Origin of the sequence: Janthinobacterium goodfellowi (genome assembly GCF_051380695.1) — a bacterium.
Taxonomy (GTDB): Bacteria; Pseudomonadota; Gammaproteobacteria; order Burkholderiales; family Burkholderiaceae_D; genus Janthinobacterium.
This window is the reverse complement of the sequence record NZ_JBNYXN010000001.1, coordinates 56,936-170,544: the sequence shown is the minus strand read 5'-3', so window position 1 is coordinate 170,544 and position 113,609 is coordinate 56,936. Positions and strand designations below refer to the sequence as shown.

At 61.5% G+C, this 113,609-nt stretch carries 105 protein-coding genes, 2 tRNA genes and 2 pseudogenes (1 of these 109 cut by a window edge); 51 read left to right on the top strand and 58 right to left on the bottom strand.

The features are described 5' to 3' along the window. Positions 1-159: 159 nt before the first annotated feature. Together ACQ4WQ_RS00790 and ACQ4WQ_RS00785 are read right to left on the bottom strand one after the other, a co-directional pair. Entirely contained in the window at positions 160-513 is a 354-nt protein-coding gene (locus tag ACQ4WQ_RS00790) for an ElaB/YgaM/YqjD family protein (RefSeq protein WP_436494022.1), read from the bottom strand. A gap of 267 nt (positions 514-780) precedes the next feature. Next, positions 781-1,194: a DoxX family protein gene (locus tag ACQ4WQ_RS00785; RefSeq protein ID WP_436494020.1), complete on the bottom strand. Its 414-nt coding sequence runs from the start codon at positions 1,192-1,194 to the stop codon at positions 781-783. 184 nt (positions 1,195-1,378) lie between these two features. Here ACQ4WQ_RS00785 and ACQ4WQ_RS00780 point away from each other — a divergent pair, with 184 nt between their 5' ends. The 3 genes from ACQ4WQ_RS00780 (at position 1,379) to ACQ4WQ_RS00770 (ending at position 3,920) form a co-directional block, all read left to right on the top strand. Further along, positions 1,379-2,359, top strand: coding sequence for an alpha/beta fold hydrolase (locus ACQ4WQ_RS00780; RefSeq protein WP_326459008.1), 981 nt, complete (start codon positions 1,379-1,381; stop codon positions 2,357-2,359). Positions 2,360-2,523: 164 nt separating this feature from the next. Further along, positions 2,524-3,267: a sensor histidine kinase gene (locus ACQ4WQ_RS00775; RefSeq protein ID WP_436494018.1), complete on the top strand. Its 744-nt coding sequence runs from the start codon at positions 2,524-2,526 to the stop codon at positions 3,265-3,267. An 8-nt stretch (positions 3,268-3,275) separates the two neighbouring features. Further along, the gene (locus ACQ4WQ_RS00770; RefSeq protein ID WP_436494016.1) at positions 3,276-3,920 is read left to right on the top strand and encodes a response regulator; all 645 of its coding nucleotides are present in this window, start codon (positions 3,276-3,278) and stop codon (positions 3,918-3,920) included. Positions 3,921-3,932: 12 nt separating this feature from the next. Here ACQ4WQ_RS00770 and ACQ4WQ_RS00765 read toward each other — a convergent pair whose 3' ends face one another. Together ACQ4WQ_RS00765 and ACQ4WQ_RS00760 are read right to left on the bottom strand one after the other, a co-directional pair. Next, positions 3,933-4,220 carry a XapX domain-containing protein gene (locus ACQ4WQ_RS00765; RefSeq protein ID WP_436494014.1) on the bottom strand — a complete coding sequence of 96 codons (288 nt, stop codon included), beginning with the start codon at positions 4,218-4,220 and terminating at the stop codon, positions 3,933-3,935. 72 nt (positions 4,221-4,292) lie between these two features. Next, positions 4,293-4,979 (bottom strand): hydrolase, encoded by a 687-nt coding sequence (locus ACQ4WQ_RS00760; protein WP_035828118.1) that lies wholly within the window; start codon positions 4,977-4,979, stop codon positions 4,293-4,295. A gap of 196 nt (positions 4,980-5,175) precedes the next feature. Between ACQ4WQ_RS00760 and ACQ4WQ_RS00755 the strand changes: the two genes are divergently transcribed. Continuing rightward, positions 5,176-5,808 carry a response regulator transcription factor gene (locus ACQ4WQ_RS00755; protein ID WP_070310322.1) on the top strand — a complete coding sequence of 211 codons (633 nt, stop codon included), beginning with the start codon at positions 5,176-5,178 and terminating at the stop codon, positions 5,806-5,808. On the opposite strand, the gene ACQ4WQ_RS00750 is transcribed toward ACQ4WQ_RS00755, so the two are convergent. Both ACQ4WQ_RS00750 and ACQ4WQ_RS00745 read right to left on the bottom strand, forming a co-directional pair. Then, positions 5,782-8,856: a sensor histidine kinase gene (locus tag ACQ4WQ_RS00750; RefSeq protein ID WP_436494011.1), complete on the bottom strand. Its 3,075-nt coding sequence runs from the start codon at positions 8,854-8,856 to the stop codon at positions 5,782-5,784. The genes ACQ4WQ_RS00755 and ACQ4WQ_RS00750 overlap by 27 nt on opposite strands. Before the next feature lie 8 nt (positions 8,857-8,864). Continuing rightward, a complete protein-coding gene (locus tag ACQ4WQ_RS00745; RefSeq protein WP_436494009.1) occupies positions 8,865-9,563 on the bottom strand; it encodes a YoaK family protein in 699 nt (232 codons plus the stop codon). A gap of 244 nt (positions 9,564-9,807) precedes the next feature. On the opposite strand from ACQ4WQ_RS00745, the gene ACQ4WQ_RS00740 reads away from it, so the two are divergent. The 3 genes from ACQ4WQ_RS00740 (at position 9,808) to ACQ4WQ_RS00730 (ending at position 13,145) form a co-directional block, all read left to right on the top strand. After that, positions 9,808-11,682, top strand: coding sequence for an amidohydrolase (locus tag ACQ4WQ_RS00740; RefSeq protein ID WP_436494007.1), 1,875 nt, complete (start codon positions 9,808-9,810; stop codon positions 11,680-11,682). 147 nt (positions 11,683-11,829) lie between these two features. Beyond that, positions 11,830-12,657, top strand: coding sequence for an AraC family transcriptional regulator (locus ACQ4WQ_RS00735; protein WP_436494005.1), 828 nt, complete (start codon positions 11,830-11,832; stop codon positions 12,655-12,657). A gap of 77 nt (positions 12,658-12,734) precedes the next feature. Next, positions 12,735-13,145, top strand: coding sequence for a cupin domain-containing protein (locus tag ACQ4WQ_RS00730; RefSeq protein ID WP_436494003.1), 411 nt, complete (start codon positions 12,735-12,737; stop codon positions 13,143-13,145). Positions 13,146-13,219: 74 nt separating this feature from the next. Here the strand turns inward: ACQ4WQ_RS00730 and ACQ4WQ_RS00725 are convergent. From ACQ4WQ_RS00725 to pepN, 3 genes are all read right to left on the bottom strand, one after another. Beyond that, positions 13,220-13,295: transfer RNA gene (locus tag ACQ4WQ_RS00725), tRNA-Thr, on the bottom strand. 116 nt (positions 13,296-13,411) lie between these two features. Next, positions 13,412-14,413 carry a class 1 fructose-bisphosphatase gene (locus tag ACQ4WQ_RS00720; protein WP_034747152.1) on the bottom strand — a complete coding sequence of 334 codons (1,002 nt, stop codon included), beginning with the start codon at positions 14,411-14,413 and terminating at the stop codon, positions 13,412-13,414. Positions 14,414-14,549: 136 nt separating this feature from the next. Further along, positions 14,550-17,204, bottom strand: coding sequence for an aminopeptidase N (pepN, locus tag ACQ4WQ_RS00715; protein WP_436494001.1), 2,655 nt, complete (start codon positions 17,202-17,204; stop codon positions 14,550-14,552). A gap of 198 nt (positions 17,205-17,402) precedes the next feature. Between pepN and ACQ4WQ_RS00710 the strand changes: the two genes are divergently transcribed. Beyond that, entirely contained in the window at positions 17,403-18,032 is a 630-nt protein-coding gene (locus ACQ4WQ_RS00710) for a DUF4136 domain-containing protein (protein ID WP_121670348.1), read from the top strand. 65 nt (positions 18,033-18,097) lie between these two features. Here ACQ4WQ_RS00710 and ACQ4WQ_RS00705 read toward each other — a convergent pair whose 3' ends face one another. From ACQ4WQ_RS00705 to ACQ4WQ_RS00685, 5 genes are all read right to left on the bottom strand, one after another. Further along, positions 18,098-18,223, bottom strand: a complete 126-nt coding sequence (locus tag ACQ4WQ_RS00705; protein WP_436493998.1) for a hypothetical protein — start codon at positions 18,221-18,223, stop codon at positions 18,098-18,100. Then, complete coding sequence (locus tag ACQ4WQ_RS00700) at positions 18,220-19,209, bottom strand: quinone oxidoreductase family protein (protein ID WP_436493996.1); 990 nt, start codon at positions 19,207-19,209, stop codon at positions 18,220-18,222. Before ACQ4WQ_RS00700 ends, ACQ4WQ_RS00705 begins: the two co-directional genes overlap by 4 nt. Positions 19,210-19,232: 23 nt before the next feature. Continuing rightward, positions 19,233-19,622 (bottom strand): methylglyoxal synthase, encoded by a 390-nt coding sequence (locus ACQ4WQ_RS00695; RefSeq protein WP_070287924.1) that lies wholly within the window; start codon positions 19,620-19,622, stop codon positions 19,233-19,235. 29 nt (positions 19,623-19,651) lie between these two features. Continuing rightward, positions 19,652-20,572: a DMT family transporter gene (locus tag ACQ4WQ_RS00690; RefSeq protein WP_070287867.1), complete on the bottom strand. Its 921-nt coding sequence runs from the start codon at positions 20,570-20,572 to the stop codon at positions 19,652-19,654. A gap of 156 nt (positions 20,573-20,728) precedes the next feature. Continuing rightward, complete coding sequence (locus ACQ4WQ_RS00685; RefSeq protein ID WP_436493994.1) at positions 20,729-23,212, bottom strand: alkaline phosphatase D family protein; 2,484 nt, start codon at positions 23,210-23,212, stop codon at positions 20,729-20,731. 143 nt (positions 23,213-23,355) lie between these two features. On the opposite strand from ACQ4WQ_RS00685, the gene ACQ4WQ_RS00680 reads away from it, so the two are divergent. The 12 genes from ACQ4WQ_RS00680 to ACQ4WQ_RS00625 all read left to right on the top strand — a co-directional run bounded on the left by ACQ4WQ_RS00680 (position 23,356) and on the right by ACQ4WQ_RS00625 (position 34,450). Further along, entirely contained in the window at positions 23,356-24,081 is a 726-nt protein-coding gene (locus ACQ4WQ_RS00680; RefSeq protein WP_077408206.1) for a YebC/PmpR family DNA-binding transcriptional regulator, read from the top strand. A 60-nt stretch (positions 24,082-24,141) separates the two neighbouring features. Beyond that, positions 24,142-25,410, top strand: a complete 1,269-nt coding sequence (gene purD / locus ACQ4WQ_RS00675; protein ID WP_436493992.1) for a phosphoribosylamine--glycine ligase — start codon at positions 24,142-24,144, stop codon at positions 25,408-25,410. Between the two features lie 125 nt (positions 25,411-25,535). Beyond that, complete coding sequence (locus ACQ4WQ_RS00670; RefSeq protein ID WP_436493990.1) at positions 25,536-26,321, top strand: hypothetical protein; 786 nt, start codon at positions 25,536-25,538, stop codon at positions 26,319-26,321. Positions 26,322-26,391: 70 nt separating this feature from the next. Beyond that, a complete protein-coding gene (locus ACQ4WQ_RS00665) occupies positions 26,392-27,942 on the top strand; it encodes a class I SAM-dependent methyltransferase (RefSeq protein ID WP_436493988.1) in 1,551 nt (516 codons plus the stop codon). Positions 27,943-28,071: 129 nt separating this feature from the next. Beyond that, positions 28,072-28,986 (top strand): oxygen-dependent coproporphyrinogen oxidase, encoded by a 915-nt coding sequence (gene hemF / locus ACQ4WQ_RS00660; RefSeq protein WP_436493986.1) that lies wholly within the window; start codon positions 28,072-28,074, stop codon positions 28,984-28,986. Then, positions 28,983-29,654, top strand: coding sequence for a nicotinate-nucleotide adenylyltransferase (gene nadD / locus ACQ4WQ_RS00655; protein ID WP_436493984.1), 672 nt, complete (start codon positions 28,983-28,985; stop codon positions 29,652-29,654). The genes hemF and nadD overlap by 4 nt, the downstream gene beginning before the upstream one ends. Then, positions 29,655-30,344 carry a ribosome silencing factor gene (rsfS, locus tag ACQ4WQ_RS00650; RefSeq protein WP_436493982.1) on the top strand — a complete coding sequence of 230 codons (690 nt, stop codon included), beginning with the start codon at positions 29,655-29,657 and terminating at the stop codon, positions 30,342-30,344. Between the two features lie 6 nt (positions 30,345-30,350). Continuing rightward, positions 30,351-30,821 carry a 23S rRNA (pseudouridine(1915)-N(3))-methyltransferase RlmH gene (gene rlmH / locus ACQ4WQ_RS00645; RefSeq protein ID WP_034747108.1) on the top strand — a complete coding sequence of 157 codons (471 nt, stop codon included), beginning with the start codon at positions 30,351-30,353 and terminating at the stop codon, positions 30,819-30,821. An 8-nt stretch (positions 30,822-30,829) separates the two neighbouring features. Beyond that, entirely contained in the window at positions 30,830-31,450 is a 621-nt protein-coding gene (locus ACQ4WQ_RS00640) for a Maf family protein (protein WP_326456229.1), read from the top strand. Positions 31,451-31,493: 43 nt separating this feature from the next. After that, on the top strand, positions 31,494-32,957 hold the full coding sequence (gene rng / locus ACQ4WQ_RS00635; protein ID WP_034747098.1) for a ribonuclease G: 1,464 nt from the start codon (positions 31,494-31,496) through the stop codon (positions 32,955-32,957). Between the two features lie 2 nt (positions 32,958-32,959). Further along, positions 32,960-33,748, top strand: a complete 789-nt coding sequence (locus ACQ4WQ_RS00630) for an AraC family transcriptional regulator (protein WP_436493979.1) — start codon at positions 32,960-32,962, stop codon at positions 33,746-33,748. 78 nt (positions 33,749-33,826) lie between these two features. After that, positions 33,827-34,450: a LysE family translocator gene (locus ACQ4WQ_RS00625; RefSeq protein WP_436493977.1), complete on the top strand. Its 624-nt coding sequence runs from the start codon at positions 33,827-33,829 to the stop codon at positions 34,448-34,450. On the opposite strand, the gene ACQ4WQ_RS00620 is transcribed toward ACQ4WQ_RS00625, so the two are convergent. The 3 genes from ACQ4WQ_RS00620 to ACQ4WQ_RS00610 all read right to left on the bottom strand — a co-directional run bounded on the left by ACQ4WQ_RS00620 (position 34,426) and on the right by ACQ4WQ_RS00610 (position 36,650). Beyond that, complete coding sequence (locus tag ACQ4WQ_RS00620; RefSeq protein ID WP_244556240.1) at positions 34,426-34,965, bottom strand: hypothetical protein; 540 nt, start codon at positions 34,963-34,965, stop codon at positions 34,426-34,428. The two genes, ACQ4WQ_RS00625 and ACQ4WQ_RS00620, sit on opposite strands and share 25 nt — an antisense overlap. 76 nt (positions 34,966-35,041) lie before the next feature. Continuing rightward, positions 35,042-35,515, bottom strand: coding sequence for a hypothetical protein (locus ACQ4WQ_RS00615; protein ID WP_436493975.1), 474 nt, complete (start codon positions 35,513-35,515; stop codon positions 35,042-35,044). A 109-nt stretch (positions 35,516-35,624) separates the two neighbouring features. Beyond that, entirely contained in the window at positions 35,625-36,650 is a 1,026-nt protein-coding gene (locus ACQ4WQ_RS00610; RefSeq protein WP_436493973.1) for a LacI family DNA-binding transcriptional regulator, read from the bottom strand. 206 nt (positions 36,651-36,856) lie between these two features. Here ACQ4WQ_RS00610 and ACQ4WQ_RS00605 point away from each other — a divergent pair. From ACQ4WQ_RS00605 to ACQ4WQ_RS00590, 4 genes and pseudogenes are all read left to right on the top strand, one after another. After that, a pseudogene (locus ACQ4WQ_RS00605) lies at positions 36,857-38,095 on the top strand (malic enzyme-like NAD(P)-binding protein); the annotation flags it as partial. 253 nt (positions 38,096-38,348) lie between these two features. Continuing rightward, positions 38,349-39,560: an O-antigen ligase family protein gene (locus ACQ4WQ_RS00600; protein WP_436493971.1), complete on the top strand. Its 1,212-nt coding sequence runs from the start codon at positions 38,349-38,351 to the stop codon at positions 39,558-39,560. Between the two features lie 48 nt (positions 39,561-39,608). After that, the gene (gene msbA, locus ACQ4WQ_RS00595; protein ID WP_436493969.1) at positions 39,609-41,342 is read left to right on the top strand and encodes a lipid A export permease/ATP-binding protein MsbA; all 1,734 of its coding nucleotides are present in this window, start codon (positions 39,609-39,611) and stop codon (positions 41,340-41,342) included. Between the two features lie 35 nt (positions 41,343-41,377). After that, positions 41,378-42,478: a glycosyltransferase family 9 protein gene (locus ACQ4WQ_RS00590; protein ID WP_436493967.1), complete on the top strand. Its 1,101-nt coding sequence runs from the start codon at positions 41,378-41,380 to the stop codon at positions 42,476-42,478. Positions 42,479-42,493: 15 nt separating this feature from the next. Here ACQ4WQ_RS00590 and ACQ4WQ_RS00585 read toward each other — a convergent pair whose 3' ends face one another. The 4 genes from ACQ4WQ_RS00585 to ACQ4WQ_RS00570 all read right to left on the bottom strand — a co-directional run bounded on the left by ACQ4WQ_RS00585 (position 42,494) and on the right by ACQ4WQ_RS00570 (position 46,877). Beyond that, a complete protein-coding gene (locus ACQ4WQ_RS00585; protein ID WP_326456238.1) occupies positions 42,494-43,105 on the bottom strand; it encodes a response regulator transcription factor in 612 nt (203 codons plus the stop codon). Next, a complete protein-coding gene (locus tag ACQ4WQ_RS00580) occupies positions 43,092-44,687 on the bottom strand; it encodes an ATP-binding protein (protein ID WP_436493965.1) in 1,596 nt (531 codons plus the stop codon). Before ACQ4WQ_RS00580 ends, ACQ4WQ_RS00585 begins: the two co-directional genes overlap by 14 nt. Before the next feature lie 118 nt (positions 44,688-44,805). Continuing rightward, entirely contained in the window at positions 44,806-46,194 is a 1,389-nt protein-coding gene (locus tag ACQ4WQ_RS00575) for an ATP-binding protein (protein ID WP_436493963.1), read from the bottom strand. After that, positions 46,191-46,877 carry a response regulator gene (locus ACQ4WQ_RS00570; RefSeq protein ID WP_326456241.1) on the bottom strand — a complete coding sequence of 229 codons (687 nt, stop codon included), beginning with the start codon at positions 46,875-46,877 and terminating at the stop codon, positions 46,191-46,193. Before ACQ4WQ_RS00570 ends, ACQ4WQ_RS00575 begins: the two co-directional genes overlap by 4 nt. A gap of 157 nt (positions 46,878-47,034) precedes the next feature. Between ACQ4WQ_RS00570 and ACQ4WQ_RS00565 the strand changes: the two genes are divergently transcribed. The 4 genes from ACQ4WQ_RS00565 to ACQ4WQ_RS00550 all read left to right on the top strand — a co-directional run bounded on the left by ACQ4WQ_RS00565 (position 47,035) and on the right by ACQ4WQ_RS00550 (position 49,899). Beyond that, a complete protein-coding gene (locus tag ACQ4WQ_RS00565; protein ID WP_326456242.1) occupies positions 47,035-47,856 on the top strand; it encodes a MipA/OmpV family protein in 822 nt (273 codons plus the stop codon). Positions 47,857-47,962: 106 nt separating this feature from the next. After that, on the top strand, positions 47,963-48,502 hold the full coding sequence (locus ACQ4WQ_RS00560) for a universal stress protein (RefSeq protein ID WP_436493960.1): 540 nt from the start codon (positions 47,963-47,965) through the stop codon (positions 48,500-48,502). Between the two features lie 46 nt (positions 48,503-48,548). Continuing rightward, on the top strand, positions 48,549-49,550 hold the full coding sequence (locus tag ACQ4WQ_RS00555) for a VirK/YbjX family protein (protein ID WP_436493958.1): 1,002 nt from the start codon (positions 48,549-48,551) through the stop codon (positions 49,548-49,550). Between the two features lie 118 nt (positions 49,551-49,668). Next, positions 49,669-49,899, top strand: coding sequence for a DUF6139 family protein (locus ACQ4WQ_RS00550; protein ID WP_131685369.1), 231 nt, complete (start codon positions 49,669-49,671; stop codon positions 49,897-49,899). A 65-nt stretch (positions 49,900-49,964) separates the two neighbouring features. Here ACQ4WQ_RS00550 and dnaE read toward each other — a convergent pair whose 3' ends face one another. Next, positions 49,965-53,504 carry a DNA polymerase III subunit alpha gene (gene dnaE / locus ACQ4WQ_RS00545; protein ID WP_436493955.1) on the bottom strand — a complete coding sequence of 1,180 codons (3,540 nt, stop codon included), beginning with the start codon at positions 53,502-53,504 and terminating at the stop codon, positions 49,965-49,967. 137 nt (positions 53,505-53,641) lie between these two features. Here dnaE and ACQ4WQ_RS00540 point away from each other — a divergent pair, with 137 nt between their 5' ends. From ACQ4WQ_RS00540 to ACQ4WQ_RS00475, 14 genes are all read left to right on the top strand, one after another. Then, complete coding sequence (locus tag ACQ4WQ_RS00540) at positions 53,642-54,538, top strand: sulfurtransferase (RefSeq protein WP_436493953.1); 897 nt, start codon at positions 53,642-53,644, stop codon at positions 54,536-54,538. A 446-nt stretch (positions 54,539-54,984) separates the two neighbouring features. After that, the gene (locus ACQ4WQ_RS00535) at positions 54,985-56,460 is read left to right on the top strand and encodes a flippase (protein WP_436493951.1); all 1,476 of its coding nucleotides are present in this window, start codon (positions 54,985-54,987) and stop codon (positions 56,458-56,460) included. Then, the gene (locus tag ACQ4WQ_RS00530; RefSeq protein WP_436493949.1) at positions 56,441-57,652 is read left to right on the top strand and encodes an O-antigen ligase family protein; all 1,212 of its coding nucleotides are present in this window, start codon (positions 56,441-56,443) and stop codon (positions 57,650-57,652) included. Before ACQ4WQ_RS00535 ends, ACQ4WQ_RS00530 begins: the two co-directional genes overlap by 20 nt. Before the next feature lie 18 nt (positions 57,653-57,670). Beyond that, entirely contained in the window at positions 57,671-58,861 is a 1,191-nt protein-coding gene (locus ACQ4WQ_RS00525) for a glycosyltransferase family 2 protein (protein WP_436493947.1), read from the top strand. Beyond that, positions 58,854-59,675: a 2OG-Fe(II) oxygenase gene (locus ACQ4WQ_RS00520; RefSeq protein ID WP_436493945.1), complete on the top strand. Its 822-nt coding sequence runs from the start codon at positions 58,854-58,856 to the stop codon at positions 59,673-59,675. Before ACQ4WQ_RS00525 ends, ACQ4WQ_RS00520 begins: the two co-directional genes overlap by 8 nt. After that, positions 59,676-60,698, top strand: coding sequence for a glycosyltransferase (locus ACQ4WQ_RS00515; RefSeq protein WP_436493943.1), 1,023 nt, complete (start codon positions 59,676-59,678; stop codon positions 60,696-60,698). Then, positions 60,695-61,930, top strand: coding sequence for a glycosyltransferase family 4 protein (locus ACQ4WQ_RS00510; protein WP_436493941.1), 1,236 nt, complete (start codon positions 60,695-60,697; stop codon positions 61,928-61,930). Before ACQ4WQ_RS00515 ends, ACQ4WQ_RS00510 begins: the two co-directional genes overlap by 4 nt. A 25-nt stretch (positions 61,931-61,955) precedes the next feature. Further along, positions 61,956-62,810, top strand: a complete 855-nt coding sequence (locus tag ACQ4WQ_RS00505) for a dTDP-4-dehydrorhamnose reductase family protein (protein WP_436493939.1) — start codon at positions 61,956-61,958, stop codon at positions 62,808-62,810. 13 nt (positions 62,811-62,823) lie between these two features. Further along, complete coding sequence (locus ACQ4WQ_RS00500) at positions 62,824-63,834, top strand: polysaccharide biosynthesis protein (RefSeq protein WP_436493937.1); 1,011 nt, start codon at positions 62,824-62,826, stop codon at positions 63,832-63,834. Then, the gene (gene wecB, locus ACQ4WQ_RS00495) at positions 63,827-64,951 is read left to right on the top strand and encodes a non-hydrolyzing UDP-N-acetylglucosamine 2-epimerase (protein ID WP_436493935.1); all 1,125 of its coding nucleotides are present in this window, start codon (positions 63,827-63,829) and stop codon (positions 64,949-64,951) included. Before ACQ4WQ_RS00500 ends, wecB begins: the two co-directional genes overlap by 8 nt. Before the next feature lie 52 nt (positions 64,952-65,003). Beyond that, complete coding sequence (locus ACQ4WQ_RS00490) at positions 65,004-65,939, top strand: UDP-glucose 4-epimerase family protein (protein ID WP_436493933.1); 936 nt, start codon at positions 65,004-65,006, stop codon at positions 65,937-65,939. 11 nt (positions 65,940-65,950) lie between these two features. After that, positions 65,951-66,511: a sugar transferase gene (locus ACQ4WQ_RS00485; protein WP_436493931.1), complete on the top strand. Its 561-nt coding sequence runs from the start codon at positions 65,951-65,953 to the stop codon at positions 66,509-66,511. Positions 66,512-66,604: 93 nt separating this feature from the next. Continuing rightward, a complete protein-coding gene (locus tag ACQ4WQ_RS00480; RefSeq protein ID WP_436493929.1) occupies positions 66,605-68,560 on the top strand; it encodes a polysaccharide biosynthesis protein in 1,956 nt (651 codons plus the stop codon). Between the two features lie 89 nt (positions 68,561-68,649). Beyond that, the gene (locus ACQ4WQ_RS00475) at positions 68,650-69,861 is read left to right on the top strand and encodes a GumC domain-containing protein (RefSeq protein ID WP_436493927.1); all 1,212 of its coding nucleotides are present in this window, start codon (positions 68,650-68,652) and stop codon (positions 69,859-69,861) included. Positions 69,862-70,003: 142 nt separating this feature from the next. Here ACQ4WQ_RS00475 and ACQ4WQ_RS00470 read toward each other — a convergent pair. Further along, positions 70,004-70,144 (bottom strand): annotated as a pseudogene (locus tag ACQ4WQ_RS00470) (IS3 family transposase); the annotation flags it as partial. Positions 70,145-70,279: 135 nt separating this feature from the next. Continuing rightward, entirely contained in the window at positions 70,280-71,818 is a 1,539-nt protein-coding gene (locus ACQ4WQ_RS00465; protein ID WP_436493925.1) for a DEAD/DEAH box helicase, read from the bottom strand. Between the two features lie 362 nt (positions 71,819-72,180). On the opposite strand from ACQ4WQ_RS00465, the gene ACQ4WQ_RS00460 reads away from it, so the two are divergent. After that, complete coding sequence (locus ACQ4WQ_RS00460; RefSeq protein ID WP_436493923.1) at positions 72,181-72,399, top strand: oxidoreductase-like domain-containing protein; 219 nt, start codon at positions 72,181-72,183, stop codon at positions 72,397-72,399. On the opposite strand, the gene ACQ4WQ_RS00455 is transcribed toward ACQ4WQ_RS00460, so the two are convergent. Continuing rightward, entirely contained in the window at positions 72,400-74,088 is a 1,689-nt protein-coding gene (locus tag ACQ4WQ_RS00455; protein WP_436493921.1) for a methyl-accepting chemotaxis protein, read from the bottom strand. 453 nt (positions 74,089-74,541) lie between these two features. On the opposite strand from ACQ4WQ_RS00455, the gene ACQ4WQ_RS00450 reads away from it, so the two are divergent. Then, complete coding sequence (locus ACQ4WQ_RS00450; protein WP_436493919.1) at positions 74,542-75,348, top strand: Crp/Fnr family transcriptional regulator; 807 nt, start codon at positions 74,542-74,544, stop codon at positions 75,346-75,348. Between the two features lie 253 nt (positions 75,349-75,601). Further along, positions 75,602-76,093, top strand: coding sequence for a DUF4265 domain-containing protein (locus ACQ4WQ_RS00445; protein ID WP_436493917.1), 492 nt, complete (start codon positions 75,602-75,604; stop codon positions 76,091-76,093). A 210-nt stretch (positions 76,094-76,303) separates the two neighbouring features. On the opposite strand, the gene ACQ4WQ_RS00440 is transcribed toward ACQ4WQ_RS00445, so the two are convergent. After that, complete coding sequence (locus ACQ4WQ_RS00440; protein WP_436493915.1) at positions 76,304-77,029, bottom strand: pyridoxine 5'-phosphate synthase; 726 nt, start codon at positions 77,027-77,029, stop codon at positions 76,304-76,306. Between the two features lie 124 nt (positions 77,030-77,153). On the opposite strand from ACQ4WQ_RS00440, the gene ACQ4WQ_RS00435 reads away from it, so the two are divergent. After that, positions 77,154-77,867, top strand: a complete 714-nt coding sequence (locus ACQ4WQ_RS00435; RefSeq protein WP_436493913.1) for a YjjG family noncanonical pyrimidine nucleotidase — start codon at positions 77,154-77,156, stop codon at positions 77,865-77,867. Between the two features lie 108 nt (positions 77,868-77,975). Here ACQ4WQ_RS00435 and ACQ4WQ_RS00430 read toward each other — a convergent pair whose 3' ends face one another. Beyond that, positions 77,976-78,311, bottom strand: a complete 336-nt coding sequence (locus ACQ4WQ_RS00430) for an FKBP-type peptidyl-prolyl cis-trans isomerase (RefSeq protein WP_436493911.1) — start codon at positions 78,309-78,311, stop codon at positions 77,976-77,978. A 657-nt stretch (positions 78,312-78,968) separates the two neighbouring features. Between ACQ4WQ_RS00430 and ACQ4WQ_RS00425 the strand changes: the two genes are divergently transcribed. Next, the gene (locus tag ACQ4WQ_RS00425; RefSeq protein ID WP_436493909.1) at positions 78,969-79,496 is read left to right on the top strand and encodes a hypothetical protein; all 528 of its coding nucleotides are present in this window, start codon (positions 78,969-78,971) and stop codon (positions 79,494-79,496) included. Here ACQ4WQ_RS00425 and ACQ4WQ_RS00420 read toward each other — a convergent pair. From ACQ4WQ_RS00420 to ACQ4WQ_RS00380, 9 genes are all read right to left on the bottom strand, one after another. Next, positions 79,459-80,313 (bottom strand): tyrosine-type recombinase/integrase, encoded by an 855-nt coding sequence (locus ACQ4WQ_RS00420; protein WP_436493907.1) that lies wholly within the window; start codon positions 80,311-80,313, stop codon positions 79,459-79,461. The two genes, ACQ4WQ_RS00425 and ACQ4WQ_RS00420, sit on opposite strands and share 38 nt — an antisense overlap. Before the next feature lie 59 nt (positions 80,314-80,372). Then, positions 80,373-81,275, bottom strand: a complete 903-nt coding sequence (locus tag ACQ4WQ_RS00415) for a rolling circle replication-associated protein (protein ID WP_436493905.1) — start codon at positions 81,273-81,275, stop codon at positions 80,373-80,375. A gap of 219 nt (positions 81,276-81,494) precedes the next feature. Further along, positions 81,495-81,764, bottom strand: a complete 270-nt coding sequence (locus ACQ4WQ_RS00410) for a hypothetical protein (RefSeq protein ID WP_436493903.1) — start codon at positions 81,762-81,764, stop codon at positions 81,495-81,497. A gap of 237 nt (positions 81,765-82,001) precedes the next feature. Next, the gene (locus ACQ4WQ_RS00405; protein ID WP_436493901.1) at positions 82,002-83,309 is read right to left on the bottom strand and encodes a type II secretion system protein GspD; all 1,308 of its coding nucleotides are present in this window, start codon (positions 83,307-83,309) and stop codon (positions 82,002-82,004) included. Further along, a complete protein-coding gene (locus ACQ4WQ_RS00400) occupies positions 83,306-84,451 on the bottom strand; it encodes a zonular occludens toxin domain-containing protein (protein WP_436493899.1) in 1,146 nt (381 codons plus the stop codon). The genes ACQ4WQ_RS00405 and ACQ4WQ_RS00400 overlap by 4 nt, the downstream gene beginning before the upstream one ends. Positions 84,452-84,460: 9 nt before the next feature. After that, positions 84,461-84,796 carry a hypothetical protein gene (locus tag ACQ4WQ_RS00395; protein ID WP_436493897.1) on the bottom strand — a complete coding sequence of 112 codons (336 nt, stop codon included), beginning with the start codon at positions 84,794-84,796 and terminating at the stop codon, positions 84,461-84,463. 2 nt (positions 84,797-84,798) lie between these two features. After that, positions 84,799-86,091: a hypothetical protein gene (locus ACQ4WQ_RS00390; RefSeq protein ID WP_436493895.1), complete on the bottom strand. Its 1,293-nt coding sequence runs from the start codon at positions 86,089-86,091 to the stop codon at positions 84,799-84,801. A gap of 57 nt (positions 86,092-86,148) precedes the next feature. Next, on the bottom strand, positions 86,149-86,364 hold the full coding sequence (locus ACQ4WQ_RS00385) for a major coat protein (RefSeq protein WP_436493893.1): 216 nt from the start codon (positions 86,362-86,364) through the stop codon (positions 86,149-86,151). 514 nt (positions 86,365-86,878) lie between these two features. Then, positions 86,879-87,220, bottom strand: a complete 342-nt coding sequence (locus ACQ4WQ_RS00380) for a hypothetical protein (protein WP_133989413.1) — start codon at positions 87,218-87,220, stop codon at positions 86,879-86,881. Between the two features lie 87 nt (positions 87,221-87,307). Here ACQ4WQ_RS00380 and ACQ4WQ_RS00375 point away from each other — a divergent pair, with 87 nt between their 5' ends. Next, entirely contained in the window at positions 87,308-87,799 is a 492-nt protein-coding gene (locus ACQ4WQ_RS00375; protein ID WP_436493891.1) for a DUF2726 domain-containing protein, read from the top strand. Between the two features lie 334 nt (positions 87,800-88,133). Here the strand turns inward: ACQ4WQ_RS00375 and ACQ4WQ_RS00370 are convergent. The 7 genes from ACQ4WQ_RS00370 to ybiB form a co-directional block, all read right to left on the bottom strand. Beyond that, positions 88,134-88,212, bottom strand: a tRNA-Ile gene (locus ACQ4WQ_RS00370). A 108-nt stretch (positions 88,213-88,320) separates the two neighbouring features. Beyond that, positions 88,321-90,561 (bottom strand): RNA polymerase sigma factor RpoD, encoded by a 2,241-nt coding sequence (gene rpoD / locus ACQ4WQ_RS00365; protein WP_070287785.1) that lies wholly within the window; start codon positions 90,559-90,561, stop codon positions 88,321-88,323. 464 nt (positions 90,562-91,025) lie between these two features. Further along, positions 91,026-92,822: a DNA primase gene (gene dnaG / locus ACQ4WQ_RS00360; RefSeq protein WP_436493889.1), complete on the bottom strand. Its 1,797-nt coding sequence runs from the start codon at positions 92,820-92,822 to the stop codon at positions 91,026-91,028. A gap of 129 nt (positions 92,823-92,951) precedes the next feature. Continuing rightward, positions 92,952-93,404, bottom strand: coding sequence for a GatB/YqeY domain-containing protein (locus ACQ4WQ_RS00355; protein ID WP_070287781.1), 453 nt, complete (start codon positions 93,402-93,404; stop codon positions 92,952-92,954). Positions 93,405-93,599: 195 nt separating this feature from the next. Further along, a complete protein-coding gene (gene rpsU / locus ACQ4WQ_RS00350) occupies positions 93,600-93,812 on the bottom strand; it encodes a 30S ribosomal protein S21 (protein WP_008451879.1) in 213 nt (70 codons plus the stop codon). A 162-nt stretch (positions 93,813-93,974) separates the two neighbouring features. Then, the gene (locus ACQ4WQ_RS00345; protein WP_436493887.1) at positions 93,975-95,189 is read right to left on the bottom strand and encodes a BaiN/RdsA family NAD(P)/FAD-dependent oxidoreductase; all 1,215 of its coding nucleotides are present in this window, start codon (positions 95,187-95,189) and stop codon (positions 93,975-93,977) included. Positions 95,190-95,245: 56 nt separating this feature from the next. Then, complete coding sequence (ybiB, locus tag ACQ4WQ_RS00340; RefSeq protein ID WP_436493885.1) at positions 95,246-96,238, bottom strand: DNA-binding protein YbiB; 993 nt, start codon at positions 96,236-96,238, stop codon at positions 95,246-95,248. A gap of 154 nt (positions 96,239-96,392) precedes the next feature. On the opposite strand from ybiB, the gene ACQ4WQ_RS00335 reads away from it, so the two are divergent. Next, positions 96,393-97,070 carry a hypothetical protein gene (locus tag ACQ4WQ_RS00335; protein ID WP_436493884.1) on the top strand — a complete coding sequence of 226 codons (678 nt, stop codon included), beginning with the start codon at positions 96,393-96,395 and terminating at the stop codon, positions 97,068-97,070. Positions 97,071-97,219: 149 nt separating this feature from the next. After that, a complete protein-coding gene (locus ACQ4WQ_RS00330; protein WP_436493882.1) occupies positions 97,220-98,281 on the top strand; it encodes a 3-deoxy-7-phosphoheptulonate synthase in 1,062 nt (353 codons plus the stop codon). A 189-nt stretch (positions 98,282-98,470) separates the two neighbouring features. On the opposite strand, the gene ACQ4WQ_RS00325 is transcribed toward ACQ4WQ_RS00330, so the two are convergent. Then, the gene (locus ACQ4WQ_RS00325) at positions 98,471-98,878 is read right to left on the bottom strand and encodes a nitrite reductase (NAD(P)H) small subunit (protein ID WP_436493880.1); all 408 of its coding nucleotides are present in this window, start codon (positions 98,876-98,878) and stop codon (positions 98,471-98,473) included. Between the two features lie 210 nt (positions 98,879-99,088). Between ACQ4WQ_RS00325 and tsaD the strand changes: the two genes are divergently transcribed. After that, positions 99,089-100,129 (top strand): tRNA (adenosine(37)-N6)-threonylcarbamoyltransferase complex transferase subunit TsaD, encoded by a 1,041-nt coding sequence (gene tsaD, locus ACQ4WQ_RS00320; protein WP_436493878.1) that lies wholly within the window; start codon positions 99,089-99,091, stop codon positions 100,127-100,129. Here the strand turns inward: tsaD and eutC are convergent, their stop codons facing one another. From eutC to ACQ4WQ_RS00250, 14 genes are all read right to left on the bottom strand, one after another. Next, positions 100,130-100,903, bottom strand: a complete 774-nt coding sequence (gene eutC, locus ACQ4WQ_RS00315) for an ethanolamine ammonia-lyase subunit EutC (protein ID WP_436493876.1) — start codon at positions 100,901-100,903, stop codon at positions 100,130-100,132. A 9-nt stretch (positions 100,904-100,912) separates the two neighbouring features. Beyond that, the gene (locus tag ACQ4WQ_RS00310) at positions 100,913-102,301 is read right to left on the bottom strand and encodes an ethanolamine ammonia-lyase subunit EutB (RefSeq protein WP_436493874.1); all 1,389 of its coding nucleotides are present in this window, start codon (positions 102,299-102,301) and stop codon (positions 100,913-100,915) included. 35 nt (positions 102,302-102,336) lie between these two features. Beyond that, the gene (locus tag ACQ4WQ_RS00305) at positions 102,337-103,800 is read right to left on the bottom strand and encodes a TIGR01777 family oxidoreductase (RefSeq protein WP_436493872.1); all 1,464 of its coding nucleotides are present in this window, start codon (positions 103,798-103,800) and stop codon (positions 102,337-102,339) included. Further along, positions 103,797-104,441: a DUF4166 domain-containing protein gene (locus ACQ4WQ_RS00300; protein ID WP_436493870.1), complete on the bottom strand. Its 645-nt coding sequence runs from the start codon at positions 104,439-104,441 to the stop codon at positions 103,797-103,799. Before ACQ4WQ_RS00300 ends, ACQ4WQ_RS00305 begins: the two co-directional genes overlap by 4 nt. Continuing rightward, positions 104,438-104,992 (bottom strand): GbsR/MarR family transcriptional regulator, encoded by a 555-nt coding sequence (locus ACQ4WQ_RS00295; protein WP_436493868.1) that lies wholly within the window; start codon positions 104,990-104,992, stop codon positions 104,438-104,440. The genes ACQ4WQ_RS00300 and ACQ4WQ_RS00295 overlap by 4 nt, the downstream gene beginning before the upstream one ends. Before the next feature lie 67 nt (positions 104,993-105,059). Beyond that, the gene (locus ACQ4WQ_RS00290; RefSeq protein ID WP_436493866.1) at positions 105,060-106,175 is read right to left on the bottom strand and encodes a fatty acid desaturase family protein; all 1,116 of its coding nucleotides are present in this window, start codon (positions 106,173-106,175) and stop codon (positions 105,060-105,062) included. Further along, entirely contained in the window at positions 106,172-107,287 is a 1,116-nt protein-coding gene (locus ACQ4WQ_RS00285; protein ID WP_436493864.1) for a sterol desaturase family protein, read from the bottom strand. Before ACQ4WQ_RS00285 ends, ACQ4WQ_RS00290 begins: the two co-directional genes overlap by 4 nt. Further along, positions 107,284-107,922, bottom strand: coding sequence for a phosphatase PAP2 family protein (locus tag ACQ4WQ_RS00280; RefSeq protein WP_436493862.1), 639 nt, complete (start codon positions 107,920-107,922; stop codon positions 107,284-107,286). Before ACQ4WQ_RS00280 ends, ACQ4WQ_RS00285 begins: the two co-directional genes overlap by 4 nt. Beyond that, the gene (locus ACQ4WQ_RS00275; protein ID WP_436493860.1) at positions 107,919-109,223 is read right to left on the bottom strand and encodes a F390 synthetase-related protein; all 1,305 of its coding nucleotides are present in this window, start codon (positions 109,221-109,223) and stop codon (positions 107,919-107,921) included. Before ACQ4WQ_RS00275 ends, ACQ4WQ_RS00280 begins: the two co-directional genes overlap by 4 nt. After that, a complete protein-coding gene (locus tag ACQ4WQ_RS00270; RefSeq protein WP_436493858.1) occupies positions 109,220-110,050 on the bottom strand; it encodes an MBL fold metallo-hydrolase in 831 nt (276 codons plus the stop codon). Before ACQ4WQ_RS00270 ends, ACQ4WQ_RS00275 begins: the two co-directional genes overlap by 4 nt. Further along, positions 110,043-111,080 (bottom strand): NAD-dependent epimerase/dehydratase family protein, encoded by a 1,038-nt coding sequence (locus ACQ4WQ_RS00265; RefSeq protein ID WP_436493856.1) that lies wholly within the window; start codon positions 111,078-111,080, stop codon positions 110,043-110,045. The genes ACQ4WQ_RS00270 and ACQ4WQ_RS00265 overlap by 8 nt, the downstream gene beginning before the upstream one ends. Before the next feature lie 10 nt (positions 111,081-111,090). After that, on the bottom strand, positions 111,091-112,071 hold the full coding sequence (locus ACQ4WQ_RS00260; protein ID WP_326458005.1) for a 3-oxoacyl-[acyl-carrier-protein] synthase III C-terminal domain-containing protein: 981 nt from the start codon (positions 112,069-112,071) through the stop codon (positions 111,091-111,093). A 37-nt stretch (positions 112,072-112,108) separates the two neighbouring features. After that, the gene (locus ACQ4WQ_RS00255; protein ID WP_326458006.1) at positions 112,109-113,017 is read right to left on the bottom strand and encodes an ion transporter; all 909 of its coding nucleotides are present in this window, start codon (positions 113,015-113,017) and stop codon (positions 112,109-112,111) included. Between the two features lie 81 nt (positions 113,018-113,098). Further along, positions 113,099-113,609, bottom strand: the 3' portion of a protein-coding gene (locus tag ACQ4WQ_RS00250; protein WP_436493853.1) for a cation:proton antiporter domain-containing protein. It continues 1,241 nt past the right edge of the window; 511 of the gene's 1,752 nt are visible here — the last part of the coding sequence; its start codon lies off the right edge, out of view; the stop codon is at positions 113,099-113,101.

The following is a 113,609-nucleotide window of genomic DNA, read 5'->3' as shown; positions in this document are numbered from 1 at the left end:
GATGGGAATAGGTATGCCAAACAACCACAACAAAATGGAGCGCATCATCACTCTCCTTTACTGCTTGCTACTACCTTGTGTGCGTGGGCGCTGGCCCTCTCCGCCATGACGGCGAAGGGAACAGCGCCCACGACAAATACTTCCAGGAAGGCGTAAAACTTATTTACGCGAACCCAGCAGCTTCGACAGGCCATAGCCGGCCGCCGCCGCAATCAGCAGGGACACGGCCGGGCGCTCGCGCACATAGTCGCGGCCCGTTTCGCCAGCGCGCTGGCAGGCGGCGCCCAGTTGCTTGCCGCGCGCCATCAGGCGTTCCGAAGCCTTGCTGACGGTGTCGCTGACTTGCTCGATGCGGTCGCCCACCTGGTCCACGCCGTCATGGGCGCGCGTGGCGACCTTGTCGGCCAGAGGCTGGGCCTGGCTAGCCACCTTGTCGATGGTGCGGTGCAAATCCTGGCGGGTATCCTGGGCGGTGCCGTTCATCTCGGAGCTGGTTTTTTCAATCGCGTTCATGATGGTTTCCTTCAAAGGTGAATAAATCAACCATGCTCGATGCCGTGACCGAATCATGATTCTCCTCGCTTCTGGGAAAGTAGAAGCGGCTAAACGCTGCCGGGCTGAGCCATATCAAATGCTGGATCAGCAGCAAGCTGTTGGCACTACCTTAACCGCGCCCGCCGCGCGCCACCGTGCGCTGCCACACCTTGAAGCACAGACTTAAATTCCTGATGGAAATAACAATCCCCGCCAGCCGGGTGGCGCGGGCGGGGATCATGTGAGTTAGCCGCGCAACCGCGCATCGACCGCATACCTGCCCGCGCCGCTGATGGCGATGGTGCCGAAGACGATGATCAGCAGCCAGCCGAACTGGCCGTCGGCGATGCTCCAGTCGGGATGCACGAGCAGCATCGACACGCCCAGCAGGAACAGCAAGGGCAGGCAGGCCAGGCGCGTCAGCAAGCCGGCGGCGACCAGCAGCGGGCAGACGATTTCCGCGAACAGGGCGCAGTACAGGGTGACGGCGCGGCCCAGGTGCAGCGGGTCGTCGATGTGCGCCAGTTCCTCGGAAAAATGCAGCAGCTTGGGCAAGCCGTGCACGTGCAGCACCAGCAGCGCGCCCGCCACGCGCGCAAACAGCAGGCCGGCATCGGGTAAAAAGGGGCCGGCCAGCGCCGCCATCCAGTTTGTCTTCATCTTCGCTCCAGTGGGAAAGGCAGGCGGCGCGGCGCGCCGCCGCCAGCCATCATAGGCAGGCGGGAGACGCGGCGCGACTGGTCTTTTGGCAGAGGCGCCGGCGCGCGCGAAGGCCTAGACTGGCCGGTGCCATCACTGGTCCAGGCCATCACTGGCCCCTCCCCCATCCCCGAAGGAAAGCATCATGTCGAAGAAAATCGAAGCCGAAGAAGTCAATTCCCGCCGCAAGCTGCTCGTCAGCGTCGCCGGCGTCGCCGCCGGTGCGGGTCTGCTGGCCGCCGGTGGCGCCAGCGCCGCCGCCAAGCCTGCCGCTGCCGCCGCTGCGGCGCCGGGCAAGCTCACCGTCAATAGCGTCACCGTCAAGGACGGCACCGTCATCCATTTCAAGGACTGGGGCACGGGCACGCCCGTCGTCTTCAGCCACGGCTGGCCCTTGCAGGGCGACGCCTGGGAAGACCAGATGATGTTCCTGGCCAGCCACGGCTACCGCGTGATCGCGCACGACCGCCGCGGCCACGGCCTGTCCAGCCAGCCATGGCAGGGCAATGACATGGATACCTACGCCGACGACCTGGCCACCCTGCTCGACGCGCTCGACATCAAGGGCGCGACGCTGGTCGGCCATTCGACGGGCGGCGGCGAAGTGGCGCGCTATATCGGCCGCCATGGCGAAAAACGCGTGGCCAAGGCCGTGCTGGTGGGCGCCGTGCCGCCGCAGATGGTCAAGTCGGACACCAATCCCGGCGGCTTGCCGATGTCCGTCTTCGACGGCATCCGCGCCGGCGTGCTGGCCGACCGTTCGCAATTCTTCAAGGACCTGACCGTGCCGTTCTTCGGCGCCAACCGTCCCGGCAACAAGGTGTCGCAAGGCATGCGCGACACCTTCTGGCTGCAGGGCATGCAGTGCGGCATCAAGAACGCCTACGATTGCATCAAGCAGTTTTCCGAGACGGACTTCACGGCCGACCTGAAGAAAATCTCCGTGCCGACCCTGGTGGTGCACGGCGGCGACGACCAGATCGTGCCTATCGACGCTTCCGGCAAGGCGGCGGCCAAGCTCATCAAGAACGCCAGGCTGGTCATCTATGAAGGCGCCCCGCACGGCTTGCCGGCCACCCACAAGGACCGCCTGAACGAAGACTTGCTGGCCTTTATCAAGTCCTGATCCGCTCTTCGGCTCCTGCACCGCCGGCCCGCCCGGCGGTGTTTCCCGCCCCTGCCTTGCAAAAAAACCGCCCGCCTCCCCCATTCGTATAAGTGCCCTGGCAACAATGCCATGCATACTTGTTGCAATGCGGCATACGCCGCGACAGCGACAGGAGCACGGCAATGGCCAGCATGCATTATTTACCTCAGCAGCAAGACCCCGGCCTGGCGCAGGCCCAGCGCATGGGCGGCATGGGCGGCATGGGCGAATTTGCCGCATCGGTCGCGCACGAGGTGCGCCAGCCGCTGGCGGCCATCGCGCTCAATGCCGATGCCGCCTTGCGCTGGCTCGACCACGATCCGCCCCGCCTCGACGAGGCGCGCGCGGCGCTGGCCCTGGTCGCCAGCGCCGGCAGCCATGCCAGCGCCGTGCTGCGCAGCGTGCATGGCCTGGCTTGCCATGCGCCGGGCAGCCACGCGCATTTTGTCGCCGACGATGCCGTGCAGGACCTGCTGCCGCTGCTGCGCGCGCCACTGCAGCGCCACGCCATCGACCTGCAAACGCGGCTGGCGCCGGGCCGCCCGCTGCTGCATGCCGACCCGGTGCAATTCCGGCAAGTCCTCCTGAACCTGCTGATGAACGCCATCGAAGCCCTGCAGGGCACCAGCGGCCGGCCGCGCACGGTGCTGCTGTCCTCGCGCCTGGATGGCGGCGTGCAGCATTTCAGCATCGCCGACAACGGCGCCGGCATCGCGCCGCAGGCGGCCGGGCGCCTGTACCACGCTCTGTATTCCAGCAAGCCGGACGGCATGGGCATGGGCCTGGCCATCTGCCGCCGCATCCTCGACGCGCATGGCGGCCGCCTGTGGCATGCGCCCGGCGCGCCCCATGGCAGCGTCTTCCACTTCACCCTGCCAGCACCATGAGCACAAGCATGCACACGCCCCGCAACGACGACATCCCTATCTCGCTGCTGATCGCCGACGACCACCCGCTGATCCTGGCCGGCCTGGCCTCGCTGATCGCATCGCTGCCTGGTTTACGCCTGTTGGGCCAGGCCGGCACGGGCAGCGCCGCCGTGGCGCTGTACCGGGAGCTGCGGCCCGACGTGGTGCTGATGGATTTGAACATGCCGGAAATGCATGGCGTCGAGGCGATCGAGCGCATCTGCACGGACGACGCGCAAGCGAAGATCGTCATCCTCACCACCTACCAGGGCGAGGACAGCGTGCACCGGGCCCTGCGCGCCGGCGCGCGCGGCTACCTGCTGAAGGATTCCGGCTTCCTGCAACTGACGCAATGCATCGGCCAGGTGGCCGCCGGCAAGCACTACCTGCCGCCGGAACTGGCGGCGCAGCAGGCCGGCCGCATCGAGGCGAACCGCCTGTCGAAACGCGAGCACGACATCCTGCTGCACCTGTCTGCGGGCAAGAGCAACAAGATGATCGCGCGCAGCGCCGGCATCGAGGTGGGCACCGTCAAATTTCACGTAAACAATATTTTGACCAAGCTCAACGTATCAAGCCGCACCGAGGCGGCCACGGTGGCCGCCCGGCGCGGCTTGCTGGGCGCGTTCTAGCTGCCGGGAATATCAGGCGGCGCTGTCGTCCTGCTGCTGCTGCTGCGACTCGGCCTTGGCCAATGTCGGCTTCGCTTCCACGCCGCTGATCTTCGGCACGCATTCGCTGCGCAGCCACGACACAGTCACGGCTTCGCCCGCCATCAGGCGCTTGACGCTGGGGACGATCTGTTCGCCGATCAGCATGCCCAGCAGGCCGATCAGGGCAATGGCTGGCGGCGCCGGCGAGCGCACCTGCAGGACGGCATAGATGATGCCAACCAGCAGGCCCACGGCCAGCGAAATCACATATAACTTCATGGCGCATTCCTTTCGATAAAAAAAACGCCGCGCGCGGTCAGGCGCGCGGCGCATGGCATGGCCGTGCGGCGTTTACTTGGCCGGCACCGGCGCCAGGGTGGCGTGTTCGCCATGGATGCGCTGCGGCGCCTTGTGCACCATCGTGTAGGCGTAGTCGACGCCCATGCCGTAGGCGCCCGAATGTTCGCGCACGATGGCCATGACGGCGTCATAGGTTGCCTTGTGGGCCCAGTCGCGCTGCCATTCCAGCAGCACCTGCTGCCACGTCACGGGCACCACGCCGGCCTGGATCATGCGCTGCATGGCGTAGTCGTGCGCTTCCTTCGAGGTGCCGCCCGATGCGTCGGCCACCATGTAGATCTCGTAATCGCCTTCGAGCATCGCGCACAGGGCGAAGCTGTTGTTGCACACTTCCGTCCACAGGCCCGAGACGACGACTTTTTTCTTGCCGTTGGCGGCCAGCGCATCGCGCACCTTCTGGTCATCCCACGAATTCATCGAGCTGCGCTCGAGGATATCCTTGCCCGGGAAGACGTCCAGCAGTTCCGGATAGGTGTGGCCGGAGAAGCTTTCCGTTTCGACGGTGGTGATGATGGTGGGGATATTGAACACCTTGGCGGCCTTGGCCAGGCCCACGGTATTGTTTTTCAGCGCTTGGCGGTCCATCGACTGCACGCCGAAGGCCATCTGCGGCTGCTGGTCGATGAAGATGATCTGGCAATTGTCGGGGGTAAGGACTTCCAGTTTCGGATTGGTCATGATGTCATCCATGAAGAAAGGGTTGAGTGGGTACTGCCGTGCATCGTATGCCTGGCGGCGCGCCCGCGCCACTATCTAAATATAGGTTCTCCCGGGCAATCCCCCCTGCAGGCTGGCAGGCGCTGCGGTAAAATACCTTTTGCTCACCCTGTTCCGACGACTCTTGATCGATCACTCCTCTTTGCCAGGCAACGTCATGCGCAGCGATACGGCACCGATACGCGTCCTCATCGCCGACGACCACCAATTGCTGCTCGACGGCATCGCGGCCCTGCTGCGCGCCTTTCCCGGCGTGGCGCTGGTGGGCCAGGCCACCGATGGCCAGCAGGCGGTGCAGCAATTTGACGCGCTGCAGCCCGATGTCACGCTGATGGATTTGCAGATGCCGCGCATGAGCGGTCTCGACGCCATCGGCGCCATCCGCGCGCGCCATCCACAGGCGCGCATCATCGTGCTGACCACCTACAAGGGCGACACGCAGGTGCTGCGCGCCATCCGCGCGGGCGCGTGCGGCTATGTGCTGAAAAGCGCGCTGCGCCACGAATTGCTGGCGGCGATACAGAACGTGCACGCGGGACGGCGCCACATCACGCCCGAGATCGAGGCGGAGCTGGCCCTGTATGCCTGCAGCGACGTGCTGTCGAACCGCGAACTGGACGTGCTCAAGCAGGTCGCGCAAGGCAATTCCAACCGCGAAACGGGCGCCCTGCTGCAGATCAAGGAAGAAACCGTCAAAGCGCACATGAGCACCATCCTGGCCAAGCTGGGCGCCAGGGACCGCACCCACGCCGTCACCATCGCGCTACGGCGCGGCATCCTCGACGCCTGAACGGCGCCAGCGCTGCCACCAGCGTCGCAAGGGCCCGTGCGCCGCCGGCCAGGCGCGCCGCGCCGGCACCCGGAGGCGCCACTGCGTGCCGCCCCCGTCGCGCCCGCCCACGGACAGGCGCCCACCGAGCCTGGCGGCGCGCTCGCGCATGCCGGGCATGCCCCAGTGTCCGGGAATCTGTCCGTTCGCCGCCACCACCGGCGGCAAGCCCTGGCCATCGTCGCGCACGACCAGTTCGATGCCGCCGCGCGCATAGCGCACCGCCACCTCGACCACCTGCGCGCGCGCGTGCTGGAAGGCATTGCGCAGCGCTTCGCTGGCGATGCGGTAGATTTCGTGCGCGGCGCGCGCATGCAGCATGCGCGCCTCGCCCTCCTCCGCATAGCGGAACACGATGCCGTGCTGCGCCGCCAGCCGCTCGCCTTCGCGCCGCAGGATGGCGCTCCAGCGCGCGCCGCCATCGTCACCGGCGCGCAGGTCGTGCACATGGTCGCGCCCCTCGCCCAGCATGCGGTCGGCATCGTCGAGCGCGCGCAGCATGGCGGCACGCGCGGGATCATCCTCGGCGATGGCCATGCTGGCATTATGAAAATGCAGGATCATCGCCTGCGTGCCCTGCAGCAGGGTATCGTGCAGCTCGCGCGCGATGCGTTCGCGCTCGGCCTGCTGCGCCTCCATCCGCACCCGCAGGCGCGCGGCGTGCTGGCGCAGCCGCCAGCGGTAGGCGCCGTACGCGGCGGCCAGCAGCAGCGCCGCGCACAGGCTGCGGAACCACCAGGTCTGGTAGAAGGCGGGCAGCACGCGGAACGGCAGTTGCGCCACCGTGCTGTCCACGCCATCGCCATTGGCCGCGATTAGCTCGAAGCGGTAGCTGCCCGGACCCAGGCCCGTGTACTGCGCCAGGCGCCGGCCGCCCGCCTGCTGCCACTGCGTATCGTAGCCGTCGAGCCGGTAGCGGAACTGCAAACGCTCCGGCGTGCCCAGACTGGCGGCGTTGTAATGGAATTGCACGTCGCGCGTGCCGGCCGCCAGCTGCAGGCCCGCGCTTGCGGGCGGATCGACGCGCCGGCCGTCTGCCAGCAGCGCGCCGATTTCCACGCGCGGCGCCGGCAAGGCCGCAAGCGCCTCGCGCGGATCGATCCAGAACGTCGCGCTCTGGCGCGAAAACCAGATCCTGCCATCGTCCGCTTCGGCCACCGAGCGGTTGTGCAGCATGCCGATGCTGCCGTTCAAGCCATCGACGGCATCGTACGAGGTGGCGCGCATGGCATGGGCGGCGTCGCGCAGCGCCAGGTCCACTTCCGCGGCGGGAATGTGCGCGGCGCCGCTGCCGTGATTGAGCCACAGGCTGCCGTCGCGCGCGCGCAGCAGGCCCACCACGCCCTCGGTGGCGCTGGCCGGCTCGCTGCGCAGGGCGACGAAGCGGCCGCCGCGCCACAGCGCCACGCCACGCTGCCCGCCCGCCCACACCTGCCCGTGGTATTCGATCAGCATGGGAATCTTGCCCAGGTCCAGGCCCTGCGCGGGACCGAAGGCGTGCAGCCGCCCCTTTTCCAGCATGGCGACGCTGCCATCGGCATACGACAGCCACAGGCGCCCGGCCGCGTCGGCCAGCAGCGCCAGCGGCACTTTCGCGCCGCCATCGGGCAGCAGCGGTTCGCGCCGCCAGGCCCCGTCGCGGTACTGGAAAACGCCGGCGCCGCTGAACACGCCCCAGATGCTGCCATCGGGCGCGAGCACGCCGGCGCGCATGCGCTTGACCGCGGCCGCGCCGGATGGATAGGCGATCGTGCGCAGTACGCGTCCATCCTCGCCGGCCAGCTGCTGCAGGCCGGCGCGGGCCGCCACCCACAGGCCGCCCGGCGCTTCCAGGATGGCGCTGATGGGGCCCAGGCGCGGCGCGCGCAGCACCGTGCCGTCGGCCCGCGCCAGCAACAGCGGCCCCAGGACGTCATCGCGCGACAGCCACATCGCGCCTGCCGCTCCGGCCAGCATTTCCTGGGTACGGAACACTTCGGCCACGCCGGGCGCGGCACGCGTACGCAGGACCACGGGCGCGGCCTGGCGGAAACGGTCCAGGCCTCCGTACGTGGCAACCCAGACATTGCCTTCATTGTCGTCACACATGGAGGCGACGAGGACGTTGCTCAAGCCATCGCGCGGCAGGAACGATTCCGTGTCGCTGCTGATGCCCAGCTGCCCCGGCGCCAGCGCGCCGCCGCTGCGCGTGCGGTGCAAGCCGTACTGGCTGTCGAACCACAAGGTGCCCGCGCGGTCGACCAGCATGCTGCCGCTGGTGCCGCTGGTATCGCGGTAAATCCACCGGTGATCGAGCTGCTCGTAGCGTTCCAGCGACTCGATGATGCGGATGCCGCGCATCTCCAGCAAATAAATGCGGCCGTCGGGTCCCTGCTGCGGCGGCGCGCGCAGGTCGAGCCGGCCGATGGGCGGCGCGAAACGCGACTGCGTCGCCTGCCACATGAACAGGCCGTTTTCGCTGAACACGGCGATGCGGCCATCGCGGTCGGCAAACACGGCGGACGCCTTTTGCGCCGTGTAGCCCTGCGCCGGTCCCATCGCCTGCCAGCGCCGGCCATCGAAGCGCGAAATGCCGGACACGCCGGCCGCCCACACGGCGCCGTCGCCGCCGATGGCAAAGCCCCAGATGGCGCCCGCCTGCACGCCCTGCGGCTCGGCGTAATTGCGCACCACGCCATCCTTGACGTGGCTGATGCCGCCCACTTGCCAGCCTATCCACATGCCGCCGTCGGCGGCGCGCTTGAGCGCCAGCGCCACCGTGTCGGGAAAGCTGCCCTGGCGCGCGCGCACGGGCTCGAAGCGCAAGCCGTCGAAACGGCGCACGCCCGCATGCGTGCCCAGCCACAGGAAACCGTCATGGCCCTGTGTCATGACGATGATATCGTCGGGCGCGCCGTCGCTGGCCGTCCAGCGCGTGTGCTGCAGCTGATGGATGCCGCGTGCGGCATCGATGGCCATCCCGCAGGGACTGGCCAGCATGAGTATCAGACACAGCAGGAAGGCGCGCATGGCGGCTGTCAGGACACGGGCACGGCGGTCCGTCCGCTACGCTGCTCCACCACGATCAGGCCACCCAGCAGCACCAGCGGCACGGCCAGCGCCGCGAAACCGAAGACCAGGTAGCCAAAGCCGGCAGCGATGGCGCCCAGCGCAAAGGCCAGCAGCGGCCAGAAGAACTTCCCGCAGCGCGCGCGCGTGCCCCCGTCGGCCGCGCCGCGCAGCGCGTCGACGGTGTCGAGCACGATCTGCGTCACGTTCCCCGTCATCATCGAGGTGGGCGCCAGATGCGCCAGCAGCAGACGGCTGGTGGCGCTGTGCACGCCCATGGCGGCCGTGCCCAGCAAGCCGGCCAGCATCGCCAGCGTGCTCACCTCCTTGCCGAGCGGCTCGGCCAGCACGCCGAACACCATGAAACCGGCCAGCAAGATCCATTGCAGCAGGAAGGCCAGCGTCAGCGCCGGTCCGCCGCGGCGCTCGATGGCCAGCACCATCAGGCGCGTGACGACGATGCCGGCGATAAAGGCGGGAAAGGCGAGGATTTTCAGCAGGATGGGGATGCGCGTCGGTTCGGCCAGCGCGGCGCCGATCAGCACGAAGTTGCCCGTGACATGGGCGGTAAACAGGCCGAACAGGGCGATAAAGCCCAGCGTATCGACATACCCGGCCAAAAAGCCCAGGCTGGTGCCGTATAAACGGCTGTGTGGTGCTTGATCCATGAGGACTCCCTGCGATGCGGTAAACCGCGATAAAAAATGCATCCGGACGCATGCCCAGCCGCTACTGCCGGCATGGTAATCCATGTCGCGCGCCGCCGCACCCGCCCTTAGACCAGTCGGCGCGCCGCCATACCTGCCATACCTGATCTTTTGGCCCGTGTCCGCTCCCGGGCCCTGGGCTACACTGGCCGCAGATCCTGGCCGCGCCCCGGCCTCCCCCGCATTGCCACCATGGAGCCGCATCATGACCGAACCGACCCTTTCTTCCGCCGCGCCGCTGATACTGATCAACGGCTGCTTCCACACCGTCGACAAGGCGTGCCCGCAGGCGAGCGCCGTGGCCATCGCCGACGGCAAATTCCTCGCCGTCGGCGATGCCGACGACGTCATGCGCCACCGCAAGCCGGACAGCCGCGTGATCGACCTGGGCGGCCGCACCGTCATTCCCGGCCTGAACGACTCGCACCTGCACCTGATCCGCGGCGGCTTGAACTACAACCTGGAACTGCGCTGGGAAGGCGTGCCATCGCTGGCCGACGCCCTGCGCATGCTCAAGGAACAAGCCTTGCGCACGCCGAACCCGCAATGGGTGCGCGTGGTCGGCGGCTGGAACGAGTTCCAGTTCGCGGAAAAGCGCATGCCGACCCTCGACGAAATCAACGCGGCCGCGCCCGACACGCCCGTCTTCATCCTGCACCTGTACGACCGCGCCCTCTTGAACCGCGCGGCCTTGCGCGTGGTCGGCTACGACAAGAACACGCCGAACCCGCCCGGCGGCGAGATCGTGCGCGATGCGGCAGGCAACCCGACGGGCATGCTGATCGCGCGGCCGAACGCGATGATACTGTATGCGACCCTGGCCAAGGGCCCGACCCTGCCGCGCGAACTGCAAGTCAATTCCACGCGCCAGTTCATGCGCGAACTGAACCGCCTGGGGCTGACCAGCGCCATCGATGCGGGCGGCGGCTTCCAGAATTATCCGGAAGACTACGCGGTGGTCGAGGAACTGGCGCAAAAAGAGCAGCTGACCATCCGCATCGCCTACAACCTGTTCACGCAAAACAAGGGCCGCGAACTGGAGGATTTTGAAAAATGGACGGAGATGGTCACGCCGGGCCAGGGCGACGATTACTACCGCCATAACGGCGCCGGCGAAATGCTGGTGTTTTCCGCCGCCGACTTCGAGGATTTCCTCGAGCCGCGCCCCGAGCTGGCGCCCGGCATGGACGACGAACTGGAAAAGGTGGTGCGCCACCTGGTCTCCAAACGCTGGCCGTTCCGCCTGCATGCCACCTACGACGAATCGATCGACCGCATGCTGACGGTCTTTGAAAAGGTCAACCGCGATATCCCGTTCGACGGTCTGCACTGGATGTTCGACCACTGCGAAACCATCACGCCGAAAAACATCGACCGGGTCAAGGCGCTGGGCGGCGGCATCGCCATCCAGCACCGCATGGCCTTCCAGGGCGAATACTTCGTCGACCGCTACGGCGCGGAAGCGGCCAAGGCCACGCCGCCGATCGCCCGCATGCTTGCCTCGGGCGTACCGGTGGGCGGCGGCACGGATGCCACCCGGGTCGCCAGCTACAACCCGTGGACGGCGCTGTACTGGCTGGTATCGGGCCGCACCGTAGGCGGATTGCGCCTGTACGACGCGGGCAGCCGTTTGTCGCGCGACACGGCGCTGGAACTGTGGACGGCGGGCAGCGCCTGGTTCTCCAGCGAGCAAGGCAAGAAGGGCCGCATCCAGGAAGGCATGCTGGCCGACCTGGCCGTGCTGAGCGCGGATTTTTTCAGCATCGATGAAGAGGCGATCAAGTCGATCGAATCGGTGCTCACCGTCGTCGGCGGCAAGATCGTCTACGGCCAGGCGGAATTTTCCCATCTGGCGCCGCCAGCCATCCCCGTGCTGCCCGACTGGTCCCCCGTGAAAAACGTGGCCGGCCACTACCGCGCCGCGCCGCCGCAAAAGACCAGCGCCATGCAACAGCACCAGTGCCAGGGCGCCTGCGGCGTGCACGCCCACGCCCACGACGTGGCGCGCAAGAGTTCCGTGCCCGTCTCCAGCCACTCCGGCTTCTGGGGCGCGCTGGGATGCAGCTGCTTTGCGTTTTGAGGCGCGGGTGCAGCGACCGCCCCTGCTGACGGGCGCGGCGCCGGGGATCAGGCATCATTTCTGATTCGGCCATTTTCATGGACAGCGCTGCGCGCGGCGGGTACAGTCTGCGTTCAGCAACGAGGAATGCAGACGCGGACAACCATCATGAAGCGAGCATCAGCGCCAGCGCGCAGCGACTGGGTCAAGTGCGCCGAACCGGTACAAGGGGTCGAACGCATCGAGGCATGGTTCAAGGGCAAGGCCTATGCCATGCACCGCCACGACACTTACGCCATCGGCCGCACGCTGGCGGGCGTGCAGCGTTTCAGCTACCGCCGCGGCCAGCGCGACAGCCTGCCCGGCAATACCATGATCCTGCATCCCGACGAGGCGCACGATGGCCAGGCGGGCACCGACGCCGGCTTCCGCTACCGCATGCTGTATATCGAACCGGCGCTGTTCCAGGATGTGCTGGGCGGACGCGCGCTGCCCTTCATTGAAGGCGGCGTGTCGACCGATCCCCGCCTGGCGGCGGCCACGTCCGCCTTGCTGCCGCACGACGGCCGTCCGCTCGAAGCGCTGGAGCAGAGCGAGGCGCTGGCCGAGCTGGCGCATGCGCTGGCGGCGGCGGCCGGCACGCCGGCGCAGCGTCCAAAAGGCGACTTCCTGGCGGCGCGGCGCGCACGCGACTACTTGCAGGCGCACTGCACCCACGCGGTCACCCTGGCGCAGCTTGAAGCGGCAACGGGACGCGACCGCTGGAGCCTGTCGCACGACTTTCGCGTCTTCTACGGCACCAGCCCCTACCGCTATCTGACGATGCGGCGCCTGGAAATGGTGCGGCGCCTGCTGCTGGCAGGCAGCACGCTCGCCTCGGCCGCCATGGCCGCAGGCTTTGCCGACCAGAGCCACATGACGCGGCATTTCCTGAAGGCCCATGGACTGACGCCTGGCCGCTGGCTGCGCTACGCCAGCGGCATCGGCCAGGATTGAAAACACCCACGATCGTTCAATACGGCCGGCAAGCGCCTGCGTATTCTGGCTGCATCGCCACTTGAACGGAGCACAGCATGACTATCATCACCACCACGCGCGGCCAGGGCCGGTCCATCGACCTGGCAGGCAAGATCGACTTGATCGACGGGCACTGGCAGCCGCGCGTCATCGCCGAAATGAATGACTACCAATTCAAGGTCGTCAAGGTACTCGGCCAATTCCAGTGGCACCGGCACGCCGATACGGATGAAACCTTCATCGTGCTGGACGGCGAATTGCGCATCGCCCTGCGCGGCCCTGGCTACGCGGACGGACACGCCATCGTGCTGACTGCCGGCCAGATGGCCGTGGTGCCCAAGGGGGTCGAACATAGACCGTGCGCCCTCGCCGAAACCCGGCTGCTGCTGATCGAGCCGCGCGGCGTGGTCAACACGGGCGACGGCGACGCGGGCGAGCGCACGGTGGAAAACGATCAGTGGATTTGAAGCAGGAAAGATAACAGTGACAAAAACAAAAAACCCGCTGACTTTTGCAAGTCAGCGGGCTTTCTGATGAAACCTGGTGCCGTTGGCCGGAATCGAACTGGCGACCTTCACATTACGAATGTGCTGCTCTACCAACTGAGCTACAACGGCGAAGACCCACATTCTACAAACAATGCACAAAATTTGCTAGTGTCAACGCGAACTTTTTTGCATTTTTTTAGCGGCCCGGCTGCGGGCCGCTGAAAATCGTGGAAAAGTGCGGCTTTTTACTCGGCGTGGTAGGCCGTGACGCGGGCCACTTCGTCTTTCGATCCGAGGAAGACGGGCACGCGCTGGTGCAGCTTGTGCGGGGCGATGTCCATGATGCGCTGCTGGCCGTCGGTGGCTGCGCCGCCGGCTTGCTCGACGATGAAGGCCATCGGATTCGCTTCATACATCAGGCGCAGCTTGCCCGGCATCGAGGTGTCGCGCAGGTCGGCCGGGTACATGAAGATGCCGCCGCGGTTCAGGATGCGGTGCACGTCGGCCACCATCGAGGCGATCCAGCGCATGTTGAAATTGGTGCCGCGCGGACCCGTGTCGCCGGCCAGCAGTTCGTCGACATAGCGCTTCACGGGCGGATGCCAGTGGCGCGCGTTCGACATGTTGATGGCGAATTCCTTCGTCGTCGGCGGAATCTGCATATTGCTTTGCGTGAGGACCCACGAACCCATCTCGCGGTCCAGGGTGAAGCAGTTCACGCCATTGCCGAAGGTCAGCACCAGCATGGTTTGCGGGCCGTACACGGCGTAGCCGGCCGCCACTTGCTTGCTGCCCGCCTGCATGAAATCCTGCTCCGTCGGCTGCCCCATGCCGTCCGGCGCCTTCAGCACGGAAAAGATGGTGCCGATCGAGACGTTGACGTCGATGTTCGACGAGCCATCCAACGGGTCGAACAGCAGCATGTATTCGCCCTTCGGATAGCGGTTCGGGATCGGGTGGATCGATTCCATTTCTTCCGACGCCATGGCCGCCAGGTGGCCGCCCCATTCGTTCGCTTCCAGCAAAATCTCGTTGGAGATGATGTCGAGTTTTTTCTGTACTTCGCCCTGCACGTTTTCCGTGTCGGCCGTGCCCAGCACTTCACCGAGGGCGCCCTTGCCGACGGCGTGGCTGATGGTCTTGCAGGCGCGCGCGACGACTTCGATCAGCAGGCGCAGTTCGGCAGGAATGCTGTTGTTCGAGCGCTGCTCTTCAACCAGGTATTGCGTAAGACTGATGCGTTTCATGAAACCCCTTAGTTAGTGTTTTAAATACGTCTCGTGCGGTGATTGTCGGCTTACGCGCCGTTGGCGCCAAGCCGACCTGCGAAATCATGACGCCGTGTAGGTCGGATCAGCCCGCAGGGCGTAATCCGACACACCGTCAATTGGCCAATGCCTTGCTGACCACTTCCATCACGTCGTTCGACAGGCTGGCCTGGCCGGCGACTTGCTCCAGCGCCGTGCGCATATGGCTTTGCAGCGCCGGCACGTAACGGCGCCAGCGGTCCATGGAGCGCGCCAGGCGCGCGGCCACCTGCGGGTTCAGGGCGTCGAGCGCGATGACTTGCTCGGCCCAGAAGGCATAGCCGCTGCCGTCGGACGCATGGAATTGCGATGGATTGCCGTTGGTGAAATTGAAGATCAGGCTGCGCGCGCGGTTCGGATTCTTCAAGGTGAAGGCCGGATGCGTCATCAGCTGGCGCACGGCTTGCACGTCGGTCGTCGGCGCTGCCGCCTGCATGGCGAACCACTTGTCGACCACCAGCGCCTCGTTCTCGAAGTCGGTATAGAAACTGGTCAAGGCCGCCTGCGCATGCGGCTGCGAGCCGGAATGAATCAGCGCCGCCAGCGCCGCGGCGCGGTCCGTCATGTTGCCGGCATTGTCGAATTGCAGGCGCGCCAGGTCCAGCTCCGCCGCTTCGGGCGCGATCAGCAGATACGAAAGCGCCAGGTTTTTCAAGGCCCGCTTGCCGGCCGACAGGGCGTCGGGGCTGTAGTCGCCCGGCGTCTGGTTGGCGTGGTATTGCGCCAGCAATTCAGGTTTCAGGGCTGCCGCGATGGTGCGGCGCATGAACTGGCGCGCCGCATGGATCGCCTGCGGGTCGACTTGCGCCATGCGCTCGGCGATGATGGTTTCCGACGGCAGGATCAGGGCCAGTTCGCGAAAGGCAGGATCGAGCGTATCGTCGGCCAGCAGGGCGCGCTGCGCTGCGATGAAGGTGTCGTCCAGCGCCAGGGTCTCGCCGGCGGCGACGGCGGCGGTCAGTTTCAGCAGGCGCTCCATGGCCAGGCGCTGGCCCGCTTCCCAGCGGTTCACGGGATCGCTGTCGTGGCGGAACAGGTGCAGCAGCTCCGCATCGGTATAGCCGTATTCGAGCACCACGGGCGCGGAAAAATCGCGCAGCAGCGATGGGACGGGTTCTTCCGTCACATGGGTGAAGCGGAAGGTCTGCGACGCCTGCGTCAATTCCAGCACGACGCTGGCCGCGCCGTTCGACGCCACGCCATCCACGTGCAGCGGCAGGTCGCCGCCATCGGCAGCCAGCAAGCCGACGGTGACGGGAATGTGGAAAGGCAGTTTTTTCGGCTGGCCCGGCGTGGCGGGGCAGCTTTGCGCCAGGGTCAGCTCGAACGTCCGGCTGGCGGCGTCGTAGCGCGTGGAAGCGGTGACGACGGGCGTGCCGGCCTGGCTGTACCAGCGTTCGAACTGGCTGAAGTCGCGGCCATTCGCGTCCGCCATGGCGGCGCGGAAGTCGTCGCACTGCACGGCCTGGCCATCGTGGCGCTCGAAATACAGGTCCATGCCCTTGCGGAAACCGTCGCGGCCCACGAGGGTCTGGTACATGCGCACCACTTCGGCGCCCTTCTCGTAGATGGTGACCGTATAAAAGTTATTGATCTCGACGAAAGAGTCGGGACGCACGGGATGGGCCATCGGGCCCGCGTCTTCGGGGAACTGCGCCTGGCGCAGGGTACGCACCTGATCGATACGCGTGACGGCGCGGCCCGTGTCCGTGCCGATCATGTCGGCCGAGAATTCCTGGTCGCGGAATACCGTCAAGCCTTCCTTCAGCGACAGCTGGAACCAGTCGCGGCACGTCACGCGGTTGCCGGTCCAGTTATGGAAGTATTCGTGGCCCACCACCGCTTCGATGCCCGCGTAATCGACGTCGGTCGCCACGCGCGGATTGGCCAGCACGTACTTGGTGTTGAAGATATTTAAACCCTTGTTTTCCATGGCGCCCATGTTGAAGTCGCCCACGGCGACGATCATGAAGCGATCGAGGTCCAGCTCCAGGCCGAAGCGCTCCTCGTCCCAGCGGATCGAGTTTTTCAGCGACTGCATGGCGTAATCGGTCTTATCGAGGTTGCCCTCTTCCACCCACACCTGCAGCAGCACTTCGCGGCCCGATTTCAAGGTATAGCGCTCTTCCTGGCACACCAGGCGCGCGGCGACCAGCGCGAACAGGTAGGACGGCTTCTTGAACGGGTCTTCCCACTTGGCGTAATGGCGGCCATCGCCCAGGTCGCCCTCTTCGATCAGGTTGCCATTCGATAGCAGCACCGGATAGCGTTCCTTGTCCGCGCGCAGCATCACCGTGTACTTGGCCATCACGTCCGGGCGGTCCGGGAAGAAGGTGATGCGGCGGAAGCCTTCCGCTTCGCACTGCGTGAAGAAATTATGGTTCGACACGTACAGGCCGGACAGCGAGGTATTGTCCTGCGGCGCCAGCACGGTCTCGATATCGAGCAGCACCTCGTCCGGGGCCTTGGGGATGGTCAGCATGCCTGCCGTCAGCTTGTATTGCGACGGTTTCAGCTGCTTGCCGTTCAGGCGTACCAGCACCAGTTCGATGTGTTCACCGTGCAATTCGATGCTGCGGCTGGAGCTGGCCGGGTTGTGGCGCATGCGGATCCGGCTCGCCACCACTGTGCGGGCTGGATCAAGATCGAAACCAAGTTCGACGCTGTCGACCAGGAAGCTGGGCGGCGTGTAATCTTTGCGGTAAATCGTCTGAGGGCTGTCTGTGCGCATAGGGATTTGGGTGGGAGCGGAGGCAAAAGCCTATTTTACCAACACCAGCCGCCGATAGTCGCGATTCAGCTCAGGAATGTTGGATTCCCTTACACGCCGACATACCAGGTAACATTCTGTAATAATGAATAGAAACAAATAGAACTATTCTTATAATACTAAGCGATGAATTGCGTCTACTAATCAGGAGGTCATGCAATGAAACGATATCTCACCATCATGATGGCCGCATTGACCGTGTTGCTGACCGGATGCGCCACCACCATACGCAGCGATGTGACCGTCTTCCATGAGTGGCCCGCGCAATTGCAGGACAAATCGTATGCGTTTGAAGCGCCAGCGGCGGAAGACGACACGCTGGAATACCGCAGCTACCAGAACCTGGTGCGCGCGGAACTGGCCAAGCACGGCTTCGGCGAAGCTTCCGGCCCCGCGGCAGCCAATTTGCGCGTGGCGATGAATTTTTCCACCGTCGACTATCCTGAACGCGTGCTGCAGGCCACTGACCCGTTCTGGTATGGTCCCGGCTACTGGCCTGGCCGCTACGGCTACCGCTACGGCGCATGGCCAGGCTATGGCCGCTTCGGCTACAACCCCTACTGGTATGGCCCGATGGATGTGGAAGAAAGCGTACGCCACAAATACGAACGCGAATTGCGCATCACGATCAATGACCGCAACGGCAAGAAACTGTACGACGTGACCGTGCAATCGACCAGCAACAAGCGCGCCACGTCACAAGTAATGCCGGCCATGGTAGCGAGCGCCTTTGCCGACTTCCCCGGCCAGAGCGGCGTGCCACGCAAAGTCGAAGTGAAAATAGAATAATTGCGTGGCAAGAAAATAAAACCGGCTGGTGCAGCGATGCGCCAGCCGGTTTTTTCATGTCTGTTTTATGCCTTTGAGTAATACGCCTCGGCGGCAAAGGTGAGCGCGCCGATCAGGGCCACGGCCAACAACAGCACGATCAGCAGGCGGCCGAATTTCGGCGCGCCGTCTCTTTCGCTGCCGCCGCTCATGGCACGATGATGGTCGAACCGGTCGTCTTGCGCCCTTCCAGGTCCGTGTGCGCCTGGGCGATATTGGCCAGGCTGTAGCGCTGGTTGATCTCGATTTTGACTTCGCCGCTGCTGACGACGCCGAACAGCGACGTGGCCATCTCTTCCAGGTTGGCGCGGTTCGAGGCATAGCTGAACAGGGCCGGACGCGTGATGAACAGCGAGCCGCGCGAGGCCAGTTCGCTCAGCGTAAACGCCGGCACGGGTCCGGAGGCATTGCCGAAGCTGACCATCATGCCCAACGGCGCCAGGCAGTCGAGCGAACCCGTAAACGTATCCTTGCCGATGGAATCGTAGACCACGGAGACGCCCTTGCCGCCCGTGATCTCGCGCACGCGCTCGACGAAGTTTTCCGTGTTGTAGTTGATGACGTGGGCGGCGCCATGCGCCTTGGCCAGCGCCGCCTTTGCATCGGAACCGGCCGTGCCGATCAGGTTCACGCCCAGCACCTTGGCCCACTGGCAGGCGATCAGGCCCACGCCGCCTGCGGCCGCGTGGAACAGGATGGTATCGCCCGCCTTCAGCGCCACCGTGCGGTGGAACAGGTATTGCACCGTCAAGCCTTGCAGCATCATGGCGGCGGCCGTATCGAAACCGATGCGTTCGGGCAGCACCAGCAGCAGGGCCGCCGGCAGGTTGCGCTGCTGCGCATACGCGCCATTGATGCGCGCCGCGTAGGCCACCCGGTCGCCGACCTTCACTTCCGTGACGCCCTCGCCCACCGCCTCGACGATGCCCGCGCCCTCCACGCCGAGGCCATTCGGCAGCGGCTGCGGGTACAGGCCCGTGCGGAAATACACGTCGATGAAATTGAGGCCGATGGCCTCGTGTTTCACGCGCGCCTCGCCGGGTCCCGGCGGCAGCAGTTCCACATCCACGTATTCCATCACTTCCGGGCCGCCCACGCGCTGTACGCGGATGGCCTTGGTGGTAATCGTTGCGCTCATGCTCATCTCCTAGTCTGGGTAAATCAGGCGGCCGCGCTGGCACGCGCCTGCAGCTGCGACAGCACCAGGTGCGCCGACGACAGATTCGTCGCGCACGCCACGTTGTGCACGTCGCAGGCGCGCACCAGGGCGTTGATGTCCGGCTCGTGCGGCTGCGGCGTCATCGGGTCGCGCAGGAAGATCACGCAATCGATCAAGCCTTCCACCAGCAGCGAGCCGATCTGCAAGTCGCCGCCGAACGGGCCCGAATGCTTGCGCTCGACCGCCAGGCCCAGCTCGTTGATCAGGCGGCCGCCCGTCGTGCCCGTGGCCGACAGTTCACAGCCCTGCAAAAAGTCCAGGTATTCGCCCGCCAGGGTAATCATGTCATCTTTTTTCTTGTCGTGGGCAATCAGGGCGATGCGTGTTTTCATGGTGAGGACCATTTCAGTGGTTGGAGGAATTATTTCTTTTTCGACAGCAAGTAAATACCGGCCAATACCAGGCTGGTGCCAGCCAGTTGCCAGTTGGTGATCGGTTCATCGAGGATCATGGCGCCCAGGAACAGGGTCGACACGGGGCCGATCATGCCCGCCTGCGAAGCGACGGGCGCGCCGATGCGTTCGACGGCGATCATCGTCATAAAGACGGGCATCACCGTGCAAAAGATGCCATTGAGCAATGACAAGCCATACACGGGCATGGGCTGGATCAGCAATTCGACGGGGCGCAGGATGAAGAATTGGGCGATGCAGGCAAAGCTGGCCACGCACATCGCGTAGCTGACCAGGCGCATGGAGCCGATGCGTTTCACCAGTTCGCCCGAGCCCAGCAGATACACGGCATACGAGCAGGCCGAGCCCAGCACGAGAGTCGAACCCAGCGCCACATTGCTGGCGCCGCCCTGCAAGTCGTGCACGAACACCAGCACGATGCCGCAATACGAAGTCAGCAAGGCCAGCCATTGCAGGCGGCTGATGCGCTGCTTGAAGTACACGGTGGTAATCAGGAGCACGAAGGTGGGCGTGAGGAACAGGATCAGGCGCTCCAGCCCCACGGATATGTATTGCAGGCCCAGGAAGTCCAGGTAGCTGGACAGGTAATAGCCGACCAGGCCCAGCCCGACGAGGCGCCAGCGGTCGCTGTTTGATAACGGCGGCTCCGTGCGCATCTTCCACCAGGCGATGACGGCGAACACGGGCAGCGAAAAGATCATCCTGAAGGCGATCAGGGTGACGGCGTCGATCTGGTAGCGGTACAGCAGCTTGGCGACGATGGCCTTGGTGGAAAACAGCACCGCCCCGCCCACGGCGATGGCCAGGCCACCGAGGTAGACGGAACGGGGAATAGATGGAGGGGTTGCTTGCGGGGAACTGGAGCTCATGCCCAGATTGTAATGGCAAAAGCCAAAGGCGGCGTGGGTGGGGCGTAGGTCGGGCGTAGGTCGGCTTAGCCCAAAGGGCGTAAGCCGACGTCACCACCAGTGCAAACCATGTTGTCGGATTACGCGCGGCATGTCCGCGCTAATCCGACCTACCCTTTACGCCACCACCACCGCCGCCGCGCCCGCCGTCACTGTGGCCGTCGTCACGCGCGCAATCACGTTCGACGGCGCCGCCGTGCCGATCAGTTTATTCACTTGCTTGAACTGCGCCACCAGTTTGCCCGGCGTCAAGGTCACCACCGTGTAGCCCTGCGCATCCGTGTTCAGATGCTTGATCCACGGATTGTTGCCCAGGCCGGACAATTGCTGCGCCAGGCCCAGCAGGGTCGCGCTGAAGTAAGCGCTCGCTTTCAAGCCAGCCTGCACGGCAGCGACCGTCGCATCGAGCTGCGCTTCCGGCACGCCCTTGGCGGCCAGGGCGCCGCGCAGCTGCACGCGCAATTGCTCCAGCAGGCTGTCGACGGTGGGCGCCGCCTTGCCCATGGTGTAGTCGAGCAGGTTGACGTCGAGATTGACCGTGCCCAGGCCCGTGACGGGAATAGCCAGCGGATAGCTGACGAGGGTGCCGATGTCGCCCATGGCGCCGGCGGCCGACTTCAGGTAGCTGAAGAAGGAATCCGAACTGACGCCCGCCGACACGAGGTCCACCATGACGGGCGTGCCGCCGCCGGCCGCGTCGAAGTCGTCGCTGACCGTGCCGGCAAAAAACGAGTGGATATCGCCGGTCAGCGCCACCACATTGCCGATGGCGTTGTTTTTCAGGTGCGCCATCAAATTCTTGCGCTCGCTGTTGTAGCCGTCCCACTGGTCGCAATTGAGCAGGAAGCGCGTGAAGAACGGCGCCAGCGCCGCCTGCTGGCCCGACGCGGCGACAAAGCTTGAGGCGGCGCCCTTGGCCTGCACGTCGGGCTTGATCCAGCCAAAGGCGATCACTTGCGCGGCGGCGGCCGGCGAGCCGCTGTTGTAGGCGGCCACCGTGATGCCGGCCTGGGCCGCGCTCAAGCCCGCGCCCACGGCAGCGGCGCCCTGCGCGCCGGCGTTGGCGGCCGCGCCGGCGATCGCCATGGCCGCCGCCTGCGCCACGGACTGCGATGCGCCGGCCGTCGAGGCGGCCACGATGCTGGAGGCCAGCGGCACGCTGCCGCCCACCAGCGGCAAGGTGCTGGCGATGGCCTTGCCCACGTTGGCCATGGCGCTCAGGGCCAGCAAGGTGGCAATCGCATCCGTGCCATTCAAGCCCATGCGCAGCAGGGACACTTCATTGCCCCACAGCTTCCAGGTCGAGGTGGCCGCCTTCATCTTGCTTTTCCACCAGTCGCGCTGGGTGCTGCCCAGCATGCCGACGGCGGCCAGCGGGTCGGCGCCGGCCTTCGTGGCGGCCGCCATTTTCTGCCCTTCCACGCTGTCGAACAGCGCTTGCGGCACCAGGTAGCGGCTGCCGATGCTGCCCAGCGGCTTGCCCGTGGCCGGGTTGACGGTCGATTCGGCGATCGCATGGTCGGCGCGGTACAGGCGCTCGTCCGTCATCACCAGCTGCATCAGTTTGCCGAACTGGAAATCGCGGTAGATCTGGATATTCTGGAACGTTGTCGCGGCGGCATCGAACGTGACGTCGGCCGGCATGTATTCGAACCAGGCCTGATTGGCGCTGCGGCGGCGGGCCGGCTGGTGCAAATCGCTGCCGTCAAGCGCCACGATGCCCTCGTAGGTGGAGGCATCCTGCCAGGCGTCGTCCGTGAATTCATGGTCATCCCAGATGGCGATGAAGGCAAAGCGCTCGTGCACGGCTTGCAGGCGCGCATCGGTGCGGTATTTCTTGTACAGATAGCGGTAATCGGCCACCGTGGTCGCGTATTTCGCGCCGGAGGTGCCGCTTTTATACGTGCCGTCGGGTAGTTTGAGCTGGTCGTGGCGGCTTTCCACGGCGCCGCTCTGGAAGGCCTCGCCCACCGTTTCATAGATGTAATCGCCCAGGTGGACGATGAAATCGAGCGCTTCGTTGGCGGCGATGTGCGACAGCGCGCCCCAGTGGTTGATGCTCCAGTCCTGGCACGTCAGGTAGGCGAACTGCAGCTGCGACACGTCGGCAGTGGCGGCGGGCGCCGTCTTGAAACGGCCCACGTTCGAGCGCACGTCGCCGGCGATGAACTGGTAAAAATACACCTGGCCCGGCTGCAAGCCCGTCACCTTGTGGCGCAGCGTGTTGTCGAAATCGGCTTTCAGGGGCAGCTTGGCGTCGACGATGGGCGTGCCGGCCAGGGCCGTATTGCCGCCCAGGGCGGCCGTATTGTCGCTGGCGCTGACGATCAGGCGCACGGCCACGTCCGACTTGCCGGCCACGGCGGGCGCGACGGCGTCGAAACTGGCGGGCACGACGCGCGTCCACAGCATGGCGCTATCCGGACGCGGGTCGCCCGAAGCCACGCTCTGCGGGAATTTCCAGTCGCTGCCCGAGGCCAGCGGCACGCCCGGATCGCTGTAATCGGTGCTGCCGCAGGCGGCAAGGCCGACAGTAGCCACGGAGACGGTAATAAAGCCGCCCAATTTCAGAAATTGCCGCCTGTCCATTTGACTTGCCATGATGTCGCGCCCTCGATATGGTGAAAGCGCGTCACTTTAGCAACAGATTGTGTCATCCTGATGACGGGGCCATGCCGCTTCGCAGGGGGCCGATATGCTAAAATGTCGGCCACAATTGAACACCCGTCTAAGGAAGATTCGACATGGCAGGACATAGCAAATGGGCCAATATCAAGCATAAAAAGGCTGCCACCGATGCCAAGCGCGGCAAAATCTGGACGCGCCTGATCAAGGAAATCACGGTCGCGGCCCGCATGGGCGGCGCCGACGCCATCACCAATCCGCGCCTGCGCCTGGCCGTCGACAAGGCGGCTGACGCCAATATGCCGAAAGACAACGTCCAGCGCGCGATCAACCGCGGCAGCGGCGGCGTCGATGGCGCCAACTATGAAGAAGTGCGCTACGAAGGCTACGGCGTGGGCGGCGCGGCCGTCATCGTCGAATGCATGACCGACAACAAGGTGCGCACGGTGGCCGAGGTACGCAACGCCTTCAACAAGAATGGCGGCAACATGGGCAACGAAGGCTCCGTCGCCTTCATGTTCCAGCACTGCGGCCAGTTGCTGTTCGCGCCGGGCACCGACGAAGACAAGCTGATGGAAGCGGCCCTGGAAGCCGGTGCCGACGACGTCATCGCCGACGAAGAAGGCGGCTTCGAAGTGGTCACGCCCGTGCACGATTTCGCCGCCGTCAAGGAAGCGCTGGAAGCGGCCGGCTTCAAGGCCGAAGTGGCCGAAGTCATCATGAAACCGGCGACGGAAACCGTGTACACGGGCGACGACGCCATCAAGATGCAAAAGCTGATCGATGCGCTGGAATTGCTGGACGATGTCCAGGAAGTGTTCACCAACGCCCTCATCGAGAATTAATCACTCTGCACACAAGGGCGGCACCGCCGCCCTGCAACCCACACTGAACGAACGGTCCCTATGAAAATTCTGGTAGTCGGCTCTGGCGGCCGCGAACACGCCCTGGCCTGGAAACTGGCCCAGTCCGAACGCATACAGATGGTGTATGTCGCGCCGGGCAACGGCGGCACCGCGCGCGATGCGCGCCTGGTCAATCTCGACATCAGCGACCCGCAATTGCTGGCCGACTTCGTTCAGCAGGAACACATCGGCCTGACCGTCGTCGGCCCGGAAGTGCCGCTGGCGGCCGGTATCGTCAACCTGTTCCGCTCGCGCGGCCTGAAAATCTTCGGCCCCACGAAAGAAGCGGCGCAGCTGGAGTCGTCGAAGGACTTCGCCAAGGCCTTCATGCAGCGCCACGGCATCCCGACGGCCGCCTACCAGACGTTTTCCGACGTCGCTCCCGCGCATGCCTACGTCGACGCCATGGGCGCGCCGATCGTCATCAAGGCCGACGGCCTGGCCGCCGGCAAGGGCGTCGTCGTTGCCATGACCCTGGAAGAAGCCCACCAGGCGGTCGACATGATGCTGTCCGATAACCAGTTCGGCGACGCCGGCGCGCGCATCGTCATCGAGGAATTCCTCGCCGGCGAAGAAGCGAGCTTCATCGTCATGTGCGACGGCAAGAACATCCTGCCGCTGGCCACCAGCCAGGACCACAAGCGCCTGAAGGACCACGACCAGGGCCCGAACACGGGCGGCATGGGCGCGTATTCGCCGGCACCCATCGTCACGCCGGCCATGCATGCGCGCGTCATGCGCGAAATCATCGTGCCGACCATCCAGGGCATGGCCAAGGACGGCATCACGTTCACGGGCTTCCTGTACGCGGGCCTGATGATCGACGACAAGGGCACGCCGAAGACGCTGGAATTCAACTGCCGCATGGGCGACCCGGAAACGCAGCCCATCATGGCGCGCCTGAAGACCGACCTGGTCACCGTCATGGAACATGCCGTCAACGGCACGCTGGACGCCGTGGAACTGGAATGGGACCGCCGCACGGCCGTTGGCGTCGTGATGGCCGCCGCCGGCTACCCGGACGATCCCGTCAAGGGCACGCCGATCGGCGACATCCCGGCCGAAACGCCGGACTCCGTCACCTTCCATGCGGGCACCCGCATCGACGGCGAACGCCTGGTCACCAACGGCGGGCGCGTGCTGTGCGTGGTGGGCCTGGGCGACAGCATCAAGATGGCGCAGAAGCAGGCATATGAAACCGTGGAAAAAATCCATTTCGACGGCGCGCAGTACCGCCGCGACATCGGCTGGCGCGGTTTGAAGCACTGATCACGCCCCTGGCGGCGAACGGCGGGGCCGGCGCGGAGATTATCCGCCCCGGCCCCGTTTGCATAGGCGCGCCGGGAAACCGGCATCTGCGCTAAGATTTTGCTTTCCTGACAAAATTACAGCCCATGACCACACGCACCCATCCCTCGCTTGCCGAACTGCGCCAGCTCGGCCTGATCACGCCCCAGGAGCTCGGCGAGGCGATGGACGAACTGGACATCCTCGCCCAGCCAGACGAGGACGATGTCGACATGCCACGACTGGCCGAGGGCGCCGGTCTCGCCGACACCCTGGCATGGCTGCTGCGCACCGACCTGCTGCCGCAGGACGACTTTCTGCGGCGCGTACGCGACCTGCCGCGCCAGCATGACGGCGCGGCCCTGCTCGAGCGCCAGCAACTGGCCGCCGATGCGCTAACGCTGGTCAACCGCCAGGCCATCGACATCCTGTACGACGAAGACCTGCTCGACCAGTGGCAACGCGACGCCGCGCATGCCAGCTTGCCGGCGGACCGCCTGCTCGCCTCGCCGGTCGCCGCCCTGCGCGATATGCTCCGGCAAGGCACCCTGACGGCGCAACAATTCGAGGCGCTGCGCCTGCGCACCCGTCAGCGCGGCTCGGAACTGGCCGGCCTCATCGTCGACGCCGCCGCGCGGCAGGCCCGCCCCGCCTATGCCCGCCCGGGCACGTGGATGATGGCCGCGCTGCTACTGCTGGTACTGGCCTTTGCGGTCCGCACCATCGTCTCGAGACAGCCGTCCGCTCCCGCCGCCCCCGTCGCCGGGCAAGGCACCGAGCGGCCCGACCTGCAGCAGCGTGCCGCGCAGGCCGTGGAGAGTGCGCGCGTGCCCGGCGGGCCGGACCTGTCCATCACCGTGGTGCAGGAGGACGCCGCGCCGCCGGCGCGCTAATGTACGGCGCACTTCCCGCGCCGGCGGCCATGATGGCATACTGCCGTTTTGCCACCAATGCGGGGAAGCCATGGCCTGGAATGAAGGATACGTGTCGGATATCGAGTACACCAACGGTTTTTACAGCGACCTGAGTCCGCATCACCTCAATTTCAGCTGCATCCTCAACGGCATCGAACCGGTCCCCCTGGATCAGCCCTACACCTACTTTGAACTGGGCTTCGGGCGCGGCCAGACGCTCAACGTACTGGCCGCCGCCAACCCTAACGGCCAGTTCTACGGCAACGATTTCAATCCGGCCCATGTCGCCGGCGCACGCGCCCTGGCGGCAAAGGCACAGTTGGGCAATCTGACCCTGCTGGAAAACAGCTTTGAAGAATTGGCCCAGGGCCGCGTGCCCGATCTGCCGCAGTTCGACTTCATTACCTTGCACGGCATCTACACCTGGGTCAACCGGAAGAACCGCCAGCATATCGTCGACTTCATTGCACGCTATCTGAAACCGGGCGGCATCGTTTCACTCAGCTATAACGCCATGCCTGGATGGAGTTCCGCCCTGCCCCTGCAACGCCTGCTGCTGGAGTTTGCCGCCAGCTTTCCCGGCCGCAGCGACATGCAAATGCAAGCTGGCATCGCCTACGTGCAACAGCTGCAGAACCTGCAGGCCGGCTACATCACGGCCAATCCCGCACTCGCGCCGCGCCTCAATGCGCTCATCAACAGCGATCCCCATTACAGCGTGCATGAATACCTGAACCAGGACTGGGAACCGCTGTACCACGCCGACGTGATGCGCGATGTGGCGCGCGCCAAGCTCGATTTTGCAGGCTCCTCCGACCTGCCTTTTGCCTTTCCCGAGCTGTATCTGAACGCCGACCAGCAAGCCACCATCGACTTGCTACCCGACGCGGCCATGCGCGAAACGATGAAGGATTATTTTCTCGACACCAGCTTCCGCAAGGATGTGCTGGTACGGGGCGCGCGCCGCATGGGGGCCGTGCGCCAGGCCGAATGTTACGCCGAGGTGCACCTGGCCATGCTGGTGCCGCGCGCAAAAATGACTTTTACCTTCCAGACCAAGGCCGGCATCGTGACAGGCAACGAGCAGGTCTACGGCGCCGTGTGCGACGCGCTGGCCAACGGCCCACATAGCCTGGCCGAATTGGCCGCACTGCCCTCCTTGCCCGGACAGAGCGTGCAAAGCCTGGCGGAGGTGGCGGCCATGCTGGTCACCGGCAGCCAGGTCGTGATGTATTTTCCGAGTCAGGCGCACGCCGGCAGCGGCGACGCAGCCGCGCGCCGCCTGAACCAGACCATCGGCGCGCAGCTGCGCTACGGCGACGATTACCGCATCCTGTGCTCGCCATTGACAGGCAGCGGTATCGATACGGAATTCATCGACCGGCTGCTGTTTTCGCTGCTGACCCAGGAGCGGGAGCAGCCGGACCTGGCCACCCTGCAGGCGCAGGCGGCCACCGCGATGGCGCGCTGCGGGCGCCGCCTGCTCAAGGATGGCGCTGCATGCGCCGACGAGGCGGCGCACCAGCAGCTGCTCAACGCGGCCATCGATGAATTCATGCGGGACACGCTGCCCGTGCTGCAGCAATTGCGCGTGCTGTAGAAGGCGCTGGCCGCGGATGGTGCGCGCGGCCAGCCCAAAACCACAGCGCAAGCGCCGCCCTATCACAAAAACGCGTAACAGGGTACAATCCGTCCTTACTTTTTTATTTCGGCCTCGTCGGCCCACGCGATGTCGTCAACTCCCTCTCCTTCGGCCGTCAAGGCTTATTTGCTCGATTTGCAAAGCCGTATCGTGCAGGCGCTCGAAGCGCAGGACGGCAAGCCCTTCCTGACCGATGCCTGGCAGCGCCCCGAGGGCGGCGGCGGCATTTCGCGGCTGATCGAGGAAGGCAATGTGTTCGAGCGTGGCGGCGTGAATTTTTCGCACGTCACCGGCGCCGCACTGCCGCCATCGGCCGCGGCCGCGCGCCCTGAACTCGGTGGCAAGGCATGGGAAGCGATGGGCGTGTCGCTGGTGCTCCATCCGCGCAATCCCTACGCGCCCACGGTGCACATGAACGTGCGCTTTTTCAGCACCGTGAATGCCGATGGCGAACCCGTATGGTGGTTCGGCGGCGGCATGGACCTGACGCCGTATTATGGCGACGCGGGCGACGTGAAGCACTTCCACCAGGTGTGCCATGATGCGCTGGCGCCGTTTGGCGCGGAACTGCATCCGAAGTTCAAGCAGTGGTGCGACGATTATTTCTACCTGAAGCACCGGCGCGAAGCGCGCGGCGCCGGCGGCATCTTCTTCGACGACTTCAACGCCCTGGGCTTTGAAGACAGTTTCGCCATGCTGCGCAGCGCCGGCGACGCCTTCATCGACGCCTATGTGCCGATCCTGGCGCGCCGCAAGGATACGCCCTACGGCGAACGCGAACGCGATTTCCAGTGCTACCGGCGCGGGCGCTATGTCGAGTTCAACCTGGTGTTTGACCGCGGCACCCTGTTCGGCCTGCAGTCGGGCGGACGCACCGAGGCCATCCTGATGTCGATGCCGCCCGTGGTCAAGTGGCGCTACGACTGGCACCCGGAAGCGGGCAGTCCCGAAGCGGCGTTGTATACTGACTTCCTCGTGCATCGCGACTGGCTGCAGGCGTGACCGAAGGTAGTACGGCATGCGTGACGCTGTTAGGCGGCAGCTACGATCCGGTGCATATGGGCCATGTCGCGCTGGGCACGCATTTTTCCAGCCTGCTGCACGCCGATGAGCTGCGCGTGATTCCGGCCGGCGCGCCCTGGCAAAAGAGCAAGCTGGGCGCCACCGGCCAGCAGCGCGCCGAGATGGCCGGCCTGGCCTTCGCCGGCCTGCCCCTGCCCGTGGTGATCGACCGCCAGGAAATCGAGCGCAGCGAACATGGCCAGGCCAGCTACACCATCGATACCTTGCGCCAGGTACGCGCCGAGCTGGGACCGCGCGCTTCCATCGTTTTCCTGATGGGTGCCGACCAGCTGCAGCGGCTCGCGACATGGCGCGAATGGCAGCAATTATTTGAATACGCGCATATCTGCGTCGCGGCCCGCCCAGGCTTCGCGCTGAATGACACAGCAGTACCGCAAGTGGTCGCCGATGCATTTTCGCGCCGCCTGGGGTCTCTGGAAAGCATCCGCAACACGCCGCACGGTCTGACTTATCTGGCACAGGACTTCGCGGTGGATATCTCCGCCACCGAAATACGTGCGGCATTACAACGGGGGAATCGGGCAAACTCGCTTGTTTCCCCGCTAGTGCTAGACTATATTGAACAACATAATTTATACAAAAGCTAAATGGATATCAAAAAACTGCAAACCCTCGTCGTTGACGCCCTTGAAGACGTCAAAGGCCAAGACATCGCCGTCTTCGAAACGAGTCACCTGACCAGCCTGTTCGACCGCATCGCGATCGTCTCCGGCACCTCGAACCGTCAAACCAAGGCGCTGGCCGCCTCGGTGCGCGACAAGGTCAAGGACGCCGGCGGCCAAATCATCGGCATGGAAGGCGAGGAAACGGGTGAATGGGTGCTGGTCGATCTGGGCGACATGATCGTCCACATCATGCAAGCGCCTATCCGCGCCTACTACCGCCTGGAAGAAATCTGGGGCGACACTCCGGTCAAGCTGGGCGCCGCCAAGCGCGCGCCGAAAAAAGCGGCCGGCGACGAGCCGAAAAAGGTCAGCGGCCATCTGGCGGCAAGCAAGGCCAATGTGGAAGCTGCACCCGTGATCGAAAAGAAAACGCCAGCGAAGAAAGCCACCGCTGCCACCGCCGCCAAGAAAGCCCCGGCGAAAAAAGCCACCGCTTCCAAAGCCGTCGGCAAGACCGTGAAAGTCGCGCCCACCAAGACCGAAGCGGCTGCCGTGAAAGCGCTGAAAGCGCTGCCGGAGAAAAAAGTACGCGCCCCGCGCGCGGCCAAGCCGGCAGCCGATGCTGCACCGGCAAAAACCGTGATCAAGCGTATCAAAAAAGTCGAAGCGTAAGCCTCGATGCAGCTCATCATCGCTGCGGTCGGCCATAAAATGCCGGCCTGGATAGAGACGGGCTTCGCGGAATACGCGAAGCGCATGCCGCCGGAATTGCGCATCGTGCTGAAAGAAATCAAGCCGGTGGAGCGTTCCGGCAGCAAGACCGCCGCCACGGCGATGGCGCTCGAACGCGAGCGCATCGAAGCCGTCCTGCCCAAGGGCGTGCGCATCATCGCCCTCGACGAACGCGGCAAGGACCTGACCAGCGTCGGCCTGTCGCAGCAGTTGATGGCGTGGCAGCAGGATGGCCGCGACACGGCTTTCCTGATCGGCGGCGCCGACGGCCTCGATCCGCAACTCAAGGCGCGTGCCGAAGGCATGCTGCGCATTTCCAGCATGACCCTGCCGCACGGCGTGGTGCGCGTGATCCTCGCCGAGCAGCTCTATCGTGCCTGGTCGATCACGCAAAACCACCCCTACCACCGCGTCTGAACTCCCCCATGAAAACGGCTGATCACAAGATCTACCTTGCCTCCAAAAGCCCGCGCCGGCGCGAACTGCTGCGCCAGATCGGCATCGATTTCGAATTGCTGCTGCTGCGCAGCGACGGCCCGCGCGGCGCCGACGTCACCGAAGAAGTGCTTCCCGGCGAATCGGCGCTCGACTATGTCGCCCGCGTGTCGAATGAAAAAGCCGCCTTCGCGTGGGACCTAGTGCGCCGCCGCCACCTGACAGCGCGCCCCGTGCTGGCGGCCGACACCACCGTCACCATCGACGGCGTCATCCTCGGCAAGCCAGCCGACCGGGCGGAAGCTGTGGCGATGCTGCAGCAACTGTCGGGCCGCACGCACGAGGTACTGACCTCGATCGCCGTGCACTACAAGGATTTCGCCGAGCAGCGCACGCAGGTGTCGCAAGTGCGCTTCGGCGTGCTCTCGCCCGCCTCGATCGCCGCCTATTGCGCCACGCCGGAACCGTACGACAAGGCCGGCGGCTACGGCATCCAGGGCAGCGCCGCCCTGTTCGTCGAGCATATCGAAGGCAGCCATTCCGGCATCATGGGCCTGCCCCTGTACGAAACCGCACAGTTGCTACGGCTGGCAGGTTTGCCCCTGCCCTGATCCCGGGTATGATGTCATTCGTTGCCTCCACTCCCGCGCCCCCATGAACGAAGACATCCTGATCAATATCACGCCGCAAGAAACCCGCGTCGCCCTCATCCTGCAGGGCGCCGTGCAGGAATTGCACATCGAGCGCACGCTCACGCGCGGCCTGGCCGGCAATGTGTACTCCGGCAAAGTGGTGCGGGTGTTGCCGGGCATGCAGTCGGCCTTCATCGACATCGGCCTGGAACGTGCCGCCTTCCTGCACGTGGCCGACATCTGGGAAGCGCGCGGCCACGACGGCCAGAACGCGACGCCGGCGCCGATCGAGAAGATCCTCTTCGACGGCCAGGTGCTGACGGTGCAGGTGATCAAGGACCCGATCGGCACCAAGGGCGCGCGCCTGTCGACGCAGATCTCGATCGCCGGGCGCATGCTGGTGTATCTGCCGCAAGACAAGCACATCGGCATCTCGCAGAAAATCGAAAAGGAAGCGGAGCGCGAACAGCTGCGCGTGCGCCTGCAAAGCCTGCTGCCGCCCGATGAAAAAGGTGGCTACATCGTGCGTACCATGGCCGAGGACGCTTCCGACGCGGACCTGAAGGCGGACGTCGACTACCTGAGAAAAACCTGGAGCACGATCACGCACGGCGCGCGCACGCGTCCCGCCACCAGCCTGCTGCACCAGGACTTGAGCCTGGCGCAGCGCGTGCTGCGCGACTTCGTCGGCGATGAAACGGCCACCATCCAGGTCGATTCGCGCGAAAACTATGTGAAACTGCGCGAATTCGCGGAAATCTACACGCCCAGCGAACTGACGCGCCTGCAGCACTACACGGGCGAGCGCCCCCTGTTCGATTTATATGGCGTGGAAGAAGAAATTTTGCGCGCGCTGGGCCGCCGGGTCGATCTGAAATCGGGCGGCTACCTGATCGTCGACCAGACGGAAGCGATGACCACCATCGACGTCAACACGGGCGGTTTTGTGGGCGGGCGCAATTTCGCCGATACGATTTTCAAGACCAACCTGGAAGCGGCGCACGCCATCGCGCGCCAGCTGCGCCTGCGCAACCTGGGCGGCATCATCATCCTCGACTTCATCGACATGGACAATGCCGAGCACCGCAACGCCGTGCTGGCCGAACTGAAACGCACCCTGTCGCGCGACCGCACCAAGGTGTCGGTGAGCAATTTCTCGCCGCTGGGCCTGGTGGAAATGACGCGCAAGCGCACGCGCGAATCGCTGGCGCACATCCTGTGCGAACCGTGCCCCGCCTGCGCCGGCAAGGGTCAAGTCAAGACCTCGCGCACGATCTGCTACGAAATCCTGCGCGAACTGCTGCGCGAGGCAAAACAGTTCAACCCGCGCGAATTCCGCATCCTCGCGTCGCAGGAAGTGGTCGATCTGTTTTTGGAAGAAGAATCGCAGCACCTGGCCATGCTGGGCGACTTCATCGGCAAGAAAATCTCGCTGCAGGTGGAGAATGCCTACCACCAGGAGCAGTACGACGTGATCTTGATGTAGCCATGCCGGGCACCACCGCCTTCTGGCGCGACCCGGCCTTGCCCCACGTGGAGAGCCGGCGCGCCTGCCACAGCCGGGCCTGCTACAAGCCGCACAGCCATCCCACGTTTTCCATCGGTGCCGTCGACGAAGGCGGCAGCATCTTTACGGGCAGCAAAGAGGGCAAGGTGGCCCTCGGCAATGGCAGCCTGGTGCTGGTGCCGGCTGGCTGCGTGCACGCCTGCAATCCCCTGCCTGACGCCGTCTGGAGTTACCAGATGCTGCATCTCGATGCGCAATGGCTGCAAGCCCACGCGCCGGCGCTCGATGGCGACACGGCGACGGTGTTGCACTGCCCGCTGCTGTACGCGCAGTTTTGCGCCATGCATGCGCTGCTGTTTTCAACGGCGGGCGCAGGTGAAAAAAATGCGGCGCTGCTGGCGTTCCTGGGCGCTTGCGCCAGTGCCCGTACAGACCTGCTGCCCTCGGAACGCAAGCCGGTGCCGCAGCAGCTGGCGCCCGTGCTCGCAACGCTGCAGGCGCAGCCCTCGGCCAGCCTGCGGCAACTGGCCGATGCGGCAGGCCTGAGCCCTTATCAATTGATCCGCGCCTTTCGCGCCGCCACGGGCATGACACCGCATGCGTATCAGCTCAATGCCAATATCAACCGCGCGCGCAGCCGCTTGCAAGCGGGGACGGCGTTGGCGCAGCTGGCGCATGAGCTGGGCTTTGCGGACCAGAGCCATCTGCAGCGTGTCTTCAAGGCGCATGCGGGCATCACGCCGGGGCGCTATCGCGGCCAGGGCGGCTAGAGCGCCTGCAATTTTCTTCAATACGGGCTGCCGCCAGCCCTGCATACTCGCGCATCGCCATTGCCGGAGCCGACTTACATGCAGGATTTCCTCTTCATCGCCGCCGCCCACTTTCTATCCCTGCTGTCGCCCGGTCCCGATTTTTTCCTGATCGCGCGCACCTCGCTGGCCCACGGCTGGCGCGGCGCCGCCGGCACGTGCGTGGGCATTACCGTGGCCAATGCGGTGTTTATCGTGGCGGCATTTGGAGGATTATCGGTACTGCGGGCGGGCAGTACGGCATTCATGCTGGTGCGGCTGGCCGGATGCGCCTACCTGCTGTACCTGGGCTGGCTGTTCCTGCGCCATGCGGGCAAGAGCAGCCTGGATGCCAAGCCCGCCACCGGCAAGGCCCGCTGGCGCGGCGGGGTCGTGATGGGATTCATGTCCGCCATCCTGAATCCGAAGAATGCACTGTTCTACGTCAGCCTCGCCACCGTGCTGGCCGCCAGACAGACGAGCCCCGCTGCAATGGCGGCGTATGGCGCGTGGATGGTCTTTGCCGTGCTGGCATGGGATATGGCGGTGGCGCTGGCCATCGGCAGCACCGCCCTGCGCCAGCGCTTTGCGCAGGCGCTGCCGCTGCTGGAGCGGCTGTCGGGCGTGATGCTGATCGTGCTGGCGGTGCTACTGCTGGTTCAGGCCGGCAGCGGGTCCAGGTAAAACACGGCATACACTTTCAACGGCGACGTCTCTGTCGCTTTTTCCGAACGCACGACGGAGCAGTCGTCGGCGGCCAGGCTGCGCCAGTTCTGGATGCCGGCCTTGGCGAACATCGCGTGCGCGGGGGCATTCGCGGCCAGGTCCAGCACCAGGCAGGCGTTGCGCGGGCCGGCGCCGTAGTTGACGGCGCGGATCTCGATGCCGAAGGTCGTCATCCACGGTTCCCACAAGCCTTTTTCCTTGCCGGCGGCCATGCGCTCGAGCATCTCGCCGAAGGTCAGGCCTTTCTTGACGGTGCTGCGCAGGGCGGCCAGCGACGGCGCCAAGCGCGGATCGGGCTGCTTGTTGCCGGCGCGGATCTCGGCGATCGCCTTCAATTCCTTGATGATGGCCGCATCGCGCTCCGTATAGTCGCGCATGCGCGCATAGAATTCGGCGTCCAGGAAAGGATTGACGGTCAGCTTGGCAACGCCCTCTTCGCGGCGTTTCGGGGAAGGCGTGTTGGTTTTGGTCATGGCGATGAGGGCAAGAGAAACGATGAGGGGCGCCAGTTTAACACCATGCGGCCCCTGCGGCAGCGCGGCGGGCGCTTTAATGTTGCGCCTGGCGGGTGTCGGATGACGCGGCCGGGGCGCCGGCCGCGCCCGGTGGCAGGAAGAAACGCCGCGGTCCGAACAGGTGGACGGCGCCCGCATACAGGCCAGCCAGCGGGAAGCGCACTTCCTTGAGCAACTGGTGAAAAATGGCGATCGAGCGCGCGCGGGTGACGGGAATCTCGGCACGCCACTGGCACAGCACGTCATGCACGAGGCTGGCGTGATAGGTCGCAGGCAGGCCCAGGTGCTGCGCGCCATCGGGCGTGCCCACATAGAACAGGCCGAGCACGCTGATACAGGGCGAACAGCCATCCCAGGCGTAGCCGGCGCGGATGCGGATCGCCGATTCGCGTATCGTCACCCACTCGTTTTCAAATTCAATGCCTTCGAGTAGCGGCGAGCAATAACCATAGTCGCTGCCCAGTGCATAGCGCCAGGCGTTGCCGGGCATGCCGAAGTTTTTCGGCATCAGCGGCCTCCCTGCTGTGCTTGCTTTGCTCTCGTCGCCATGACGTTGCCTTGATAATTATCAATATCAAGATTTAAACATACTCGGACGAAAGAAGGGCAAGAAGGTATCAGGCGCGCGGCGCGGCCGTCGATTCGCGCACCACCAGTTCCGGTTTCAGGCGCACGTCGAGCACCGGGGAATCGGGCGAGGCGATGGTTTGCAGGATCAGCCGGGCCGCTTCCGTGCCGATGCCGTGGTGGCGGATGCGGATGGTGGTCAACGGCGGGCGGATCATGTCCATATAGGGCATGTCGTTGTGGCCCACCACGGAAATATCTGCGGGGCAGTTCAAGCCCAGCTCGCGGATGGCGTCGTAGCAGCCGAGGGCCACCAGGTCGCTGCCCGTCACCACGGCCGTTGTCCGCGGCGACTGGCGCAGCAGTTCCAGCAGGGCCGCCTTGCCGCATTCGCGCGAATAACCGCTGCTTTCAAAGACGAACGCCTGCGAAGGATCAAGTTCGCTGGCTTGGATGGCGGCCAGGAACCCGAGGCGGCGCACGTGGCCCGTGGACAGGTTTTCCGGGCCGGCAATGTGCGCGATATGGCGGTGGCCCAGCGCCAGCAAGTGTTCCACGGCCAGGCGCATACCGACCACGTCGTCGCTGACGACGCAGGAAGCGACGCCCGTCTCGTCGCTGCGGTTGACGGTGACGACGGGCACGTTCTGATCGATGCACATCTTGATGACGGGATCGTCACGGCGCGCCGTGGCCAGGATCAGGCCGTCGACCTGCTGCCCCAGCAGGCGGTTGATGACGAACAACTGCTCTTCCTCGTCGGCGCCCACGTTGGCGACGATGGCCAGGTAGCCATGCTTGCGCAAGCCTTCCTCGATGCCCAGCAAAATCGGCGGAAAAACAGCGTTGGTGATGTCGGGCAAGACCACGCCGATGATGCGCGACTTGCGCGTGACGAGGGTCGAGGCGGCGCGGTTCGGCCGGTAGCCGAGCCGGCCCGCTTCGGCCAGCACGCGCGCGGCCACCTCGGCGCTGACCATTTGCCGCGTTGCCGGGTTCATCACGCGCGACACGGTGGAAAAGTGCACGCCGCTGGCCCGCGCAACGTCGCTTAAGGTGGGGTTCTTGTTTGTCATGGGCTTCCCGGATCGCAATACCGTGATTTTATCGCAAAAATTCCCCTTTTCGTCAAAAACCGAGCAAACGCTTGCATTGAAATAAAGCCGTTGCCCAAAGCGGTTTTGGTACGCTTAAGTACATTCCAGCCTTGACAGCGTGCAAACGCTTGCATACCATGGCTCGGACTTACCACTCGGGCCTGGTTGCCCCTCCCAGAATTCCTATGTCTACTTCCCACAGCAAGCACGCCGAACAGAACGGCGAAACCTTCAACCTGAAAGAAGCCGCCCTCGCCTATCACGCACAACCCCGCGCAGGCAAGATTTCCGTCACGCCCACCAAACCGCTGGGCGACGCCCGCGCCCTGACCCTGGCGTATTCGCCGGGCGTGGCCTTCGCCTGCGAAGCCATCGTGGAAGATCCGCGCACGGCCGGCACCTACACGTCGCGCAGCAACCTGGTGGCCGTGATCACCAATGGCACCGCCGTGCTGGGCCTGGGCGATATCGGCCCGCTGGCCAGCAAACCGGTCATGGAAGGCAAGGCTTGCCTGTTCAAGCAGTTCGCCGACGTCGATGTGTTCGACATCGAACTGGCCGAGAACGATCCCGACCTGTTCATCGACACCGTGGTGCGCATGGAGCCGACCTTCGGCGGCATCAACCTGGAAGACATCAAGGCGCCCGACTGCTTCTACATCGAACAGCAATTGCGCAAGCGCATGAACATCCCCGTCTTCCACGACGACCAGCACGGCACGGCCATCATCGTCGCAGCCGGCATCCTGAACGGCCTGGAACTGGTGGGCAAGGATATCGGCAACGTCAAGGTGGCCGTCTCGGGCGCCGGCGCGGCATCGATCGCCTGCCTGGACTTGCTGGTCTCGCTGGGCCTGAACAAGTCGCTGCTGAAGGTCTGCGACAGCCAGGGCGTGATCTACCCAGGCCGCGATGCCAACATGGAAGAGAACAAGGCGCGCTACGCGAACGACACGAGCGACCGCGACCTGGCCGACGCCATGGTCGGCGCCGACATCTTCATCGGCGTCTCGAAGGGCGGCGTGGTCAGCGCGCAGATGGTCGAATCGATGGCCGCCAAGCCCTTGATCTTCGCCCTGGCCAATCCACATCCGGAAATCGCCCCGGAAAAAGTGCATGCCGTGCGCGACGACGCCATCGTGGCCACGGGCCGCTCGGATTATCCGAACCAGATTAACAACGTGCTGTGCTTCCCGTACATCTTCCGCGGCGCGCTCGACGTGGGCGCCACCACCATCAACGAAGAAATGAAGCTGGCCTGCGTGCGCGCCATCGCCGCGCTGGCCAAGGAGCCGCTGCCGGGCCACGAAACCAGTGCCCTGACGCCGCTGCAACTGATCCCGTCGCCGTTCGACGAGCGTCTGCGCAGCTGGGTCGCGCCTGCCGTGTCGCAAGCGGCGATCGCCACCGGCGTGGCGACGCGCGTACCGGCAGTGGCCTGATACGCACGGCAGGCTTGCCTGCCTTGACAAATCGACGGCAAGTTACCATTGCTTACAAAAAAACCATGGCTAAAAACCATGGTTTTTTTCATTCTTCCCCTTGAGACTGCCTATACAGTTATCGAAGAGCAAACTCCCCGAGGGCGTTTTTTCGGCCACCTTCGATTACAATGACGCCTACTTTATGTTGCTACAGTTGCCATAATGGCGATGACGTGCGTTACCAAGGATATTCATGCTCGGCCTGACCTCTGTTTGTGTTTTTCTCTTTTCGGCATTGGCGCTGGCTGTCAACAGTGGTTACTCCCTTGGCGCTCTGGTTCTGCTACTGACCAGCAGCTGGCTGCTATGGAAACGTCCCCGTCTGAACCTGCAACGCCGGGATTATCTGTTGATCGGTGTCCTACTGACGTATTTCCTGATCTTTACCGCCAACATGCTGTACCACGGCGATCCTCCGCGCGAGTTCGACATGCCACTGCGCGCCCTGCTGGCGGTCCCGGTGCTGCTGTTGCTGCTGGCGTACCCGCCACGGCCGACGTTCTGGTGGGCCGGCTTGTCCGTCGGCACTATTGCCGGCGCAGCGTATGCCTTGACGGAATTTGTTCCTGACAGCCTGATTCGTCCGCAAGCAGCCACCAGCAACCCCATACATTATGGCAATGTCAGCATGCTGCTGGGCATACTGGCGCTCTGCGGACTCGACTGGGCGCGCACGCAAGCACACCGTTATGCCTGGAGTGGCTTGTTGCTGGCAGGATGCCTCGCTGGCATCGCCGGTTCGGTCATCAGTGGTAGCCGCGGAGGCTGGCTGGCCTTGCCCGTCGCCCTCATCATAATGGCTGTACATCACGCAAAAAACCATGGCCGCCGCCATCTGGCCATCACTCTGTCGCTACTGTTTGCCTTCCTGAGCCTGGCCTATGCCATGCCGCATTCACCGGTACAGCAGCGTGTGGCCACGGTCATCTCCGAACTGGAAAAATACAAGAATGACGGAGATGTCAGCACCTCAGTTGGTCAGCGCCTGGTAATGTGGGATACCGCGACAGAGCTCGTAAAGGAGCATCTATGGCTGGGCATGGGCCGTACCGGCTATCTGCAACAGAAAAAAGTAATGCTTGCGGAAGGGAAAATTAGCAAACTCGTCAGTGACTATACGAATGCCCATAGCGATTACCTCGATGTGCTGGTCAAGCGCGGCATCACCGGCGTGCTGGCACTGCTGGCGCTGCTCCTGCTGCCCTTGGCGCTGTTTGCACGCACATCACACCGCGGCCCTGCCAGCGCCCGCCCGTTTGCTCTGGCTGGCATGCTACTGTGCACTTGTTATATGATTTTTGGCCTGACGACGAGCTCGCTCACTCTGAACATCGGCATCATCATGCTGGTCTTCCCGATGGTGATACTGTGGGCCCTGTTGCGCCAGCAAGAGCGCACTGCCTGAGCTCGTTTTCCGCCTGACCGTTTGCTGTCCCTGCAAGGAACCATACCGATGCTCACGCCCGACCTGAAGCGCCTCACCGCGCTGCACGCGCCCTACAAGAAACATCTTGCCCTGGCCCTGCTGGCGATGGTCGTCACGGCGGCGACGGAACCGCTGTTGCCGTATGCGCTCAAATTACTGCTCGACAACGGTTTCGGCGGCAAGGTCGAATTTTCCTACTGGCTGGTGCCGCTGATCGTCATCGGCATCTTTGCCATCCGCGGCGCCTCGACGTTTGCCAGCAGCTACCTGATGAGCTATGTCTCCACGCGCATCCTCAACGAATTGCGGCGCAGGATGTTTGCCAGCATGCTCAACCTGCCCATCGACTTCTACAACACGCACACCGTGGGCAAGGTCATCAACTCCATCATGTTTGAGGTGCAGCAGATCATCGAGATGGTGACCAAGGTGTTTACTTCGATCGTGCGCTCCTCGCTCACCGTGCTGGGCTTGCTCGCCTGGCTGCTGTACCTGAACTGGGCGCTGACCCTGGTCACCCTGGTGCTGCTGCCCGTGCTGACCATCGTCGTGCGCACCACGGGCAAGCGCCTGAAAAAACTCAACCGCGATTCGCTGGCCGTCAACGCCGAACTGACCCAGGTCATCGAGGAAACCACGCGCGCCCAGCAAGTGATCAAGATCTTCGGCGGACAACATTACGAGAAGGCGCGGTTCGAGGAGCGCGCCGAGCAATTGCGCCGCTACAGCATGCGCATGACCACCACCTTTTCCGCCACCGTGCCCATCACGCAGGTGATCACCGCCGCCGCCGTGGCCCTGGTCATCGTGATGGCCCTGTTCCAGTCGGAGCAGGGGCAGATCACGGTGGGCGGCTTCGTTTCCTTCATCACGGCCATGCTGATGCTGCTGACGCCCTTGAAGCAGCTGGCCGAAGTCAACGGCCCGCTGCAGCGCGGCATGGCGGCCGCCGAAGAAGTCTTTTTACTGATCGACAAGACGCCGGAACGCACGGGCGGCAAGCCGCTGGCGGGCCGCAGCAAAGGCCGCATCGAGTTCAAGGACGTCAGCTTTGCCTACCCCGGGCACCAGGAACTGGCCCTGCGACACATCGATCTGCGCATCGCGCCTGGACAAACGGTCGCCTTTGTCGGCATGTCCGGTGGCGGCAAATCGACCCTGGTCAGCCTGCTGCCCGGCTTTTACTCGGCCAGCAGCGGCCAGATTCTGCTCGATGGACAGAATATTGACGACATCGCCCTGACCAGCCTGCGCAGCCAGATCGCCATGGTCAGCCAGCAGGTGGTGCTGTTCGACGATACCCTGGCCGCCAACATCGCGTATGGCGATGCGGCCCCGGACCGGCAGCGCGTCGAAGCGGCCGCAGCGGCCGCCTTCCTGTCGGACGTCATCGACGGCTTGCCCGACGGCCTGGAAACGCGCCTGGGCGACAATGGCTCGCGCCTGTCCGGCGGCCAGCGCCAGCGCGTGGCCATCGCCCGCGCCATTTACAAGGATGCGCCCATCCTGATCCTCGATGAAGCCACTTCGGCACTGGATACGGAGGCGGAACGGGCCGTGCAAGCGGCACTGGAGCACCTGATGCAAGGTAAAACCACCTTAGTTATTGCTCATCGGCTATCAACAATTGAACGTGCGGACCGTATCGTGGTATTGTCACATGGGAAAATAATGGAAACCGGCAGTCACCAGCAATTATTGGATGCCGACGGCGCGTATGCCAATCTGCATCGCCTGCAATTTTCCCAGCAAGTGGCTTGACACCATCGAATGAATACCTGAAATCGTACTGATACATGACGCCTTTGATTCCCGCCGAACTTCTACAAAAGTCGGAAAAAATTCTGTTCATCGCCCATCTGGCGCTGGGAGACTTTACCTACCTGCAAAATGGTTTCCGCGCCTTTGCCGCGGCCTACCCCCATATCCAGATCCACCTGTGGGTCGACGAAGTACGGCGCACGTCCGACGCCAAGCAATGGGAAAGCTTGCGCACCTATTCGCTGTACGACTGGGTAGAACAGTCGGGCCTGTTTTCCAAGGTGTACCGCAAGACCTATAGCCCGGCGCTGTACGAAGAGTCACTGCGCGAAGCCAAGGCGGAGCACTATCCGGTCGTCGTGTCGCTGGCCCATGTACGGCCACAGCAATATGCGGACCTTGCCCGCGCGATCAGCCCGAACGGGCTGGTGATCGGCACGCGCAAGCCGTTCAGCCCGCTGCGCCCCTGGCATTACCTGGCCTACCGCAAGATCGATGCCGTGCTGGCCTCGTATGCGGGACAGGATGCCGGCGAACACCATATCAGCAGCGTGTATGCGGACTGGTTCCATCAATTGACGGGCCTCGATATTCCCGTGACCGAACGCTATCCCTTCGTGCACATTCCCGAGCACGCATTGCAGCAGGCGCAGGAGCAGCTGGCCGCCTGGGGTTTTGCCCCGCGCCAGGGGCCGCTCGTGCTGTTGAATCCGTTTGCCAAGTCGCACAAGCGCGGCTGGCCGCTGGAACGCATTGCCGAGCTGATCGTGCGCATGCAGGCGATGCCGAAATGGCAGCATGCCTGCTTCCTGATCAATGCCATGCCGCAGGAACTGGCCAAGGTGGATGCCGTCGTACGGGCGCACAACTTGCCGCGCACGCAGGCCTTCAGTGCCGTCGACAACTTTTTCCAGCTGCCGGCCATGCTGGCGCAATGCGACCTGATTATTTCGGTGGAAACATCGATCATGCATCTGGCGAACGCCGTGCATGTGCCCGTGGTGGCATTGATGCGCAAGAAAAATCCCGAATGGGCTCCCTTCGACAGCGCCAACAGCACCGTCATCACGGTGGCGCGGCGCAGCGACTGGGTCAAGGCGATTTCAAGCGATCAGGTATTGAAGGCCATCGCCTAGAGAGCTCTGCCTCGGCTAGCCGGTGCCCAGCATGCTGATGCGCACCAGGTCGGCCACATTATCGACGCCCAGCTTGTCCATCAGGCGCGCCTTGTGCACTTCCACGGTGCGCACGGAAATACCGAGCGCCGGGGCGATGTCGCGGTTGTGCTGGCCCGTCACCACCAGCTGCATCACTTCGCGCTCGCGCGGCGTCAAGGCGCGCAGCAAGGCGAGCCCTTCCACCTGGCGCTGCAGCTGGCCGCGCGCATGCTTCTCGCGCGAAAACGCTTCGTCTATGGCGGCCAGCAACTTGTCATGGTCAAATGGTTTTTCCAGGAAATCGCTGGCTTGCGCCTTGAATGCCTGGCGGGCCAGCGCCACGTCGCCGTGCCCCGTGATGATGATGATGGGCAGCATGCAGTTGAGCTCCAGCAGGCGGCGCTGCAGGCTCAGGCCATCCATGCCCGACATGCGGATATCGATCAACAGGCAACCGGCCCACTCGGGCCGCCAGCTGTGCAGGAAATCCTCGCCGCAGGAAAACAAGGCCGTGCGGTAGCCGCGTATGCCCAACAGCAAACCCAGCGCATCGCGTACGGCGGGATCGTCGTCCACGATAAACACCGTCAAATTACTTGTCACCATACTCTCCCTTGGCGGCCGCACTGGCGTGCGCCAGGGGCAGGATAAAACGAAAAATACCATGCTTGCCCACTTCGGCCCATAGCTGGCCGCCATGCGCTTCGACGATGCTGCGGCTGAGCACCAGCCCCAGCCCCAGGCCGCTGGCCTTGGTCGAGACAAACGGTTCGAACAGGCGCGCGGCCAGGCTATTGGAAATACCGGGCCCGCTGTCTTCCACGGACAGGCGCAGCCGGCCGCCCTCAAGCGGCTCGGCCGACACCGTGATGCGGCGCTGGCCGCGCGGCTGTCCCATCACCGCATCCTGTGCATTGGCCAGCAAGTTACGCAGTACCAGTTCGATTTGCAGGCGGTCCGCATTGACGGCCAGCGGCGACGGCGGCGCCAGCACCAGCTCGATGCCATGTTCATGGAACAGCGGCGTGAACTGGCGCGCCAAGCCCTCGATCAAGGCGCTCGCCTCCACCGCCTCGAGCTGCATCGCGCCGGTGCGGAAAAAATCGCGCAGGCGGCGCACCACGTCCGCGGCGCGTCCCGATTCAACGATCATGTGTCCGATGGCGCTTTGCAGCAAGGCGCCGTTCTCGCCCCGCTCCAGCAGGTATTCGCATGCCTTGCCGTAGGTCGACAAGGCCGTCAGCGGCTGGTTCAGCTCATGTGCGAGAGCGGCCGCCATTTCGCCGGCGGCCGCCAGGCGCATCGTGTGCTTCAGCTCGTCTGCCACCTGGCGCATTTCATCGACGACGATGCCGATAAAAAAGCCCACCAGCGCCAGCACGGCGTCGAGCAGTTGCAATTCATAAAACTGGATATCGACCGCATGCGTCCATTTCACCAGGGTGATGATGCATAGCTGCAATACAAAGACGGCCAGCACGGCGCCATGCAAGCCCTGGCGCGAGGCGGCCCAGATCACGGGGAGAAACAGGAAATAGAAATGCTTGTATTCGGAACGCACGATGGAACCGAAGACGCTCCACAGCACGAAACTGGCCAGGGCCAGGTACGCCAGGGTTTCCCAGCGCCAGACGGCGGCATGCAGGCGCTCACGCCCGCGTTTGCTGAACAGCACCCAGATCAGCGGCATCGACACCAGCATGCCGACCGTGTCGCCGATGCCGAAACGCCAGACTGCCGTGCCCCATTCGCTGGCCGGTATGCGTCCCGTGAGCGACAGCAATGAAATATAGCCGAGCGCATTGAGCGCGGTGCCCAGCAGAACGATGAGGACCCAGGCGCTCAGGCGGCGCCGGTTGTCGAAGATATCGCTGCTGCTGAAACTGCGGCGCAAGACTGCGCCGATACCGCCATAGCCGAGCACCAGCCACGCCGAACAGAGCAAGGTCAGGGGCAGGCCTGCCGGCATGCCGCGCACCAGCACCTCGCCGGCCACCAGGGCGATGAACCATGGCAGCGCCGCCTTGCGTCCATGGATCAGCCAAAATACCAGGCCCAGCGCGGGATCCGGGTTCCACGGGGTGATGTTCAGCCCATACATCGGGTCGATATAGGTCGCCCAGTCAAACAGCAGGTACAGGCCGACAAAGGCGGGATACGGCAGGTAGCGGGACAGGAATGGGCGCATAACGGTGTTTTTGAACTGTCCTGCATTATGCATCCCAAGCGTGCGCCACGCCATGCCATCTTGCGTTATATGCACATGAAATAATCTTCATGCAATATCGCAAGGCGCGCCAGCGCGGTCAGGCTTCGGCCAACGGCAAGCGCACCTCGACCAGCAAGCCCAGGCCACCGTTACCGCTGTGCAACTGAATCGTGCCGCCGTGCTGGCGCACGACGGAAGCGACGATGGACAAGCCCAGGCCGCTGCCTGGCTGCACCTGCTGCGGCGCGCGGAAAAAGCGGTCGAACACGCGGTCATACAACGCCGGGGCGATGCCCGGCCCCTGATCGGCCACATGCAACACGGCCTGGCCCCGCTCCGCATGCAGCGACACCGTCACGCTGCTGCCACGCGGGCTGTACTTGATGGCGTTTTCCACCAGGTTGTCGATCAGCGACACCAGGCTCTCGCGCTGGCCGGGCACGCTGAGCGAGACGCTCGCCTGCAATTCGAGCTCGATATCGCCCGCCTGGGCCAGGCCGGACAGGGCCGCCAGGCGGTCTTGCAGCAAGGTATCGAGCGCCTGCCGCTGCGGCAACTCGCCCGCGCCTGCCTGCACTTCGCTGCGCGTCAGCTGCAGCAGCTGACCCACCAGGCGCGCGGCCCGGTTGCCGCTGTTCAAGATACCGTCCAGCAACTCTTGCTGGCGTGCATCATGCGCCTGCCCCTGCAAGGCCTCGACATTCACCCGCATGGCCGCCAGCGGCGTGCGCAGCTCATGCGTGGCATCGGCGATGAAGCTGCGCTCGCGCGCGGCGCTGGCGTCGACCCGTTGCAGCAAGGCATTGATATTGTCGACCAAGGCCGCCAGTTCGCCATGCGGCGGCTTGAACGCCAGCGGACGCAAATCCTGCGGCCCGCGCGCCGCCACCTCCTGTGCCAGCCTGCGCCACGGGCGCATGGCAAGGCGGATCGACAGCCAGGCCGGCACCAGCAGGAACGGCAAGCTGATCAGCAGCGGCAGCAGGTAGTAACCGCGTGAATTGATCGTGATGAAAAATTGCCATGCGCCCCCCACTTCCAGCACCGTCACGCGCGTCGCTCCTTCGGTCAGGCTGCGGCTGCGCCAGGCCTGACCCTTGATGTACACCACTTCCATCTGTTCCGGGCCGGCGCTGCGGATACCGCTGGGCGCTGCGGGGGACTTGTAGACCAGCTTGCCCTCACGCCAGACCAGGATGCGCGGCGCCAGCTCTGGCACTTGCCCCGTTTCAAACTCCTCGCGCAAGGCTTCGTCGATCGCGCGCAAGCTTTGCTCCTGGCGCTGCGGCTGCTCGGCCAGGTTATCGGCCACGCTGATAATGGCGTGCAGGACGCCGCGGCTCACATTGCTCGCTTCGCCCGCGCCCTCGACCAGCACATACGCCACGGCCAGGCTCCACAGCACGGTCAGCATCAGCATTTGCGCGATCATCAGGCGGCGCACCAGGGTAGGCCGGCGCAGCATGGCCCAGAAACGCCCCATCATGCGCCGCTGCCCGGCGGGGTGGATGTCTCGCCCTGCTGGTCGATGACGTAGCCGACGCCGCGCACGGTACGGATATAGCCTTCGCCTATCTTGCGGCGCAAGTTGCCCATATGTACATCCAGGGTATTGCTGGCATTGGCCAGCCCGCCCGGCAGGATATGTTCTTCCAGCACGCGGCGCGTGATGACCCGGTTGGCGCGCATCAGCAAGGTCTTCAGCAAGGCATATTCACTGGCGGTCAGTTCCACGGGCCGGCCGTGCACGCTGACACGGCGCGTGGGCACCTGCAGCAGCAAACCGCGCAACTCGATGGTGTCGCCGTCGAAGCCATAGCTGCGGCGTGCCAGCGCGCGCACGCGCGACAGCAGCTCGGCCAGCACGAAGGGTTTCACCAGGTAGTCGTCGGCGCCGCCATCGAGGCCCCGCAAGCGCTGTTCCAGCGTGTCGCGGGCGCTGAGGATCAGCACCGGCAGGCGGGCCGCGCGCAAGCGGGCCAGCAAATCGAGGCCATCGCCATCGGGCAAGCCCAGGTCCAGCAGCACCAGTTCGCAACTGTCGTGCTCGATGCTGCGCGCCGCATCTTCCAGGCTGCGCACCCAGACCACTTGCATGCCCTGGTCGCGCAAGGCAATCCGCACGCCGTTGCCCAGGTCCATATCGTCTTCAATCAGCAGTATCTTCATGGTGAGTATTAAACCACCGCAAGCTGAAGAATGGGTAAAGAAGCGCTCTTCATGCAATCTTAATAAAAGGCTCATTTTTCCTTCATGGCAAGGACCGATACTGTCGGCAGTCAATCGAGCCACTCCGGACTCGGTTCTCCACCTGACGGAAACCTCCATGCACGCACCCACAACCCTGCTGACCTCGCTGGCACTCGCCAGCGGCATGATCCTCAACCCGCTGGCCGCCGCGGCGGCCGAACCGCCGGCGGAAAATGTCTTCACCATCGGCGGCGGCGTCGCCGCCGTGTCCAGCTATTCCGGCGCCGACAAGCTGTCGGCCTCGCCGCTGATCATCCTCGATTACGCCATGGCCAATGGCCTGTTCTTCAGCACCTCGCGCGGCATCGGCTATGGCGGCCAGGCCGGCCCCTTCAGCTACAGCGCCGCGCTGGGCTACCGCGGTAACCGCGAAGACCACAAGCGCAATGGCGCCAATGGCTGGGGCGGCAGCGATTACCTGAAGGGCATGGGCGAAGTCAAGGGCAATGCCAGCGCCCTGCTCAGTGCGGGTTATTCGCCCTTGCCGGGCCTGTCGCTGAGCGTCTCGAGCGACATCCCCTTGTCGAACCGCGAAAATGGCGCGAACGTGCATTTCGGCGCCACAGGACAGATCTATGGCCGGGCCGATGCCAGGGGCGTGCAGCAAGACAGCGTGACCATCGGCGGCCAATTGGGCTGGGGCGAGCGCAAGTACGTGCAGACCATGTATGGCGTGACGGCCACCCAGGCCGCCAATACCGCGTTCAAGCAATACACGCCCAAGGGCGGTTTCTATGAAGCGCAAGCCACCGTCAACTGGGAACACCGCTTCGATGCACGCTGGGGCATCAACACACTGGTCGGCGTCGAGAGCCGCCTGGGCGACGCGGCCAAGAGTCCCATCGTGCAGCGCAAGACCTCCCCGGTCGGCGCCGTGTATGTCACTTACCGCTATTAACAACATGCAAGCATAAGGGAAACCCGTACGCTGTTTCGCCAATTTACAGGGGGTACGGGCATGGATAAGATGACACGGTTTTCCCACCACCACGGCCATCTTTTCCATGCATGCATCGCGCCTTGCCCCGCAACGCCACCGCGCCCCCGACAGCGCCGCGGGCGCCTGCGACAAGCCAGGCCAGGATACCTTGCTGCTGCTCTTGCCCGTCAAGCGCGCCAGCGACATCATCTACGGTGCGCGCTACGCCAGGCGCCTGCAGGAATGGGGCATCAAAGTATCCGTCAGCCTGTTGCACGTGACACCGGCGCCGCGCCGCTGTGCCGATGGCCTGCCCCGGCACAGCGCCAGCGAATGCGATGCCCTTGACCCGGCCACGCAGCACATGATGCACGAGGCGGGACTCTACCTGAGCCGCTCTCATATTTCCTTCAGCACCCACATTTTTGCCGGCGAGCTGCTGTTTACGATACTCGATGCGGCTGAGCTGCTGGGTTGCCACGAAGTGGTCTTGCCAGCGCAGCGGCACAACGGCTGGCCGCGCCGTTTTTCGGGCGGACTGGCCGGCAAGCTGGCGCGTGGCAGCCGCGGCACCACCATCGTGCTGGCAAACCACGAGGGCGTCAGCAGCCCGGTACCCGTCTGAGCAGAAACGGCTTCGACGTTCCCCCTTTATCATGGACATGCGCACGATGATGCCAACTATTACCCTGTCTGACGGCTTGATGGCGATGCCGAGCGGCATGCGCCGCTGGCGCGAACTGCTCAAGCTGCATCTGCGCGCCCGCGTGCAACAGCGCCAAACCCGACTATGGCTACAACTGCTGAATTCGCATCCGGTGTTTCATGATCTGGTACACGCCTATCCGCACATGATCCACAAGGTCTACCGGCCTTACCTGAGCCTGACCTTGAATTGCCACCAGCGCGTGGAATTGCTGGCCGAGCACTATCACTTCATCTTGCAGCAAGGCTGGGGCAAGCTGATGAGCCAAGCGGCCCACGGCCCCGTGCGCCTGGGCACGGTGGCGGGCAAGTCGGGCGCGCCCTACCACCTGCAATTGTGTTCGCTGCACCCGATGGACCGCGAAGGCGAGATGGTGCTGCAACTGATGCACGACGACGACGTGCTCTATTCGATCGCCTTTTCCTTCTTCGGCAGCCAGCTGCGCGCCACCCTGGGCATGCGCATCGGCTGCCTGCAAGGTCCGAAAGGCCAGGAAAGCGCGCACCGCGTGCGCGAGGCAACACGCGACTTGCACGGCATGCGTCCCAAGACCCTGATGGTACGCCTGGTGCGCCAGCTGGGGTACGAACACGGCTGCCGCAAGATGCTTCTTGTCGGCAATATCAACCGCGCCGTGCACCACTCCGCGAAGAAAGGCCGTTTGTTCGCCGACTACAATGGACTATGGCAAGAACTGGGCGCACAAGCGCGCCAGGATGGCGATTTTGAGTTGATGTGCGAAAACCTGCCCTTGCCGGCACTGGAAGACATTCCTTCCAAAAAACGCTCGGAAGCCCGCAAGCGCCATGAACTGACACTGGCCATGATCGGCAGCCTGCGTAGCGGCCTCGACGCCCATCGCAGCCCGCTGCAGGCCGCCACGGCAAACGCCGCGGCCGCCGTCGGCGAGGTACGCCAATCGGCCATGCTCGATGAAGACGACGACTACGCTTCCGCTATCGCCTGAGCGCTCCTCCCTCTTGCGGCACACGCTACAACCCGTGCATGGCACAATCCTGTTACGCTAGCGTTATCGGCATGCACTGCGGTGCGCCGGTTCCCCCAACGTTTACTAGGAGGCATTCATGCGCGTAGACATCTACCGCCGGGCCGAACACGACGGCATTTTTTCCTACCTCGCCGTGCCGGAAGGAAAGCTCATTCCGGAAGAAGTGACCAATACCGACTGGCAACTCGAAGTGCGCGCCAGCGAAGTGGCCGACGATGCCGAGATCTTGCCCGATTACCATATCGAACAGCCGCACCAGCAGATCGCCGCCAAGGGCTATGCGATCACGGGCCTGAAAGACATGTAAACGTAAAAAAAGCCAAACCAGCATGTCTGCGGTTTGGCTTTGTCGTATGCCCCGAACGGTACCGGTCAGTATTCGACCGCCACCTCTTGCGCACCCAGCATTTGCTCCAGCGCCATCTGCAATTCATCCGATGGCGCCACTTTCCACTCGTCGCCAAACTGCAGCACGCAGCTGACGCCCTGCGGGCTGACCTTGGCGGTGATCGGCAATCCGTCCGCAGCCCGGTGCGGCATGATCACGTCGCGGATGCGCTTGGCGTCCAGGGTGGCCGGCAAGGTCAGGCCCAGCTGGCGTCCATACTGCACGCGCGCGGCGATGATGTCGAAGGCGCTCTCGGCCGTTATACGCAAGCCGCCCGAAAAACGGTCTTCCGACACCTTGCCCACGACGGCCAGGAATTCATCTTCCTTGAAGATTTTCCGGTTGGAATCGAACAATTCGCCGTACACCGTCACCTCGACGGTACCGCTCTTGTCGTCCAGGGTGACGATGAGAATCTTGCCGCGCTGCGTCATCTGCGTGCGCAAGCCCGTGATGACGCCGGCCATCATGCGCGGCTCGCGCGATGGCGACAGTTCCGACAGTTTCGTGCGCGCAAAACGGCGCGCCTCGGGCGCATACGAATCGAACAAATGGCCCGACAGGTAGAAGCCCAGCGCGATCTTTTCCTCCGTCAGGCGCTGCTTGTCCGTCCACACGGGCACCTTGACGTACTCGGGCGGCGCCACCATGTCGCTGTCGTCGCCGCCGAACAGGCTCACCTGGTTGGCCGCCTTGGCGGCCTGGTCCGCGCATTCCATGGCGAACGCCACGGACGCGAGCAGGATGGCGCGGTCGACCTTGAGGCAGTCGAAGGCGCCGCTGCGGATCAGCGACTCGATGGTGCGGCGGTTGATCTGCTTTTTATCCACGCGCTTGCAGAAATCGAACAGGCTCGTAAATGGCCCGCCCGCTTCGCGCGCGGCGATGATGGCTTCGATGGCGTTCTGGCCCGAGCCTTTCACGGCGCCCAGGCCATAGCGGATCTGCGTGACTTTCTTGCCGCTCACGGACGGCGGCGCGCCGCTCGGCGTGAAGCGGTAATCGGATTCGTTGATATCCGGCGGCAACAAGGTCAGCTTGCAGATTTCCAGCGAGTCTTCCACCAGGATCTTGATCTTGTCCGTGTCGTCCATGGCCAGCGACAAGTTGGCTGCCATGAAGGCGGCCGTGTGGTGCGCTTTCAGGTAAGCCGTGTGGTACGACAGCAGGGCGTACGCGGCGGCGTGCGATTTGTTGAAACCATAGCCGGCGAACTTTTCCATCAAGTCGAAGATCTCGTCGGCCTTTTCCGCCGTCAAGCCATCTTTCGCCGCACCGGCGCGGAAGATCTCGCGGTGCTCGGCCATCTCTTCGGCCTTCTTTTTACCCATGGCGCGGCGCAGCATGTCGGCGCCGCCCAGCGAGTAGCCGCCGACGATCTGCGCCATCTGCATCACCTGCTCCTGATACACCATGATGCCGTAGGTTTCGGACAGAATCGATTCCGTGCGCGGATCGGGATAATCGAAGCGTTCGCCGTGCTTGCGCTTGCAGAAATCCGGAATCAGGTCCATCGGACCCGGGCGGTACAGCGCTACCAGCGCGATAATGTCCTCAAAGCGGTCGGGACGCGCATCTTTCAGCATGCCCTGCATGCCGCGCGACTCCAGCTGGAACACGGCCACGGTCTTGGCCTTGGTTAGCAAGTCGTACGACGGCTTGTCGTTCAGCGGCAAGGTCGCCAGGTCGAAGTTCGCCTGCGCGGGATCGAGCTGCTTGATGTAGCGCACGGCGCGGTCGAGGATGGTCAGCGTGGTCAGACCCAAGAAGTCGAACTTCACGAGGCCGACGGCTTCCACGTCATCCTTGTCGTACTGCGACACGACGCCCGAGTCGCCGCCCTGCGTGTACAGCGGGCAGAAGTCCGTCAGCTTGCCCGGGGCGATCAGCACGCCCCCCGCGTGCATGCCGATATTGCGCGTGATACCTTCGACTTGCTGCGCCAGGTCCAGCAACTGCTTGACCTCTTCCTCGTTTTCCAGGCGCTCCTTGAGCAGCGGTTCCTCTTCGATGGCATCGGCGATCGACACGGGCTTGCCGGGCTTGAACGGAATCAGCTTCGAGATGCCGTCGCAGAAGTTGTAGCCGAAGTCCATCACGCGGCCCACGTCGCGGATCGCGCCCTTGGCCGCCATGGTACCGAAGGTGGCGATCTGCGAGACCGCCTCCTTGCCGTACAAATCCTTGACGTGCTGAATGACGCGGTCGCGCCCTTCCTGGCAAAAGTCGATATCGAAGTCGGGCATCGAGACGCGTTCGGGATTCAGGAAGCGTTCGAACAGCAGGTTGTATTGCAATGGATCAAGATCGGTAATCAGCAGCGAATACGCCACCAGCGAACCCGCGCCCGAACCGCGGCCCGGACCGACGGGCACGCCGTTTTCCTTGGCCCACTGGATAAACTCGGCCACGATGAGGAAGTAGCCGGGGAACTTCATGTTGCAAATCGTGTCTGTCTCGAATTTCAAACGCGATTCGTAGCGCGGACGCTCCTTTTCGCGACGCTCAGGGTCCGGATATAGCTGGATCAAACGCTTTTCCAGGCCCGCCTGCGATTCGGCGACGAGGAACTGGTCGATCGTCATGCCTGGCGGCGTGGGGAAGTTCGGCAGTTGCGGCTTGCCCAGGGTCAAGGTCAGATTGCAGCGCTTGGCGATTTCCACCGAATTGGCCAGCGCGGCCGGCAAGTCGGCGAACAATTCCGCCATGTCCGCCTGCGACAGGAAACGCTGGCTGTCATTGAAGCGTTTCACCCGCTTGGCGTTGGCCAGCATTTCGCCTTCGGCGATACAGGTGCGTGCTTCGTGGGCAATAAATTCTTCAGGGGAAATGAATTGCACGGGATGCGTGGCGACCACGGGCAAGCCCAGCTTGGCCGCCAGCGCCACCGCATGGCGCACCTGCGCCTCCTGGTTGGCCTGGCCGCCGCGCTGGATTTCAATATAGAAATGGCCGGGGAAAATATCGGCCCAGCGCTGCGCATTGCGCTCGGCCAGGGCCAGGTTGCCATTCTCGATAGCAGTACCGACGTCGCCGAAATGCGCGCCGGATAGCACGATCAAGCCATTCGCCGCGCTTTCGCCTGGGTACAGGTCGTAGGTATTCGTCGCCAGCGCCTGCAGCCACTCGATGCGCAGCTCGGCGCGCCCCTTGTACTGGTTGGTCAGCCAGGCCGTCGACAGCAGTTCGCACAGCTGCAGATAGCCCATGCGGTTCTTCGCCAGCAACAGCAGGCGCGACGGTTTTTCGCGGTTATCGTCATTCGTGATCCACACGTCGACCCCGACGATGGGCTTGATGCCCTTGCCGCGCGCTTCCTTGTAGAACTTGACCATGCCAAACAGGTTCGACAGGTCGGTGACGGCCAGCGCCACCTGCTTGTCCTTCGCGGCCGCCTTGACCACGTCGTCGATGCGCACCAGGCCATCGACGATCGAGTACTCCGAGTGCACGCGCAAATGGACGAAGGCAGGACCGGGCTGCATCGCTTGCTGTGGACTTGCCGGAGCGCCGGCCTCTTGCATTACCATTTCCATCCTGTGTACCGTTTCGTGCAAAATTCAATGGGGTCTATTCTACCGCGTCGCGCGTGCGGACCGGGTATCCTGGCTGGCCTGTCGGGCTTATAATATCGGCTGTTCAGTCTAACCCGATCGCCATCATGCAAGCCATCACCCCAGCAACATCCGCCGTTTCCGCCGCCGTCAGCCCGCCCGCCGCCACGTTCGTCAATATTGCCGCGTATAAATTCATTACGCTGGCCGATACGGAAGCCATGCGTCCCTTGTATCAGGAGCAATGCCTGGCGCTGGGCCTGAAAGGCACGATCCTGCTGACGCCGGAAGGCATCAACATGTTCCTGTCGGGCACGCGCGAGCATATCGACAGCTTCCTCGCCTGGGTGCGCAGCGATGAGCGTCTGGCGGACCTGGAATGGAAGGAAAGCTTATCAAATGAGCAATCGCACAAGCGCATGCTGGTCAAGCTGAAAAAAGAAATCATCACCATGCGCATGCCGCTGATCAAGCCGGAACTGGGCCGCGCCCCGTCCGTCGACGCGCAGACGCTCAAGCGCTGGCTCGATGCCGGCGTCGACGACGCGGGCAAGCCCGTGGTCATGATGGAAACGCGCAACGCCTTTGAAGTGGACGTGGGCACGTTCAACAACACGCTTGATTACCGTATCGACAAGTTCACGGAATTCCCGGCTGTTGCCGCCGCCCACAAGGACGAACTGGAAGGCAAGACCGTCGTCACCTTCTGCACGGGCGGCATCCGCTGCGAAAAGGCCGCCATCCACATGAAGGAAATCGGCTACGACAGCGTGTACCAGCTCGACGGCGGCATCCTGAAGTATTTCGAGGAAGTGGGCGGCGAGCACTACACGGGCGACTGCTTCGTCTTCGACTACCGCACGGCCCTGAACCCGAAACTGGAACCGACGGAAACCGTGCAATGCTTCGTCTGCCGCGCCGTCGTCACGCCGCGCCAGCAACTGGCGCCGGAATATGTGTATGAAGTGTCTTGTCCGCATTGCTACGGCAAGCAAGCAACCTAGACTACGTTCCCTGCGGCGCGATTTAAACTGGCGTCGAACGTTCCGCTCGCCATACCCGGCGGGCAGACCGCTGTCCGGCGCACGCACCGGCCATGACGGATGGCATGCGAACAGCAAGCAATCAATAATAAATTCCTACGAGAAAGCTATTTAAAAAGACAATATAATAAAATATGGCTTACAAATGATTACAATTATACGGGGCAAAATTAGCTTCCTTATGGCGTAAGAATTTGCCCAATTGCTATAATAAATATATCATCACCTGTTTGGATCGACAGTCGACCTCTGGCTGGTGACTTCGCGTTTATATTATTTCCTCCGATTTAGTCGATCAGCCCAACTCGCGGCCTCTATTTTTGACGCGAAATTATTGCTTTAATGCAAATAATTCACCTGCACTGAAAAATCTGCGCTACTCACCTCGGATTAATTGCCATATTTGCATGATTATCAAAAACACCGTTTACAATTTATTAGGATTGGGCTTGCCGCTATTGGTTGCGGTTGCTTCAATGCCGGTGCTGATACACAGCTTGGGGGATGCGCGATTTGGTGTGTTGACACTAATCTGGGCAGTAGTCAGCTATTTCGGCTTGTTCGATCTGGGCTTGGGACGCGCGCTCACGCAACAGCTGTCGGTATTAATCGCGGAAGAACGCCATGCGGATATTGCGCCCATGGTCTTTACCAGCCTGCTGATGATGACGGGTCTTGGCTTGCTTGCATCGGCCTTGCTATGGTTCGGTGCTGAGCTTGGTGCGCACAGCATTTCGCATGCTGGAGACAACGGGGAAATCGTCGGTTCAATCCGGGTGATGGCCATCGCCATGCCTTTCATCGTGCTGACCACAGGCCTGCGCGGTATTCTCGAGGCCAAATCGGCCTTTGGCGTGATCAATCTGATTCGGCTGCCCATGGGCATATTCACCTTCCTGGGTCCACTGGCCATCGTACTTTGGTACAGGAATGACCTGGTTGCCGTGACTGCCATGCTCACCGCTGGCAGGATCATCGCCTGTCTCGTGCATGGCTATTTCGCAGCACGCAGCCTGCCTGGCATGCTCAGCAGCAAGCATTTCAATGCCGGATTCATGAAACCCCTGCTGGTATCCGGTGGCTGGATGACCGTTACCAATATCGTCAGCCCCCTGATGTCTTATCTGGACCGTTTTCTGATCAGCACGACGATTTCGGCAGCAGCGGTGGCTTATTACGTGACACCCAATGAAATGATCACCAAGATCTGGATCATTCCCGGCGCCTTGACGGCGGTGCTGTTTCCTGCATTTTCCAGCCAGATCGGCGGTGGTCGCGGCCACGAACTGGTGGAGCTGTATCGCCGCAGCGTGCTGTATTTGCTGCTGGCGATCACGCCGATGACGCTGATCATCGCCTTTGCCAGCCAGGACATTCTTACGCTGTGGGTGGGCGCTGCGTTTTCAGCGCAAAGTACGAGCCTGCTGCGCATCTTTTCGTATGGCGTCCTGATCAGTAGCATCACGCAAATTCCGTTTTCCTTGCTCCAAGGCGCCGGCAAGGCAGCCTTGACGGCCAAGGTGCACGTCGTCGAGTTTCCCCTGTACTGCTTGTTTCTCTGGCTGGGGTGCAGCTACTACGGCCTGGAAGGTGCGGCGCTGGTGTGGCTTCTGAGAATCTGCGCCGATGCCTGGTTCATGTTCTATTTCTCCTTTGACATCCTGGAAATAAAATTCAAGGAAGTACTGGGCGGAAAATTCATCGTATTAATGGCATTGATCACACTTGCCTTCCTGATCTCGCTGAATCCACTGGCGACATTCAAGGTCTGGCAATTTGCGGCATGCTTCGGGATCATTGCTGCCTATACGTGGTTCAATTTCTTGAGCGGAGTTGAACGCCTATTTTTCAAAAGAAAAGTCTATGCAATTTTCGGTAAATAACAGCAGCCGGGTGTGGATGGACAGGGTAACCAGGATGCTGGTGCCGCTGTATTATGGCGTGCTCTTTTTCATCTTTGTTGGCGAATTCAAGATCTATATTGGCGCCAGCTCCGTCAGCCTTCCGATCAGTTTTGCGCTGATCGGCCTGATCTTCATGGTCAGGCTGCTGCGGGAAGACCTGATCCTCACGCGTAATGCGCTTATACTGTGCACTATCGCCGCGCTGGGCATCCTGACGACCTTGCTGCGAGATCCGGGGCAGCTCCAGCGGGCCGTTGCTGCGGTAATACCGCTGGTCGTCTCGGCTATGGCACTGGTCAGCCTGCGCGCATGGCCGGTCGACATGGACAAGGCACGGCAGGCCATCCTGTATGGTGGCGTTATCCTGGCATTATGGACCTATCTGGGATTCATTCAATCCTTTGGCGTCAATGGCGATTACTACGACAAGAAATTGATGGTCGAAACGCTGCTCGGACGTTCCAACTATTTGGCAGCCTTTCTCTTTTTCCTTGCCGCCACGTTTTTTTATCAAAACAAATACCTGTTCCTGTTCTTCGTCGGCGCTATTCTGGCGACCATGTCCAGGGGGGGCATCCTGATCATCAGTCTATTCATTTTGTACATTTTCTGGACAGACAAGAAATACGCGCCTATCAAATATTTCACGGTTTTTCTATCCGCCCTGTTCGCCCTATACCTGTTTTTTGAATATGGTTACAGCCTGTTTATGCTGCTCCACGACAATGAATACAAGATTCCTGATTCGTTCAACAATCGCATCATTCTGTGGGAATTTTCAGCCGACTTGATTGCCAAGTCGCCGTGGCTGGGCGTCGGACCGAATGGCTTTCGCTCCGCGATTGAAGCGGCCGGCAACATGGAGGATGTATGGGGGGCACATAATTCCATATTGCTGCTCTGGTTGAATTACGGCGTAATTGGCTTGCTGCTGTATTTGAAATACCTGCACAATATTTACCGCGAAATTAGCAAGGCGGCACGGACCACGCCAATTTTCCAATCGATCAAGGTTGCATTTTTATTCCTGCTGCTATTTTCGTTGTTTGAACCGCTGATTGGGTCCGTATCATTCGAATTGTTGTTGGTTATGTTGTACATTACGGCCAAGAATATTAACCGCCAGGACCATACTGGCGCCAGCCTGCCGCAGAATACCGCACCAGTCTAACTTTTTGTGAGTTTGCTTATGCCAATTTTATCCGTAGTAATTGCGACCCACAATCGCAGCGCGTATGCCGTGCATGCCGCAAAAAGTGTCTTGAGCATCAACTCGCCCTTAATCGAACTTGTCATGCATGACACCAGCACCGACGGCAAGTTGCAAAATGAGATCGTGCCGCTATTGGCCGATACGCGCCTGCACTACCAGCATTGCGCCACGCGCCTGTCGATGACAGAGAACCACAATCAGGCGTTGGCCATGGCCAGCGGCGACTATGTCTGCCTGGTCGGCGACGACGATACCGTTGCCGCCGAGATCCTGGACGCCGTGCAATGGGCGATCGACCACAAGGTGGATGCCATCTCGCCCAAGGTGGTGGCCAACTACGCCTGGCCAGACTTCCTGTCGAAAACTTTCGGCCGGGGCCACTCCAGCCGCCTGTATATCAACGATTTCTCGTCACGCATCTCCCGCGCCGATTGCGCCAAGGGCTTGCAGGATTCCCTGCACATGGCATGCCAGGGAGCCGATGGTTTGCCCAAGATTTACCACGGCATCGTCAAGCGCGCCGTCATGGAACAAGTCAAGGAAAAGACAGGCGCCTATTTCCACGGTGTCAGCCCGGACGTATCGGGCGCGCTCGGCATTGCCGCCACCACACCATCTTTTGCGGAAATCGATTATCCACTGACCATCCCTGGCGCTGCCGGCAACAGCAACACCGGGCGCAGCGCCATGAATGCCCACCGCGGCAACCTGGAAGACGATCCCCATATCAAGCCCTACAAGAATCTGGTGTGGCCACCGCTGATTCCACGCTTTTTCAGCGTAGAAACCGTCTGGGGTCAGGCCGCCTATGAAACCTTGAGCAAACTGAATGCCGCGCAACTGGATCGTTTCAACTTCATCCATTTGTACGCGATCTGCCTGGTCAGCCATCCGGATTACTACAAGGAAATTTTCAAGGCGGCGATGGCCTACAAGCAACAGTATGGCAAGAGTGCCGCTATTACCGTGACGCGCGTGCTGCTGGGTGCTGCGCGCATCGCCGTGGCCAAGATCATCCGCCTGGCCAAGCGCGCCACCCGCCCAAGCGCAGCGGGCGGACGGTTCTTCATCCCGGACATTCCCAACATTCATGCGGCAAGCGACGCCCTGAAGGCGTTCTTGGGAAAAAAATCGGCATCATTTAAAGGTACAAATAAAAATGTCTAAAAACGAAATCGTTGAATTGATTGTGGCGCGCCTGCAAGCGGAAAAAGCACGCGCCGCCGACATGTTTGCTGCCAGTGCTGGCAAGGTCGGCGTGCGCCATTGCTATATCGAGAATATGCTTCCCGAGGCACTGGCCATGGAAATCTACCACGCCTTCCCCAAGCTGGAGCAGATGCGCCTGATGTCGAGTTTTCGTGAGAGAAAATTTACCTCCAAACATTTTGATCAATTTAATCCGATTCTCAAGGATATTACCTTCGCGATGCAGGATGTCGCCGTGGTCAGCATTATCGAAGAAATCACCGGCATCACGCAGCAAATTCCCGATCCTACCCTATATGCCGGTGGCTTGAGCATGATGGGCAAAGGGCATTTTCTCAACCCCCATATCGACAACTCGCACGAGGCGACACGCCAGTTTTATCGCACGCTGAACCTGCTGTTCTATGTCACACCGGATTGGAAACTGAGCAATGGCGGCAACCTGGAATTGTGGGAACCATCCGTGCGCAAGAACGAGACCATCCATAGCAAATTCAACCGTCTGGTGCTGATGGAAACAACGCCAAGCTCCTGGCATTCGGTCAGTCCGGTCCAGATCGATCGCCTGCGCTGCTGCGTTTCGAACTATTACTTTTCGCCCGCGTCTCCAACTGGCGAGCAGTACTTCAACGTCACTTCATTCAGCGCCCGCCCCGAGCAAACGGCACGCAGGGCACTGGCATGGGCGGACAACAAACTGCGTCAAGGCGTACGTGCGCTCGTGCCTGGCGGTGTCGGCCCGAAAGACGTCTACAAGGCGGGAGACAAATAAGTGGGTCGTTTATTGCTACATGCGCCGAACGTTCACGTGGGCGGCGGACTGGTGCTGCTCAAGGAATTGCTGGCGGCCCAGGATGGCGCAACGCTTTGGGGCAACCTCGACCACAGGGCCAAGGAAATCCTGGACTTGCCGGCAGGAGCGGAAAGTTACTTTGTCAAGGCCTCGCCATTAGATCGCCTCAAGGCCGAACTGCGCCTGCAACGCGCAGCACGCGCCGATGACGTCATTCTGTGCTTCCATGGCATGCCACCGCTGCTGCCGCTGGCCGGCCATGTCGTCGTATTCCAGCAAAATCGGAACTACTTTGGCCTTACGCCCCTTTCCGAATTTTCCGGCAAGACGAAAATACGGGTAGCGTTCGAACGCATCATTTGCCGCGCCTTCAAGGGGAATGTCAATGAGTATGTCGTTCAGACCCCTTCCATGCGCTCGGCGCTGATAACCTGGCACGGCGCCAAGCCTCCGGTGCGTGTCATCCCGTTCATTGGGACCATGGCCAGCGCGTCGCATGACCAGGGCAGCGTGCGCGATGGCTTTGATTTTGTCTACGTGGCCGATGGCGAGGCGCACAAGAATCACCGCCGCCTGCTGGCCGCCTGGATTCTGCTGGCCGGGCAAAACATCTTTCCTTCGCTGGCACTTACCCTGCCCCCGCATTGCACCGCGCTCCGCGCGGAGTTCGACAGTGCGACTGCCCAGCATGGCCTGCGCATCGAGCAACTGGGCGTGTTACCTCATGCCGACATACTGGCGCTGTATCGCCATGCCAAGGCGCTGGTTTTCCCGTCGATGACGGAATCGTTTGGCTTGCCCTTGCTGGAAGCCAGCTGGGCCAACCTGCCCATCGTGGCATCGGAGCTGGACTATGTGCGCGATGTGTGCGTACCCGCCGAGACCTTCGACCCGACATCGCCCGTCTCCATTGCCCGGGCCATCCGTCGCTTCCTCGGTGTGGCGGAACCCGTTGCCCGTATCGGCTCGGCATCGGATTTTCTTACGGAGCTACGCTCTTGAACTTGCTCGTGGTGAGCCAGTACTTCTGGCCTGAAAATTTCCGCATCAACGATCTGGTACGTTCGCTCGTTAAGCAGGACGTGCATGTCGACGTCTTGACGGGCCAGCCCAATTATCCTGATGGCAAGGTTTTCCCCGGTTACACCGCCACCGGCCTTGGCGCGCAAGACTGGCATGGCGCTACCGTGCATCGCGTGCCGCTCATGCCGCGTGGACGGGGCTCCGCGCTCGGACTGATCGGGAATTACCTGTCCTTCGTCCTGAGCGGTATCCTGCTGGCACCATTCGCCCTGCGACGCAAGCGCGTCGACGTAATTTTCGTTTATGCGATTTCGCCGATCCTGCAAGTCATTCCGGCTATTTTCCTGAAGTGGATCAAGGGCGCAAAACTGATCATCTGGGTACAAGATCTTTGGCCCGAGAGCCTGGAAGCGACCGGTTTTGTTCGCAATCGGAAACTGCTCAAGCTGGTAGAAATACTGGTGCGCTGGATCTATCGCCACGCCGACCTGATCCTCGTGCAATCGGAAGCGTTCGTCGCTCCCGTCGCGGCGCTGGCCGAGCGCAGCAAAATATCCTATTATCCAAACTCAGCCGATAATGTCTTCTTTCAGGACACCCAGCACCAGCAGCCCAGCGCCGTGGCAGGCTTGCGCGACGGCTTTTCCATCGTCTTCGCCGGCAACCTGGGAACTGCCCAGTCCGTTGAAACCATCATCGCCGCCGCAGCGCTATTGCGAAACCAGCCACATATCCATCTGGTATTGGTAGGCAATGGCAGCCGTGCCGAGTGGCTGAGTGCAGAAATCGCCCGTTTAAAACTGCAGAATGTCATCATGGCGGGGCAGCATCCTCTCGAGGCCATGCCCGCCATCCTGCGGCAGGCTGGTGCCCTGCTGGTATCCCTGCGCGATGAACCTATCTTTCGCCAGACAGTACCCAGCAAGCTACAGGCTTATCTGGCCATGGGCCGTCCCATCATCGCCTGTCTGAACGGCGAAGGGGCACGCATCGTCAAGCATGCACAGGCTGGCATCGCCTGCGCGGCAGACGACGCAGCGGCGCTGGCAGCGGCCATACTCGAAATGTCGCGTCTCGGCGAAGCGGAACGGGAACAGCTGGGTCAGAATGGCCTGGCGTACTTCAAACAACACTATGACAGCGCCATGCTGACCCAAAACCTGATCACGCATTTTGACACTCTGTTGACGGGCAATAAGGATAATAAATAATAAATCGACAAGAAAAGGATAGTTTATGAAAATTTTAGTTTTGGGTGTGTCCGGGATGCTGGGCAATGCCGTCTTCCGGTATTGCTCCGAAGATAGCCAACACGATGTTGTTGGTTCGGCCCGCAGTGATGGCGTACGCCGCAACTTTTCCACGGAACTGGCACAACGCATCGTTGTCGGTACGGATGTCGACAATCAAGATTCCCTGGAGTTGCTGTTTGCCAGGGTCAAGCCGGATGTCGTCATTAACTGTGTCGGCCTGATCAAGCAGCTGGCCGATGCCAACGATCCCTTACAAGCCATTCCCATCAATTCCCTGCTGCCGCACCGCCTGGCCCGCCTGTGCGACATCGCCGGCGCGCGCCTGATACATGTCAGTACCGACTGCGTCTTCTCTGGCAGCAAGGGCAATTACCTGGAATCGGATGCTTCGGATGCCAAGGATCTGTACGGACGCTCGAAATTCCTGGGGGAAGTCGACTATCCGCACTGCATCACCCTGCGCACCTCGATCATCGGCCACGAGCTGAACAGCGCAAAAAGCCTGGTCGGCTGGTTCCTCGCGCAGCAAGGCACTGTCAAGGGCTATACGAAAGCGATCTTCTCGGGCTTGCCGACGATCGAACTGGCACACGTGATACGCGATGTCGTCCTGCCGCAACCCGCATTGCACGGCCTGTACCATGTGGCCGCCGAGCCTATCAACAAATTTGACCTGCTTACCCTGGTAGCGCAAGCCTATGGAAAACAGATCGAGATTGTTGCTGACGAACAACTTACAATCGACAGATCGCTGAATGCGGAACGCTTCCGCGCCGCCACTGGCTACGTGGCACCGGCATGGCCGGAACTCATCCAGAAAATGGCTAATTTTAAGTAATAAGGAGCAATAAATGTTTAAAGATAAAGTACTGATGATTACGGGTGGTACGGGCTCCTTCGGCAATGCCGTATTGAAGCGCTTCCTCTCCACCGATGTGGCAGAAATCCGGATTTTCAGCCGCGATGAAAAAAAACAGGAAGACATGCGCATTGCGTTGAACAATCCGAAACTGAAATTTTATATCGGCGACATCCGTAATTACGACAGCATCAATGAAGCAATGAAAGGCGTGAACTATGTTTTCCACGCTGCTGCCCTGAAGCAGGTGCCGTCGTGCGAGTTTTACCCGATGGAAGCGGTACGCACGAATGTGCTGGGTACTGAAAACGTCCTGAACGCAGCAGTCGCCAACAATGTCCAGCGCCTGGTTGTGTTGAGCACAGACAAGGCCGTCTATCCGATCAATGCCATGGGCATTTCCAAGGCAATGATGGAAAAACTCATGGTCGCCAAGTCACGCATGCGCACGGCAGGCGAAACGGTCATCTGCGCAACCCGCTATGGCAACGTCATGGCTTCGCGCGGTTCCGTGATTCCGCTGTTTATTCAACAACTGAAGGATGGCAAATCAATTACCATTACCGATCCCAACATGACACGCTTCCTGATGTCGCTGGACGATTCGGTCGACCTCGTTCTGCATGCCTTCGAACACGGCAAGCAAGGCGATATCTTCATTCAAAAAGCGCCTGCATCGACTGTCGGAGATCTTGCTGCCGCGTTGAAAGAACTGTTCGTCAAGGACAACGAAGTACGCGTGATCGGTACCCGTCACGGCGAAAAACTGTATGAATCGCTGGTCTCGCGTGAGGAAATGGCCAAGGCGGAAGATATGGGCCGCTACTACCGCGTTCCTGCCGACAATCGCGACTTGAACTATGACAAATACTTTGTCGAAGGCGAGACCAAGATTTCTGAAATCGATGACTACACCTCGCACAATACCGAGCGCCTGACGGTGGATCAAGTCAAGGATATCCTATTGAAACTGGAATTCGTAAAAGAGCAACTCGATGCGTAAAATCATGACCATCGTCGGTACACGCCCGGAACTCATCAAAATGAGCCGGGTGATCGCCGAACTGGAAAAACACAGCCAGCATATCCTGGTGCATACCGGTCAGAATTACGACTATGAATTGAATCAGGTCTTCTTCGACGATCTGGAAATTCGTAAACCAGACTATTTCCTCGATGCCGCCGGTACCAACGCGATCGACACGATCGCCCAGGTGCTGGTCAAGGCCGATATGGTATTCGAGAAGGAAAAACCGGATGCGCTGCTACTGTACGGCGACACCAATTCCTGTCTCGCCATCATTGCGGCCAAACGCCGCAAGATTCCGGTCTTCCATATGGAAGCGGGCAACCGCTGCTTTGACCAACGTGTTCCTGAAGAGCTGAACCGCAAGGTAGTCGACCACTTGGCCGACATTAATATGGTACTGACGGAACATGCGCGGCGCTATCTGCTGGCCGAAGGCGTGCGCCCTGAAACCATCATCAAGACCGGTTCCCACATGCGGGAAGTACTCGATTTTTACATGCCAAAAATCGAACGCTCGGACATCCTGGCGCGCCAACAGCTGACCAAGAACAAGTTTTTCCTGGTCAGCGCACATCGCGAGGAAAATGTCGACTCACCGGACGCGCTGCGCGACTTGCTGCGCACACTGGAAGCCCTGGCAGCAAAGTATGACTTCCCAGTACTCGTTTCGACGCATCCGCGCACCATGAAGCGCCTGCAGGAGATCGGCATTGATCATCTCGACAAGCGCATTGTCTTTTCCAAACCGTTTGGCTTTGTCGACTACATCAAATTGCAAATGGCAGCGTTCTGCGTACTGTCGGACAGTGGCACGATTACCGAAGAAACCTCGTTATTGAATTTATCGGCCATCACCATCCGCAATACGCACGAACGGCCAGAAGGAATGGATGCCGGCACGCTGATCATGTGCGGCCTGAAAATGGAACGCGTACTCGAAGCAGTCGATATCATTACGTCCCAGTATAACGAAAAGACCGCGCCGGTACTGGCTGTGGCGGATTATGAAAATCCATTTGTTTCAAAACAGGTTAGCCGGGTAGTCAGCAGCTATATTGATTACATTAATACCACTGTCTGGTCAAAATAGTTCCACAAAGCACATTGTCGGCCTACGTAATAGCAAAAGCATTTCAGAAAAGATGACGAAGATTCTAGTAACAGGAGCCAACGGTTTTGTCGGCAGTGGATTGTGCGCCGCCTTGGCCGAACGCGGTATAAGCTATGTTGCGGCAGTGCGTAATAGCAATGGGCCAGGCCAGGTTCCCGTTGGCTCGCTATCGGCAAAAACGGACTGGACGCAGGCCCTCTCCGGCTGCGACGCCGTGATCCATGCGGCGGCGCGCGTGCATGTCATGCAAGACACGTCCAGCGATCCGCTGGCAGAGTTTCGCTTGGTCAATGTGGAGGCGACGATCAATTTGGCCAGGCAAGCGGCAAATGCCGGTGTTCGGCGTTTTGTTTTTGTCAGCAGCATCAAGGTCAACGGCGAGGAAACTACCGATACCCCATTCCGCGCATCGGATACGCCAGCGCCGCGCGATGCGTACGGGCAGTCCAAGCTGGAGGCGGAGAATGCCCTGTTCGCACTGTCCCGGGAAACCGGCCTGGAGGTAACGGTGGTACGTCCTCCACTGGTATATGGCCCGGGAGTCCGCGCCAACTTCCACAGCCTGATGACACTGGTGGCCAAAGGCTTGCCGATGCCACTGGGATCCATTCACAACCGCCGCAGCATGGTGGCGCTGGATAATCTGGTGGACTTGCTCATCGCCTGCAGTACGCATCCGGCCGCAGCAGGACAAGTATTCCTGGTATCCGATAACCGTGATGTAGGCATCACTGAACTGCTGCGCATGCTCGCGGCCGCCATGGGGCGGCGCAATCTGCTGCTGCCCGTGCCCGCCAGCTGGATCGCCGCCACCGCCCGGCTGCTCGGCAAGTCTGCCGCGGCGGACCGACTGCTGGGTTCCTTGCAAGTGGATATCACATCCACGTGCCAAACGCTGTCCTGGCAACCTGTAATCAGCATGGAAAAGGCACTTGCCAAGACCGTCGCTCCATTTCGTCACACATGAATCGGTTCTGAATGAAAAAAATATTTGACTTCCTGCTGGCCTGCGTCGCGCTATGCATATTGTTAGTGCCAATCATGATTGTGGCCATTCTGGTGAAACTTACTTCCACAGGTCCCGTGGTGTACTGGTCCGATCGGGTCGGCCGCAACAACCGCATCTTCCGCATGCCGAAATTCCGTACCATGCGCGTCGGTACGCCAGCCGTGGCAACGCATTTATTGCCAGATCCCAAAAGTGTCCTGACACCGATCGGGTCATTCCTGCGAAAATCAAGTCTGGATGAATTACCCCAGTTATGGAGCATTCTTTGCGGCGACATGAGTTTTGTCGGCCCACGCCCCGCCCTGTTCAATCAGCAAGACCTGATTGCCTTGCGCACTCAGTATGGAGTCGAAAAAATTTCACCCGGATTGACAGGCTGGGCTCAGATAAATGGCCGTGATGAATTGCCTATTCCAGATAAAGTAAAGCTTGACGTGGAATACCTGCAGAAACGATCATTTATACTTGATATAAAAATTATATTTTTGACCTTCATCAAAGTAATACGCAAGGATAATGTAACACATTGATTCAGGGAGTCTTGTCTCGGCTATGCCAGAGTAATATACCGTGACCTTATTGCGTGTAGCGTTCGCAAGATTACCCATAATAAGAAAACAAAAATGAAATCTTTCCTTGATCTTTCGCGTTTCCATAAACAAATCATCGCAGCGACGACAGATTTGTTCATGTTGCCGCTACTTTTTGCTGTCGCCATATTGCTGCGTTACGACGTCGTCGATATTGTGATCCTGAAACAATACTCTTGGCTCATCCTGCTGGTACCGGTGATTTCCCTGCCCGTGTTCGTGCGCCTGGGCCTGTATCGAGCAGTCATCCGTTTCATCGACCAGAAAATTGTCTATGTAGTCATCCTGGGCGTGACCATTTCGGTAGCCGTTCTGGTGGCCATCGCCGCGTTTGCCATTCACATGAGCGGCCTGTCACGCGGCGTGTTCGGCATCTATTGGGTCAGTGCCATCATGTACATGGTCGCAAGCCGCTTTATCGCGCGCGGCTTCTTGCTGCACGCCAACGGGGAACGGGCGCCGGTACGGGTTGCCATCTATGGCGCTGGCAAGGCAGGCACCCAACTGGCCAGCGCACTGCGCGCCGGCCACGACTATCTGCCAGTCGCATTCATCGACGATAAAAAAGAGCTGAAAGGCGCCACCATTGCAGGCATTAAGGTCTATCCTTCAGCAGAACTGGGGGAACTGATTGCCAAGAGCAGTATCATGGAAGTGCTGCTGGCCATGCCATCGCTGTCTAAAAGCCAGCAGAAACATATCCTGGACAAGCTGGAAATCCACAAGGTCAAGATCAAGGTAACGCCGCCAGTTGGCAGCCTGGTGACGGGAGAGTTGCGGGTTCAGGATGTGCGCGACATTGAAATTGAAGACTTGCTGGGACGCGACCAAGTCGCTCCCAACCGCGAACTGCTGGCTAAATGCATCACCGGCAAGGCCGTCATGGTGACCGGTGCGGGAGGTTCCATCGGCTCCGAGCTATGCCGCCAGATCATCGGTCAGCGTCCTAGCCGCCTCATCCTGCTCGACATGTCGGAATTTGCCCTGTATACCATCAAACAGGAATTGAAGAGCACGATAAGCGCGCAAAACCTGCAAATTGAACTGCTGCCATTCCTCGGTTCCGTGCTCGATACCGAGAAATGCACCAGGATCATGCGCACCTTTGCCATCGATACGCTGTACCATGCGGCGGCCTACAAGCATGTTCCTCTCGTAGAACACAACCCGGTCGAAGGTGTCAGCAACAACGTCTTCGGCACGCTCAGCATCGCAAAGGCAGCCATGGCCGCTGGCGTGGGCTGTTTCGTGCTCATTTCCACCGACAAGGCGGTTCGGCCTACAAATGTCATGGGAGCAACCAAGCGCCTGGCCGAGCTGGTCCTGCAAGGTTTTGCGCGTGAACAAGACCACACGCGATTTTGCATGGTGCGCTTCGGTAATGTCCTGGGGTCCTCGGGCTCGGTCGTGCCCTTGTTTCGCAAACAGATCATGCTGGGCGGCCCTATCACCCTGACCCATCCGGAAATCACCCGCTACTTCATGACGATCCCCGAAGCGGCACAGCTGGTCCTGCAGACAGGTGCAATGGGTGAAGGCGGCGACGTCTTTGTCCTGGATATGGGCGAGCCAGTGAAGATCCTGGACTTGGCCAAGCGCATGGTCCACCTGAGCGGCCTGGCTGTGCGCAGTACAGCCTCGCCCGAAGGTATCGAGATTGAACACGTGGGCTTGCGGCCTGGAGAAAAACTGTATGAAGAGTTGCTGATCGGCGAAAAAGTCGAAGGCACGGAGCATCCTCTCATCATGCGCGCCCAGGAATCGCTGATCCCGTGGCCGGAACTGGAGCCATTGTTGTCCGAACTGCAAAAAGCATGCGTGGAATTCAAATATGACGAAGTCCGTAGCCTGCTGTTGCGTACGGTGAACGAATATACCCCCCAGTGCGGCATCGAAGACCTGATCTGGCTGGAACATGAAAAACATGCTTCACAAGCACACAACAAGGCGATACGTTCGGGTTCCCCTGCCGGAGAATATCTACAGTAATATCCTGCCGGCGTACGGCAGGAAAACATGTTTTAAACCAGCTACAACGAATCACATTCACATTTATGGAAGAACAGGCCAAATTCAATATGCAACAAATCAAAGATAATGAAGATGTCGCTTCCTTGACGGAACTGCTTGGAACGGCATGGCAGGCGCGTTGGCGCATCGTTCTGACGACATCATTGATCGTCATCGCCAGTGTCTCGTCTGCCCTGTATATGGCCCAGTACAAAAGCGAAGGTTTTTTCCAGTTTGGCGGCGCCATTCCCCTGCCAGCCGAGAAAAAACTGGATGCCAAGGAAAAAGATCCCGCCAGCGGTATCGCCTTGGCAGACTACAAGCGTTATGCGGCAGCCTTTGGCACCGCCGAGCGTTATGCTGACTTCATCAAATACAACCAACTGAATGACGCTCCGGGCGCAGACCAGTTGCGCAAGATTTTTATCATACGCGATGGCATCGACAAGGTTGTCGAGCCGGTTTACCCATTTTCCAAGCTTGACGCCAAGGAACTTGAGCAGCCACGCGATGGCAGTAATACCAATGTGATTGGCCTGCGCCTCAGTTTCGAGTCCGACAGCCCGCAAAATGCCCAGCGCACGGTTGGCTTACTGGGCCGCTTCGTCATGGACAGCATCATATACCTGAGCTATGAGGACTCATTGCGTGTCAAGGCAGCCGAGATGAATGCCAAGATCACCAAACTCGACAATCACATCATCGATAGCAATCAATCGCTGGAAGAGTATCAACGCAAGGGAGAAAGCCTGAAGCAGATCGTCTCCCGTTATCCCGAGTCGGCACAGAACGCGCGCCAACTGGTTACGGTGACGGAAGACAATGCCCGCTACCTGTCGCCCATCACGCAGTTGACGACCAGCGAAGTACGGATCGTCGACCTCAAGGAAATCATCACCAAAGCCAAACGCGACCGTCAACAGGCCGTACTGCTGCGCGACTACTACGACAAGGCCAGGGCTTTCATGAACCAGACACGCTCCGGTGAAATCATCGTGCGCGGCCTGGAAGCGGTCAAGGACGCAGCGTTCAAGAACAAGGATCTGAATGATGATACGATCAAGGAAGTCTACAACACCATCTCGATAGAAAACCAGAGTGCGCTGAGCCTGTACCTGGAAAAGAGCCGCTTCATTGCCGGCCCAAGCTTGCCTGAGCGACGTTCGTCGCGTCTGTCGTCCGTCATCCTGACGAGTGGCCTGCTGGGATTGCTGTTTTCCGTCATTCTGGTATTCGGTAGCAAATGGTGGCGCGAGAACCACCAGAAACTGAATTCCTGACCAAATCGTTGCTTGACCGCCCCATCCCTTCCGGGAACAACGCCCGATGCACAGCATTGGGCGTTTTGCATGCAAGACCGCCAACTCTGGCATTGCCAACTTCGCCATACCACAGAGCTGCTCGCTTGCTATCCCATCCGTCCAAAACTGTCGACCGACCTTGTATTACGTAGCGCGTTTGCGCCTGCTTGTACGTCATCTCGCCACTTTCAACCTGCTCGACAACGCTCAATTTAAAAGCCAGGCTGTAATCTCGCTGACTGCGTCGAAACTCTGGTTCCATCGGACACTCCTTCTCTGTAGCGAAAAAGTGTCAACTTATTCCAGGATGGGTCAAATCCCAAAAAAAAAGCCTGAAACAGAGTTTCAGGCTTTTTTACATCAAATAACGAGGAAAGAAAAACTGATATCTTTCTTATTACTGCTTCAACAACCCACCCAGCAACGCCGCCACCTTCTGCTTCGGCTTGGCCGCGGCAGGCGCCATGCTGGCGGCAGCGGGAGCCGCCGCCTTGGCGGGCTCATAGGGCTTCAGGAACCAGGGATCGGCCTTTTCACGGCGCGCGCCGGGACCGAAGGCGGGACGCGGGCTGCGCTCGGCGGAGCGGCTGTCGCGGCTGTCGCTGGCATGGCGGCTCTCGGGGGTGCGCGCGGGACGCGCCTCGCCACCTTCGCTGCGGCGCGGCGGACGGCGCTCGCTGTCGCTGCTGCGGGAAGGCGCCGGGTTGAAGCCCGTCAATTCACCGCGCTTGATGCTTTGCTTGATGAGTTTCTCGATATCGGCCAGCAAGCGCTCGTCTTTATCCGAGTAGATCGAAATGGCGTCGCCCGAGGCGCCGGCGCGGCCCGTGCGGCCGATGCGGTGCACATAGTCTTCCGCGTTGTACGGCAAGTCGAAGTTGATGACGCAAGGCAAGTCGGAAATATCCAGGCCGCGCGCCGCCACGTCGGTGGCCACCAGGACGTCAATCTCGCCCTTCTTGAACGATTCCAGCGCCGCCATGCGTTCCTGCTGGCTCTTGTCGCCGTGAATCGCCGTGGCGCTCATGCCTTCCTGCTCCAGCACGCGGGCCAGGCGCGAGGCGCCGATCTTGGTGTTCGAAAACACGATGACCTGCTTCAGGTCGCGCTGGCGCAGCAGATGGGCGACCAGGGCATGCTTCTGGTCTTCCGTCACCTTGTAGACCACTTGCGTGACCTTGTCGGCCGTCTGGTTGCTGCGCGCCACTTCGATCGTCAGCGGATCGTTGAGGAAGGTGGCGGCCAGCTTCTTGATTTCTGGCGAGAACGTGGCCGAGAACATCAGGTTCTGGCGCTGTTTCGGCAGCAAGTTGATGATGCGTTGCAAGTCGGGCAGGAAGCCCATGTCCAGCATGCGGTCCGCTTCATCCATGACCAGCATCTGCACCTGGCTCAGGCTGATGTTCTTTTGCTCGATATGGTCGAGCAGGCGGCCCGGCGTGGCGATGACGATTTCCACGCCACCGCGCAGGATGACGGTTTGCGGCTTCATGTCCATGCCGCCGAAGACGACGGTCGAACGCAGCGGCGTGTGCTTGGCGTAGGCCTTGACGTTTTCAGCCACCTGCACCGCCAGTTCGCGGGTCGGCGTGAGGATCAGCGCGCGCACCGGATGGCGTGCCGGCGACATGCTGCTGCTGGCATGCGCCATCAGCAACTGGATGATCGGCAAGGAAAAACCGGCCGTCTTGCCGGTGCCCGTTTGCGCGGCACCCATCACATCGCGGCCTTGCAGCACCACGGGGATCGCTTGTTCCTGGATCGGTGTCGGATGGGTGTAACCCTGGTCGGTCAATGCGCGCTGGATTTCAGGCGCGAGGCCAAAGTCGGCAAAGGTCAGGCTGGGAGCAGCGGATGCGGCAGGTGCAGCGGCGGCGGGCGCCGCGTCAGGGGCAATCGCCGGGCTGGGCGTAGGAGTCGATTCGGTTTCAGACATAAATTTTCTGGTGTGCCTCCGCACTGCGGAAGCCATGCTTTCTCAATAAACAACATTTCGGGGCACAGGCAGCTCCGTCTTGCAAGCCATGGATCATTGTTCTTGCGGCACCTCCGTGCTCCGGGACATGCTGTATGGCGTATGCGGGAGCGTCGAGGAGATGTGCTGCGATGGCGGCGGAGATCGCGCCGGCGGAACATCGCGCGCAGAAGATACAATATCAGTGCTGTAAACGATACCCTAATTCACCGCAACTGTACACGGAAACCGTGATTTTTGAGCAAAAAGCGTTCCAGCAATAGCCTGCCGGGATGCCGTATCATGGCAGCTCCGATGCCAGCTCCGCCGTCCCTGCCCTCACCATGCCCACCCCGCCTTTCCCCCACGATCCGCAACCGCAGCCGCCCAGCAAACCGGGCAATGACGAGTGCTGCCACAGCGGTTGCACTTTTTGCGTACTGGAAATGTACCAGGAAGACCTGGCCGCCTACGAAGATGCCCTGAGGGCGTGGCAACAGCGCCAGCAAGCCGCTGCCGCGCCCGCCATCCAGGGCGTCAGGAAACCGCGCAAGCGCGCTTAATTAAAAGCTTTCCCACTCATCCACTGGCGCCGCGCGGCGCGCCGTGCTGGCCAGTTGACGCGGCGCAGGTGCCGGCACCGCCGCTGCAGGCGCCTTGACAGCCTTGACAGGCGCGCGCGGCCGGCTCGCGGCGACGCTGGCCCCGTCGAGCTTGAAGATGCTGACCACGTCGCTCAGGCTGGCGGCCTGCTCCTGCATCGATTCGGCCGCTGCCGCCGCCTCTTCCACCAAAGCCGCATTTTGCTGCGTCACCTGGTCCATCTGGGCAATGGCCTGGTTAACCTGTTCGATACCGGCGCTCTGCTCGCTGCTGGCGGCCGTGATCTCGCTCATGATGTCCGTCACGCGGGTGATGCTGGCAACGATGTCATCCATCGTGCGGCCCGCCTGGTCCACCAGTTTCGAGCCCGCCTCGACTTTTTCGACCGAATCGCCGATCAGGACCTTGATATCCTTGGCCGCCGCGGCCGAGCGTTGCGCCAGGTTGCGCACTTCCGTGGCGACGACGGCAAAGCCGCGCCCCTGTTCGCCCGCCCGCGCGGCCTCGACGGCCGCATTCAGGGCCAGAATATTGGTCTGGAACGCAATGCCGTCGATGACGGCGATGATGTCGACGATCTTGTGCGACGAGGCGTTGATCGACGCCATCGTGCCCACCACTTCGCTGACGACCTTGCCGCCCTCGATAGCGATGCTCGACGAGGTCAGCGCCATGGTATTGGCCTGGCGCGCATTGTCCGCATTCTGCTTCACGGTCGAGGTCAGCTCCTCCATCGACGAGGCCGTTTCTTCCAGCGAACTGGCCTGCTCTTCCGTGCGCGACGACAGATCCTGGTTGCCGGCGGCAATCTGGCTCGACGCCGTGGCGATGGTATCGGTACCGCTGCGCACCTGGCCCACCAGGTTCTGCAGGCTGGCATTCATGTCCTTCAGCGCTTGCATCAACTGCCCCGTTTCGTCTTGCGATCGCACAACGATATGCGCCGTCAAGTCGCCAGCCGCCACCTGGCGCGCCACGCCGACGGCTTCGATCAGCGGCCGCGCCACGCTGCGCGCCACCCACAGCGCCAGCAGCATGCCGATGACGACAATGCCCACCACCAAGCCGATCAGGCTTACGCGCGAGGCGGCATATGTTGCATCGGCGCTGGCGCTCGAGCGCATGCCGCCGTCCGTATTAATCGACACCAGTTTATCGAGGGCCACCATCATGTCCGTCATGACCTTGGCAGACGGCCCGACGGCCAGCGCGCGCGCCTCTTCCTTCTTCATCTCGCGCGACAGGCTCAGCATGGTTGCGTGCAGGCGCATGAATTCATCGTTGAGCGCCAGGAAGCGCTCGAACACGTCCTTCTCGCCCGGTTCGGAAATCAGGCGGCGATAGTTGTCGGCATCCGTCTTCAGCTTGGCCTGCGTTTCCGTCATGCGCGTTTCGTTCTGCGCCATGTCGGCATCCTGCGCGGCCAGCATGTGCGCCAGTTCCCAGCGGCGGAAATCGCTGACATCGCTGCGCATGGACATGGCCGCCAGCACGCTGGGCATCCAGTTGGCGGACAGATCCGTCGACGCGGCGTTGATGCGCGCCATGGAAAAGATCGCCGACACGCCCAGCGCGGCCGTCAACAGCAGCACGGCGCCAAACGACAAGATCAGCTTGGTGGCAATTTTCAGATCAAAAAACCATTTCATGCGTTGCTTTCCTTCATTAAACGGGTAAGCGGGAGTAGACAGGCGCACGCCAATCAATGCACGGCGCGGTCAGTGAGGGCGGGTTGAAGCGGACGTTATCGGTAATGGAGAGCAAGGGCTCCTGCCGAAATACGATTAAATTTCAACAAGGCAACATTTTATCACCATCGCACTATGGCGTAGAGTGGTTTGACCGCGGCATGCGGCCAAAGTTCGCGTGTCGCGGGCAGCCTGCGTATTTTTTGCCACAGTGCCGTTGTGTCCGCAAAAAGAACGAAAAAACAGCGTAGGAGTCGGATGACACGAGGCAATGTTCCTAGCCTACATAAGCACGTCGGCTCATCCGATGCCCGGCGGCGCCCCCTGGCCCTATAGTGGATACAAGATTCAGCACAACGCTAGCAAGCCAGAAAAGCAGCGCCATCCAACAAAATCAGAAGACGAGGCCCTACCATGTACAAAGCTTATAGCAACCTGACACCAGCCACGAATACCCACGCCGCTGCCCAGCACAACTGGCAAGCCGCACCGGCCACGCCCATGATCAGCATCACGGGCGCGCAACAGAACGAATTGCTGCGCGCCTTGTCGCGCACCGATCTGGAGCGCCTGTTTTGCCAACTGGAACTGGTCGCTTTGCCAACCGGCAAGCACCTGTTCGATTGCGGCGGCAAGATTGAATACACGTACTTCCCCACCAACGCCATCGTTTCCCTGCTGTATGTGATGGAAGACGGCGCCACCACCGAGATCGCCGTCATCGGCCGCGAAGGTGTCGCCGGCGTGGTGCTGTATGAAGCCGAGCGCGCCACCTGCACCGCCATCGTGCAAACGGCCGGTTATGGTTATCGCCTGAAAACCGCCTTCCTGCGCGAAGTGTTCAATGAAGGCGGCGCGCTGGCGCAATTGCTGATGCGCTACACCAGCGCCATGTTTGCGCAAATGGCACAGAACGTGGTGGGCGGCCGTCATTGCAGCATCGAACAAAAACTGTGCCGCTGGCTGCTGGACCGCCTCGACCGTTCCCTGTCGAACGAACTGAAGGTGACGCAAGACACCATGGCCAACATGCTGGGCGTGCGCCGCGAAAGCGTCACCGTCACGGCCCGCAAGCTGCAGGACGAAGGTTTGATCCAGTATCGCCGCGGCACCGTCGAAGTGCTCGACCGCGAAGGCCTGGAAGCGGCCGCCGGCAATTGCTACAAGGCAGCGCGCGCCGGTTTCGAACAGTTCCGCAGCGGCATCAGCGCACATAACTAAGTAATCAGCGCCAGGTCATCAATACAAGCACGCTTCGGCGTGCTTTTTTCATTCCGGATCATGCGCCCTCGCCTGTCATGTCCAGGCGCACGGTGCACGTAAACAGCCGCCAGCCCGTAGCGCCCTCCCCATTGCCTCTACCCCGTTTGCACCGTTGCATCCCCAGCCAGATGGCACGTACCCGGTACAATATTGTCATCCCCCCATCCTGGCGCGACCCGCAACACATCGCGCCGGCACTACGAAAGAATAAATGGAAGACATCAATTGCGAAGGCTTGCCGCACATCCGCGTACTGGCAGGCGAAAACACCAGCGGCCCCGTGTATGAAACCCTGCCGGCGCGCCAGATTGACGAGCACGTCTACGAACTGCTGGCCTCGCCCGGCCTGACCCTGAACCTGGCGCGCGGCGACATCGTCAGCATCGCCGACCCGCTCGCCCCCGCCGAAGTATTAAAGCGCGGCGGCAACTTCTGCATCCAGATCTATGCCGACGATGTGCCGCAAGAAGCAGTGGACCAGCTCGCACGCGACGTACAAGACCAGCTGGGCGGCACCCTGGACGGCCAGTACAAGGGCAACCTCACCTTCAGCGTGCCGGGACACCACGGCATCTACAACGTCAACGGCCCCTTCGACGCCTTCCGCACGGCGACGGGCGTGGAATGGTACTTCGCCAACATCTACGCCAACCTCGATGACGACGATGATGAAACCTTGCTTAACTGGTGGGTGGATATGTAATCGCTGCGCAAGCAGTCACGGAGCGGCGGTGTCAGCGCATAGGCAAGCGTCCGGCTGGCCATGAAAAAGACGGGTGCGGCTTCTGCAGCATGAAAACGGCAAGAGAGAAACCTTGCCACGCGGCCATCCTGCGCCGTGTATCCGCTGGAAACGGCGTCGAAGAACGGCCAGTCCAGCTCAGGCTGCAGCGGCCGGCCAGCGTCCAATCCCCTACGATTGACAGATCTCAAGGTAGCGGCCCAGCACCGTGTCCATGCCCAGTTCCAGGCACTCGACCACCAATGCATGGCCGATCGACACTTCCAGGATGCCGGGAATGTCCAGGAAGCGCGCCAGGTTGTGCAAATCGAGGTCATGCCCGGCATTCACGCCCAGACCCAGCGCCTGCGCCCGCCGCGCCGCCTGCAGATAGGTATCAAACACGGCATCGGCCTGCGCGCCGCCATGACTCTCGGCAAACCGTTCCGTGTACAGCTCGACCCGCGCCGCGCCCACCTCGCGTGCCCATTCCAGCGCCGGATAGTCGGCATCGACGAACAGGCTGACGCGGATGCCCAGGTCATTCAATTCCGCAATGACGGGACGCAACAGCGCCGCATGCCGTTCGATGTCCCAGCCGTGATCGGACGTCAGTTGGCCCGGCATGTCGGGCACCAGGGTGCATTGCGCCGGGCGCGCGTCTTTCACGACCTGCAGAAATTCCGCCGCCGGATAGCCCTCCACATTCAGCTCGCGTCCCCGTTCCGCGCACAGGCGCTGCAACGGGGCAACATCATCGTAGCGCGCATGGCGCTGGTCCGGACGCGGGTGCAAGGTAATGCCGGCGGCGCCCAGGTCGAGAAAGCGCGCGGAAAAAGCGAGCAGATCGGGGAAATTGCGGCCGCGCGAATTGCGCAGCAGGGCGATTTTATTGACGTTGACGGAGAGCTGGGTCATGAAAGGAATGAAGTGAAAGTGACGGGTCTGGCAGGGATTGTAGCGGATCGCCCGTGCAGGGCATGGCCAACCTAACTCAGCGCTACGTGCTACGATGCAAGACAAGTTCCTTTCAATACATACCATGACCTACCAGCTATTCCTGTTTGACCTCGACGATACCCTGCTCGACTTCCGGGCGTCCGAAAAACGCTCCTTCCTGCACACCATGCACGAACTGGGCTTGCGCGACGGCATCGACACGCTGTTTACCCAGTACCAGGCGATCAATGTCGATCTGTGGAAACGTTTCGAGACGGGTAAGGTGAGCAAGGATTTCCTGAAGGTGGAGCGCTTCCGCAAGACGTTTGCACTGAGCGGCATCGCCATCGACCCGGAACTGGCCAGCCGCCTGTATCTGGAATCGCTGCCGGACACGGTCGTGCTCATCGATGGCGCAAAACAGGTGTGCGAAACGCTGTCGCGCATCGGCGAAGTGGGCATCATCACCAACGGCGTCGAGTCCATCCAGAACCGCCGCATCGCCGCATCGGGCCTGAGCGACTACATTTCCTTCGTCGCCACCTCCGAGGCGTGCGGTCACGCCAAGCCGGACGTGCGCTTCTTCGAATACGCGGCCAACATGGCGCGCGCATTCAGCAAGGATACGACCATCATCATCGGCGACCGGCTGGACGCCGACATCCTAGGCGCCAACCGCTACGGCATAGACAGCTGCTGGTTCAACCCGGACAGCATGGCCAACACCTCGGCCGCCATCCCTACCTTTGAAGTGACCAGCCTGCACGACATCGTGCCAGTCCTGGACATAATGCAAGTCAAGCTGAAGCAGGCTTGATCTTCCACAAGCGCACCACCTGAATATGCGGACAGGGGCGCGAAAACATGCCGCTGTTCGCGTAGAATGAAGGCAAGCGCCCTGCCCCCCTGATTGCGCGTCAAGCGATCAATCGCGCGTCAGCACTTCCAGCAATTCGATCTCGAAGATCAAATTGGAATTCGGCGGTATCAAGCCCACCTGCCGCTCGCCATACCCCAGCGCCGCCGGCACCCACAGCTTGCGCTTGCCACCGACCTGCATGCCGTGCAAACCCAGAATCCAGCCCTGGATGACCTTGTTATTGCTCAACACACAGCGGAACGGTTCGCCCCGCTTGTGCGACGAGTCAAACTCCGTGCCATCTTCCAGCCAACCCCGGTAATGCGCCGTGATCAGCGCTCCACGCGCAGCCGCCTTGCCGTCACCGACCACGATATCGTCAATCTTCACTTCAGCCGTCATCTCGTTTCATCCTTGATAAATCGCAATGCCGCGATTGTACGACAGCACGAAAAAAGCCCCGGCAGTGGCCCGCCGGGGCTCGTTCTATTATTGCTCAATTCTGGTGGGGCTTCCGTGAGTCGAACACGGCACTAATGGTTTATGAGACACATGCACTACCCGCCCGGCTCAGTATGGCCAAGTCCTAGCAAAATGCAGACCAAATTACCATATCGCAGACTAAAAGAAAAAGCCACCCGAAGGTGGCCTTTAGAATACATAGTTGGAACGGCGTGCGCAGCGTCAAAGTATTTTTTTGATTCGCCGAGCCATGCATATTTATCAATAATTTGCTTCAATATGCTAGGCACCACGTTCAATGGCAGTCATGATGAACATGAACTGAGCGGTCCATTCAGCCACAATGCCACACAACACTTCACCGCCTACTGTGGGCATATCGTCTTCTGACAACGTGAGGCAATCTTAACCTAATTTGAGTAATTATGCAACCAGCATTTTGCAATCTGGCCCCCACCCCCACCCCGCAGAGCTAGCATTCTAGCCCGTTCTAAGGTTCGCACCACCCACAATCTGTTGCAAAATATACACCCCACCGCATCGATCCTCCTGAGGGCCGCTGTAGCTATAGCGTAAAATCAATGCCTAGGAGAAAAAATGGCTACTTTTACAAAAACTGGGGAACAAGCGACAGACTTCTGGCTGGCTGATGGATCGAAAACATTTTCAATATTTCCAGCAAACACTGTTGAAGCGTTTCCACGCGACATCCCTATCCGATTGCATGTAGGCAACTCGTCATACGGCCAAATACATACAGAAAAACACTGGAAATTTAAAAGTGCTGGCAATCGAACAATACCGCAGTTAATTCATTTCAAGCTAGGACAGTCGGGTACCGTCTACATGACCGAAGCTCAGAAAAAAATGAAGATAACTTTGGGAGTAACTCCCGGCGGCCTCATGCTCCTAGAGTATCGGTACCAGCATGATGCTGGCAGGCTGATAGACGAATATTTCTCAGTTACAACTTTTTATGCAAATCGAGCACCGGTCGATGGCGATAAAATTGGCAGATACCTGGGTCGCCCTAGGATATTTCCACAGCCAAACCCAGCACCAGTCGCTCCAACGCAATCGATAGCATCTAACTCACAACAGCCGATATCAACCTTGGAAGATTAGCTGCATGGGCAGCCAAATGCCCCGCAGAAAAGTGTGCATAGCGCCTCACCATCTGCGCCGACTGCCACCCACCCAATTCCTGAAGAACATGCAATGGCGTACCGCGCTGCACATGCCAGCTGGCCCATGTGTGGCGCAGATCATGCCATCTAAAATCATCAATATCAGAACGCTCCAACGCCTTATACCAAGCCGCTGTAGTAGCCGCGATTACAGGCTCGCCGTTATAAGTGAAAACTCGTATGGAGTGGCGACCTCGCTGCAAAACCAGTACACGCATAGCGTCGTCATTAAGTGGTACAACGATAGCTTTACGAGTCTTACTCTGATCAGGATGTATCCAAGCAACACGTCTACTCAAATCGATCTGCGACCAAGATAGGCCAATGACATTGCCCTTGCGTAGACCAGTTGCAAGACTAAATGCCACCATGTGTGACAAGTGCTCCGGCAACTCGCGTAATAGAATCGCGGCCTCTTCCTGAGTCAGATATCGCACCCGGCGGTCCGGCTCTTTTAACAGCCGAACTTTTGGAATAGCATCAACCCACTCCCAATCTACACAAGCCCGGATCAAAACAGAGCGCAGCAAAGCTAACGTCCTATTGACAGTACCATTCGTCACACCTGTAGCACGCTTTTTCTTCGTGATGGCATCCACCACAGAACGATTTATATCGTTTAGCTCATAACCAGACAAAAGCGGCTCAAGCCACCGAAAAATGCATCTATCAGAATGCAAAGAAGCCTTATCAGCCTTCTCGATCAACCAGCGATCAACTGCCTCACACCATGTCTTACCAGACAGCGATTCCAACACCAATCCAGTAACTACCATCTTACGCCTCACAACAATGTTGCCATAAACCAACTATATCAGAACGGACATTCTTCCGTCGTGTCGGGCAAGCCGGGAGCCGTCGCAATGTAGACAACGCCCAGTCCGTTGTTACACCACGTCTGCAACCCATCCATACAATGCCCCTCAATCGCACGGAAAGCGGCCTGCGCGGCACCAAGCATCGAAGTACAACCCAATAAGCGCCAAGAGTGGACTTCGGGCACCACGATGCCCTTAGAGCGGAAATAACGTTTCTGATCGAGCGCCCTGCATTGCATTTCCTTGCCGCAGTACTTGGCAATGTAGCTGGCAATCTTGTGCGCTCCAGTAACGCCAAAGCCAAAACGATGCGGATCACGAACATTGACTTGTCCCATCTGCTCACCATTCGGGCCGCGACCCAAAACACTTTGCCAGATCGAACGCAAGAGCGCGTACATTTGCCGACCGGCGACAGCGACATGGAAATGCAGCGCGCCACGCTCCTGCTCCTCAATGACGGCGACATAGTGAAATTGTTTGTGCTTGCCGAGCTTGCGGCAAAATGCTTTCCAGTGCTTGAGTGCTGTTTCACGATCCACCATATTTTCTCGATACGTCAGCGTAACCATGCGATCAGCGCCGATCTGTTTGCAGCAATGTTTGACGTTCTTTTTCGCACGGCGGCCAGCATCATCATCGTTTGCCTCGCGATTTTCGGACTCGCCGCGCTTGGCCTTCGTTTTGAGCAGCCTAGCTGGGCCTACAAAGTGCCGTTCCTTGGTTACTGTCACTTCGCACTGTCCATCAGGAAAAACACGCTTACGGGCCGTGTAATTGTCATTCCATGTGTTCTTGATGCCTTCATCGTCCCACCACTCCGGGCGATGTTGCGCAGATGGCTCTACAGGCGAGAAATCAATTGACGCTAAAGCGTTTTCATAATCTAATTCGGTCATTCGGTAGTCCTGTAACGGCAGGTTTATCGAAGGCCCCGGACATTTAGTAGATGCCTGGGGCTTTTTTTTTGTCTATCAAAAACTGAGCTGAAATCCTGTACTGCACATGCCCGTAACTGCGATTTCTACTGCTGTGTTCTTAAGTGTCCCTAATACAAGTTTAGCGGCGCTTCGCGCCGCTCCCCGCGCTGCGCACAGGTAGCGTCACGAAGCTTTCCGCTACCGCTTACGCAACAACTGCTGCCGCAATAATTTCTCGATCACCTGATCCGGCGTAACGTCCTTAAAACGGACATATGCCTTCAATCCTTCCAGCACCTTCGCATCCACATGCACCGTAAGAAATGCCTTGCCATCGTCACGCAAGCGCTCCCTACGCTCCTTCTGCCTTTGCGCACTGGTCTTTGCCGCGCCAGTTGCCGGACGCCCCCTGCCCCGTTTAATCGGGCCGAGTAGATCAATCGTCTTGTCATCCTCAAGCTGTTTCATGTGCATACTTTCAAAACGGTTTTTCAGAGTGGGCTGTACTGGCCAACGTGCAGCGACGCGGTACTAAGCGTGGCGGCGGACTGCCCGCTAAAACTTTGAAAACGTGTCGCTCCTCGCTCCGATGCGCACGGGCCATCTGACGCCATTACTTCAAAATCCACAGCCGACTTCGATATGCCCTCAAAGATTTTGCCCTCCGGGCCGCTTGTGCCGTCACCCCAGAATTAACGTGACAAGTCACCGTTTTTCTGAGGTATGCGGAACTTGCGCGCTCAAGATCAGCACCAGATCGGTATGCAGCTTCGTCCCCGATCGAGCAGCCCACGATGACGGCAGAAACGAGAAGCCAGAGGAGCTATCGACGGTTTGCGCATCGTTCAGACCGCCAATCAACAGCACCTCACCATCGTTGACCGTCACCGCCGTTTTCACCTGGCGCTTAATCAGCGTGGGCGAACCAGTCACGCCACTAGAAGTAGGTTTGAAACTGGATATCTGCCCATCGATGGCAAGATTGATTTTGCCGTTGCCGAGCACCTTCGGCAGTACGTCGACAATGACGCCGGAAGGCCGATAGACGATGTTTTGAACACTGTTGCCGGAATTGTCTTTGCCCGTGCTGGCAATCGTCGGAGTTTCATCGCCCACCGTCAGCACCATCTTTTGATAGTCGTCGCCCACAATGCGGCTGTTCGACACCTGCTTAAACCGCCCATCGGTATTAAGCGCATCGACCACCAACTGGAAATTTGTTCCGCGCAAGCTGATCGCGGACGCTGAATTGACGCTGCCGAGCGAAGCGCCGAACTTGGCACCGAGCACGCTGGCCATGATGGAAATGCCGCGGCCCGAGCTGGCGTTATCCGTGACCTCAACCCAGGACGCAGACACGTCAACCATGCGCGGCAACTGATCGAGCGCACCGAGCAAGATACGCATTTTGTTCAACTCGGACGGGCTACCCGTCAGCACAATTTGACTGCCAGCCGCAACCGCACTATGTGGACCAAAAGCAGCCGCTACAACACCCGCCAAGAAATCAGCCGAACGACCAGCCGGCGCATATACTTCGGACTCAGCATCACGCCGCCGGCCAGAGGCAACAGACACTGGATCAACAGCACCATCCTCACCATCGGCACGCCCAGGGCGCAATATGGGCCTATTAAGGAACGCAGCACCGGCATCGCCCACCGGAACATCGACAGACGATAGACGTATGGCAGATGGAACAGAAGCGGCAGACTGCGCAGCACGCAGATAGTAGACGCCATCGCGCAATTCAGCCGCTATACCCTGGTCCCGCAAAATGCCTTCGACAAACATCGGCAACCGATCAGCATCGAGGGAACTCACCGACACCGTAATCTTGCGATCAAGGGCCAAAGCCTCCGGCGATATGACAAAATCACGCGCCAGCATATTCTTAAAGGTAGCCTGCGCAAACGCGACAAGCGACACGGAAGAAAGCTGTATCGAGACTGGCTGACCTGCCGCAAACGCAAAGCACGGCAACCAGAAAAACAGTATAAATAATTTTTTCACATCGAACCCTTCACCCAGGTATCACCATCGACCAGCGCAAGCCAACCACCATCAACAAAACGAAAACGGCGGGCAGTAACGCTGCGACCGTCCGACAGCGTCACGACATACACGGTGCCCCGAGCGATATAACCAACGCCAGTGAGATTTTTTGACGGGACGATTTCAGGCTGTTTTTGAACAGCGGCAGGCGCAAGGATCGGCTTACCGAAGTGATAGCCAAACACGCCCAGGACGGCGCCAAAGCAGAGAGCAACAAAGAGAAATTTAGTCATATGTTTGTGAGGTGGCTTAGGAGGAAGAGCGCGATAGCTCAACATCGGCAAAGCAGCAGGCGTCGCCTGCAATGGCCCGATGAAATCGGGAGGAACACCAGCAACGGCGGACAAGTGCCAAGACGAAAGCAGCGAGTGGGTACCGTGCGGATAGGTATCGGAAAAGACTTGCGTCGTGTTGTAAGCGTTGTTCAGATCATCGCCACGAAAATACCAGCGGTCAGCCACCAAAGCGTCAGGAGACGCGCCCAATCGCACCACACCGATATGTAAGCGCGGCATGCTACCGCTGGCAGCCCCTGCCGTCATAAAAGCAATGGCAGGGCTCAAAACAGGCACCCGCATCCGATCCAAACGATTCAGCCTGACAACATATTCAAGCAGAGAATCGCGCAACTGCTTATCGACCTGACTGATGTTCTGCATGATGAAAAACACATCCCACCCATACTTGCGCGCATGGATAGCCCATTCCAGCATTTCAGCGCGGCCCTTATCCTGAAAATTGCGGGTATTCAACCAGGAGCCGCACTCGTCAAGAATAAGCGCACCATTGTGATGCTCGTCAAATCCAGGCAGCAACTTAGGCGACGGCGCAATGGCCGTAATACCAGCACGGCCATGCTGCAAAATCGGCTCAAAATCGATGAAGCGATTACCGCTGCCGATCATGTACAGATCCACAGCGGAAGGCTTGTCAGGCACCCGAATAACTACACTCCTATCCCGGGCTGGCATCAGGTGTTCAAGGAACACATCGCAGTTTGTAGCCACCCTCTTACCGTCACGCAGATAACGCCTGATCTGGTCAATCGCCGCCTTACCTTTACCACTCCCGAGCTTGCCCGTAATTGCATAAACAGCCATATCAACCGCCTACTTGGTCACAAGGTTAATACCTTTTTTGTTAATCACATATATCTGACAAGCAAGCCATACCGTCGAATAACACGATGCAGCAGCCATCGTCGTCGAATTAAAAGCAATACCAAGTCCGACCGCAAAACTAGGATGGGAAGACGAAATACCGGAAATACCCTGCGCACAAACACCATGGGCACAAGAGAGTCCTGTCGCCAAAAGCGCCGAAGCCAGACCTACAAATATCAATACGGCCGAGACCCTAAACGCTTTCTCAGCCACCATAAATCTTCCAAAAATACTAATCAGAAATGTAATGATGGATACGAGCAATTGACCAAGAAGCGGCATGATTAAGCCTTATAAGCAGAAGAGATTTGTTGAATTGAACCAATGAGCGCGAAGAAGCAAATAACGCCTGAAATAAATCTTGCGAATATGTTCACATAAGTGCAGACATCTACCTCGTATGAACCACCAGTCACCGGATTAGATACAGTCGGATTCTTACAAACAGCGGTACTAATTGTCGGGAACCAATCACCGGCCCCGAATTTCTCCCGAACAAGAGAACCGATTCTTTCTAATCCCTTTTCGTTGGTATCGCTAAGCTCCTTAAGCCACGCATCCCCAACAGACCTTTCTATTTCCGGCATACCACTTTCATCAATGCGGCACGGAGCATCACCGGGTAAGCCGCAACCGCGCTTGCCACTCCCAGGATTATCACCAGGGGTGCCACCAGGGGTACCGCCAGGAGTTCCGCCAGGAGTACCGCCAGGAGTGCCGCCAGGAGTGCCGCCAGGGGTACCGCCAGGAGTGCCGCCAGGAGTTCCACCAGGGTCTCCGCCAGGGGTGCCACCAGGGGTTCCGCCTGGAGTACCGCCTGGAGTACCGCCAGGAGTTCCGCCCGGAGTGCCGCCAGGATTACTAGGATCAGTCGGCTTAGTCGGATCAGTCGGCTTAGTCGGATCAGTCGGATCAGTCGGCTTAGTAGGATCGGTGGGCTTAGTCGGATCAGTCGGCTTAGTAGGATCGGTGGGCTTAGTCGGATCAGTCGGATCAGTCGGCTTAGGCGGATCACCCGACCCCGTATAAGGCGGAACAACCGTATCAGGTAATTTTTGAGAGCCACAGCGCGCACCGTTTTGCGTCAACCTCATATTCCAAGACATCAAGAACACGCCATTAGGATCGGAAGGCCCCTCAATCGTCTTACCTAAATCTTCTTTACCCCTAACCTTGGCTACACACTTATCAACGCAATATGAAGCACTCAATAAACTACCATCCTGAATAATTGCTTGAACTACTTTGCTGTCACCGTTAGGAAGTCGCTTGTAATAGGCAGATGGAATTCTATAAGTTCCCGCGCTATCACCATCTAGGCAATCACCGAGTTTAGTGACATATACCCCGCGTATAGTTGTAGCGCCGAATGGCTTAACCTCGCAATAAAATTTATCCTCCTCATATTCTTTGACGCTAACTACGGTGTTTGGATGTGCGGGCAAGGCTGCATATTTCTGGCAAGCCTCCTCAACGCTTGTATACACCAATCCATCAGCACCTTGGAAATAAATACCGCCCGCAAAAACTGGCTGAATATAAAAAGCCATCAAAAAGAGGAATAAAATATTTTTCATTTCTATCCAATAAAAAAGGGCGACATAAGCCGCCCTGTACGCCCGAACGCCGACGAATTAGCCAGCCTTCGAAAACGCTTTTTTCATCATCTTGATACCCCAGAAGCCACCGGCGACCAGAACGGCGACGGCGAAGGCAGCCGTGATGTAGGTTGTAGCCTGACCGGACAGGCCCTGGATCGCTGCGACACCCGGATCATCAGCGGCGGCAGCAACACCGGAAACGGCAACCGCGCCCACCAAAGCCAAACCACGCATGATATTTTTGTTCATTTGTACATCCTTAAAAAATGACGGTCTACATACGATTGACGACGACCCAGCGCCAAAAGACTGCTAATCCAAAATTTCTATCGAGCGCCGGATCACCCGCTGAATCGCACCAGCGGCATAGCCAATACCGAACGCACTCAAGACATAACCAACAGCAGCGCCAATGGTCATTATTTATGCTCCAAGAACCGGGCAATGATGTACTTCACCAGGTACACAGCGCAGACAAAGAGACCAGCCAAAAACAGAACCGGCCAGATATTTTTTAGCAACATCATCGTTGTGCCCCTGCGATCCAGCCCAAAGCGAAAACGACCACGACTGCGGCCGCAAAATAGATATCGATAGCCTTTTCCTGCGCCGCCACAGCAGCCACATACTCCGGGCCAGACTCAACCACATAGGCACATGTAGCCAACTCAGTAGGAGCGCTAGACACCGTGTACAGCACGGCACCAGACGGAGCATCTGGCCCCGTCATTTGTGTGGAATCAACGCAGGAAGGCATGGAAAATTACGAGGCGGTTTGTTGACCTGGGTTCGCCTTGACGGCGGGAGCCGCTGCAGCGGGTTTTGCTTGGGACGCGGCGGAAATTGGAGTGATGGAAAAGACCTGTGCGCCGACACGCTTATCTTGCGAGATCGATACTTCGAATTCGACCTCATACATGCCCGGCTGAGTGTCTTTGAAGCGCTCCGGCAACACCAGTTCACCGATTAACGGCTCAATGACACCGGTATCGCGGTTTGGCTTATGGACGATGCATTGCGCCATGCGCATATCGTAATCATTGCCGGTTTTTTTCGAACGGCCAGCCACTTGGGTGACGTGCAAAATTTGGATAGTGTTTTTCATTTTTCTTTCTTTCGTAAATTTGCCCACTAGAGCGATTAATCACGGCTGTGATATGTTTATTGCCAATTAAAAAATAATGGCTACTTTATGAACATCTTTATATTTTTTCTTTCACTAGCATTAGCGGCACTAGCAGTTCGAAAACTATTTGACCCGGAGATTCTTCGCCACGTACTGCGCAAAACACCGGAGTCACCGCAGATAAAACGAAAACCTATACTTACAACCCGAGAACAACAAATGTTCTCCCTTCTCACGACTGCGCTACCTGAATGCATCGTATTAACCCAAGTGGCGTTTTCCGCGCTCATCACCGCCGAAGGCTGGCAATCCCGAAATCGCTTCAACCGAAAAGTGGCCGACTTCGTTTTGTGTAGCAAACAAATGAACGTCATCGCAGTGATCGAGCTAGACGACCGCAGCCACATAGGCCGCGAACTATTCGACAGAGAGAGAGACGCCATGCTCAAACAAGCCGGGCACACCACAATTCGCTATCACAGCGTGCCGCCAGCAGAGATCATTCGACGTGACATTGAAAACTTACTCAGGTCTATGCAGAACGCTCGATATGGTTGACGGCAGACGCAACTGTGCTATCGTTAACTTCGTCCAATCGGACAAATTAAAATGTCCGTTTGGACTAGCTAAGTGCGATATTAATGTCCATTTGGACTAATTGCCAATGAGAAAATACTATGGAATATCAGGAATTGATAGCGAGAGCGTTGCAGGGTAGAAAAGTGTTGCCTGTAGCGAAGGCGTGGGGCGTGCCTCAGAAGACACTGGATCGCTATGTGAATGGAGAGAGAGTGCCCGACTTCCATACGACCATAAAGATCATCGAAGAGTCGGGCGTCCCTGCAGACGAGGTAGTGCGGATCATAGCTGCCCATGAGCAGCTACGTAAGAATGGTGGGCCTCCCGTGAGTCGAACACGGCACCAACGGATTATGAGTCCGCTGCTCTAACCAAGCATGAGCTAGAGGCCCGGGGACTGCGGCGTGGCGGCGCTGTTGATGCCCGCCTCGCGCGGCCGTTTTGGAAACGGACACGCGAGGATAGGGGTATCAGGGGCGCACGTCAAGCCCTATTGGCTTCTAGTTGCCTTCCAAGAAGCTTTTCAGCTTGTCGGAGCGCGATGGGTGGCGCAGCTTGCGCAGCGCCTTGGCTTCGATCTGGCGGATGCGTTCGCGCGTCACGTCAAATTGCTTGCCCACTTCTTCCAGCGTATGGTCGGTGGACATCTCGATGCCGAAACGCATGCGCAGCACTTTCGCTTCGCGTGGCGTCAGGGAATCGAGCACGTCCTTGACCACGCCGCGCATGGACGCGTGCAGCGCTGCGTCGGCCGGCGCCAGGGTGTTGTTGTCCTCGATGAAGTCGCCCAGGTGGGAATCGTCGTCGTCGCCGATCGGCGTTTCCATCGAGATCGGTTCCTTGGCGATTTTCATGATCTTGCGGATCTTGTCCTCGGGCATTTCCATCTTGATCGCCAGGGTGGCCGGATCGGGTTCCGCGCCCGTTTCCTGCAGGATTTGGCGGGAAATCCGGTTCATTTTGTTGATCGTCTCGATCATGTGCACGGGAATGCGGATCGTACGCGCCTGGTCGGCGATCGAGCGCGTGATGGCCTGGCGGATCCACCAGGTCGCATACGTCGAGAACTTGTAGCCGCGGCGGTACTCGAACTTGTCGACGGCCTTCATCAGGCCGATGTTGCCTTCCTGAATCAGGTCGAGGAATTGCAGGCCCCGGTTCGTGTATTTCTTGGCGATCGAAATAACCAGGCGCAAGTTGGCCTCCGTCATTTCGCGCTTGGCCTTGCGCGCCTTCATTTCACCGGCCGCCATCTGGCGGTTGATATTGCGCAAATCCGGCAACGGCAGAACGACACGCGCCTGCAGGTCGATCAGGCGCTGCTGCAGTTCCTTGACGGTCGGAATGTTGCGGCCCAGGATGGCGCTGTACGCGTGTCCTGCGTTGACTTCGCCATCGACCCAGTCGAGGTTGGTTTCATTGCCCGGAAAGACCTTGATGAAGTGGGCACGCGGCATGCCGCAGCGGTTCACGGCCACGTCGAGGATCTGTTTCTCGATATGGCGCACCTCATCCACCTGACCGCGCAGGGTGTCGCACAGCTTTTCGACGACCTTGGCCGTGAAGCGGATGCCCAGCAATTCTTGCGAAATGGCTTCCTGCGCCTTGGCGTACGGTTTCGAGTTATAGCCTTCTTTCTCGAAGGCGCGGCGCATCTTGTCGAATTGCTGCGAAATGACGGCGAATTTTTCCAGCGCCGTGCGTTTCAGGGTTTCCAGCTGTTCGGCCGAGAAACCGGCGGCGCCCGACGCGCTCGCTTCTTCCTCTTCTTCCTCTTCCTCTTCTTCCGCTTCGCCTTCTTCCTCGTCTTCTTCGACGGGAGCGGACACGACGGGAGCGGCAGCGACCGGTTCGTTTTCATCGACGAGACCGTCGACGATTTCGTCGATCTTGATCTCTTCGTTGGCGATGCGGTCGGCGGCGGCGATGATTTCGGCAATCGTCACGGGGCAGGCGGAAATGGCCTGGATCATGTCCTTCAAGCCATCTTCGATGCGCTTGGCAATCTCGATCTCGCCTTCGCGCGTCAGCAGCTCGACCGAGCCCATCTCGCGCATGTACATGCGCACGGGGTCGGTGGTGCGGCCGAAGTCGGAGTCGACGGTCGACAATGCGGCCTCGGCCGCCGCTTCCGCCTCGTCGTCGCTGGTGACGACGGCAACGTTATCGGACAACAACAAGGTTTCCGCATCGGGCGCGTGTTCGTAGACGGCGATGCCCATGTCATTGAAGGTACCGATGATGCCTTCGATGGCTTCCGGATCGACGATGTTTTCGGGCAAGTGATCGTTGATTTCCGCATACGTCAGGAAACCGCGTTCCTTGCCGAACTTGATCAGGGTCTTGAGTTTCTGGCGCCGGCGCTCGAGTTCTTCCTCGCTCGCTTCCGTGTCGGACGAGAACGCGTCCTTCAGCAGTGCGCGCTCTTTCGCCTTGCGGTCCTTGGCCTTGGCCTTGTCGACGGCCTTCAGTTCGGCCCGCTCGACGGCGTTCAAGGCGGCGACTTCATCATTTTCTGGCTGGAATTCTTTTGGCTTGCGGCCGCGGCGGCCTGGCACTTTTACCGACGGCAAGACATAACCGGACGTATCGATGGCCGCCAGGGTGGCGGCGTCGGTGGTCTGGCTGACCACGGGCGCGCTGGTCACGCGCGCTTCTGGCCGGTCGAGCGCCTTTTCGGCTTTCGTGGTAACTTTAGTGGGCTTTGCAGCCGCTTTGGATTCGGGTTTCTTGATTGGCACAGGCGCTTTCGATTACACAACGACTTGCTTTACGGTGGATTAGGATAAAGTTTGCTGCCAGTTCCCTGTCTATCTGCGGGAACCACCATCTTCGAACCTGCCGACTACGCAAATTCGACACTGTTACGTTACTTACACCTCATCGGCCACGATCCGCGGGAAGCGCAGCAATTCCTGTCCACCGGCTGTTGCCAGCCGTCTCGGCAAAAATTCCTGCATCGACCGCGTTGGGAGCGAGAGTCTGGCGCGGCTTGCCAGCGTCCGCAGGCCTTGCCCGCAACGCCGAAAGCGCCAGTTGGCCCTGGCTGCCGACACGATCCACCGCGCCGATCAAGAGCCTAACTTACTGAAAACAAATACTATTTACGAAACAGAACTAGCTTGCCAAAGCACACAATACTTAGCATTTAATTATAGCACGCGAAAAATGTTTTTCCAGTGCGCGCCATACCCTCAGGGCAAGGTTAGCGATTCACCAACTCGGCATCGCGTTCGCGTTCCAGCTCGCCCTGCTCCTGCATGATTTCGCGGTAGCGTACACCAATTTTCTCCGATGGCAAACCCGACGCAAACAATTGCTGCAATTCCGCCTTCAAGGCATTCAATTTGATCTCGCGGATGGTGCTCACCAGCCACGACAATTCGCTGTCGTAATCGGACTCCGTGCCGGCCGCGATCTCGCCGATGATCTCGTCGTATTCGCTGCCCAGCTCCTTCAACTGCTGCGCCAGCGCGGCAAAACTGCCATGCTCGCCCAGCGCCTGGCCCACGGCCACCAGCTGCCCCAGGCTGTGCGCCGCATCGGGCCCCAGGTGCTGGAAGGCGGTCAGGGCAGCCTCGTCGATGCGCAGGGTCAGCGGCGGATGCGCCACCAGCATGCGCATGATCTTCAATTCCAGGCCCACGGGAACGGGGCGGCCCGATTTCGGCGGCGCGCGGTGCGCCACGGCAACGGGTTTGGCCAGCTCGAACAGGGCTTCGATCTCGGCCGGCGTGGACTGCGTCAACTGCGCCAGCCCGCGCACGATCTGCAGGCGCAGCGACGACGGCGCCATCAGCTGCAGCAGAGGCTTGGCGTCGAACTGCACGCGGGCGCGCCCTTCCGGTTCCGATAAATCATGCTCGCCCGACACTTCTTTCAGCAAGAACTGTGACAGCGGCATCGCTTCATGCACCTGCTGCTCAAAACCTTCGGCGCCGAATGCGCGGATATAGCTGTCCGGATCGTGTTCCGACGGCAAGAACAGGAATTTGATCGTTTTATTGTCCGACACGTGGGCCAGGCTCGCTTCGAGCGCTCGGCGCGCGGCGCGGCGGCCGGCCTTGTCGCCGTCGAAGCTGAAAATCACGTTATCGGTCTGGCGCAGCAGTTTTTGCACGTGGGTGGGCGTACACGCCGTGCCCAGGGTAGCCACTGCCTGCGGGAAACCCATCTGCGCCAGCGCCACCACGTCCATATACCCCTCCGTCACCAGCACATAGCCGGCGTCGCGGATGGCCTGGCGCGCCTCGAACAAGCCATATAGTTCGAAACCCTTGGAAAACAAGGGGGTTTCCGGGGAATTCAGGTATTTCGGTTCGCCATGGTCGAGCACGCGGCCGCCGAAGGCGATGACCTGGCCCTTGGTATTACGAATCGGAAACATGATGCGTTCGCGGAAACGGTCGTAGCGCTTGCGGTTGTTGCCCTCTTCATCGACCTTGTCGATCACGAGACCGGCCTCGGCCAGGGCCACCACATCGTAATCGGGGAAGACGGAACGTAGATTGTCCCAGCCGCCGGGCGCGAAACCCATGCCGAAGCGAGCGGCCACTTCGCCCGTCAAGCCCCGATTTTTGAGGTAGGCGATGGCTTCCGGCGCGTGGCGCAATTGCCCGCGGTAATAATCGCAGGCCTGCGTCATGGCGTCGGACAAGGCCAGGCTTTGCGCCTGGATCTGCGCGCGCTGGGCCGGCGGGATCTTGTCGTCCGCTTCCGGCACGACCATGCCCACGTTCTGCGCCAGGTCCTTGACGGCATCGACAAAGCCCATGCCCGAGTATTCGATCAGGAAGCCGATCGAGGTGCCATGCGCGCCGCAGCCGAAGCAATGGTAGAACTGCTTGGTGGGGCTGACGGTAAAGCTGGGCGATTTTTCACTGTGGAACGGGCACAAGCCCATGAAATTGGCGCCGCCTTTTTTCAGTTGCACGTAGCGCCCCACGACATCGACGATATCGACGCGGTTGAGCAAATCGGAAATAAAGGATTGAGGTATCACTGGCTAGGGCGGGTCTTGTTATAGGTCAGACTATACTACCGCACGTGGCCGGAGGTTGAGCCAGGTCAACGTGTGGGCGATTGAGCGGCTGCCAGTGCGACGACTGGCAGCCCTTGCTACTATTGTTGCTTACGCGGCCGGCGTCAAGGCTTTCTTGACCAGCGCGGACACCACGGTCATGTCGGCGCGGCCAGCCAGCTTCGGCTTGACGATGGCCATGACCTTGCCCATGTCTTGCGGACCCGCGGCGCCCGAGGCGGCCACGGCGGCAGCCACTTCGGCCGCTACTTCTTCGTCCGACAGGCCGGCAGGCATGTAACCGATCAGGTGCACCAGCTCGGCTTTTTCGATGTCGGCCAGGTCGGCACGGCCACCGGCTTCGAACTGGGTGATCGAATCCTTGCGCTGCTTGATCATCTTTTCCACGATGGCCGTCACGTGGGCATCCGTCAATTCGATGCGCTCGTCGACTTCCTTGCGCTTGATTTCCGCCAGCAACAGGCGAATCGTGCCCAGCTTGCCCGCTTCCTTGGCGCGCATGGCGTTTTTCATGTCTTCGGTAATTTGTTCTTTCAAGCTCATGGCAATCCTCGTGTTGGTAAGTGGGGTTCGATGCTCGTGCAGGCACTCCAAGCAGGCGGCCACAAAAGCGAAAACCCGCTGCGGCGAACCGGAGCGGGTATGCGACTCATCTGAAGTATCACTCCAGGCGAATCAAAACAAAACCCGTGGCGAACAATGCGCCGAACTACCCGGGTTGGTTCTGACTGAACAGTCTTAGAATAATTTTTTCGGCAGTTGTTGGCTGCGGATGCGTTTGTAATGACGCTTGACAGCAGCTGCCAGCTTGCGCTTGCGCTCAGCTGTTGGCTTTTCGTAGAATTCGCGAGCGCGCAATTCGGTCAGCAGACCCGTTTTTTCGATGGTGCGTTTGAAGCGACGCATTGCGACTTCGAACGGCTCGTTTTCTTTAAGGCGAATAGTGGTCATGTAAAATTCAAACCGTTGAGGTGGTGTATAGGAAGAGATAGATAGTAGCAGCTTTTATTCGGAAAGGGAAGCCCCTCCCCACTTGCGTGCGGTATGCAGCCTGAGGTCGCTGCCGGAATGTGGCGTAAACCACGCACCGGTGCTCCCATCCTACAGAGTTGCTTACTGCAAGGCAATACCTGCCGCCACGCCGGAAGCCCAGGCCCACTGGAAGTTGTAGCCGCCCAGCCAGCCCGTCACGTCGACCGATTCACCGATGAAATACAGACCCGGCACCTTATTCGCCATCATGGTCTGCTGCGACAGTTCGCGCGTGTCGATGCCGCCCCGCGTCACTTCCGCCTTGCGGTAGCCTTCGGAACCGTTCGGCACGATGGACCAGGCATTGATGGCCAGCCCCAGCTTGCGCAGCTGCGCGTCGGGCATGTCGGCGATGCGCGCGTCCGGCGCCAGGCCGTTCGTGGCCAGCAGGCAGTCCGCCAGGCGCTGCGGCAGCCATTGGGCGACGATATTGCCCAGTTGCTTCTTCAGGGTGCCCTTGCCTTCGATGAGGGTTTGCGCCACGTCCACTTCCGGCAGCAGGTTGATGACAATGGGCTCGCCCGGCAGCCAGTAGCTGGAAATCTGCAGGATCGCCGGACCCGACAGGCCGCGATGCGTGAACAGCAAATCTTCGCGGAAACGCGCGCCAGTGGCCTTGCGGCCTTTCAGGCTGCCCGTTTCCACATCCACTTCCAGCGCGATGCCGGACAATTCGGCAAATGGCGCCCAGTTGGCCGGGTCGAACGTCAGCGGCACCAGGGCCGGACGCGGCTCGACCATCGCCAGACCGAATTGCTTGGCGATGCGATAGGCAAAGTCCGTGGCGCCGATCTTCGGGATCGACAGGCCGCCCGTGGCGATGACGATGCTGGCCGTCTCGATGTCGCCGCTGTCCGTCTGCAGCACGAAGCCGCCATCATCTTGCTGGACAACATTATCGATCTTGCACGGCATGCGCCAGTGCACGCCGCCAGCGGCGCACTCGTCCTTGAGCATGTCGATGATCTGCTCGGCTGATTCATTGCAGAATTGCTGGCCCTTGTGCTTTTCGTGATAGCCGATCCGGTATTTTTTCACCAGCGCGAGGAAATCCTGCGGCGTGTAGCGCGACAGCGCGCTCTTGCAGAAATGCGGGTTTTCCGAGAGGAAATTTTGCGGGGTGGCGTTGATATTGGTGAAGTTACAACGTCCACCACCCGAGATGCGGATCTTTTCGGCCAGCTTGGCCGCGTGATCGATCAACACCACGCGCTTGCCTTGCTGGGCGGCAACAGCCGCACACATCATGCCGGCCGCGCCCGCGCCGATCACTGCCACATCAAATTGTTTTGCCATAAGAATTCCGGTCACCGCTGATTACAAAGACGCCATTGTAAACTGCGGCGGCGCGGCTAGCGCGGCCGTGCTGCAATCTGCCGCGATGCCATCAGGCATTGCTCCACCTGCTCCGCGATCGATGGCGGCACGGGCACCTCGCCGCGCAGCACGGCGGCGATCCAGGCCGCCGTGGTGGCCGCGTCGCGCTCGGCCGGCAAATGCGGCAGTTCCTCTACCAGAAGTTGCCTTTCCACTAATACCGTGCGCTCGCCGCCGTGGAACCAGTCGATCTGCTGCGCCTTGTTGGCGTTGGCCACCGTTTCGCCTTCCGTGCCGCGCATCAGGAAGGCGTCGCCACGCCCAGGAGGGCATGCCGTCAGGAAATACTCACCGAGCATTTCCAGGTATTCGGGATGCGTGTACGACACCAGGCGCAGGGCGGGAGCGGCGAACGGCTGCATGATTTTCACCAGGGTATGCGTGGAATTGCGCACGCCCAGCACGCGCCGCAGCGACAGCAGGTGCGCCAGGCGGGGCGCCAGCGCTGCGATGGGCAGGAAGGCCGCTTCGCCGCGCGCCATGGCGGCCTCGGCTTGCGCATGGTCCGCCGAGGCGGGCACGCCCAGCGCGGCCAGCACTTCGGCCGTCGTGATGCGGCCCGGGTCGCTGGTCACGCCATGCACGAGCACGGGTGCGCCCGCGCGCGCCAGCAGCAGCGCCAGCAAGGCCGTCAGGTTCGCCATCTTGCGCGCGCCGTTGTAGCTGGGAATGATGATGGGTGCGAATTCGCCTGCCGGCGCGGCCAGAGGGGCGAACGAGGCTTCGGCCGCATCGAGGAAGCCGGCGATCTCGTCCACGGACTCGCCCTTGATGCGCATCGATAACAAAATGCCGCCCAGTTCCAGGTCCGACACGCGGCCCTCGAGCATGGCGCGGTACAGGGCGCGGGCGTCATCGCGCGTCATGCTGCGCGCGCCGTTCTTGCCGCGTCCTATTTCTTTAATGAAACGTGCTGCGGGGAATGGCTCACCGGCCACATCGGTATGGGGGATGGATACAGTCGTCATGACGCCAGCTTACACGGATTTTCTCCCTTGCAGACGGGCTGGAGGATGCCGTAGGTGCCAATGCAACAGTCTTCCAGGCTCTTTTACGAATTTGCTTCGCGCCTGCATCCAAACGCGCCGCCGCTGCGTATAAGACTGCACAGGGGGACTCATCATGAAAGACGCGATCAAACAGGAAACTGCCTTCGTCGGCATCGAAACGAGCAAGCTGCTGCTGAAAGCCGTGCTGCGCTCGGGCGGCGACGTGCTGTGCAAGGTGCTGGAAAACGACATGGCCGGCTACCGCTGGCTGCGCAGCTGGCTGCAGAGGAATGACGTGCCCGTCATGGGCTTGCGCGTCTGCATGCGCCTCGACGCCCCGTACAGCGAGGCGCCAGCCCGCGTGCTGGCCGACATGGGCATGCTGGTCTGCGATGCCCAGCCCGCGCAACTGGCAGACTATCTGCGCAGTCAAGGTTTGCCCGCGAACGCGGCGCTCAGCGCCGTGGTGCTGGCCAATTACTGCAAGGACGAACGCCCCGCGCGCTGGACGCCGCCCTCGCCCGCCTATGTGGAACTGCGCCTGTGGCTGCGCCGCCTGCACGCCATCGTAGGCGTGCGCAAGCAGGAGTCGGCGCGCCTCGACGCCCATCTGCAGGCTGGCCAGCATGCGCTGCACGCCCTGTTGCGCCAGCAAATCGCCTGCCTGGACGCGCAGATACGCCAGCATGAAACCGCCATCCTCGAGCATGTGCGGCGCCATCCCGGCCTGCCCCGGCCGCCCGAGCTGGCCGGCAACTACCAGCGCATCGCCCGCTACAGCGTTGGCGCCAGCCTGGCCGGCGGCCGCTGAGCGTCCGGCGGCAAGGGCCCGGCGGCGTGCCGGCCTTGCCATAAAAACAACTCATGCATTCCGTTTTGGCCCCAACCCCGCCGCCAGGCCGCATTTCCGCTACACTATTGCCTCTTAAAGAACGCAATAGCGAAAGCCGAGCCAGAATCATGAATACGCCAGACATCGAAAATATCAACGTCACCTCTTTCGCGCCCATGCCGACACCGGCCGAACTGCACGCCAAGCTGCCCCTGTCGGAAAGCGCCTTCGACACCGTCAGCCGCGGCCGCGAAGCGCTGCGCAACATCATCGACCGCAAGGACCAGCGCCTGTTCGTCGTCGTCGGTCCGTGCTCGATCCACGACCCCGTCGCCGGCCTCGATTACGCGCGCCGCCTGAAAGCGCTGCAAGAGGAAGTCAAGGATACGATGCTGCTGGTGATGCGCGTGTATTTCGAGAAACCGCGTACCACCACGGGCTGGAAGGGCTATATCAACGACCCGTACATGGACGATTCGTTCAAGGTCAACGAAGGCATGGAAAAGGCGCGCCAGTTCCTGCTCGACGTGTGCGAACTGGGCCTGCCCACCGCCACCGAAGCGCTGGACCCGATCTCGCCGCAATACCTGGGCGACCTGATCGCCTGGACCGCCATCGGCGCGCGCACGACGGAATCGCAGACGCACCGCGAAATGTCGTCGGGCCTGTCGACACCGGTCGGCTTCAAGAACGGCACCGATGGCGACATCAGCATCGCCGTCAACGCCATCCTGTCGTCGGCCCACCCGCACTCCTTCCTGGGCATTAACGCCGAAGGCAACGTGGCCATCGTGCGCACGCGCGGCAACGCCTACGGCCACGTGGTGCTGCGCGGCGGCGACGGCCGCCCGAACTACGATTCGGTCTCGATCGCCATCGCCGAACAGGCACTTGCCAAGGCCAAACTGCCCGCCAACCTGGTGGTCGACTGCTCGCACGCGAACAGCTATAAAAAGCCGGAACTGCAGCCGCTGGTGATGGGCGACGTGGTCAACCAGATCCGCCAGGGCAACCGCTCGCTGGTGGGCGTGATGATCGAATCGAACATCGTCGGCGGCAACCAGAAGATCCCGCAAGAACTGTCGCAACTGACCTACGGCTGCTCCGTCACGGACGGCTGCATCGACTGGGACACGACGGCCACCATGCTGCGCGACGCGCATGCGCATTTGCTCAATCGCCCAAAATAATGCCGGCGATGTTGTCGGATTACGGCCCTTCGGGCCTAATCCGACCTACGGTCGAAGGAGACCAAAGCACCACGCTGCGCGATGAACATGCGTATGCAACGTAGGTCGGCTTAGCGCGTAGCGCGTAAGCCGACACATCACTGCAGACAAAGAACGGCGCCCTGTGCGCCGTTTTTGCTTTTCCCTTCATCACGCCATCTGCACATGCGGCAGCACGGCGAACGATCCCGCCAGCGCCTGCTCCGCCTTGCTGGCCGGGATATTCAGTTCATTGATGTCCAGGTAGATGCGCCCGTCCAGGATGCGCACGGCGTACATGCGCGCCATGCCCTGCACGGGCGCCACCAGGCGGCCCGAATCGAGCTCGATGATCCAGCTACTTTTCGGCCCCATCAGATTTTTCTCCATCAGCACCCCGTGCGCCAGCGGGCCACCCAGGCAGGGCACCGCGTCGAGCAGCGCGTAGACCGTGTCGTCCGACGCGCGAAACAGCGCCACGCCGGGCAAGTCCTGCCATGCCAGGCCCCGCTGCACCATGCGCGCGCCCGCCAGCGGCATGTCCTTCAGGCGGCAAATCATTTTCCATTGTTCCGACATCGCAAGCTCCCTTGAGAAAGGCACACGCCTGTCTAAGCAAGAGCGGTGCCAGTGCCGTTCCAGGCGCAAAGCAGCCAGAATCCCGGGCAAAACCGGCCCGCGCCGCACTGCGCAAGTGCACACTGCCGCCGAAATGGTGCGCCGGCCGCACGGTGGACTGCGCGGCTTTCCTTTACAATGGCGGATTACTCCTCCCTATTCAGTACCTTCATGATTGTTCTTGGCGTCGAATCCTCCTGTGACGAAACCGGCCTGGCCTTGTACGACACGCAACGCGGCCTGCTGTCGCACGCCCTCTATTCGCAAGTCGCCATGCACGAGCAGTACGGCGGCGTGGTGCCGGAACTGGCGTCGCGCGACCATATCCGCCGCGCCATCCCGCTGCTCGAAGAGACCCTGACGAAGGCCGGCATCGGCCTGTCCGAAATCGACGCCATCGCCTACACGCAAGGCCCGGGACTGGCCGGCGCGCTGCTGGTAGGATCGTCCGTGGCGTGCAGCCTGGGCCTGGCCATCAACAAGCCGGTGCTGGGCATCCACCACCTGGAAGGCCATTTGCTGTCGCCGCTGCTGGCGTCCGAGCCGCCGCAATTCCCCTTCATCGCGCTGCTGGTGTCGGGCGGCCACACGCAGCTGATGCGCGTCGATGGCGTGGGCCAGTACACGATGCTGGGCGAAACGCTCGACGATGCGGCCGGCGAGGCATTCGACAAGTCGGCCAAGCTGCTGGGGCTCGGTTACCCGGGCGGCCCCGCCATTTCGCGCCTGGCCGAATTCGGCGACCCGCTGGCGTATAAACTGCCGCGCCCCATGCTGCACTCGAAGGATTTCAACTTCAGCTTTTCCGGCCTGAAGACGGCCGTGCTGACGGTGGTGAAAAATCATGAAGAAAAAGTCATCGCCAATATCTGCGAGCAGGACAAGGCGAACATCGCGCGGGGCTTCGTCGACGCCATCGTCGACGTGCTGACGGCCAAGTGCGTATCGGCCCTCAAGCACACGGGCTTGAAACGCCTGGTGATCGCCGGCGGCGTGGGCGCCAACGCGCAGCTGCGCGCCTCGCTCAATGCGGCCTCTGTCAAGAAGCGCTTCAAAGTGTATTACCCGGAGCTGGAATTCTGTACCGACAACGGCGCCATGATCGCCTTTGCCGGCGCCATGCGCCTGCAGATCAACCCCGACGCCGCCAAGCACGATTACTCGTTCAACGTGCGCCCGCGCTGGCCGCTGGATGAAATCCGCGAAGTCTGATCACGCCAGCAGGAAATTGCGCGCGCCTGCCAGGGCCGCGCCCTCTTCCACCGTTTCATCCTTCAAGTCCACGCCCGACAACTGCCGGCTGAACGCCTGCGACAGCAGGTAGTGCAGCCGGTATGCGGCCGGCGCATACGCCAGCCCCTCCGGGCGCACGTTCGAGATGCAGTTGCGGCGCTCGTCCAGCAAGCCTGCCTTGGGCGCCCACGTCAGGTACAGGCCCAGGCTGTCCGGGGAACTCAAGCCCGGCCGCTCGCCGATCAGCACCAGCACGGCCCGCGCTTTGATCAATTCCCCTACCTCGTCGCCGATAGCCACCCGCCCCTGCGCCACGATGTGCACGGGCGACAGCGTCCACGCTTCCAGCGCCAGCCGTGCGCGCAAAGCGGCCAGGAAGGGTGCCGCGTGGCGCTGCACGGCCAGCGCCGACAGGCCATCGGCCGCCACCAGCGCCAGGTCCACTCCCGTCGTACCAGCGGCCAGGCGTGCCCGTGAAACATCGTCGAGCCGGCGCCCCAGGTCGGGGCGTTGCAGATAGTCGGCACGCGTGGCGGCGGCGCTGTGCAGATGCACGCAGTCTTGCCCCTGCGCGGCCAGGGTGCTTGCCAGAGCCTCGCCATCGAGCGCCAGGTGCACGGCGTCGCGCGCTTGCGCGTGGGCCAGCTGGAATGCCAGCTGCGCACGGGTCGGCACGCTCACGCCGCGGCGCCCCAGCGCGATGCGCGCCGCCGTATGCGCGCGCAGCGTTTGCCACGGGTTTTTCTCGTCCATGTATCCTCCCTAATCGTCCAGGCGCAGCAGGGCCGCCTGGAAGGCCGGCGCCAGCGCCGCGTTCAGATTTCCCTGCGCATCGGTGATCCGCATGCGCGCCAGCCAGGCCGCGAATTCGGGCGCAGGGCGCAAACCCAGCACGCGGCGCGCATACAGGGCGTCGTGGAACGAGGTGCTCTGGTAGCCGAGCATGATGTCGTCCGCGCCCGGCACTCCCATGATGAAATTGCAGCCGGCCACGCCCAGCATGGTCAGCAAGGCATCCATGTCGTCCTGGTCCGCTTCCGCGTGGTTGGTGTAGCACACGTCGCAGCCCATGGGCAGTCCCAGCAGCTTGGCGCAGAAATGGTCTTCCAGCCCCGCGCGCATGATCTGCTTGCCGTCGTACAGGTATTCGGGGCCGATGAAACCCACCACCGAATTGACCAGCAGCGGTTGATACGCGCGCGCCACCGCATACGCGCGCGCCTCGCACGTCTGCTGGTCCATGCCGTGGTGGGCGCCGGCCGACAGGGCGCTGCCCTGCCCCGTTTCGAAATACATGACGTTGTTGCCCACCGTGCCGCGCCCCAGCGACAGGGCCGCCGCCTGCCCCTCGGCCAGCAGGGCCAGGTCGATGCCGAAGCTGCGGTTGGCCGCCTGCGTGCCCGCCACCGACTGGAATACCAGGTCGACGGGTGCGCCGCGGCGGATCGCCTCGAGCGTATTGGTGATGTGCGTGAGCACGCAGGACTGTGTGGGAATCTGGTACTGGCCGATGACGGCGTCGAGCAGGTGCAGCAGCGACACCACCTGCGCCACATTGTCGGTGGCGGGATTGATGCCGATCACGGCGTCGCCGCTGCCCAGCAGCAGGCCATCGAGCATCGACGCGGCAATCCCCGTGGCGTCATCCGTCGGGTGGTTCGGCTGCAGCCGCGTGGACAGGCGCCCTTCCAGGCCCAGGGTATTGCGGAAAGCCGTGACGACACGGCACTTGCTGGCCACCAGCACAAGGTCCTGCAGGCGCATGATTTTTGAGACGGCCGCCGCCATTTCCGGCGTGATGCCGGCGGCGACCTCGGACAGCGTTTGCGTGTCCGTCGCGTCATCGAGCAGCCAGTCGCGAAAATCGCCTACGCACAGGTGGGAAATCGGCGCGAACGCGGCGCGCGCGTGGGTGTCGATGATCAGGCGTGTGACTTCATCGTCTTCGTACGGCACCAGCGCTTCATTGAGGAAGGCCGACAGCGGCACCTCGGCCAGCGCCAGCTGCGCCGCCACCCGCTCGCGCGCGCTGACGGCCGCCACACCGGCCAGCACGTCGCCCGAACGCAGTGGCGTGGCCTTGGCCAGCAGCTCCTTCAGGCTGGCGAACTGGTAAACATGGCTGTCTATCGTATGGCTGAAGCGGGGCATGGTTCGGTTCCTCCCATGCCCCATTCTACGCCAGCCTACAGGCTGCGCAGCGCCCCTTCCAGCTGCGGATAGCGGAAGCTAAATCCGTCGTCCAGCAGGCGGCGCGGGGCGACCCGCTGGCCTTCCACCAGCAAGTCGGCCTGCTCGCCCAGCAAGGCGCGCATGACGAAGGCCGGCGTGGGCACGACGCTGGGGCGGTGCAGCACGGTGCCCGCCACCCGAGCAAAGCGGCGCTGCTCGATCGCTTCCGGCGCGCAGAAGTTATACGCGCCGCTCACCGCGCCCTGTTCGCTGCGGCGCGCCAGATGGGCGATGGCGCGGATGACGTCGCGCACGTGCACCCACGAAACCCACTGCTTGCCGCTGCCGAGCGGGCCGCCCGCGCCGAAGCGGATCGGCAGCAGCATCTGCGGCAGCGAACCCTGGTGGCCGAAGACGAGGCCGAAGCGCATGCCGCCCACCTGCACGCCAAATTTCTCCGCCTGGCGCGCGGCCGCTTCCCATTCCTGGCACAGCTGCGACATGAAGATGGCTTGCGGCGCGCTCTCCTCCGTCAATTCCGTCGCGTCGCCCTGCGGCTGCACGCCGTAGTAGCCGATGGCCGACGCCGACAGCAGCACGCGCGGCTTGTGCTGCGCGCGGGCGATCCACGCCACCAGGTCCTGCGTCAGCGCCACGCGGCTGCGGCGCAGGGCCGCCTTGCGCGCTGGCGTCCAGCGCCTGCCAACGATGCGCGCGCCGGCCAGGTTGAGCACCATGTCGATGCGCTGCGCATCCGCCAGCTCGTCGAACGACCGGATGCAGCGCACCTGGCCGTCGAAGGTCCACGCGGCCTGCTTCGGCTGGCGCGTCAGCACCGTCACCGCGTGGCCGTCGGCCAGCAAGGCGCTGACCAGCTGCTGGCCGATGAAACCTGTGGCGCCCGTCACCAGCACGGACTGCGGCGCGGCGGCAAAGCGCAGGTGTTCCTCCTGCTCTTCCTGCTCCTGCACCTTGCGCCGGCCCAGCTGCCACACGGCGTACGCGTCGCGCAGGCCGGACAGGCCCACGCCCACGCCGCACAGGGCGAGGAAGACGCTGAGCCAGCCATAGGGCTGCCATACGAGGGCCGTCGGCAAGGTCGCCCAGTCGCTGCTGTTCAGGGCCAGCAGGGCGATGAAGGCGCCCGCGTTGATCGCCAGCACCGTGTGCGTGACCCGCTCCGTGGCGGGCAGGAGGCGGGTCTGGTCTTCGACGACGAAATCCCACAGGGTCAGCACGATTTCCACGCCAAACACGATCACCAGCACCCAGGCCCAGGCGCCATGCCATTCCCAGGCCGCCAGGCCGACGAACAGCAGGCTGTAGATCAGGGCGCGCGTGGCATGGATGGTCAGTTCCAGGCGGGCCGAGGCCTTTTGCGGCAGCGCCTCCGTGATTTCATGGTGGTAGATGGTGTCGAAGGCGCCCAGGCAGCCTTGCGCCGCCATCAGTTGCAGGGCCAGCAAATGCGTATTCATGGTGTCTCCTTGTGGCTTTCTGGTGCGGCGGATTCGCGGAACACGCCGACCTGGGTAAACGTGGTGCCGAACAGCGCGTGGCGGATCTCGATGCGGATGTTGAATTGCTGCGGCGTGTCGTTGCGGTGGCACAGATACGTCTTGCCGGGCGTGAGCACGCCGGGCAGCGGCATGCGCCAGCCGAACAGATCCCAAAAATAGCCATCGCTGGTGAAATGCAGGTTGCCATCCTCGACGTGCAGCACGAGCTTCATGCCCAGGCCCATGCCCACGTATTCGAGCACTTCGCCTGTTGCGCTTTCGGCCATGTAGGAAGTAAAACGGATCGGCGCGCGGCCATGCAGGCGGTAGGTGCGCTGCTTGAAGATGAAGGGGCAGCCGGGGCGCGAATACACTTCGATATCGACGGGGAAGTCGTGATCGTCATGCGGGATCAGGGCGCCGTCGATGAAGGGACGCGTGAGCCAGCCCAGCACCTTGCCCAGGCGCGAACTGGTGAGCTCACTGAGCTCGCCCCGGTAATACAGGGGCTGGCCCGGCGCGGGATTTTTCTCGAAACGGCGGCGGATGTCCGGGTGCAGGGTGAGCCATCGCTCGCCCATGACCTTCTTGAACAGCTCTCCTTCGGAGGGGCCGTTCATGCTTTTCCCGGCTTGCCCGGCTTGTCGTCCGAGCTGAGGAACTTGGCCACCTTGCCGCCCATGGCCAGCATGCGCTGCAGGGTCGCCGGCGGCAGGTTTTTATAGTCGCTGTAGGTGGAGCTGAGCATTTCCAGGAAGGCCAGCACTTCGCCCATGCGCTCCAGGGTGGCCGGCGGTATCGCCGCATCGTGCTCGCCCTCGATCGCGCATTCGCGCAGCACCGTCAGCGTGGGGTCGATCTCGCGCCGCTTGCGCTCTTCCATGATGACCCGGAAGATTTCCCACACATCCTGCAGGGCGACGAAATGGTCGCGCCGGTCCCCCATCACGTGCGTGATGCGCGCCAGGCCCCAGCTTTGCAATTCCTTCAGGCTGTTGCTGACGTTCGAGCGGGCCACGTTCAGGCTGGCCGCAATGTCTTCCGCCGTCAGCGGTTCGTTGGCCAGGAACAGCAGCGCGTGGATCTGCGCCACCGTGCGGTTGACGCCCCAGCGGGTGCCCATTTCGCCCCAATGGAGAATGTACTTCTGCGTGGTCGGACTCAATTCCATGGTTTTCTCTTATTTCTGTCGTTACAGAAATGTAAGACGAAACAGAATCCCAGTCAAGCGCGATTCGTCAGGGCTGGGCGGGCGGCTGGCCCATGGCGCGCAGAAATTGCTGCTGCGAGGCGTGCAGCTGGCCGTAACCGAGTTCGCGGTAGACGAGGCCATGGCGGGGCGCCAGTTCGGCCAGGATGCGCGCCAGCGCCGGGTAGTGGCGGTGGTTCCAGGTGGGGAACAGATGGTGCGTCAGGTGCAGATTCAGGCCGCCGAGCCAGTAGCCGAGCCAGCGCAGCGCGCGCGGTTTCGGCGTCCAGTCGCAGGCCGTATAAAACGTGTGCTGGTACCAGTCGTGCGGCAGGGTGCCGTCCTGCCCCGGCTGGAAGAATTCCACTTCAGCCCAGTGCGTGCCGAGGATCAGCGCCACCAGCGCGCACGAGGCGAGCATCTGGCCCAGGAAATACGCGCCCAGCACCACGCCCCAGCCGATGCCGTGCTGCTGCAGCACCCACATGGGCAGCGCCAGCACCAGCGCCACGTGGCCCAGCTTCCAGCCCAGGAACGACAGCCAGCCGCGCCAGCCCTGCAAGCGGCTGTGCGCGGCCACGGGCGTCTTGCCGAAGCGGTCCAGCCAGTCGCCATACCAGTTCAGATACGGCAGCGACAGAGCCGCCACCACGGGCCAGTACAGGTATTGATAGCGGTACTGGGGGGACCAGCGTTGGAACGGCGTCTGGCGCAGGAAGGGGTTCGGTTCCGTGTCGAGGTCATAGCCTTCCACGTTCGCATACGTGTGATGGAAATGCACGTGGCGGATGGTCCAGAAATCCGTGTCCACGCCCACGGGCAAGCCCACCAGGCGGATCAGCACACGGTTCAGGCGCCCCTGGCGGAAGACGGCGCTGTGGGCCGCATCGTGCAGGGTATTCATGGCCAGCGCCATGGCCGCCACCAGGCAGGCGACATAGCTGGCGACAAACGGCCAGGTGCTGCCGGCGCTCAAGGCCAGCGCATACAGCCCCGCCGTCAGCGTGGCCAGGAAGACGGTTTTCGCGTGCAGGCGCCAGTCGCCGAAGCGGTGCTTTCCCTCGCTGGCGAGGTAGGCGTCGGCGCGCGCGCGCAGTTCGCGGCGGAAGGCGGAATCGCGGGCGGGCTGGAAGCGCAGCGGCGGCAAAGGGGGCACAGGCGTCACGCGCGCGTCCCCGCCGCGGCCGGCCACCACAGGCGGCGCGCGCCATCGAGGCCGTGCGCCAGCAGCGCGGCCAGGAACATCATGCCCCACGCATCGCGCGCGCCATACCAGCCCAGGTACAGGGCCGGCATGGCCAGCGCGATGACCACCCAGGCGATGGCGCCCCAGCGGCGCGCGTCCGACAGGCCGCCCAGCGCCAGGGTGCCGCCAAAGATCAGCGCGAACAGGATGGCTTGCTGCGCGCCGGCCAGCGCCGCTTCGTGGTTGACGTAATAGATCACCAGGCCAAACAGAATCACGCCGCCGATGCCGATGAACAGTTCGGGCACCTCAAAAGTGCCGCGCGACTGCCAATGGGGAAAGCGCGCGCGCAGCCACTTGAACAGCTTGCCATTGCTGGCCAGGAGCGGATTGTGCGTGGGTGTCATGCCCTTCACGCCATAGCGCATTTCCACGCCCTCGAGTTCCGGCTGGAAGCTGCCGAACAGCCTGTCCCACAGCAGCAGGGTACCGCCGAAATTGCGGTTGATATAGCGTTTATCGGTGCCGTGGTGCACGCGGTGGTGCGAGGGCGTGACCATGAATTTATCGAGGATGCCGGACTTGTTCACCAGCGCATTGTGGTTATAGAACTGCACCGTGTAATGCAGCGACGAGACGACGAGGAAGATTTCCAGCGGCACGCCCAGCACGGCCAGGATGGCGATGAACGGGAAATTCGTCAGCGACGAATACCAGGAATTGCGCACGCCCAGCGACAGGTTGAAATGCTCGCCCTGGTGGTGCACCACGTGCACGGCCCACAGCAGGGGAATCTTATGGTGCAGCCGGTGCATCCAGTAAAAGCACAGGTCCCAGGCAAAGAATGCGAAGACCCATTGCGCGGCCACGGGCCACTGGTCGACGATGTGCAGATTCACATGGCGCAGCAGCAGGGCGAACGCCGCCACTTCCACGCCGCGGAATACCCACATCAGGATGTGGCCGGAATTGAGGTTGAAGATCACGTCCTTCCACGGCACGGGGGTCTTGCGTACCCATTTGAGGATCAGCAATTCGGCGAGCACGAAGGCCAGCATGACAAGGAAAGAGAGGGCAAAGGGGTTCATCATGATGCGGTTTCAGTGGAAATGGCGCGGCGAGCCGTCCAGAATACCTGCATTTCCGCCAACATGCCGCCCGCCACGCCCACGGCCAGGCCGGCGGCCAGGTCGATGCTCACGTGGCGGCGCAGCGCGATGATGGCGTAGCAGATGGCCACGCCCAGCACCAGCGCCAGCGCGGAGCGCAGCAGATGGCGTTTGTCGCACAAGGCCCACACGCACAGCAAGGTCAGGGCGCCATGCAGCGAGGGCAGGCAGTTTTGCGCGGAATCCGCCGCCTGCAGCATGCGCAGCGCGTGCGTGCTCCAGGCACTGCCCTCGCCCACGGGCGGATACGCGAGCGTGGTCGGATACAGCAGGAAGACCACGCCGCAGGCCAGCGCGGAAAGCGCCATGGCGCGCGCCAGCCAGCGCACGCGGGCCGCATCGGCCACCAGGTAGGCGTACGGAATCAGGATGAAGAAGGACAGGTACAGCCAGATGGCGGCGTCCGTGTAGGGGATGGCGCGGTCGATGGCCGTCTCGGGCAGCAGCACGCCCTGGCCTTGCAGCAGGTCGCTGGAAAAATACACGAGGCCGACGCTGCCCCAGCCGGCCAGCAGGTGCAGCAGGCGGCAGCGTACGGTCATGGAAGAAGGATTCATGCGGTCGCAAGGCGCCGGATGCGGCGCCGTTTCATGGTGGGGTCAAAGGGAGGCAGTTCGCCGCTCGTCGTCCAGGCCAGGCCGTCCACGGCCACGCCCAGACCGCGCAGCACCGTTGCCAGGTGATCGCGCAAGGCGGCCAGGCCGGCGTCGTCGAGGGCCGCATGCAGCTGCAGGGCCGCGTCGCCCGACTGCAGCAGGCGGTAGTCGGCATCCGCCGGCAAGGCTTGCGCGAACGCGCGCGTCAGCACGTCGGCAAACACGGCGACAGGGGCGCCGCCGTCCGCCGACGGCAAGGATGGCAAGAACAGCATGTCGTCGCAGCGTCCTTCGATGCCGTCGATGGCGCGCGTGGCGCGGCCGCACGGGCACGGCGTGGCGCGCGCGAGCAAAATATCGTCGAGGCGATAGCGCACGATGGGCTGCGTGATGCGGGTAAAGTCCGTAATCACGGGCACGAAGCGACGTTGTTCGTCGTCCAGCCACTGCGGTTCGATGTGCACGTATTCCTCGTTCAAATGCAGCACGCCGTGTTCGCAGCTGCTGGCGAGGAAACCCTCGGTCGCCTGGTAGATTTCATGCACGGCGCCGAACGCCTGCACGATCAACGCGCGGTCCTGGGCTTCCAGCACTTCGGCCACCGAGATGACTTTTTTCGGCGCCAGCGCCAGGCGGCCGTCGATGACGCGCAAGGCCAGCTGGCGCAGCACCTGGGCCGGCGCGACGATCACGGACGGTTGATAGCGCGCCAGCTGCGCGCACAGGCTGTCGAACGGTGCGAACAGGTCGTAAAAGGCAAAGGTCAGCCATGGCGAGCGCACGGCCGTGTACAGATTGCTGTTCGCGCGCAGGAACAGGGCCACCTTTTCGCCGGAAAACAGGCCGTCGGGCAGCGCCTTGGCCAGCATCACGCCCGCCCATTGGGCCTTTTCGCGGGGGCTGACGGTAAACACGGCGCGCCGCGACGAGGTGCCCGACGACAGGCCCACGGTGATGTCGCCCACGGCCGGCGTGAAGTCGCGGCTATGCTCGGCCGCCATGGCCGCCTCCATCGCCTGCGCCAACGTGATTCCCTCGGTGTTCATGGCGTCGAAATGCTCGAGCATCAGCACCTTGTTCATCGTCGGCCACTGCGCCAGCGGCAGCTTGCGGTACGGCGCAAAATACGTGCTGCGCGCGCACAGCACGTCGATGAAATGCGCCAGCTGCGCCTGCTGATAACTTTCCAGCTGCGCGCGGCTTGTGAAACGCAGGCGGCGCGTGCGCCAGTACGACAGCAACAGCCAGAAAATTCGTTTCACGGGCGGCCCGCCACGGGCAAATAATCGTTGGTATCTTCATGCGTGATGCGGATCTGCGCATTGCCCGACTGGTGCAGCTGGTGCAGGCGGTTCAACGTCTCATAATACGGCGCGCGCTTGTGCTGGATGAGGAAGGACAGTTCCGACGGTCCGCGCAGCTGCTGAAAACTTTCCGGCACCCAGGCTGCGTCCGACGCCAGCAAGGTCCAGCCTTCGTCCTGCAGCACGAAGGCGCCCAGATGGCCGATGGCGTGGCCGGGCAGGTCGACGATGTAGATCTCGCCCGTGCCGCTGACGTCGCGCCCGTGCGTGAACGGCAGCAGGGCGGCCGGCAAGGCCGTCTCGGGCACGCTTTCGACAAACGCCAGGCGGTCAGAGATATCGGGCGGCAGCAGCTCGGGCACGAAGGCCTGGCGCACGGCGGCCACGCCGGACAAACCGCGCACGGCGTCCCAGCCCGTTTTCGAGGCCATCAGGCGCGCGCCGGGAAAGTCGCGCAGGCCGGCGATATGGTCGGCGTGGAAGTGCGACAGCAGCAAGGTATGGATATCGCCCGGCGATACGCCATGCGCGCGCAGCTGGCCGTGCAGCGACTCATTCTCGTCGAACGAGATGGGCGTGACCCACGCGTACATGCGGTACACGCCTTTCGACGTGGCGGCGCGGAAGTGTTCGGCATACCCCGTGTCCCACAGGTACAGACCCGCGCGCGTTTCGATCAGATAGGCGCGCGAAGGGAAGCAGCGGCTGGCCAGCCCGCTGCCTTTCAAGACCATGCACGAAGGATGGGTGCAGTGGCCGACGCGAAATGCGGTGATGCTAGCCATTGCGCTCCTTGCCCACCTTGTGCGCCGCCGCTTCCTGTCGCATCCACTGCGCCGTGCGGGCGATGCCGTCCTGCAGGCTGACGACGGGACGGTAGCCGAGCACCTTGCGGGCTTTGGCGTTATCGAGCGTCATGTCGAAACTGAGCGCGCCGATGCTGTAGGGCGTCAATGAGGGTTCGCGGTGCGTGAAGCGCGAAGCGAACTGCATCAGGCGCGCCGCCAGCGCCAGCACGCGGTAAGGCACGCTGACGATCTCGAACGGCTGCTGCAGATGGTCGCAGAACAAGGTGCGCAAAATGTCGCACAGGCGCGCCGGTTCGCCATTCGTGATGTTGAAGGCGGCGCCCGAAGCGATGGTCTTGTGCACGGTGGCCAGCCACATCGCGTGCACGACATTGTCGACATAGGTGACGTCGATGGTGGCCGCGCCGCCGTTGGGCAGCGGCAGCTTGCCGCCGCGCTCCTGCAGCACGCGCGCCAGGCGCGGGATCAGCACCTGGTCGTGCGGGCCGAAGATGGCGCGCGGACGCAGGATCACGCACGTCATGCCGCGGTGGCGGTCGACGCACTCCTGCACCAATTTTTCCGCCATCGCCTTGCTGCGCGCGTACGCGTTGACGAAGGCGTCGGGGCGGAAGGTTTCCGGCACCTCGTAGCGGTTGCGGTAATCGAAATAGATGGCCGGGGTCGAGATGTGCACGAAGCGCGCCACGTGCAGGCTGGCGGCCGCGCGCAGCAGCTGGGCCGTGGCCGTGACGTTGGCGGCGATGAAGTCGCGCTCCGCGCCCCACGGCGACGACAGCGCGGCGCAGTGCCAGACGGCGTCCATGCCGCGCACCAGCTCGTCGACCTGGCGCGGCGTGGCTTGCGCCAGGTCGAGCGCCACGAATTGCGCGCCCATGCGTTCGAGTTCGCGGCCCACGGCGGCGTTGCGGCCCGTGGCGCGCACTTCCACGCCTTGCGCCAGCAGGGTGCGCACGGCATTGCGCCCCAAGCCGCCCGTCGCTCCCGTGACCAGTATCCGCCTCATCGCCCCACCTTCACAGGTCAAGAATCATGCCGCCGATGGTCAGGCCCGCGGCCGTGCCCATCATCAGCAAACGCTGGCCTGCCACGGCCCGCCCCGTCATCACCGCCTCATGCAGGGCGGTGGGCAGGGATGCGGCCACCTGGTTGCCGTGCGTTTCAAAGATCTTGATGATTTTAGCATCGGGAACGTCGAGGATGCGCGCCGCATGCGCGAGGCCCAGCGGGCTGGCCTGGTGCGGCACGACCACGTCGACTTTTTCCAGTCCCGCGCCCGATTCGGCCATCAATTCCGCCAGGAAATCCGGCATCACCTTGACGGCCAGGCGGAACACGGCCTTGCCATCCATGCGGAACAGGTAGTCGCCCGGTTCGCAGCCGTTGCGGGGGTTGCGCTCGGTGCCGCCGCCGCGGATTTCGCAGTAGCGCCGCCCTTCCGGATACGTGCCCATCTTGTAGGCGCGGATGCCGGCGCTGCCGTCGCCCCGCTCGACGATGACGGCGGCGGCGCCGTCGCCAAAGATCATCGACGCTTCCGGCTCGCTCCAGTCGACGCCGCGCGAGGCCAGGTCCGACGAGACGATGGCGATGCGGCGGTAGGCGCCGCCGGCCAGCATGGACGCGGCCACGCGGAAGGCGGCCATGAAACTGAGGCAGCTGGCGTTGACGTCGAAGCTTTGCGTGCCTGGGGGCAAGCCTGCATGTTCGGCCACGAAGCAGGCCGTGTTCGGCAACGCTTGCTCGGGCACGCCGCAGGCGCAGATCAGGAGATCGATATCGGCCGGACGCAGGCTGGCATTCTTGAGCGCGTCGAGCAAGGCAGCGGCGCCCAGCTGGCTTTGCGATTCATCGGGTGCGGCGACAAAGCGCGACAGCACCCCGCTCTTGCGCAGGGTGTAGCCGTCCGGATGCCCCAATTTCAGGTCCAGGCTGGCGGAAGTCACACTATGCGACGGCACGGCCTTGCCCGTCGCGATCAGGCGAACTGGAATCATGTTGGCCTTAACAAAGTAAAGTAAATAGGGTTATGAATTAATCGCGTGCCAGCGGCGGCAATGCAACCCCGCAGTTCTTGCAGAAATTGGCATCGTCATCGAGCCCTTCTTTCAGGCACGTGGGGCAGGTACGCGTGGTGACCAGCTTGGAACTGCGCTGTACCGTCATCTCGGCGCTGATAATGCCGGTAGGCACTGCCAGGATGCCCCAGCCGAGCAGCATCATCAGCGAAGCAATGGTGCGCCCGATGTCGGTGCGCGGCGTGATATCGCCGAAACCGACCGTGGTCATGGTGCTGATGGCCCAGTAAATCGACGTGGGAATACTGCTGTAGCCGTTATCCGGCCCTTCCACGACATACATCACTGTACCCAACAGAAAGACCACCATCATGACAAAAGACAAGAAAATCAGGATCTTGCGCCGGCTGGCCAGCAAGGCCCGCCCCAGCACCGTGTACTCATGCACATACGAGGTGAGCTTGAGGATACGGAACATGCGCAGCAGCCGCAAAATGCGCACGTCGATCAGCACGTGCGCACCCGGCAGCAGCAAGCCGATATAGGTCGGCACGATGGCCAGCAAGTCGATAATGCCGAAAAAACTCTTGGCGTAGCGTACCGGATGCTGCAGGCACGACAGGCGGGCGAAATACTCGATGGTAAATAAAATGGTAAAAAACCATTCGAGCGCCGTCAGCCAGGTGCCGTAGCGCTCGGCCACGGAGGCGACACTGCTGAGCACGACCACCGTCACGCTGATCAGGATGGCGGCGATCAGCAGCAGGTCGAAAGCACGGCCCGTGCGCGTTTCCGCCTCGAAAATGACGGTGTACACCCGCTCGCGCCAGCCCCGCTCGGGCTTGCCAAATTTTTGCTGCGTTTCCTGCGCCGCCAGTTGCTGCGGCGTCAGGGGTGCCGCGCCGCTCTTCGTCGCGGCTTTCATGTGGATAGTGTGCTCATATACTATTATTGTATAGATAATTGACAAAGCACGGCGACACGCACGTTTGCGTGAAGGTTTTCCCTACGACAATTTTTTCGCCAGCAGCACGGCATTGCGCCGGTCGCGCTCCGCTTGCACGATGTCCGTCGTGCGCGCTTCCGACAGGCCCACCGTGTGCAGCACGGTAGCCGTCAGTTGCAGCGCCGATTCCAGCGCCTCGGGCACGACCAGGGTGGCGCCCGCCTGGATCAGGGCCACCGCATGCGCCTCGTCGCGGGCGCGCGCATACACGGGCAGCAGCGGATACTCGCGGCGGATCGATTTGACGGCATGCAGCACGGACGCCGCATGGTCCATCGTCAGCACGACGGCCGCGGCCCGGTCCGCATTCACTTTTTGCAACAGTTCCGCGCGCGACGCATCGCCGAAATACACGGGAAAGCCGCGCGGATGCAGGGTCGTCACCAGCCGTGCATCATTTTCAATCGCCACATACGCGATATCCTGCTCCGTCAGCACCTTGGCCAGCAACTGCCCCACCCGGCCGAAACCGGCGATGATGACGGTGCTGCCCTGCGGCGGCAACGCGCCG

Bases quoted from the DNA above. Each gene is read 5' to 3' on its own strand.
- rlmH (WP_034747108.1), top strand. From the start codon at position 30,351: ATGCAGCTCATCATCGCTGCGGTCGGCCATAAAATGCCGGCCTGGATA.
- ACQ4WQ_RS00720 (WP_034747152.1), bottom strand. From the start codon at position 14,413: ATGAAACGCATCAGTCTTACGCAATACCTGGTTGAAGAGCAGCGCTCG.
- ACQ4WQ_RS00445 (WP_436493917.1), top strand. From the start codon at position 75,602: ATGGAAGACATCAATTGCGAAGGCTTGCCGCACATCCGCGTACTGGCA.
- ACQ4WQ_RS00285 (WP_436493864.1), bottom strand. From the start codon at position 107,287: ATGATGAACCCCTTTGCCCTCTCTTTCCTTGTCATGCTGGCCTTCGTG.
- ACQ4WQ_RS00530 (WP_436493949.1), top strand. From the start codon at position 56,441: ATGCAATTTTCGGTAAATAACAGCAGCCGGGTGTGGATGGACAGGGTA.
- dnaE (WP_436493955.1), bottom strand. From the start codon at position 53,504: ATGCAAGAGGCCGGCGCTCCGGCAAGTCCACAGCAAGCGATGCAGCCC.
- ACQ4WQ_RS00785 (WP_436494020.1), bottom strand. From the start codon at position 1,194: ATGAAGACAAACTGGATGGCGGCGCTGGCCGGCCCCTTTTTACCCGAT.
- ACQ4WQ_RS00670 (WP_436493990.1), top strand. From the start codon at position 25,536: ATGACCACACGCACCCATCCCTCGCTTGCCGAACTGCGCCAGCTCGGC.
- msbA (WP_436493969.1), top strand. From the start codon at position 39,609: ATGCTCACGCCCGACCTGAAGCGCCTCACCGCGCTGCACGCGCCCTAC.
- ACQ4WQ_RS00255 (WP_326458006.1), bottom strand. From the start codon at position 113,017: ATGAAAGCCGCGACGAAGAGCGGCGCGGCACCCCTGACGCCGCAGCAA.
- ACQ4WQ_RS00385 (WP_436493893.1), bottom strand. From the start codon at position 86,364: ATGAACAAAAATATCATGCGTGGTTTGGCTTTGGTGGGCGCGGTTGCC.
- wecB (WP_436493935.1), top strand. From the start codon at position 63,827: ATGCGTAAAATCATGACCATCGTCGGTACACGCCCGGAACTCATCAAA.
- ACQ4WQ_RS00625 (WP_436493977.1), top strand. From the start codon at position 33,827: ATGCAGGATTTCCTCTTCATCGCCGCCGCCCACTTTCTATCCCTGCTG.
- ACQ4WQ_RS00415 (WP_436493905.1), bottom strand. From the start codon at position 81,275: ATGACCGAATTAGATTATGAAAACGCTTTAGCGTCAATTGATTTCTCG.
- ACQ4WQ_RS00345 (WP_436493887.1), bottom strand. From the start codon at position 95,189: ATGGCAAAACAATTTGATGTGGCAGTGATCGGCGCGGGCGCGGCCGGC.
- ACQ4WQ_RS00505 (WP_436493939.1), top strand. From the start codon at position 61,956: ATGAAAATTTTAGTTTTGGGTGTGTCCGGGATGCTGGGCAATGCCGTC.
- ACQ4WQ_RS00300 (WP_436493870.1), bottom strand. From the start codon at position 104,441: ATGAACGGCCCCTCCGAAGGAGAGCTGTTCAAGAAGGTCATGGGCGAG.
- ACQ4WQ_RS00700 (WP_436493996.1), bottom strand. From the start codon at position 19,209: ATGAGCGCAACGATTACCACCAAGGCCATCCGCGTACAGCGCGTGGGC.
- hemF (WP_436493986.1), top strand. From the start codon at position 28,072: ATGTCGTCAACTCCCTCTCCTTCGGCCGTCAAGGCTTATTTGCTCGAT.
- ACQ4WQ_RS00435 (WP_436493913.1), top strand. From the start codon at position 77,154: ATGACCTACCAGCTATTCCTGTTTGACCTCGACGATACCCTGCTCGAC.
- ACQ4WQ_RS00490 (WP_436493933.1), top strand. From the start codon at position 65,004: ATGACGAAGATTCTAGTAACAGGAGCCAACGGTTTTGTCGGCAGTGGA.
- pepN (WP_436494001.1), bottom strand. From the start codon at position 17,204: ATGCGCACAGACAGCCCTCAGACGATTTACCGCAAAGATTACACGCCG.
- ACQ4WQ_RS00630 (WP_436493979.1), top strand. From the start codon at position 32,960: ATGCCGGGCACCACCGCCTTCTGGCGCGACCCGGCCTTGCCCCACGTG.
- ACQ4WQ_RS00460 (WP_436493923.1), top strand. From the start codon at position 72,181: ATGCCCACCCCGCCTTTCCCCCACGATCCGCAACCGCAGCCGCCCAGC.
- ACQ4WQ_RS00610 (WP_436493973.1), bottom strand. From the start codon at position 36,650: ATGACAAACAAGAACCCCACCTTAAGCGACGTTGCGCGGGCCAGCGGC.
- ACQ4WQ_RS00500 (WP_436493937.1), top strand. From the start codon at position 62,824: ATGTTTAAAGATAAAGTACTGATGATTACGGGTGGTACGGGCTCCTTC.
- ACQ4WQ_RS00395 (WP_436493897.1), bottom strand. From the start codon at position 84,796: ATGCCGCTTCTTGGTCAATTGCTCGTATCCATCATTACATTTCTGATT.
- ACQ4WQ_RS00440 (WP_436493915.1), bottom strand. From the start codon at position 77,029: ATGACCCAGCTCTCCGTCAACGTCAATAAAATCGCCCTGCTGCGCAAT.
- ACQ4WQ_RS00750 (WP_436494011.1), bottom strand. From the start codon at position 8,856: ATGCGCGCCTTCCTGCTGTGTCTGATACTCATGCTGGCCAGTCCCTGC.
- ACQ4WQ_RS00665 (WP_436493988.1), top strand. From the start codon at position 26,392: ATGGCCTGGAATGAAGGATACGTGTCGGATATCGAGTACACCAACGGT.
- ACQ4WQ_RS00555 (WP_436493958.1), top strand. From the start codon at position 48,549: ATGATGCCAACTATTACCCTGTCTGACGGCTTGATGGCGATGCCGAGC.
- ACQ4WQ_RS00335 (WP_436493884.1), top strand. From the start codon at position 96,393: ATGAAAGACGCGATCAAACAGGAAACTGCCTTCGTCGGCATCGAAACG.
- ACQ4WQ_RS00565 (WP_326456242.1), top strand. From the start codon at position 47,035: ATGCACGCACCCACAACCCTGCTGACCTCGCTGGCACTCGCCAGCGGC.
- ACQ4WQ_RS00450 (WP_436493919.1), top strand. From the start codon at position 74,542: ATGTACAAAGCTTATAGCAACCTGACACCAGCCACGAATACCCACGCC.
- ACQ4WQ_RS00740 (WP_436494007.1), top strand. From the start codon at position 9,808: ATGACCGAACCGACCCTTTCTTCCGCCGCGCCGCTGATACTGATCAAC.
- ACQ4WQ_RS00525 (WP_436493947.1), top strand. From the start codon at position 57,671: ATGCCAATTTTATCCGTAGTAATTGCGACCCACAATCGCAGCGCGTAT.
- ACQ4WQ_RS00695 (WP_070287924.1), bottom strand. From the start codon at position 19,622: ATGAAAACACGCATCGCCCTGATTGCCCACGACAAGAAAAAAGATGAC.
- ACQ4WQ_RS00640 (WP_326456229.1), top strand. From the start codon at position 30,830: ATGAAAACGGCTGATCACAAGATCTACCTTGCCTCCAAAAGCCCGCGC.
- ACQ4WQ_RS00760 (WP_035828118.1), bottom strand. From the start codon at position 4,979: ATGACCAATCCGAAACTGGAAGTCCTTACCCCCGACAATTGCCAGATC.
- ACQ4WQ_RS00465 (WP_436493925.1), bottom strand. From the start codon at position 71,818: ATGTCTGAAACCGAATCGACTCCTACGCCCAGCCCGGCGATTGCCCCT.
- ACQ4WQ_RS00615 (WP_436493975.1), bottom strand. From the start codon at position 35,515: ATGCCGAAAAACTTCGGCATGCCCGGCAACGCCTGGCGCTATGCACTG.
- ACQ4WQ_RS00685 (WP_436493994.1), bottom strand. From the start codon at position 23,212: ATGGCAAGTCAAATGGACAGGCGGCAATTTCTGAAATTGGGCGGCTTT.
- ACQ4WQ_RS00270 (WP_436493858.1), bottom strand. From the start codon at position 110,050: ATGGCTAGCATCACCGCATTTCGCGTCGGCCACTGCACCCATCCTTCG.
- ACQ4WQ_RS00375 (WP_436493891.1), top strand. From the start codon at position 87,308: ATGAACATCTTTATATTTTTTCTTTCACTAGCATTAGCGGCACTAGCA.
- ACQ4WQ_RS00755 (WP_070310322.1), top strand. From the start codon at position 5,176: ATGCGCAGCGATACGGCACCGATACGCGTCCTCATCGCCGACGACCAC.
- purD (WP_436493992.1), top strand. From the start codon at position 24,142: ATGAAAATTCTGGTAGTCGGCTCTGGCGGCCGCGAACACGCCCTGGCC.
- ACQ4WQ_RS00680 (WP_077408206.1), top strand. From the start codon at position 23,356: ATGGCAGGACATAGCAAATGGGCCAATATCAAGCATAAAAAGGCTGCC.
- ACQ4WQ_RS00730 (WP_436494003.1), top strand. From the start codon at position 12,735: ATGACTATCATCACCACCACGCGCGGCCAGGGCCGGTCCATCGACCTG.
- ACQ4WQ_RS00790 (WP_436494022.1), bottom strand. From the start codon at position 513: ATGAACGCGATTGAAAAAACCAGCTCCGAGATGAACGGCACCGCCCAG.
- rpsU (WP_008451879.1), bottom strand. From the start codon at position 93,812: ATGACCACTATTCGCCTTAAAGAAAACGAGCCGTTCGAAGTCGCAATG.
- ACQ4WQ_RS00330 (WP_436493882.1), top strand. From the start codon at position 97,220: ATGAATACGCCAGACATCGAAAATATCAACGTCACCTCTTTCGCGCCC.
- ACQ4WQ_RS00390 (WP_436493895.1), bottom strand. From the start codon at position 86,091: ATGAAAAATATTTTATTCCTCTTTTTGATGGCTTTTTATATTCAGCCA.
- eutC (WP_436493876.1), bottom strand. From the start codon at position 100,903: ATGGACGAGAAAAACCCGTGGCAAACGCTGCGCGCGCATACGGCGGCG.
- ACQ4WQ_RS00265 (WP_436493856.1), bottom strand. From the start codon at position 111,080: ATGAGGCGGATACTGGTCACGGGAGCGACGGGCGGCTTGGGGCGCAAT.
- ACQ4WQ_RS00580 (WP_436493965.1), bottom strand. From the start codon at position 44,687: ATGCGCCCATTCCTGTCCCGCTACCTGCCGTATCCCGCCTTTGTCGGC.
- ACQ4WQ_RS00295 (WP_436493868.1), bottom strand. From the start codon at position 104,992: ATGGAATTGAGTCCGACCACGCAGAAGTACATTCTCCATTGGGGCGAA.
- ACQ4WQ_RS00310 (WP_436493874.1), bottom strand. From the start codon at position 102,301: ATGCCCCGCTTCAGCCATACGATAGACAGCCATGTTTACCAGTTCGCC.
- ACQ4WQ_RS00455 (WP_436493921.1), bottom strand. From the start codon at position 74,088: ATGAAATGGTTTTTTGATCTGAAAATTGCCACCAAGCTGATCTTGTCG.
- ACQ4WQ_RS00410 (WP_436493903.1), bottom strand. From the start codon at position 81,764: ATGAAACAGCTTGAGGATGACAAGACGATTGATCTACTCGGCCCGATT.
- ACQ4WQ_RS00570 (WP_326456241.1), bottom strand. From the start codon at position 46,877: ATGAAGATACTGCTGATTGAAGACGATATGGACCTGGGCAACGGCGTG.
- ACQ4WQ_RS00560 (WP_436493960.1), top strand. From the start codon at position 47,963: ATGCATGCATCGCGCCTTGCCCCGCAACGCCACCGCGCCCCCGACAGC.
- ACQ4WQ_RS00305 (WP_436493872.1), bottom strand. From the start codon at position 103,800: ATGAATACGCATTTGCTGGCCCTGCAACTGATGGCGGCGCAAGGCTGC.
- ACQ4WQ_RS00705 (WP_436493998.1), bottom strand. From the start codon at position 18,223: ATGAGCGGCGGCAGCGAAAGAGACGGCGCGCCGAAATTCGGCCGCCTG.
- ACQ4WQ_RS00475 (WP_436493927.1), top strand. From the start codon at position 68,650: ATGCAACAAATCAAAGATAATGAAGATGTCGCTTCCTTGACGGAACTG.
- ACQ4WQ_RS00260 (WP_326458005.1), bottom strand. From the start codon at position 112,071: ATGATTCCAGTTCGCCTGATCGCGACGGGCAAGGCCGTGCCGTCGCAT.
- rsfS (WP_436493982.1), top strand. From the start codon at position 29,655: ATGGATATCAAAAAACTGCAAACCCTCGTCGTTGACGCCCTTGAAGAC.
- ACQ4WQ_RS00480 (WP_436493929.1), top strand. From the start codon at position 66,605: ATGAAATCTTTCCTTGATCTTTCGCGTTTCCATAAACAAATCATCGCA.
- ACQ4WQ_RS00590 (WP_436493967.1), top strand. From the start codon at position 41,378: ATGACGCCTTTGATTCCCGCCGAACTTCTACAAAAGTCGGAAAAAATT.
- ACQ4WQ_RS00550 (WP_131685369.1), top strand. From the start codon at position 49,669: ATGCGCGTAGACATCTACCGCCGGGCCGAACACGACGGCATTTTTTCC.
- tsaD (WP_436493878.1), top strand. From the start codon at position 99,089: ATGATTGTTCTTGGCGTCGAATCCTCCTGTGACGAAACCGGCCTGGCC.
- ACQ4WQ_RS00355 (WP_070287781.1), bottom strand. From the start codon at position 93,404: ATGAGCTTGAAAGAACAAATTACCGAAGACATGAAAAACGCCATGCGC.
- ACQ4WQ_RS00585 (WP_326456238.1), bottom strand. From the start codon at position 43,105: ATGGTGACAAGTAATTTGACGGTGTTTATCGTGGACGACGATCCCGCC.
- ACQ4WQ_RS00775 (WP_436494018.1), top strand. From the start codon at position 2,524: ATGGCCAGCATGCATTATTTACCTCAGCAGCAAGACCCCGGCCTGGCG.
- ACQ4WQ_RS00735 (WP_436494005.1), top strand. From the start codon at position 11,830: ATGAAGCGAGCATCAGCGCCAGCGCGCAGCGACTGGGTCAAGTGCGCC.
- ACQ4WQ_RS00620 (WP_244556240.1), bottom strand. From the start codon at position 34,965: ATGACCAAAACCAACACGCCTTCCCCGAAACGCCGCGAAGAGGGCGTT.
- ACQ4WQ_RS00575 (WP_436493963.1), bottom strand. From the start codon at position 46,194: ATGATGGGGCGTTTCTGGGCCATGCTGCGCCGGCCTACCCTGGTGCGC.
- ACQ4WQ_RS00535 (WP_436493951.1), top strand. From the start codon at position 54,985: ATGATTATCAAAAACACCGTTTACAATTTATTAGGATTGGGCTTGCCG.
- ybiB (WP_436493885.1), bottom strand. From the start codon at position 96,238: ATGACGACTGTATCCATCCCCCATACCGATGTGGCCGGTGAGCCATTC.
- rng (WP_034747098.1), top strand. From the start codon at position 31,494: ATGAACGAAGACATCCTGATCAATATCACGCCGCAAGAAACCCGCGTC.
- ACQ4WQ_RS00380 (WP_133989413.1), bottom strand. From the start codon at position 87,220: ATGAAAAACACTATCCAAATTTTGCACGTCACCCAAGTGGCTGGCCGT.
- ACQ4WQ_RS00520 (WP_436493945.1), top strand. From the start codon at position 58,854: ATGTCTAAAAACGAAATCGTTGAATTGATTGTGGCGCGCCTGCAAGCG.
- ACQ4WQ_RS00430 (WP_436493911.1), bottom strand. From the start codon at position 78,311: ATGACGGCTGAAGTGAAGATTGACGATATCGTGGTCGGTGACGGCAAG.
- ACQ4WQ_RS00690 (WP_070287867.1), bottom strand. From the start codon at position 20,572: ATGAGCTCCAGTTCCCCGCAAGCAACCCCTCCATCTATTCCCCGTTCC.
- ACQ4WQ_RS00425 (WP_436493909.1), top strand. From the start codon at position 78,969: ATGGCTACTTTTACAAAAACTGGGGAACAAGCGACAGACTTCTGGCTG.
- ACQ4WQ_RS00485 (WP_436493931.1), top strand. From the start codon at position 65,951: ATGAAAAAAATATTTGACTTCCTGCTGGCCTGCGTCGCGCTATGCATA.
- ACQ4WQ_RS00765 (WP_436494014.1), bottom strand. From the start codon at position 4,220: ATGAAGTTATATGTGATTTCGCTGGCCGTGGGCCTGCTGGTTGGCATC.
- ACQ4WQ_RS00745 (WP_436494009.1), bottom strand. From the start codon at position 9,563: ATGGATCAAGCACCACACAGCCGTTTATACGGCACCAGCCTGGGCTTT.
- ACQ4WQ_RS00280 (WP_436493862.1), bottom strand. From the start codon at position 107,922: ATGAATCCTTCTTCCATGACCGTACGCTGCCGCCTGCTGCACCTGCTG.
- ACQ4WQ_RS00540 (WP_436493953.1), top strand. From the start codon at position 53,642: ATGCAAGCCATCACCCCAGCAACATCCGCCGTTTCCGCCGCCGTCAGC.
- ACQ4WQ_RS00600 (WP_436493971.1), top strand. From the start codon at position 38,349: ATGCTCGGCCTGACCTCTGTTTGTGTTTTTCTCTTTTCGGCATTGGCG.
- ACQ4WQ_RS00400 (WP_436493899.1), bottom strand. From the start codon at position 84,451: ATGGCTGTTTATGCAATTACGGGCAAGCTCGGGAGTGGTAAAGGTAAG.
- ACQ4WQ_RS00770 (WP_436494016.1), top strand. From the start codon at position 3,276: ATGCACACGCCCCGCAACGACGACATCCCTATCTCGCTGCTGATCGCC.
- ACQ4WQ_RS00780 (WP_326459008.1), top strand. From the start codon at position 1,379: ATGTCGAAGAAAATCGAAGCCGAAGAAGTCAATTCCCGCCGCAAGCTG.
- ACQ4WQ_RS00710 (WP_121670348.1), top strand. From the start codon at position 17,403: ATGAAACGATATCTCACCATCATGATGGCCGCATTGACCGTGTTGCTG.
- ACQ4WQ_RS00325 (WP_436493880.1), bottom strand. From the start codon at position 98,878: ATGTCGGAACAATGGAAAATGATTTGCCGCCTGAAGGACATGCCGCTG.